This is a genomic window from Lentzea sp. NPDC051208, assembly GCF_040682435.1.
GTDB classification, from domain to species: Bacteria; Actinomycetota; Actinomycetes; order Mycobacteriales; family Pseudonocardiaceae; genus Lentzea; species Lentzea kristufekii.
The window spans coordinates 1-112941 of sequence record NZ_JBFBAW010000017.1 but is presented as its reverse complement, the minus strand read 5'-3'; the positions used below and the strand labels follow the sequence as shown (position 1 = coordinate 112941).

Here is a 112941-nt window from a genome sequence, read left to right as displayed (position 1 = left end):
ACGCCTGGGTCACCTGCGGCCCCGACCACGAGGACGCGGGCCGTCTGGCCCGCACGATCCTGGCCGCCCTCGACGCGGTCCCCGAACCCGAACCCGGCGCGCCGGAAGTGCTCGAGGCGCTGCGGCGCCAGGCCCCGCTGGACATCTGCCTCCTGCTGGACGACGTCCACGAGATCCCCGGCGACTCACCGGGCGCGGCCCTGCTCGCCGCCATCGCGCGTGCCCTGCCCGGCACCGCCCATCTGGTGCTGTCCGGGCGCCGCACGCCGGACCTCCCGCTGGCCCGCAGGGAGGCCGCGGGCGAACTGGCCGCGCTGCGCACCGAGGATCTCGCCTTCACCGACGCCGAGACCGCCGCCCTGGCCACGAGGTTCGGCCGCGAGCTCGCCCAGGACCTGCACGGCTGGCCCGCGCTCATCAGGTTGTCGCTGTGCGCCGGCCCCGCCGCGTCCTGGCGCTACGCCGCGGAGGAGGTGCTCCACCGGCTCGCCGAACCGGTGCGCAGAGCCCTGGCCGCGTTGGTGACCCTCGGGTGTGCGACCGAGGAAGAGGTCGGCACGGTCGCCGGCGCGCCCGCCGATCTCGACCGTCTCGCCCGCGAGGTTCCGCTGGTCGTCCGGCTCGACGACGGCCGATACCGGGCGCACGACCTGTGGGCCGGCATCGTGCCCGCCGATCACCTGTGCGCCCAGGCGGTCGAGGTGCTGGCCGCCCGCGGTGAGCTGGCCGGGGCCGGACGGATCGCCTGCCGGGCGCACGACTGGCCGCTGCTGGCGCGTCTCGCGGTCGAACTCGTGCGGACCACGTTGTCGGTGCTGCCGGCCGCCACAGCCCAGCGGTGGCTGAACGCGGTGCCGGTCCATCACCGCGAGGAGCCGGCGTTCCTGTTGCTCCAGGCCGCGGTGACGCACGCACGCGACTTCACCGACCCGTCCATCGACCGCCTGGTCGATCGCGCGTGCGCACGAATGGTGGAGAAGGGCGATCAGGACTCGGCCGCCGTGGCGCTGGGCCAGGCCGTGATCACCGCGCACTCCAGGGGAGACCTGGTCAGGCTGGCCGGGATCGCGCAGCGAGCACAGCACCTCGACGCGTCCACACCCGTGCTGAGGTTGTTGCGGCACAGCGTGAACGCGGTGCTCGCCGAACTCGCGGGCGACCCGGAGCAGGCACTCGTCCACCTCGCCCAGGCGCCGACCAGCGAGGTGCCCAGAGCGCTTTCCGTGTCCACCACCCGGTTCCACGTGCACTGCCTGGCCATGTGCGGACGCGGACGTGAGGCCGCCGATCTCGCCGAACGGATGCTGGACGACGACCTCGCTCGCCGGCATGCCGCCGTGGCGCGCTGGTTCGACGGCGAACCCACGACAACACCGGACAGCGTCGACAGCACGGCACGGGACGAGTTCGTGGCACGTGCCTTTCACGCTGTCATCGCCGCGTCGTCCGGGAACACCACGACCGAACTGCCGTGCGGTGATCCCGCCGAGAAGGACAACCCGCGCGACGCGGTCCTGGCGTGCGCGGCGCAGGCGGCGGTGGCCGTCGCGCGCGGAGACGAGGAACTGGCCCGTGACGCCTACAAGCGGCATCTGGCGAAGTGGCCCGCGGACATCAAGGTCGCCGAACGGCACCTGCGCCGGTTCCTGACGTTGGGCTACGTGTTGAGTGACGAGCTCAGAGAGCGTTGGGACAACACGGACTTGGGCCCGTCACATCAGAAGGCACGAGCGGCGGGGCGTGCGTTCGTGCGAGCCAGACAAGGCGATCTCTCGTCTGATCTGTCAGAAGCGCACGCGTTGTGCTTCCTGCCGTTGCCGTGGTCGGTCGAACTGGCCGTGCGCCTGGCCGCCACAGGCAGGACGAAGCTGGGCGCCTGGCTCTCCGATCACGCCGCCGTGCACCGGAAACTCCGCGATCTGGCCCGCGATCCGGACCTCGCCGCCGGTGCCGCCAAGCTGCTCGCCACCGTGCCCACGCCGCCGGACCACCCGATCGGCATCGAAGTCCTCGGGCCGATGCGAGTCACGAGGAACGGGGTCGCGACGGACGCACCCGAACTGAGAAGGGCGCGCGTTCGTCAGCTTCTCGGCCTTCTCACGCTGCGCACTGTGCTGTCCCGCGAGCAGGCGATGTTCCTGCTGTGGCCCGAACTCGACTCCGCGTGCGCCGCGCGGAACCTGCGCGTGACGATGACGCACCTCAGGCGGTTGCTGGAACCCGGCCGTGCGGGCGGCGAAGCCAGCTACTTCCTGCGCAGCGATGACGAGACGATCCGGCTCGTCCGGAGCGACCGGCTGACGGTGGACCTGTGGTCGTTCCAGGAACTCGGCCCCGGTGAGGCCGTGCCGCTGTGGCGGAGTGAGCCGCTCACGGATCTGGCCGACCTGTGCGAGGCCGAGATCGCTCAGATCAGAACCCGCCACGTGCAGAACCTCCTGGTGCTGGGCGAACTGGGGCTCGTCGCGGGAGATGCGGCCGAAGCCCACCACCTGGCGGAGCGGGCGTTGGCGCTGGAGCCGTTCGAACCGCGCGGGCACCGGCTCGCGCTCGCCGCCGCACTGCGCGCACGCGATCCACGGAGGATGGCGAAGACGCGTGCGCGCGTGCTGGACTCGTTGCGGCAGCTCGGGGTCGGGCCCGACCCCGCCACGGAGATCCTGCTGAGGCAGGCGGCCGCTAGCAGCTGACGGTGACCTCGGTGGACGCGGTGCAGAAGTCGACCCCGGCCTCGCCGTCGCCCCCGTCGGTGTTCAGGTCGCCCGAGAGCAGGTCCATCCCGTCACCGCCGCGCATCCTGTCGTTGCCGGCTTCGCCGTAGACGGTGTCGTGGTGCGGGCCGCCCTGGACCTTGTCGTCGCCCCATCCCGCGCAGATGAGGTCGTTGCCCTCGCCGCCGAAGATCTCGTCGTCGGAACCCAGACCGAGGATGATGTCGTTGCCCTCCAGGCCGACGATGGTGTCCGGGCCGTTGCTGCCGAGGATGACGTCCGGTCCGGGGCCACCGGTGATGAAGCCCGCGCCGACGATCGTGGGCACGGCGTTGTAGCAGGTCGCCCGGGTGGGCCTGTTCTGGAACTCCGGCGGGACCTCGTCCGCCTGGGCGACACCGGCGGTGCATAGTCCGATGGCGAGCGCGGCGGCGGCGATGCGCAGTCTCATGGTCGTTTCCCCTCTTCGGTTTCTTGCCTGAGGAGAGGGTCGCGACCGGGCGTTGCCCGAACGCTAACGGGAGCGCGCCATCACCGCTGCCTGGTGTGATCTGTGAACAAGGCCCTGGTCATCCGGGGCCTTTGTTCATACGAGAGTTGGTTCCGCGCCATGTACCGCGACTACAAACTCGGTTCATGTCGCTCTCTCGTCGTGGGTTCATGGCTGCCGTCGCTGCTGCTGGTGCTGGCACGCTGCTGCCACCGTCGGTGTACGCCGCATTGGCCCGTGAGCCCCGTGCGGGAGGGTTGCGCGCGATCAAGCACGTCGTTCTGCTGATGCAGGAGAACCGGTCGTTCGACCACTACTACGGGACGCTCCGTGGCGTGCGCGGGTTCTCCGACCGCAACGCGCTGAGGGGTGTGTTCAACCAGTCGGGCGTACTGCCGTTCCCGGTGCGCGAGGCGGCGTCGGGGCGGGACATCCAGTACATCGGTGACCTGGACCACAGCTGGAACGGCGGGCACTCGGCGTTGCGCGGCGGCTGGAACGACAACTGGGTGCCCGCGAAGACCGGGGCGACGATGGCGTTCTACACGCGCCAGGACATCCCGTTCCACTACGAGCTCGCGGACACCTTCACGCTGTGCGACGCCTACCACTGCTCGGTGCCGTCCTCGACCTCGCCGAACCGCAACTACTGGGTGTCCGGGTACACGGGTTTCGAGCCTTCCGGCAGCCGTGCGACCGGCAACGCCGCCTACAGCGAGGACACGCACACGGGGTACACGTGGAAGACTTACCCGGAACGCCTGGAGGCCGCCGGGACGTCGTGGCGGGTCTACCAGGAGTGGGACAACTTCCAGGACAACAACCTGGAGTTCTTCGCGCGGTTCAAGGAGATCGCGCGCAAGGTGCTGCCCGCCGGGTTCAAGTCGCTGGACAAGCTGTACGGCACCGGTGACCCCGCGCTGATCGGGTCGCTGGACCTCTCGAAGCTCTCCGCGGCGGAGAAGTCGCTGTACGACAGGGGACTGCACCGGGTGAAGCCCGGAGGGCTGGGGGAGACGTTCCGCGCGGACGTCGCCGCGGGCCGGTTGCCCGCCGTGTCGTACCTGGTGCCGTCCTCTGTGGACTCCGAGCACCCCGGCGCGTCGTCGCCCGCCGCCTCCGCGTCGATCACCTACCAGGTGCTGGACGCGCTGGCGTCCAACCAGGAGGTGTGGGAGTCCACGGTCCTGTTCATCACCTACGACGAGAACGACGGCTTCTACGACCACGTGCCGCCGCCGCGCCCGCCGTTGTCCGTCACCGACGAGTACGTGGGCGACCGGCCGCTGGGACTGGGTGCGCGCGTGCCGATGACCGTCGTCTCGCCGTGGTCCGTGGGCGGTTACGTGAACTCGCAGGTGTTCGACCACACGTCGATGACGCAGTTCCTGGAGAAGTGGACCGGGGTGCGGTCCGAGGAGATCTCCGCGTGGCGCCGGACCGTCTCCGGTGACCTGACCTCGACGTTCGACTTCGACCGGCGACGGACGTGGCCCGAGGTCGGCGAGCCCGCGCCGGTACCGCCCGCGACGCCGCGGTGGCGGCCGGCGCCTCCTTCCGAGCAGAAGATGCCGGAGCAGGAGGCCGGACGGCGGCGTGCGCGCGCTCTGCCGTACCAGCCCGACGCGTCGTTGCGCGGGTCCTCGCTGGAGATGTCGAACTCCGGGGCGGCGTCCGTGCACTTCGCTCTGTACCCGTATTCCGGGCAGTTCGCGCTGCCTCAGCACTTCGACGTCGCGTCGTCGGCTTCGCTGGAGGTCGCGGGCGAGCACGACCTCGTGTTGCTGGGGCCCAACGGTTTCCGCCGTGAGTTCGCCGGGTCTTCCACTGACCGTGCGCGCGTCTCGTCGTCGGTGCGCGGATACAGCCGTGTGCTGACGCTGACGTTCGAGAACGGCGGAACGTCGCGGCTGACGTTCGTGCTGGGGCGGCGTCGTTACGTCGTGAGGCCGGGGCATCGGCACGTCATCCCGTGGCTGACCGTCATGAACTCCGGCTGGTACGACCTGACGGTGACGGTGGAGGAAGAGCCGAAGTTCCGCAGGCGTTTGTGCGGTCACATCGAGAACGGCCAGGAGTCGATCTCCGGCTAACGTTGCCCCGTGGAGATCACGGGGGACGAGATCCGGAAGCGGATGATCGAGCACGAGGCGCTGGATCCCTCGGGGCTGAAGATCGTCGGCGCGACGATCACGGGTCAGCTCGACCTGTCCGACGTCGTCGCCAAGAAGCCCCTGGTGCTGCGGGACTGCGCGACGGAGCGGCCGGTGCTGCTCAACCGGGCGCAGTTCTCGCTGCTGGACCTGCGGGGGCTGGTAGCGCCGTCCGTCGAGGCGCGCGGCCTGACCGTCGACCACCACCTGCGGCTCAGCGGTGCCCGGCTGAGCGCAGGGGAGTCGTTCGACGCGCAGCACATGCGCATCGGTGGCAGCGCCTACCTGGACGAGGGGTTCCGCGCGGCGGGTTCCGTGAGGCTGAGCGGGTCGCGCGTCGCCGGCGTACTGATGTTCGGCGGCGGGCGCTTCGAATCGGGGCTGAACCTGATGGATCTCCAGATCGGCGACGGGATCTTCCTCGACGCGGGGTGTGAGGTCGCGGGCGGCGGCAGGCACGCGGCCGTGCGCCTGCGCGGGACCCGCGTGGACGGGCAGATCGTCCTCCGCGAGGGGCGCTTCAGCTCGTCCGGCGTCGCGCTCGACCTGCGTCACGTGCGCGTCGGCAAGGACCTGCTGATGCCGTTCGACGGGATCGACGGCCAGGTGCAGCTCGAAGGGCTCACCTACGAGGGGCTGCCACGAGACGCCACAGTGGACGAATGGCTGTCGTTGTTGTCCGAGCGCACTCTCCGCTACTCGGCACAGCCCTGGACGCAGCTCGCCTCGGCCCACCAGACCGCCGGCCACGAACGTGACGTGCGGCGGATTCGCGTTGCCCAGCAACGGGATCTGCGCCGGCGCGGGCAGCTTTCGCGGTGGGGCCGGATCTGGCACCTCGTCCGCGGGGCGACCGTCGGGCACGGGTACCGTCCCGGCCTCGCCCTGGTGTGGCTCGCCGGGGTGCTCGCCGTGTCGGTCGGTGTGGTGTTGATCTCCGGTGCCGTGCGGTGCTCGACGGTCGAGCAGGTCGGCTACGCCCTGAACGTGGCAACACCGCTGGTCAAGGTGGACGTGGCGCGCTGCACGGTCGACGCGGCCTCAGGCGCGGGCGGGTTCGTGCTGGCGTCGACGTGGCTGCTGCAGGTCCTGGCGTGGGCGTTCGCCACCCTGTTCGTGGCGGGCTTCACCGGATTGGTGAGGCGCAACGCGTGACTGTCGGGGGTGTCTGATACACCAGGAGGTATGAACGCGAAGACCGGAGCGAGAAAAGGGGAGCGGGTCCCCGCGGAGTCGCTGCCGGTCGCCCGGATCGTGGTGGACGTGCCGCTGGCCCACCTGGACCGGCCGTTCGACTACTCGGTTCCGTCCGAACTCGACGAAGCCGCGGTGCCCGGCTGCCGGGTCAGGGTGAGGTTCGCGGGCCAGCTGGTCGACGGGTACCTGCTCGAGCGCGTGGAGAGCTCGGAGTACGGCAAGAAGCTCGCCTTCATCGAGAAGGTCGTGTCGCCCGAACCGGTGCTCGCGCCCGAGATCGCCGCGCTGGCGCGCGCGATCGCGGACAGGTACGCGGGCGGCATGATCGACGTGCTGCGCCTGGCCGTCCCGCCCCGGCACGCCCGTGCCGAGGCCGCGGCGCCGGGGGAGCCGCCGCCGCTGCCGCGACTGCCCGCATGGGTGGACCAGCCGCCTGCCGAAGCCGGCACCGCTCAGCCCGGGCGGTCGCAGCGGCCGCCCGTTCCCGCCGACGCCTGGTCGCGCTATCCCCGCGGCCCCAAGTACCTGGAGGCCCTGCACGAGGGCCGTCCCGCCCACGCCGTCTGGCAGGCGCTGCCCGCCGAGGACTGGCCCGCCCGGCTCGCGGAGGCGGCCGCCGCGGTCGCGTCGTCCGGGCGCGGTGTGGTCGTCGTGGTGCCGGACCACCGCGATCTGACCCGTGTCGCCGAGGCGTGCGGCGCGTTGATCGAGGGCGTGGTGACGCTGTCGGCCGATCTCGGGCCGTCGGAGCGCTACAAGCGCTGGCTGTCCGTGCGCCGCGGCATCGCACGGGTGGTGGTCGGCACGCGGGCGACGGCGTTCGCGCCGGTGCGGGACCCCGGGCTGCTCGTGGTCTGGGACGACGGCGACGACCTGCACGTCGAGCAGCGCTCGCCGTATCCGAACGTGCGCGACGTGCTGGTGCAGCGCGCACACATGACGGGTGCCGCGTTGCTCATCGGCGGGTTCGCCCGCACGGCCGAGGCGCAGTTGCTGGTCGAGACGGGCTGGGCGCACGAGATCGTGGCGTCGCGCGAGACGCTGAGGTCCGTCGCGCCGCGGGTGATCTCGGTGGGCGACAACGAGTGGCAGGACGTCAAGGACCCGGCCGCCCGCACGGCCCGGCTGCCGTCCATCGCGTTCGACGCCGCCAGGTTCGCCCTGGCCGACTCGCCGGTGCTGATCCAGGTGCCGCGCCGGGGCTACGTCCCGTCGCTCGCCTGCGGCCAGTGCCGGGGTCCCGCGCGGTGCCGCCGGTGCGCCGGTCCGCTGGCGTTGCCCGGCGGCACCGAGAACGGGCTGCCGAAGCCCGCGTACTGCCGGTGGTGCGCGGCGACGGAGGCCGGGTTCCGCTGCCCCACGTGCGGGTCGCGCAAGCTGCGCGGGCAGGTCATCGGCGCCAGGCGCACGGCGGAGGAGCTCGGGCGGGCGTTCCCCGGCCACCCGGTGCGGACGAGCGGTGCCGACGCGGTGCTGACCAAGGTGCCGGGCACACCGTCCCTGGTGGTCGCGACACCGGGCGCCGAACCGGTGGCCGAGGGCGGCTACGGAGCGGTGCTGCTGCTCGACGGGTGGGCGCTGCTGGGCAGGGCCGACCTGCGGGCCTCCGAGGAGGCCTTGCGGCGGTGGATGACGGCGGCGGGCCTGGTGCGGCCGGGCAACGGCCGGGTGGTCGTGATCGCCGACTCGTCCCTGACCCCGGTGCAGGCCCTGGTCCGCTGGGACCCGGTGTGGCACGCCGCCACCGAACTCGCCGCGCGGACCGAGCTCGGCTTCCCGCCGGCGGTCCGGATGGCGACCGTCGACGGCACCCCGGACGCGGTGAACGCCATGCTCGACGAACTGCGCCTGCCGCCCACCGGCGAGATCCTCGGCCCGGTGCCGCTGGGCGACGACGAGACCAGGGAACGCGCGCTGGTCCGGGTCTCCCGGGCGGAAGGCCGCCAGCTGGCCGCCGTGCTGGCCGAGGCGCAGGCCGTGCGGACGGCCCGCAAGGAGCAGGACCTGGTGCGCATCAAGCTCGACCCGCTGGAGGTCCTGTAGCGCTGAACTCGGTGGAGGCACCGCCGGGCCGCGCATGGGGATGTACGCGTGGCTCGAGCTGTCCGACTTCGAGTGCTCGGCGTGCGGCAAGCGGTCGGACTTCACGTTCCAGTACAAATGGGCGACCGTCGACTGCGTGACCCGGTACTCGCTGGGCGACAAGCTCACGTGGGACGGGTACGCGTATGGCGAGCAGGGCCATCATCTCGTCGTGACCTATGTCATCGCCACGACCGCCTGCACGCACTGCGGCGGTCCACCGGACGGTGAGGAGAACCTCGACATCTTCGTCGAGAACGACGTCATCACCGCGGTGCGATGGACCGACTGGGAGCACGAAGAGCTGTTCGCCGTCCTCGACGACTACCCGCCGGGGCTCACGCGCGTTCAGTCCTCGTAGTGGGAACGCAGGCCCGCCATGTGCTCGCGGATGTCCTCGTCGGTGAGCTTCTCGTACTCGAGGTACTCGCTCAGGTACGTCATGAGGTCGCCGCGTTCGGGGTGGTCCTCGCCCGCGATCACGTGCGCCGTCGTGCCCGCGATGCCCGCCGGGAACAGCAGGAAGCCGTCGAGGCCCGCCATGGTGTCGAAGGAGGCGTTCTTGGCCTCCCACAGTGCCCAGACGTCCTCCTCGCGGCCGCACTCGGCGAGCAGCAGGGCGGCGAGTCCCAGCGCCTCGCTCACGCCCCAGCCCTCCTGGTGTGCGGCGGTCTCCTGGGTGAGCAGGTGCCGCAGCAGATCGGCGTCGCCGTCGCGGCGTTCGCGCAGCAGGAGGTGCAGCGCCTCCTCGCGGTCGGCCTCGTCGAGCGGGGTGTTCGTGAAACTGGTTCGCAACTGGTCAAGATCGATCGACACGCCCGCACCTTAGGCCTTCCTCAAGGAGGGTTGCCATCCGGTCGCAACGGAGTAGAAGTTTCCGCATGTTGCGAACGGTTGCCGCACTGACGCTCTCCGTCGTACTGGTCGCTCCTGCCCCGGCAGGAGCGGCGGAATCATCGCCACGCGTGCCCGAGCAGGTGGGCTGGGGAGGCGCTGTCTCGAGCGTCGACCCCGACGCGTCCCAGATCGGCATCGACGTGCTCCGCCGCGGTGGCAACGCCGTCGACGCCGCCGTCGCCACCGCCGCCGCGCTCGGCGTGACCGACCCGTTCAGCGCGGGCATCGGTGGCGGCGGGTTCTTCGTCCACTACGACGCCCGCACCGGTCGAGTGTCCACTTTGGACGGCCGTGAGACCGCGCCGCGGTCCGCCACCGAGCAGCTCTTCGTGGAGGACGGCAAGCCCCTGCCGTTCGCCGAGGCGATGACCAGCGGCAAGTCCGTCGGCGTCCCCGGCACGCCCAAGACGTGGCAGCAGGCGCTGCGCAAGTGGGGCACCCTGAACCTGCGCGAGGCCATGGCGCCGGCGGAGGCGCTGGCACGGCGTGGTTTCACCGTCGACCAGACGTTCAACTCGCAGATCACGAACAACGCCGCCCGCTTCGCCGACTTCACCTCGACCCGCGACCTCTACCTGCCCGGCGGCCAGCCGCCCGCGGTGGGCAGCACGTTCCGCAACCCGCAGCTCGCCGACACCTACCGCGAACTCGCGCGCACCGAACTCGCCTCGCTGTACGGCGGCGCGGTCGGCCGCGACCTCGTGCAGGCCGTGCGGAAGCCGCCGGTCGTGCCGGGCTCGACCCGCAACGTCCGCGCCGGCGACATGCGGCTCTCCGACCTGGCCCGCTACCAGGTCGAGCGCCGCGACCCGACGCACACGCGCTACCGGGGCCTCGACGTCTACGGCATGGCCGCACCGTCGTCCGGCGGCACCACCGTCGGCGAGGCGCTCAACATCCTCGAGTCGACCGACCTCTCGAAGGTCTCCGACGTCGAGTACCTGCACCGCTTCATCGAGTCGACCAAGCTCTCCTTCGCCGACCGCCTGCGCTGGGTCGGCGACCCGGCCTTCTCCCGCGTGCCGACCGAGGGCCTGCTCTCGCAGAGGTTCGCGGACAGCCGTGCGTGCCTGATCAAGCCAGACGCGGTGCTGCCCGCCCCGCAGCCCGCCGCCGACCCGCGCAACCCCAAGGCCTGCGAGGCCACCGCCGGTCTCGTGGCACAGCGCGAGGACGCCGAACGCACCACGCACCTCACGACGGCCGACCGCTGGGGCAACGTCGTCGCCTACACCCTGACGATCGAGGCGGAGGGCGGCAGCGGCATCGTCGTGCCGAACCGCGGCTTCCTGCTCAACAACGAGCTCACCGACTTCGAGTTCGTCGCCCCGACCCCGGGCGTCCCGCACCCGAACCTCCCCGGCCCCGGCAAGCGCCCGCGCTCGTCCATGGCCCCGACGATCGTCCTCGACCACGGCAAGCCCCTGCTCGCCGTCGGCTCGCCGGGCGGCTCCACCATCATCACCACGGTCACCCAGATCCTGACCGCCCGCCTGGACCGCAAGATGTCCCTCCTCGACGCGGTGGCGGCCCCGCGCGCCTCCCAGCGCAACGCGGCCACCACCCCGGCCGAGGCGGCGTTCCTCGCCGCCTCGACCACCGCGGGGCTGCAGGCCATCGGGCACAGGTTCAGCCAGAACGCCGAGATCGGCGCCGCCACGGCCGTCGAACGAGCCGGGGACGGCCGCTGGCGTGCCGTCGCCGAGCCGACCCGGCGCGGCGGAGGTGCCGCCCGCGTGGTGAAGGTCGGCTGACCCGAGCTGACCCGATCCGACCGGCTGGACTGCGCGACGCCGCACTCCAGCCGGTCGGTCACGCCACGACGGTCTCACCCAGAACAGGTCCTGGGCGGGATCCGCGGTGCAGTGGACGCCCATGTACGTCTGCGGGTCCGCGAACTTGGTGAACGTGAACCAGACGCCGCCACGGCTCGCGAACCGCCAGCGGTCGGGCAGCGCGTCGTCGCCCGGACACAGCCGCGCGTCGGACGTCGGGCCGGTGGCACCGGCGGCGAGCTGATCCAGCGTGACGCCCCTGCCGAGGGTCGTGGGTGGCTTCTGCGGCCAGTCCTCGACCCCGTCCTGGGACACGGAGAGGTAGGTGGCGGGCGAGTCCACCTCCACCCCCAGGTTGTCAGCGGCGCGGTCTCGGCGACGTGGCCGGAATGCCGCCGAGCAGCCGGTAGGCACCGCGCACGGCGAGTTTCCCGGCAGGACCTCCGTTGGTGGTCAACGTGATGTCGCAGGAAGCAGACAGTTCTCCCGTCGCCTCCCCGGCCGGTGCGCCGACAGCGGACGTGGCCGCCACGACCGCGGCGAGCACGGCACCGGCAGTTCCGGACGCGCTTGCACAGCGGAGAAACCATCACTACTCGTTGGTGCGCCCGTCGATGCGTTCGCGGAGGAGGTCGGCGTGACCGTTGTGCTGCGCGTACTCCTCGATCAGGTGGATGTAGAGCCAGCGCACCGAGATCTCGCCCACGCGCTCGTGCACGAAGGTGTCGTCGAGGTCCCGGCTCGCGACAGCGGCGCGGGACTCGGCCATCTCGGCGAGGAGGTCGGCGTACTCCGCCTCGGCGCGGGCGGGGTCCAGGTGCTCGAAGGCGCCGTCCCGGTTGTCCGGCACGCTGTAGCGGGCTTTGACGTCCTCGCCGGCCAGGCGGCGGCGGAACCAGACGCGCTCTACGTCCGTCAGGTGGCGGATCAGGCCCAGCAGGGTCAGGTTCGACGGCGGCGCGGACGCCGTGGCGAGCTGTTCGCCGGAGAGGCCCGCGCAGTTGGCCAGGAAGGTGGCGCGGTGGCGGTCGAGCCACGCTTCGAGCATCGGGCGTTCGGCGCCGAGCAGTGGTTCGTCGGCCGGGGTGACTTCGGGTGCCGTCCAGGTCATGGAGTCATGCCTAGCCGATACCGTGCCGCCTCGTCGCATCAGCCTCATGACCTGGGCGGATCCACCTTCCGGCCGAGGGCGGAACGTGATCTTCCTACCGTGGGCTGACGCGAGCTCGATACTGCGAGCCGATGTGGGCTGACCTGCGTGAACGGCACAGTTGACGGCATGACGACGACCACGGTTTCCAGCGCCCCGGCAGCCCACCTCGACCTCCACGCGCTGCTGCGGCCCTTGCTGACGGCTCTGCGGTTCACCGGCCACTTCGTGGTGGCACTGGTGGGCGTGATCCTCCTCGGCAGCGCGTCCGAGCACTGACCGCGCTCCTCGTAGACTGACCTCCAGTCCACACGAGGAGCACTGCGTGACCGTCCAACCCATCCGCCTGTTCGGCGACCCCGTGCTGCGCACCGCGGCCACCGAGGTCACCGACTTCGACAAGGAACTGCGCACCCTGGTCAAAGACCTGTGGGACACGATGCAGAACGCGGGCGGGGCAGGACTCGCCGCGCCTCAGCTCGGTGTTGGGCTGCGTGTGTTCACGTACCACTGCGACGGTTTCGCCGGCCATCTCGTCAACCCGACGTGGGAGGTCGTGGGCGAGGAGATGCAGGACGGCTCCGAGGGCTGTCTGTCCATCCCCGGCATGTCGTGGGACTGCAAGCGCCACCTGCACGTCGTGGCCAAGGGCTGGAACATGCACGGTGAGCCCGTCGAGGTCGAAGGCACCGAGACGCTGGCCCGCTGCATCCAGCACGAGACCGACCACCTCGACGGGGTGTTGTTCCTCGACCGCCTCGACGCCGACACCCGCAAGCAGGCCATGCGGGAAATCCGGCAGGCCGAGTGGTTCGACGGTACGGTCCCCACCTTGAAGCAGAGCCCGCACCCACTCTTCGGCAGGTCCAGCTGACCATGCGACTCGTGTTCGCCGGTACGCCCGAGGTCGCACTGCCCTCGCTGCGCGCCCTCATCGACTCCTCCCGCCACGACGTCGTCGCCGTGGTCACCCGTCCCGACGCACCCTCCGGCCGTGGCCGCAGGCTCGAGCGCTCCCCGGTGGGCGCGCTCGCCGACGAGCACGGCATCGAGGTCCTCACGCCCGTCAAGGCGGGAGAACCCGAGTTCCTGGACCGCCTGCGCGCGCTGGAACCCGACCTCTGCCCCGTCGTCGCCTACGGCAACCTGCTCCCGCAGCGCACGCTCGACGTGCCGAGGTTCGGCTGGGTCAACCTCCACTTCTCCGTGCTGCCCGCGTGGCGCGGCGCCGCGCCGGTGCAGGCCTCCGTGCGCAACGGCGACGACATCACGGGCGCCTCGACGTTCCGCATCGTCAAGGAGCTCGACGCCGGCCCGGTGTACGGCGTGGTGACCGAGAAGGTGCGCGAGCGCGACACCTCCGGTGACCTGCTGGCCCGGCTGTCCGAGTCCGGTGCCCACCTCCTTCTGTCCACTGTGGACGGCATCGAGGACGGCACCCTGCGCGCCGTGGACCAGCCCGCCGACGGCGTCACCTACGCCGGGAAGATCACCGTCGAGGACGCACGCCTCGACTTCACCGCGCCCGCCGTGGCGGTGGACCGCCTGGCGCGTGCCGTGACGCCGGAACCCGGCGCGTGGGCCGAGTTCCGGGGCGAGCGGCTCAAGCTCGGACCCGTGACGCCGGTGGACGACGTGACGTTGCCGGCCGGCGAGATCCTCGTCGAACGCAAGCGCGTGCTCGTGGGCACGGCGACCACCGCCGTGGCGCTGGGCGAGGTACAGGCACAGGGCAAGAAACGCATGGGCGCCAACGATTGGGCCCGCGGCACGCGTATCGAAGCAGGGGAGCGCATCGCATGACCGGCCATTCGCGAGGAGCTTCCAAGCCGTCGCGCCCGAGCAGTCCCCACCCGCCGAAGCGGCGCACCGGCCCCTCCCGGCCACCCGTGGAGGACCCGGCACGCCTCGCCGCGCTGGAGACGCTGCGCGCGGTGCGCCAGCGCGACGCGTACGCCAACCTCGTGCTGCCGCAGCTGCTGCGCGAACGCCGCATCACCGGCCGTGACGCGGCGCTCGCCACCGAACTCACCTACGGCACGTCGCGAGCGCAGGGCCTGCTCGACGCCGTCATCGAGTCGTGCTCCGACCGGCCGCTGTCCGAAGTGGACGGTTCGGCGCTCGACGCGTTGCGGCTCGGTGCGTATCAGCTGCTGCGCACCCGCATTCCGTCACACGCGGCGGTCGCCTCGACCGTCGACCTCGTCCGGGCCGAGCGGGGCTCCGGGATCGCGGGCTTCGTCAACGCCGTCCTGCGCCGGATCGCGGCGCAGGACGAGGCGGCGTGGGTCGACGAGCTCGCCCCCGACCCGGAAACCGACCCGATCGGCCACCTGGCCTTCACCCACGCCCACCCGCGCTGGATCGCGCAGGCCTTCGCGGAGGCCCTCGGCAGCCGCGAGGAGCCGCTCAAGCGTGCCCTGGAGGCCGATGACGCACGGCCGGCCGTGCATCTGGTGGCCCGCCCGGGCGAGGTGAGCGCCGACGAGCTCGCCGCCATCACTGGTGGTGACGTGGCGCCGTACTCGCCCTACGGTGTGCACCTGGAGGCCGGGGCGGGCGACCCAGGCGATCTCGAGCCCGTCCGGGAGCGCCTCGCCCACGTCCAGGACGAGGGCAGCCAGCTCTGCGCACTCGCTCTGACGCGCGCGCCGATCGAAGGTACGGACGACCGCTGGCTCGATCTTTGCGCGGGCCCCGGCGGCAAGGCCGCCCTGCTCGCCGCGCTGGTCGGCATCGAGGGCGGCGAGCTGATCGCCGTCGAGAAGGCACCCCACCGCGCCGAGCTCGTGCGCAAGCTCACCACAGGCCTGCCGGTCACCGTGGAGGTGGCCGACGGCCTCGAGACCGGCTTCGTCGAAGGAGCGTTCGACCGCGTGCTGGTCGATGCGCCCTGCACCGGTCTCGGTGCGCTGCGCAGGCGCCCGGAGGCGCGGTGGAGGCGCCAGCCCGCCGACGTCGGCACGCTCACGAAGCTGCAACGCGAGCTGCTGACCGAGGCGCTGCGGCTGGTGCGCCCTGGCGGCGTGGTGGCTTATGTCGTGTGCTCACCTCATCTCTCCGAGACCGTAGGAGTGTTGACGGACGTCGCGCAGCGGACCGGGGCCGAGGTGCTGGACACGCGGGAGTTCTTCCCCGGAGTTCCGGACCTCGGGGAAGGACCGCACGTTCAGCTGTGGCCTCATCTGCACGGCACCGACGCGATGTTCTGCGTGGTGCTGCGACGCCCTGTTTGAGCGCTCGTGAAGGACGCTAGCGACGGGGTCTGACAGGTTCGGCCCCGTCGGCTCGCACAGGGGTGCAACGGCTTCGGGGTTCACCGGTTCGGGTGATGCCCTCGACCAACGGGCCGGGCGAGCAGGAACTCGCCCGGCCACTCGGGTCAGGCCTTGAGCACGTGCAGCTGCGCCGGCTGGCCGAACCGGTTGCCCACCGCGTAGACCCAGCGGCCGCCGGGACCCCACGCCAGGCTCGCCTGGTACAGGTACGGCGCCTCGTACGAACGGGACTCGTCGAGCGAGCCCGCCGGGTAGAGGCGCACGGACGTGTCGCTGTTGACCCCCGCGGCGAGAGCACCGGAGTCGGCGCTCACCGCCACCGCCACCGGGTAGGGGCCGGTGTTGTAGGTGCCGCGCACCGCGAGGGTGTCGGTCGTGTACGACTGGATCTGGTACGGCGCCCCACTCGCCACGTGCACCTGGCTGCCGTCCTGGGAGAACTCGACGTCGGCCAGGTTGCTGCCCGCCTCACGGGACGCCTGGACGGCGAGCCCGTCGCCCTCCTCGCGCAGGACGACGAGGTCCGAGGGCGAGAGGCTCGGCTGGCCCGCCGCCAGCAGACCGGGCCTGGCGGGGGACGTCGCGAGCTGCTGCGGGCTGTAGTGCCCGGTCACGAGGCCCGTGCGGGCGTCCGCCCCGTTGAACGAGACACGGCCGATGCCGCCGCCCCACGTGTTGCAGCCGTAGGTGAAGTACAGGCGGTTGTTGGTGATCGCGAGGTCGGCCGGGCACACCTCACCGACCGGGTAGCGAGCCCGCTCGGTCAGCGTGAGCGTGTCCAGCGCGGCGATCGCGCCGTACTGGGACAGGGCGACGAAGACCGTGTCGCCGTCCGGGCTCAGCGCCAGACCCGTGGCGCCGGGCAGGTTCGACAGCTTGGTGACCGCGTTGCCCGACAGGTCCGTGACGGCGACGGCGTTGTCGGTCTTGCTGCTCACGAACACGTGGCCGAGCGTCGGGTCGACCACGATGTCCGAGAAGGACTTGAGCGCCAGCGGCACGGTGCGCTGCGGCGGTTCTGCGGTCGCGGGAATGGCTGTGGCCGCTATCAAGGCGGCCGTCATCGCGGTGGCGCTGAGCCACCGGTTCCACTTGCGCATCTTGCTCCCCTCAGTGTGCGGGTGATCACCCGCCGCAGGGGACGTTATCGGCGGCGTCCGGCAAAAAAGACCGCCTAACATCGCAGCGGTGACTACGCGTGGATTGCTCGGATTGGTCGCTTCCGGATGCGGCGGTGTCGAGTCGTGGTTCCGCACGGAACTCGCCGAGCCGGCCGCGCAACTGGGGTGGCGGTTGGCCATCACGTTCACGCCGGCCGTCGTCCCGTGGTTCGAGGAGGCCGGCGAACTGGACAAGCTGCAGGCGCTGACGGACCTCCCGATGCGCTGGGAGCCGAGGATGCCGAGCCAGCCCAAGCCCTACCCGACGCCGGACGCGTTCGTCTTCGCCCCTGCCAGCGCGAACTCCGTGGCCAAGCTGGCCCTGGGCATCGGCGACAACCAGGCGCTGACCGCCTTGAACGAGGCCATCGGCGTCGAGAACTGCAAGGTCGTCGTCATGCCCCAGGCCAACGCGGACAAGCGCCGCCACCCCATGTGGGAGACGCACGTCACGACACTCACCAATGCGGGTGTCGTAGTGGTCTCAGACGTGGCTCCCCGCAGGCTGCTCGACCTGCTGGACACCTAGACTTCACCCTCGTGGTCCACACGCCGATGATCGCCCCCAGCATCCTGTCCGCCGACTTCGCGCGCCTCGCCGACGAGCTCGCCGCGGTGCCCACGTCGGACTGGATCCACGTCGACGTCATGGACAACCACTTCGTGCCGAACCTGACGCTCGGCCTGCCCGTGGTGAAGTCGCTGCTCCAGGTCACCGACATCCCGATCGACTGCCACCTGATGATCGAGGACCCGGATCGCTGGGCCATCGGCTACGCGGAAGCGGGCGCGTACAACGTGACCGTGCACGTCGAGGCCGCGAACGACCCGATCGCGCTGGCGAAGAACCTGAAGGCCGCGGGCAGCAGGGCCGGTCTGAGCATCAAGCCCGGCACCCCGCTGGAGCCGTACGTCGAGGTGCTGAAGCACTACGACACGCTGCTCGTCATGTCGGTCGAACCCGGTTTCGGCGGCCAGAGCTTCATGGCCGACGTGCTGGACAAGGTCCGCCAGGCCCGTCACCTCGTCGACACCGGGCACCTCACGCTGCTGGTGGAGATCGACGGCGGCATCAACGCCGACACGATCGAACAGGCCGCGCAGGCCGGCGTGGACTGCTTCGTCGCCGGGTCCGCCGTGTACGACGCCGCGGACCCCGGCAAGGCCGTCGAGGCCCTGCGCGCCCAGGCAGCCGGTGCGAGGTGACCCCCGAGGACGCGATGAGGATCGCCATCGCGGAGAGCGAGCGGGTGCGGGGCACCACGAGCCCCAACCCACCGGTCGGGTGCGTCATCCTCGACGAGAGCGGCAACGCCGTCGGGTTCGGTGGCACGCAGCCGGTCGGCGGGCCGCACGCCGAGGTGATGGCGCTCAGGGAGGCGGGCGTGAAGGCCCGCGGCGGCACCGCAGTTGTCACCCTCGAACCGTGTTCGCACTACGGCCGTACGCCGCCGTGTGCCGAGACGCTGATCGAAGCCGGCATCAAGCACGTCGTCCACGCCACCAGTGACCCGAACCCGAAGGCCGCGGGCGGGGTCGAGGTCCTCAGAAAAGCCGGCGTCGCCGTCGAGAGCGGTCTGCTGGAGCAGGAAGTCAGCCGAGGCCCCCTCAGGGCGTGGCTGCACTACGCGCGCACGGGCCGTCCGCACGTCACGTGGAAGTACGCGGCCTCGCTCGACGGCCGGATCGCGGCCGGGGACGGCACCAGCCGCTGGATCAGCTCGGAGACCTCCCGCAAGGAGGTCCACGCGATGCGCGCCAAGCTCGACGCGATCGTCGTCGGCATGAACACGGTGAGGCTGGACGACCCCGCGCTGACGGCCAGGGACGCCGACGGAATGCCGTTGCCCCGCCAGCCGTTGCCGGTGGTGGTGGGCACGAGCGACCTGCCGGAGGGAGCGAAGCTCCAGGACACCGCACTGCACCTGCGCACGCACGAGCCGGACGCCGTCCTGGCCGCGCTCGCCGAGCGCGGCGTGGTCGACGTGCTGCTGGAGGGCGGCCCGACGCTCGCCGGTGCGTTCTGGCGCGCCGGCAGGGTCGACCGAGTCCTCGCCTACATCGCGCCCGCGCTGCTCGGGAACGGTCCCGCGGCGGTGCTGGACGCGGGCGTGTCAACCATCACGGACGCTGTGAGGCTGACCGTGGAAGACGTCACCATGAGCGGACCGGACTTGCGGATCAGCGCGGTTCCGCGAACTTAGGAGGAGCGGTGTTCACCGGGATCGTCGAGGAACTCGGCCACGTCGAGGCGATTGAGGACCTGCCCGACGCGGCACGGATCCGCATCACCGGACCGATCGTGACCAGCGACGCGAAGCACGGCGACTCCATCGCGGTGAGCGGCGTCTGCCTCACCGTCGTGGAAGTGGAGAACGACAGCTTCACCGCGGACGTGATGCGCGAGACCCTCACGCGCAGCAGCCTCGCCAAGGTCGCCGCGGGCGACCGGGTCAACCTGGAGCGCGCGGCCGCGGTCGGCCAGCGCCTCGGCGGCCACATCGTGCAGGGCCACGTGGACGGCACGGGCACGATTCTCGCGCGGGAGAAGGCCGAGCACTGGGAGATCGTCCACATCGGACTCCCGCCGAGCCTCGCCCGTTATGTCGTCGAGAAGGGCTCCATCACGGTCGACGGGGTCTCGCTGACGGTCGTGACCGTCTCCGAGGACGAGTTCACCGTGAGCCTGATCCCGACGACCCTCGAACTCACCACGCTCGGGCGACGCATCCCGGGCGACCTGGTGAACCTGGAGGTCGACGTGCTGGCTAAGTACGTCGAACGACTGGCGATCCCGCACCTGCGGGCCATCGCGGGCGAGGAGGCCCAGTGAGCACCGACTTCGCTGACATCGAGCGTGCGATCTCCGACATCGCCGCCGGTCGTCCCGTGGTCGTCGTGGACGACGAGGACCGCGAGAACGAGGGCGACCTGATCTTCGCCGCCGAGAAGGCGACGCCGGAACTGCTCGCCTTCATGGTCCGCTACACCTCCGGCTACATCTGCGTGCCGCTGACCGAGGACGACTGCGACCGCCTCGACCTGCCGCCGATGTTCCACACGAACCAGGACGTGCGCGGCACCGCCTACACCGTCACGGTCGACGCGCGCGAGGGCGTCAGCACCGGCATCTCGGCCGCGGACCGCGCCCGCACGATCCGCCTGCTCGCCGACCCGACGGCGAAGGCGAGCGACTTCAACCGCCCGGGTCACGTCGTGCCGTTGCGGGCCAAGGCCGGTGGCGTGCTGCGCCGTCCCGGGCACACCGAGGCCGCCGTCGACCTGGCGCGGATGGCCGGGTTGTCGCCCGCGGGCGTGCTCTGCGAGATCGTGTCGCAGAAGGACGAGGGCGACATGGCCCGCCGCGACGAGCTGGAGGTCTTCGCCGCGGACCACGACCTCGCGATCATCACGATCGCCGACCTCATCGCGTACCGCCGCCGGGTCGAGACCCAGGTCGTGCGCGCCGCCGAGGCCCGCATCCCGACCGCGCACGGCGTCTTCACGGCGTACGGCTACGACAGCCTGCTCGACGGCATCGAGCACGTCGCCCTGGTGTACGGCGAGATCGGCGACGGCGAGGACGTGCTCGTGCGCGTGCACTCCGAGTGCCTCACCGGCGACGTGCTGGGCTCGTTGCGCTGCGACTGCGGCCCGCAGCTCGACGCGGCGATGGAAGCCGTCGCGGCACAAGGCCGTGGCGTCGTGCTGTACATGCGCGGCCACGAGGGCCGCGGCATCGGCCTGATGCACAAGCTGCAGGCGTACCAGCTGCAGGACGAGGGCGCCGACACCGTGGACGCGAACCTGGTGCAGGGCCTGCCCGCCGACGCACGCGACTACGGCACCGGCGCGCAGATCCTCGTGGAGCTCGGCATCAAGTCCATGCGGCTGCTGACGAACAACCCGGCCAAGCGCGTCGGACTGGAGGCCGGATACGGTCTCCGGGTGCTCGACAGGGTGCCGCTGCCGGTCTCCCCGAACCCGGAGAACCTGCGGTACCTGCGCACCAAGCGCGACCGGATGGGTCACGAACTGCATCAGCTCGAGCAGTACGAGACCGTTGTTTCCGCTACGGAGGACCAGGAATGAGCGGCGAGGGCCGTCCAGAGCAGACGAGGCTCGACGGCAAGGGCCTGAGCGTCGCGATCGCGGCGACGCGCTGGCACACCAAGATCACCGACCAGCTCGTCGAGCGTGCCCTGAAGGCCGCTGAGGACGCGGGCTGCGTCGACACCACGGTCGTGCGCGTGGCGGGGGCGATCGAGCTTCCCGTCGTGGTGCAGGAACTGGCGCGCCACCACGACGCGGTGGTCGCGCTGGGCGTGGTCATCCGCGGCGGCACCCCGCACTTCGAGTACGTGTGCGACTCGGTGACGGACGGGCTCACGCGCGTCGCGCTCGACGAGTCCACGCCCGTCGGCAACGGCGTGCTGACGACCAACACCGAGGAGCAGGCCCTGGCCCGCGCCGGCCTGCCGGACTCGGTGGAGGACAAGGGGTACGAGGCGACCGTCGCCGCGATCGACACGGCGCTGGTGCTGCGCGGCCTGCGTCAGCCCTGGACCGAGCGGGGCTTCGAATGATGACGGCGGAAGTGCTCGTCCTGCGCCCCAAGAAGATCCGCCGCGTCGCGTGGGCGTGCGCGGTCGGTCTGGTCGTGGTGTTCACGGTGGTGGGGCTGCTGCTGGGCAACACGCCGACCGGCGTGATCTTCCGGACCTCCGACCAGGTCGCCATGATTTTGCTGGGCTTCCTGCTCGCGGGCGGTGTGCTGCTGCTGACCCGTCCGCGCGTCACCGCCGATGCGTCGGGTGTCGACGTGCGCAACGTCGTGACGTCGCACCACTTCGACTGGAACGACGTGCTGTCGGTCAGCTTCCCGGACGGCGCCGCGTGGGCCCGGCTGGAGCTGCCGGACGACGAGTACATCTCGGTGATGGCCGTGCAGGCCGTGGACCGCGAGTACGCCGTTTCGTCCGTGCGCGCGTTGCGCGAGCTGCACAAGGCAGCGCGGAACTAGATCCACTGACCGAGGATCGCGCCCGCGAGCGTGAGTCCGACGACGTGATAGCCCGCTCCGATGGCCGCGAAGGTGACCGGGGCGGGCTTCGTCATGTCATAGGCACCGGTCACGAACCGGACCGGCAGCGCGATGCAGAGACCGACGACGAGTCCCAGCAGGACGCCTTCCATGATGTTGTCGGTGCGGGAGGCGTTGCCGATCATCGCGGTGGCGAGGGTGATCACGAAGCACGTGAGCAGCGGGATGGCGTGTACGGCCGCGCTCTGGTTCTCCGGCGGGCTGAGGTCCTGCCCGGACGCCCGTTGCCAGGCCCTGCCGAAGGCGTAGTCCGCGTACCAGACCAGGCCGAGCGCGAAGTACGCGATCGTGGCGACGACGACGGCCAACCAGTTGAGGTCGCCGAGCACGGTCAAGCTCATGAGGGGTCTCCCGCGGGGATCAGGGTGACTTGGCATCGCGGGGTGCACGCTCGTCGTTACGACTGCATTGACGGCGAAAGGGCCGCCCACCGACTGGTGAGCGGCCCTTTCGGTACTACGAGGACTAGCTGCGGACCATCTTGCGCAGCACGTACTGCATGATGCCGCCGTTGCGGTAGTAGTCGGCCTCACCGGGCGTGTCGATGCGGACGACCGCGTCGAACTCGACCTTCGAGCCGTCCGCCTTGGTGGCGACGACGTGCACCGTCGACGGCGTGGTGCCGTTGTTCAGCTCCGTGACGCCGGTGAAGTCGAACGTCTCGGTGCCGTCGAGGCCCAGCGACGACGCGTTGTCGCCCGCCGGGAACTGCAGCGGCAGCACGCCCATGCCGATGAGGTTCGAGCGGTGGATGCGCTCGTAGGACTCGGCGATGACGGCGCGGACGCCGAGCAGCGAGGTGCCCTTGGCCGCCCAGTCGCGCGACGAACCGGAGCCGTACTCCTTGCCCGCCAGCACGACCAGCGGAACACCGGCCTCCGCGTACGACACGGACGCGTCGTAGATGGTGGTCTGCGGCGCGCCCTCGGCCAGGAAGTCGCGGGTGAAGCCGCCCTGGACGTCGTCGAGCAGCAGGTTGCGCAGGCGGATGTTCGCGAACGTGCCGCGGATCATCACCTCGTGGTTGCCGCGGCGGGAGCCGTAGGAGTTGAAGTCCTTGCGCTCCACGCCGTGCTCGGTCAGGTACTTGCCCGCGGGCGAGTCGGCCTTGATCGAACCGGCGGGGGAGATGTGGTCCGTGGTGACCGAGTCGCCCAGCAGCGCCAGCACGCGGGCACCCGAGATGTCGGTGACCGGCTTCGGCTCCATCTCCATGCCCTCGAAGTACGGGGGCTTGCGCACGTAGGTGGACTCGGAGTCCCACTCGAACGTGTTGCCGGTCGGCGTGGGCAGCGACTGCCAGCGCTCGTCACCGGAGAACACGTTCTTGTAGCCCTTGGTGAAGCCCTCCGCGGAGATCGAGGTCGAGATGACCTCGGCGATCTCGGCCGGGGTCGGCCAGATCTCCGACAGGTACACCGGCTTGCCCTCGGGGTCGTACGCGAGGGGCTCGGTGGTGATGTCCTTGTCCATCGAACCGGCCAGCGCGTACGCCACGACCAGCGGCGGCGACGCGAGGTAGTTCATCTTGATGTCCGGGTTGATCCGGCCTTCGAAGTTGCGGTTGCCGGACAGCACCGAGACGACCGCGAGGTCGCCTTCCTGCACGCCCGCCGAGATCTCGTCCTGCAGCGGGCCGGAGTTGCCGATGCAGGTGGTGCAGCCGTAGCCGACCAGGTGGAAGCCGAGCTTCTCCAGGTACGGCATGAGGCCGGCGCGCTCGTAGTAGTCCATGACGACCTTCGAGCCGGGCGCCAGGGTCGTCTTGACCCACGGCTTGCGCTCGAGACCGCGCTCGACGGCCTTCTTCGCGAGAAGTGCGGCACCGAGCATCACGGACGGGTTCGAGGTGTTGGTGCACGACGTGATCGCGGCGATCGCGACGGCGCCGTGGTCCAGCTCGAACTCGTTGCCGTCGAGGGTGACCTTGACCGGCTTCGACACGCGACCGGTGGCGCCCTCGGCGGCGGACTGGAACACCTTCGGCGCGGCGGAGCCGTTCTCGCCCTCGTGGACGGCGACCGGGTCGCTGGCCGGGAACGTCTCGTCGACGGCCTCGTCCACGCCGGAGAGCTCCGGGGAATCGGTGTGCGCGACGTAGGCGCCCAGGGCCTGGCGGAACGCCTCCTTGGCGTTGGTCAGCTCGATGCGGTCCTGCGGGCGCTTCGGGCCGGCGATGGACGGCACGACCGTCGCCAGGTCCAGCTCCAGCGTCTCGGAGAACACCGGCTCGCGGGACGCGTCGTGCCAGAGGCCCTGCTCCTTGGCGTAGGCCTCGACGAGCGCGATCTGCTCCTCGGTGCGGCCGGTCAGGCGCAGGTAGTCGATGGTCTCGCTGTCGATCGGGAAGATGCCGACCGTGGAGCCGAACTCCGGCGACATGTTGCCGATCGTGGCGCGGTTCGCCAGCGGCACGGCGCTGACGCCCTCGCCGTAGAACTCGACGAACTTGCCGACGACGCCCTGCTTGCGCAGCATCTCGGTGATCGTGAGCACGAGGTCGGTCGCGGTGGCGCCGGGGGGCAGCTCACCGGAGAGCTTGAAGCCCACGACGCGCGGGATCAGCATGGAGACCGGCTGGCCGAGCATCGCGGCCTCGGCCTCGATGCCGCCGACGCCCCAGCCCAGCACGCCGATGCCGTTGACCATCGTGGTGTGCGAGTCGGTGCCGACCAGCGTGTCCGGGTACGCCTGGCCGTTGCGGACCATGACGACGCGGGCCAGGTGCTCGATGTTGACCTGGTGCACGATGCCGGTGCCGGGCGGGACGACCTTGAACTCGTCGAACGCGGTCTGGCCCCAGCGCAGGAACTGGTAGCGCTCGCGGTTGCGCTCGTACTCCAGGTCGACGTTCTGCTCGAACGCGTCCGGGCGGCCGAAGATGTCGGCGATGACCGAGTGGTCGATCACGAGCTCGGCGGGCGCGAGCGGGTTGACCTTCTCGGCGTCGCCGCCGAGCTGGGTGACGGCCTCGCGCATGGTGGCGAGGTCGACGACGCAGGGCACACCGGTGAAGTCCTGCATCACGACGCGGGCCGGCGTGAACTGGATCTCGGTGTTCGGCTCGGCGGCCGGGTCCCAGTTGGCGAGAGCGCGCACGTGGTCGGCGGTGATGTTCGCGCCGTCCTCGGTCCGCAGCAGGTTCTCCAGCAGGATCTTCAGGCTGAACGGCAGACGCTCGGCGCCCTCCACGGCGCTCAGCCGGAACACCTCGTACGAGGCGTCGCCGACGTTGAGCGTGCCGCGGGCGCCGAAGCTGTCCTTGCTAGCTGGTGCAGTCACGTGCAACTCCATAACTGGTGACGGCGCGGTGGTCAGTTCGGGATGGGGGAGAGTCTTCCTCACCGGGTCGGCCCCTGCCCCTCGACCCCAAACAGTACGCTTGTCCTGTAAGCCGGTTCAAGCCAGGTTGCCCTAAGTCACGATCCCGGTGCGGTACTCGCCGGGAGACCGTCCGGCGAACCTCCCGGACGCGGCGAGCCCGTCGTGTCCCCGGATCCGGTCACAGCAGGATGATCGCGAACGCGACCAGCACCAGCACCTTCACGCCTTCCAGCGCGATGTAGACGAGGTGCGTGCGGGACTTCGGCGGTGCCTCGCCCGCGATGATGAGCGCGGCCCTGGCTTCGAGCCGGGGTCGCAGCAGCGTCACCTGGACCGCCAGCGTCACGGCCAGCGCGACCAGCAGCACCGTCGCGGCCACCGGGCGCGGGACGAGCGCGAACGTGATCGCCGTGGCCGCCGCGAGCACGATCTCCGAGGCGTTCAGGGCGCGGAACACGAGCCGGCCGATGCCGAGTCCCAGCGGCAGCGTGATGCCGGGCGCGCGGAACTTCAGCGGCGCCTCGATCGAGATCGCCAGCACCATGCCGAGCCAGATGCACGCCGAAGCGAGCGGAAGCGATGTCATGGGTGGTTATCTTGGCGTGGTGCTCCTGGATCAGGTTTCGAAGCGGTACGGGCGCGGGCCCTGGGTGCTGCGCGACCTCACGCTGGAGGTCTCCGGCCTGACCGTGCTCAGCGGCGCGAACGGCACCGGCAAGTCGACGTTGCTCAAGATCGCCGCAGGCGTGCTGAGGCCGACGTCCGGACGTGTCGAGCGGCCCGCCTCGGTCGGTTACGTGCCCGAGCGGTTCCCCTCGGACGTCAAGATGTCGGCTTCGTCCTACCTCGCGCACATGGGGCGCGTCCGCGGCGCCGAGGCCGGCGACGTGCTGGAACGGCTGGGATTCATCGGTTCGATGACGGCGCCGATGTCCGAGCTGTCCAAGGGCAACACGCAGAAGGTCGCGCTGGCGCAGGCCTTGGCGGCTTCCGACCTGCTGGTGCTCGACGAGCCGTGGACCGGGCTCGACCCCGCGGCGTCCGCCGAACTGGTGTCGTTGCTGGAGGGACGGACGGCGCTGGTGTCCGACCACGAGGGACACCTCGCGTCGGCGACGCGCGTGGACCTCGCCGGCGGGCACGTGACGATCGAGCTCAGCCGGGTCGCCGCGCCCGATGCGCTGGAGGTGCTGGAAGGCGTGCGGTCGGTGCAGGCGCGCGGGTCGTCGGTGCGGGTGGTCGTGGCGCCGGAGCAAAGTGATCAGGTGCTGGCGGAGGCGCTGCGGCTCGGGTGCTCGGTGCGGAGCGTGCGGTGATCGCTCTCGTTCGGTACCTCGCGGTCGACGTCCTTCGCGGGCAACGGTATTTGGCGCCGCTGCTGGTGTTCCTCGGCGTGATGGGGATGTTGTTCTCCAGCGATGCCGGGCAGCCGCTGGAGGCGTATTCGGGTTCGTCGGCGTTGCTCTACCCGATCGCGGCGTGGATGGCCGTCGTGGTGGCGACGTCCGAGGACGTGGTGCGGCGCGAGATCACCGTGGTGAGCGCGGGTGGCTGGCCGCGGGTGCTGACGGCGGCGGCGTTGGTCGCGGTGCTGTTCGCGATGGTCATGGCGGTGCTGGCGGCGGTGTGGCCGGTGGTGACGAACCCCCACCCGTACACGGCGGGCGAGTTTTTTGTCGGACTCGCCGCGCATACTGGATGTGCGTTGCTCGGCGTCGGGGTGGGCCTGCTGTTCGCCCGTCCCGTGTTCGACTCCATCGGGCGCACCGTGCTGGCGGTGTTCTCGGTGGTGGTGCTGACGTATCCGCTGGGGCGGGTCACACCGCTCGGGTGGGTGCTGGACGCGCTGGGCCACAACAGGGTGTCGCTGTCCCTGCTGGGGACGGCGGTGGTCGGCGTCGCGCTCGTGGTGGCCGCGGTGGTGGCCGGGGTGCGGCGGGCCTGATGCGGGTCGACGTGCTCGGGCCGTTGCGGGTCGTGGCCGAGGACGGCGCACCGGTCGAGGTGCGCGGCAAACGGCTGCGGTGGCTGCTGATCCGGCTGGCGATGGAACCTGGCACCGTCGTCGCGCCGGACCGGCTGATCGCCGACCTGTGGCCGGAGGAGCCGCCGGTCGACGGTGCCGCGGCGTTGCAGTCGCTCGTGTCGCGGCTGCGGCGGGTGCTCGGTGCCGCCGCGATCTCGTCGCACGCGACGGGATACAGGCTGGAGGCGGAGACCGACGTCGAGGTCTTCGCACGCACGCGTGACGCGGCGTTGTGGCGTGGCGCGGCGTTCGAGGAGGCGCCCTTCGCGGTCGACGAGGCCGTGCGGCTGGCGTTGCTGCGCGACGACCTCGCGGGCCTGGAGGCGCTGGCGGCCGCGCATCCGCTGCGCGAGGACGTGCAGGCCCGGTTGATGCTGGCGCTGAACGCCGCCGGACGGCGGTCGGACGCGCTGGCGGTGTTCGCGCGCGTGCGCACGGCTCTGGCCGACGAGCTGGGCGTGGATCCCGGTGGGGCGCTGGCGGCCGCCCATCTGACGGTGCTGCGCGAGCGCGTTGCGCGCGGGAACCTGCCGGCACCGGTCGGATCGTTCGTCGGGCGTGGCGCGGACATGGCCGCGCTGGCCTCGTTGTTGCGCGACAACCGGTTGGTGACGCTGACCGGTTTCGGTGGCGTGGGCAAGACACGCCTCGCGCTGACGCATGCCGCGTCGGAGCCACAGGCGTGGTTCGTCGAGCTGGACTCGGCGGCCGAACCGCTGGCGGCGCTGGACGCTGCCCTGGGCCCGAACCCGCTGGCGGCACCGGTGTTCTCGCGGCTCGGGTCGTCGCTGGTGGTGCTCGACAACTGCGAGCACGTCGTGGACGCGGCCGCGGCGCTGTGCGTCCGGCTGCTGGCCGAGGCGCCGGACGCGCGCGTGCTGGCGACGTCGCGCGAGCCGCTGGGCATTCCGGGTGAGGTCGTGTGCCCTGTGGCGCCGCTCGACCTCGATCACGCCGTGCGGTTGTTCTCGGCGCGGGTCGGGACAGCGTTGGACGCCGAGGTCGTGCGGCGGGTTTGTGCTGCGCTCGAGGGGATTCCGCTCGCGCTGGAGCTGGCGGCGGCACGGGCCCGGTCGTTGTCGGCGGCACAGCTGGAGTCGCGTGTGGACAGCCGGCTGCGGTTGCTCGACCGCGGCGCGCGGACCGGGCCGGTGCGGCACCGGACGCTGCGGGCGGTGATCGACTGGAGCTGGGAGCTGCTGGACGAGGCCGAGCGCGCGTTGCTGGCGCGGCTGGCCGTGTTCGCCGGCGGGGCGACGGCCGAGGCGGTGCACTTCGTGTGCGGGGCAGGCTCGCGCAGGGGTACCCCCTTGCTGGGAACCCCTGCGTCACAACGTACTCAGGGGGTCCGACAAGATCAGGACCTCTGGGACACCGAGGACCTGCTGGCCGCGCTCGTGGAGAAGTCGCTGGTCGTGCGCGTGGGCGAGCGTTACCGACTGCTGGAGACCGTGCGCGAGTACGCGTTGGAGCAGGGCCAAACCGATCCTGAGAGGCACGCCGCCTACTACGTGGAGCTGGCCGAGCGGAACGAACCGTTGCTGCGAGGCCCGGACCAACTGGACGCGTTGAAGGTCTTCGACGTGGAGCGGTCCAACCTCGACGCGGCGCAGGCGTGGGCGGTCCGGCACGACCTGGCCGTCGCGCGGCGCATGATGGCCGCGCGCACGTGGCATTGGCTGGTGATGACCAAGCGGTTCGAGGAGATCCGCCGCTGGGCCTCGCTCACACCGGACGACCCGCTCTCCGGCGTGCTGGCCTCGCTCGGCACGCCGGCCGCCGTCGTCGCGGCGGAGCGGTTGTGGCAGGAGGACCTCCCGACGGCGCTGTGCGCGTTGATGCTGACGAGTGGTCAGATCTGGGGGCAGACCGCACTGGCGGAACGGCTCGAGGTGCTGGCCGGTCGGCTGGAACGGTCGCCGGACGCGTGGATGCGCGCGTTCGCGGCGCTCGTGCGCGGGCTGGTGGCCGGTGAGTTCAGCGAGGGTTCCGCGCCGCGGGCGGAGGCCGCGTACCGGGAGGCGCTGCGCGGGTTCCGGGCGGTGGGTGACCGGTGGGCCGTGGTGTTCGGGCTGTCCTGCCTGGTCATGGTGCTGATCAACCGGGGTGCGTTCGCCGAGGGCCTGCAGGCGGTCTCCGAGGCGCGGCAGGTGGCTGCCGAGCTGGGCGAACCGGAGTCGGTGCTGGTGCCGATGTCCGTGCTCATGCAGGCGGCGCGCGTCAAGATCAGGCTCGGCGACCTGGCCGGCGCCCGTGAGGATCTGGAACTGGTACCGCCGTCCCCGTTCGACCTGGACCGGGCACGGATCACGCAGGCCTACGGTGAGATGGCGTACTTCCGCGGCGACTTCGAGCAGGCCGTCGCGTTGTACCGGCAGGCGCTCGCCGCAACGGAGGACTCGCCCGCGAACCAGTTCCGCGCCACCGTCCACGCCGGACTGGGACTGGCGCTGACCCGTCTCGGTCAGCTCGCCGAGGCGGGCGAGCACCACGGCCGGGCGCTCGACACCGTCAACAGGAGCGCGGACGGCCCGGCCCGCGCCATGGTGCTGGAGTGGTACGCGGACTGGCTGCTCGCCCAGGGCGATCCCGCCGGCGCGGGGAACGCCCTGGACGAGGCCGCACGGCTACGCGGCGGACCGAGCAGCGACCCGGCGGTGGTGCAGCTGCGTGACCGGGTTCGCGCCGAAGTACGCGTCGATCGCTGACCGGCCGATCGCGGCGACGTAACCGTCCGGGCGGACCAGCACCGGGCCGTCGGGGAAGTCGAGCGTCACGAAGTCGGGGCCGCGCAGCAGGTCGAAGATCCGGCCCTGCCCGGTGATCCCGTCGGGCACGCGGTCACCCGCGCGCAGCCCGGGCCCGTCCTCGGTCCGGTACGACAGCGAGAGCTGCAGCGTCTCGTCCCCGCGACGCTCGAACGGGTCGCCGGACGTCATGATCGCGGTGGTCATGCCGAGCAGCCACTCGGCGACGGGCTTGCGCTCGGACTCGTAGGTGTCGAGCAGCGTCTCCATCCCGAGTTTCCAGCCCAGGTTGTAGGCGTCCTGGATGCCGGTGTTCATGCCCTGCGCACCGGCGGGCGAGTGCACGTGCGCGGCGTCGCCGGCGAGGAACACCCTGCCGGTGCGGAACCTGTCGACCATGCGGATGTTGGTGCGGTGCAACGACATCCACGTCGAGTCGTGCAGGATCACGTCGTCCAGGCCGGTGCACTCGCGGACGATCTGCTGGTAGAGGGCCAAAGACGGTTCGTCGCCACCGTCGCCGGTCGCCTGGAACTGGAAGAGGTCCGTGCCGGGCAGCGGGCACAGGGCCAGCCACTTGTCGGCCCGGCTGCCCCAGCTGTGCCAGTGGTCGCGGTCGAGACCGGAGACCCGGACGTCGCCGATGAACATCCGCAGGTCCTCGTGGGTCTCTCCGACGAACGAGACGCCGAGTTCCTTGCGCACGAACGACTTGCCGCCGTCGCAACCGACGAGGTACTTCGCTCGCACGGTCTCCGAGCCGATGATCGCCGTCACACCCGCGTCGTCCTGGGTGAACGACGTCAGCGGCATCCCGTACTCGACGGGCTGGGGGAGCGCCTCCCGCAGGATCTGCTCGACCCGGAACTGCGGGATGAGCATCGTGCGGGCGTACGGGCGTTCGACCGTGGGGTTACGGCCCTCGTGCACGTCCCACTCGCGCAGCACCTCGCGGCCCCGGTAGGCGCGCATCGTGATGTCGAACCGGCCGGACGCCAGCACGGGCTCGATCACGCCCAGGTCGTGGAAGACCTCCATGCTGCGCGGCTGGAGGCCTTTGCCCCGGGAACCGGCGAAGGGTGCGAGCGCGGCGTCGACGATGCGGAACGGCACGCCGCGGCGGGAGAGGTCGAGGGCCAGGGTGAGGCCGGTCGGGCCGGCGCCGATGATCAGAACCTGAGTGTCCATGGGCACAGGTTCGGGCCCGGAACTGCCTCGGCCCTGTCAAACCGCTGTTGCGGGTGACAGGGCCGAGGCGGACCTGCGGGAACTTACTTCTTGAGCAGCTCGATCAGCGCGTCGACGTCCTTCGGCTCGAAGCCGCGGAACAGCGACAGGGCCAGCTCGTAGTAGGAGCGGACCGGGCTGACGTACCACTTGCCGTCGACCTCGGTGGAGACGACGCCGACGCCGGTCTTCATGACCGACCCGGCCACCCGGCCGATGATCTCGACGGCCTCGGTGGGGACCTTCTTGCCGCCCTGCTGCTGCAGCAGCTGCGTGATCTCGTCCGCGCACAGCTTCTGCGAGCCCTGGCCGGGCACGTCGGCCGCGTAGCAGTCACCCTCGCGGGTGATCGTCACCGTCTCGCCCTCCGCGGTGATCGACACCTTCTTGACCGTGACCTGCTTGCCGCCGGCGACGTCCTTGACGTCGGTCTCCAGCGCGTTCAGCTTGGCGCCGGTCGGCTTCTGCTTGCCGGCCTCGGCGATCAGCAGCGGGCCGAGGTCCTGCAGCACACCGGCCTCGTCGGGCGGCAGCAGCGCGATGACCTTCGTCAGGTCGGCGTCGAGAGCGGCGTTCACCATCTGCTTCGCGGCCTCCTCGGCCGAGCTCGCGCCCTGCGGTGCGATGCCCTGCGCCGGCCACTTCTTCTTGTCCTCCTCCAGGACCGCGTTGGCGATCGTGTAGAAGGCGCTCGGGTACCACTTGTCGTCGACCTTGATCGACGCGATGCCGATCGGCGTGCCGCGCTTCTGCACCTCGGCGGTGATGTCGAACGTCTCGGACTTCGACGAGGTGAGGTTCAGGTCGTCACCGAGCGCGTCGACGAGCTTGTCGGTGAGCGGGATCTTCGACGCGTCCGAGGTGATCGTGATCTTGCCCTCGACCAGCTTGTTGATGGTGAGGTGGTCGTTGATCTTCTCGGCCTTGGCCTCGTCGAACTTGATGTTCTCGCTCTTGAACTCGACGCCGCTCAGCTTGTTCGGGTCGGCTTCGGGCTTGAGGATCTCGAGACGCTTCATCTCCTTCGTCATCGAGTCCATGTAGTCCTTCGACAGCGCGGCCTCGGCCGGTGCGAGCGAGGCCATGATGCCGACGACGTCACCGCTGCCCAGCTGCTCGACGAGGTTCTTCGCCGCGATGGCGGGGGTGTCCTGGCCCGAACCGGGGGAGGCCTTCTGCAGCGCGAAGAACGTCACACCGCCGCCGATCAGCAGCAGCACGGCGACGACGGCCGTGACGACCAGGCCGGTGCGCTTCTTCTTCGGCGGTTCGCCGCCCATCGGCGCGTAGCCGTAGGGCTGCTGGGGGAAACCCTGCTGGGGAAAGCCCTGCGGGCCCGTCTGCGGGTAGCCCTGCTGCGGGAAGCCCTGCGGTCCGGTCTGGGGGTATCCGCCCTGCTGGGGTTGCTGCGCGTAGCCGCCTGGCTGCTGCGGGTAGCCACCCGGCTGCTGCGGCTGCTGGTAGCCGCCCTGCTGGGGCTGCTGCCCGTACGGGTTGTTCTGCGGCTGCCACTGGTCGCCGCCACCACCTGGGTAGCTCACGGATTCCCTCCTGAGGTTCTCACTGCGCTGCGCCTTGTCGAGGTGAGCACCGTGATCGCCCCCACGATCGTCAGTACGGCACCGGCAAGGGTCGTGACTGGTCCGGAGGTGCTGATTCCGACCAACCCACCCTTGTTGTCCCCTTGGACTGTGGCAACCAGGGCCACGGTTCCCCCGATCGTGCCAAAGAGGATGCCGACGCATCCGGCAAACCGTGGAAATCGGACCACGTACAGCGCGATCGTGACCATCGCCAGCGGCGTCAGTCCCACCCAGACCGACGTGACGACGGTGCCCGCCACCCCGTCCAACCCGGCGAGATCACGCAGCGAAAGCACTTCGTAACTGTCTCTCGTGGTCGATCCGGATTTCAGCCACGGCAGGAAAGTCCCGACGATGGTGGTGACCAAGCCCACTGCCGCGATCGCGGCTCCCACAGCGCTGCGCACGCGGATAGTGTGTACCGATGCCTTCCCAGGCGTGCGCAGAGGCACGCGCTCTGGTCGCGTCGGCGCACCGGATCACGGTGCTGACGGGGGCGGGCGTCTCCACTGATTCGGGCATCCCGGACTTCCGCGGACCAGCCGGACTGTGGACCCGCGACGCCGACGCCGGACGCGGTTCGTCGCTGCAGGCCTACCTCGCCGACGCCGAGCTGCGCAGGCTCGCCTGGCGGGCGAAGCTCGACAGTCCGGTGTGGACGGCCCGGCCGAACGCCGCGCACAAGGCGCTGGTGGAACTGGAACGGTCCGGCCGGTTGCGCACCGTGGTCACGCAGAACATCGACGGCCTGCACCAGAAGGCGGGCTCCGATCCCCATCGCGTGCTGGAGCTGCACGGCACGTTGCACGCCACCGTGTGCCTGGGATGTGGTGCCACGGGCCCGATGCGGGACGCGTTGAAGCGCGTGGCCGAGGGCGAGCAGGAACCGGACTGCCCGCGATGCCGGGGAATCCTCAAGTCCGCCACCATCTCGTTCGGGCAGGAGCTCGACGGCGAGGTGCTGCGCCGCGCCCGCCTCGCCGCCCTGGACTGCGACGTGCTGCTGGTGGCGGGAACATCGCTGTCGGTGCAGCCCGCCGCGGGCCTCGTGCCGCTGGCGGCGAAGGCCGGTGCACAGGTCATCATCTGCAACGCCGAACCGACGCCGTACGACGCGGTGGCGGCCGTTGTGCTGCACGAACCCGTCGGGGACGTGCTGCCGGACCTGAGTTCCGTTCCTCCATCCGGGGGAGGCCGATTCTCGTCCTGGGGAGATCCGAGCACCTGGTCGTAGGGTCGGGTTCATGCGCGTACCGCTGATCACCACCGACTTCCTGGACCGGGCGTCGTTCGCGTTCGCGGCGACGACGGCGACCATCGACGAACCGGACCAGCCCGCGAAGCCGGTCGCGACGACGACGTACGCGGAGATGGCGACCCGCGTGCGCGCGTGGCAGGCCGGGTTCGACGCACTGGGCGTCGGCGAGGGCGAACGGGTCGCCGTCGTCAGCCACAACTCCGCCCGGATGCTCGAACTGCTGCACGCGCTGCCCGGCAGCGGGCGGATCTGCGTGCCGGTGAACTTCCGCCTTCGTCCCGACGAGGTGAAGTACATCGTCGAGCACAGCGGCGCCTCGGCGTTGTTCGTCGACCCGGAGCTGGAACTGGACGACGTCGTGGCGCGTCACCGGTTCACACTCGGCGAGGAGTCGGAGTCGTTGCTCCGGTTCGATGTGGAGCCACGGCCGTGGAGCGCGCCCTCGGAGGATGCGACGGCGACCATCAACTACACGTCCGGCACGACCGCGCGCCCCAAGGGTGTGCAGCTGACGCATCGCAACATCTGGCTCAACGCGGTCACGTTCGCCATGCACACCCGTGCGTGGGAGGGCGACGTGTACATGCACGTGCTGCCGATGTTCCACTGCAACGGCTGGGGAATGCCGTTCGGGCTCGCAGGCCTCGGTGTGCCACAAGTGGTGCTGCGCAAGGTCGACGGCGCCGAAATCCTGCGCCGTGTGCGCGACCACGGCGTCACGCTCATGTGCGGCGCACCGGCCGTGTGGAACGCCGTGCTGGACGCCGCTGCCACGTGGGACGGCGAGATCCCCGGCCGTGACACCGTGCGGATCGTGTGCGCCGGTGCGCCACCGCCCTCGCGCACGATCCAGCGCGTGACCGAGGAACTCGGCTGGGAGTTCCTGCAGATCTACGGCCTGACCGAGACGGCGCCGCTGCTCACCTTCAACCGTGCTCAGCCAGGGCCGGAGGGCGAGGAGAAGGCCAAGAAGCAGTCGCGGGCGGGCGCGCCGGCGCTGGGGGCGCGGCTGCGGATCTCGGAGAACGGCGAGGTGATGGCGCGCTCGAACGTCGTCATGGAGGGCTACTGGGAGAACCCGGAGTCCACCGCGGACGCGATCGAGGACGGCTGGTTCCACACCGGCGACGGCGGCTTCTTCGACGAGGACGGCTACCTGACCATCTCGGACCGCAAGAAGGACGTGATCATCACCGGCGGCGAGAACGTCTCGTCCATCGAGGTCGAGGACTGCCTGTTCTCGCACCCGGCCGTCGCCGAGGTCGCGGTCATCGGCGTGCCCCACGAGAAGTGGGGTGAAACGATCAAGGCGCTGGTCGTGCTCTCCGGCGAGGCCACCGAGGCCGAGCTGATCAAGCACTGCAAGGAGCGGCTCGCCGGGTACAAGGCGCCGACGTCGATCGAGTTCCGCGACTCCATCCCGCGCACGGCGACCGGCAAGATCCAGAAGTTCAAGCTCCGCGAGCCGTACTGGGCCGGGCGGGACCGAGGCGTCAACTAGTCCATCCGGCGACACGCCAGACCTCCGATCGTCCCAAAAGGACCACCACCCGTGTTCCACTGTGACACGAGTGGTTGACGGTGCGTTAGTTCCTGATGCGCCGGATGCGTCTGATTGGTCTAATGCGGTAGGAGGTGATGTCCGGTGTTGACACGACTCTCCGCCGTGGTCGCGGTGTTGATGACGGCCGTCCTCACGGGGACCGCCGCCGCCGCGCCGCCCCCGCCGCCGAACCCGAGCGACGCGGAGATCTCGGCGACGCGGGCGGAAGCGGACGCGAAGGCGGCGCGCGTGGGCGAGCTGACCGGGCGGCTCACGCAGGCCGAGTCACGCCTGCAGGAGCTGCTCGACGACGTCTCGTACAAGCGCGAGCTCGCCAACAAGGCGCGCGTCGACCTGGAGACGGCGATCTCCGAGGCCGAGGCCGCCCGTCGTGAGGCCGCTGCCGCCCGTGTCGAGGCCGACGCGGCCTCCGCGGCCGTGGAGAAGAGTCGCCTCGAACTGGACGAGTTCGCCGCGGCCTCCTATGCGCAGGGCACGACCGTCGGGTCGTTCTCCGCGTTCATCGGCGCCAAGTCGCCCGAGGACCTGCTGGCCCGCGCCCAGATGCTGGAGGCGGTGTCGGCGTCCAGCCTGAACCGGCTCGAGCAGGTCACGCGTGACCAGGGCACCGCCGCGAACCTCGACTCGGCCGCCCGTGCCGCGCTCGACAAGGCCGAGACGAAGCAGGCCGCCGCGGACGAGGCGAAGAAGGTCGCCGAGCAGGCCCAGCAGGTGGCCGTGGACGCGCACGCGGCGCAGGCCGCGGCGACCGAGGAACTGCAGGCGAACAAGGACGCCGTCGAACGTGAGCTGGCTGCCGCGCGAGGTGCGGTCAACGGACTGGAAGCGCAGCGCCAGCAGTACGACCAGTGGACCGAGGCGAAGAGGCGCGAGGACGAGGAGAACGCTCGCCGTGCCGCCGCCGCGGCCGCTGTTCAGGCCGCGCCCAAGCCCCAGTCACCCCGCCCGATCGCGGCGGCGCCCGCGCCGTCCGGCAACCGCGTGCAGACCGTGATCAACCGGGCGCTGGCCCAGCGCGGTGTCATCTACGCGTGGGGCGGCGGCAACTACAACGGCCCGACGTACGGCGTGCGCGACGGCGGTGTCGCCGACTCCTACGGCGACTTCCGCAAGATCGGCTTCGACTGCTCCGGCCTGATGATGTACGCCTTCGCGGGCGTCGGCGTGTACCTGCCGCACTACAGCGGCTACCAGTACAACTCCGGCCGCAAGGTGCCGCTGTCGCAGATGGCCCCCGGCGACATGATCTTCTGGGGACCGGGCGGCGGCACGCACGTGGCGTTGTACCTGGGCGGCGGGATGATGGTGGAAGCGCCGCATTCCGGTGCCGTGGTGCGGATCTCGCCCGTGCGGTACGGCGGCATCATGCCGTATGTCACTCGCATGTTGTGACCTCGTCGTAGATGATGTCGCTCCGCAACAGCGACATCATTTCGACCTGGGGGATTCATCATGCGCGTGGCTGCGTTGTGCGCTGCCGTCATCACCGTCCTGGCTGCTGCAGTGCCTGCTCAGGCACAGGCCGGCTGCGTGTGGAGACCGACCGATCTGCCGCTCCCGGAGACCGCGCCCAGCGGAACGCTGAGCGCCGCGAGCCCGGACGGCCGGTACTTCGCCGGGCAGGTCGAGGAAGGCGTGCTGCTGCTCTGGCACGACCGGCAGCTGATCGAGCTCCCGGGCACGGAAAGTGCCTGGAGGGTGGCCGGTGTGAACGGCAGCGGGCATGTCGTCGCCATCGACGACGTCGGTTCCTTCGTCCACCGCGACGGTGCCAAGCAGTACCTGCCGGTGCCCGAGGGGCGCAAGGCCTACGTCCGGGACGTCAACGAGGCCGGTGACGTCCTCGGGTACCTCGACGGCGGGAACACGACGATCGTGTGGAAGGCCGCGGATCCCGGCACGTACGAGCTGATCCAGACCGCGAACGCTGTCGCGATCGACGAGGAGGGCCGCATCGCGTTCCGCAACGGGGTGATCCGGTCGGCCGACGGCACCCAGGTGCAGATCGCGGGTCATCCCGCCGTGCAGATCGAGAAGTTCCAGAGCGGCAGGGTGATCGGCCGCGTCGACCGCGCGTTCAACAAGCTGCGGGAGTGGACTCCCGAGGGCGCGGTGGTGCGCGACTACGTGATGAACCCGAGCAGCCCGATCGGCATCAACCGCGACGGCATGCTCGCCAGCGGGTACTTCAGCTCCGGCAACAGGTACGGCGCGTGGCAGGGCAGCACGTTCGTGGGTGACGTCGGCTCCAGCCAGAACCTGCACGTCGTGGGCGTGACGGACACCGGCCTGCTGGCGGGCTACCGCCAGTGGCGCGCCGAGGACAACTTCTGGGGACCGTCCACCTGGGCCTGTTCGTAGCTGTGCGACCGGTGGCCCGCTCGTGAGCGGGTCACCGTCCACGCTGGATCAGAGGTCGCGTGCCCAGAGCTGGCCGGTCACGTCATGGCCGAAGCTGTGCTGCTGGGTCTCCTCTTCAAGCGTGAAGCCGTGCGCCTCGTAGATCTTCCGTGCTGACGCGAGGCCGTCGACCGTCCACAGCACCATGCGTTCGTAGCCAGCGTTCTGGGCGAACTCGACGCACGTGCTGACGAGCTTGTTGCCCGCGCCGTGGCCACGCGCGTCCGGGTGCACGAGCAGCACGCGTAACTTCGCCGTCGTGTCGTCCTCACGAACGCAGAACACGCATCCGACGCGTTGGCCGTCGAGTTCGGCGATCCACGCACCCTCTCTCGCGGGGTCGTGGTCCGCCGCGTAGTCACCGACGATCTTGGCGACCAACGCCTCGAACGAGGTGTCCCAGGCGAGTTCGGACGCGTAGAGCTCGCCGTGCGCCTGCACCACCCAGCCGAGGTCGCCGGGGTGGCCGAGCGGGCGGATCAGCATGGTCGCCTCCACTGACACGAGTGTTTCAGTAATGCGAGAATAGCGCCATGCCGTCCGCCCGCGAGACCGAACTGCTCGAAGCCGCCTACCGGTACGTGCTCACCCACGGCCTCGCCGACGTGTCGCTGCGGCCGCTGGCGGCGGCGATCGGATCGAGCACGCGCGTGCTGCTCTACCTCTTCGGCAGCAAGGAAGGCCTGGTCAAGGCGTTGCTGGCACGAGCACGCGCCGACGAACTGGCGCTGCTCGCCGACATCGGCACGGGGCCGGGAGTGGTGCGGAGGTTGTGGGAGTGGCTGGCCGCCCCGGCACACCGGCCGCTGCTGACGTTGTGGCTGGAGGCGTACGCACGCTCTCTCGTGGAGCCTGACGGACCGTGGGCGGGCTTCGCGCGTGCGACCGTGGAGGACTGGCTGGAGGTGCTCAAGACCTCTCAGGCCGAGGACGTGCGCGACACGGCTGCCGGACTGGCCCAGCGCACGCGTGAGCTCGCGTTGCTGCGGGGTGCGTTGCTGGACCTGCTGGCGACCGGGGACGGTGAGCGCGTCACCGCGGCGCTGGAGACTAGTTTGGTGCCGTGAAGATCGTGGTGTTCGGTGCGTCCGGCCTGGTGGGTCAGGGCGCGTTGCGCGAGTGCCTGCTCGACCCCGCGGTGACCTCCGTGGTGACCGTGGGACGGTCGCCGTCGAGCGCGAGCGATCCCAAGCTGCGGCACGTCGTGCACGGCGACTTCGGCGACCTGTCCCCGGTGGCGTCGGAGCTGGCCGGTGCCGACGCGTGCTTCTACTGCATGGGCGTGACGTCCGCCGGTCTGACCGAGGCCGAGTACACGCCCGTGACGCATGACTACGCGCTGGAGGCCGCACGGGTCGTTGGCGGCACCTTCGTGTACGTGTCCGGTGAGGGCGCTGACGCCGGCAGCAAGACGATGTGGGCGCGGGTGAAGGGGCGCACGGAGAACGAGCTGCTGGCGCTGGACCGGCCGGTGTTCGTGCTGCGCCCGGGCTTCATCCAGCCACTGCACGGGATCACCTCGCGCACCCGGATCTACCGGTACCTCTACTCGTGGTCCTCGTGGCTGTACCCGGTGTTGCGCAAGGTGGCTCCGAAGTACGTCACGACCACGGAACTCCTGGGACGCGCGATGGTGGCGCTCGCGAAGGGCGCTCAGGCGGAACGCGTGCTGCGCAGCGACGGGATCAACCGGGTGGCGGGATGCCGCTCGACGAGGCGATCCGCGAGTACCAGGAAGACGGGTACGAGGTCACGCACGTCGTCGAGTCCGTGTGCGGCGGATGTGGCGGCACGTCGTTCACGGTGCAGATGACCGAGGACCAGGCGATGCGCCGGACCTGCCTCGGCTGCGGACTCGCGGAGTTCATCGGCGACTCCGACGAGCACTGGGACCCCGACGACGCGGAGGAGTGCGAGTGCACGTGCGGTGGCGAGGAGTTCGCCGCCGCCCTCGGGCCGTCGTGCCTTCCGGACGGCGAGGTGCGCTGGCTGACCGTCGGGTTGCGGTGCCTGAAGTGCGGGCTTTGCGGCGTCTACGAGGACTGGAAGATCGATTACCTGCCGAGCAGGCACCTGATCACGCGGGCTTGAACGCGTCCTCGGTCTTCACGACGCCCGCGCTGCGGCCGGGCACGGTGTGGTTTTCCCAGTAGAGGTTGGTGTGCGCGATGACCTTGTCCGGCGTAGGTCTTGTGCACGACCGGTTCGCCCTCGGCGAGCTTCAGCTCGGGCACGAACTGCCAGCCGTCGGACGTGCTCGGCGTTGCTGTGCTGCACCCGCACGACGTCGACGCCGGCCGCACGCGTGCGGCTCAGCGGGAGCGCAATCGGCGCAGCATCCGGGCGTCTTCGAAACCGACGTTGCGCGCCGCCGTCTCCACCGTGGCCCCTTGACCGATGAGGTGTTCGGCTCGTTCGACACGCAACGCCTGTTGGTACTTCAACGGCGTCATGCCCGTCGCCCGGCCGAACAACCGTGTCACGGTCCGTTCGCTGCACCCGGCGTGGATGGCGAGTTCCGAGAGAGAAAGACGCTCGGCGAGCCGTGACTCGATGACGTCCTGGATGCGGTGCACCGTCTCGTTGATGTGCGATCGGTGCCGCATCAGCACACTGGCCTGCTGGTCGTCGCCGTTCCTGCGCGCGTAGATGACCATCGTCCGTGCGATCGCGGCGGCCACGGAGGGCCCATGACGTACGGCGACGAGATGCAACGCGAGGTCGATACCGCTCGCGATGCCCGCAGACGTCACGACCCTGTTGTCCTCCACGAACAAGACGTCACGCACGACCTGTGCGGCGGGGTAGCGCCGTGCGAGCTCTTCCTGCAGTTCGTGATGCGTGGTGCAACGCCGTCCGTCGAGCAAACCGGCGCGTCCCAACGCATCCGCACCGGCACACACACTCGCCACCGTGCCACCGCCGTCGTGGTGTGCGCGCAACCACGCCAACGCGCGTTCGCTCAGGTGACCGGTTCCCACGATCTTCGGCGACCGCCACCCCGGCACGAACACGAGGTCGTCCACCCCGAGAGAGGGCAACTCACGCGACGCTCCGAGCGGCACGCCCTGATGACTGAGCACGGTGTCCGTGTCGCCCACGTAGGACAACGCGTAGCCGTTCACGAGATCGGCAGCGCTGGAGAACACCTGCGCCGGCCCCGCGAGGTCGAGCAGGTGCACTCCAGGTACGAGCAGGAAGACGACTCTGGTCACGATCCGGTCAGCGTAGCGACATCCGAGATCCGCGCGAACCTGCCGGCCAGGACGTACTCGGTGCGCTCGATGATCTCCTCGACCCCGAGCACCTTCCCGGTGCGCCAGTGCGGCAACGGCATGGTCGCCGTCGCGTCCGTCACGAACGTCATGTCGAACCCGAGGTCCGACCCGACCCGCGTCGTGGTCTCGCAGCACTGCTCGGTCCGGATGCCGCTGATCAGCAACTCCCGCACGCCCCGCGTCGTCAGCGTCTGCTGCAGGTTCGTCGTGGTGAACGCGTTGTGCGCGGTCTTGGTGAGAACCGGCTCGTCGTCGAGCGGCTTCAGGCCGTCGATCAGCCGCACGTGCCCGAGCGCGGGGTCGAACACGTCGCCGGTTCCGGGCTCGGAGTGCAGCACCCACACGACGAGGTCACCGGCGTCGCGGGTCAGGTCGACCAGCTGGTTCACCTTGCCGACGACGTCGGGGTTGGACACCTCGGCCCAGTTGGCGCGCCGGCGGAACGACTCCTGCACGTCGATGACGATCAATGCTCGCTTCATGACCCAAGCCTCGCGGGCCGCGGAGCAGCGGGACAGGCACGACCCGGGCGAGGAGCGGACGGATCCGGTCACCGTGCGAAGATCACGACGTGGACTTGCGCGTGCTGGCAGGCGACCCCGCAGGCGCGCACGAACGGTGACCGGGTCGACGTGCTGGTCAGGGCCGCCTGGCGTGAGGACGGCGGCTGGCACCGGGAGACCCTCCGCGGGGTCGAGGCGCCGGGTGTGGTGTGGCACTGCGAGGCCATGGCCGCCGAGCTCGGCGACTCGCGCCCGGCTAGAGCCGGCGGCGGCCCGCGAAGCCCAGATCCGTGCGGTGGTACCACGCCAGCTCGCGGTCACCCTCCAGCCAGCACAGCAGCACCGGCACACCATCCCTCTCCGACGGGAAGTCCACGAGCAACGGCGCGAGGCTCTTCAGCTCCGCCCCGGTCTGCTGCACGGTCTCCATCAGCTCGTCCAGCCGGGCCTGCGCGGCCTTGAACTCCGGCAGACCGCCCAGCGAGGAACCCCCGACGGCCAGCTCGGCGGCGTCGGCACGCAGGCGCACGATCTCGTCGAGCACGGGCAGCAGCCGTGCGAGTTCGGCCTGGGCATCGGAAAGCGTGAACAGTCCCACGCCGCCAAGGCTGGCACAGTGGAAGGAATGACGTGGCGACTGGGTGACCTCACCGTGAACCGGGTCGGGTTCGGTGCGATGCGACTGCCGCAGCGGGGGACGGCGTTCGACCGCCGGGCCGAGCCGCGCGACCGCGGGCAGGCGATCGAGGTGCTCCGGAAGGCCGTCGAGCTCGGGGTCAACCACATCGACACGGCCGCCTTCTACTTCTCCGCCACGCGGTCGGCGAACGAACTGATCAACAGCGCGCTCTCGCCGTACCCGGAGGACCTGGTGATCGTCACCAAGATCGGGCCCGGTCGCACGCCGCAGGGGGAGTGGCTGCCGCTCGCGACGCCGGAGCAGCTCAAAGGGCAGGTCGAGGAGAACCTGCGGCAGCTCGGCCGCGACCACCTCGACGTGGTCAACCTGCGGATCAGCGGCCTGGACGACCTCAGCACGCACTTCGAGCGGCTCGCGGACCTGCAGCGCGACGGGCTGGTCCGGCACCTCGGCCTGTCCAACGTGAAACCGCACCACCTCGACCAGGCGCAGAAGATCGCCACGGTGGTGTGCGTGCAGAACTCCTACGGACTCGGGCACCACCCCGAGCAGGACGACTTCGTCGGCGTGTGCGGGGAGCGGGGCATCGCGTACGTGCCGTTCTTCGCGCTCGCCGGCGCCAACCAGGAGGCCGGGACGTCGGCCGAGGACGACGTCGTCACGGAGATCGCGCACGCCCGCGGTGCCACACCCGCGCAGATCCGGCTGGCGTGGACGCTGGCGCGCGGGCCGCACGTGCTGGTCATCCCCGGCACGGGCGATCCCGCGCACCTGCGGCAGAACGTCGAGGCGGGCGAGCTGACCCTCAGCCCGGACGAGCTGACCCGCCTCGACGCCGCGCACCTCAGCGGCGGTTGATCCGGCCGAACAACCAGGTGGCCCAGCCGAACGCCACGGCCAGCAGCCCGCCGGACCACGCCAGCGCGAGCCACCACGAGGTCACCGGCTGATCGTTCAGCAACGTCCGGACGGTCTCGATGACCGGCGTGATCGGCTGGTGCTCGCTGACGGCGCGCAGCCAGGACGGCATCGTCTCCACCGGCACGAAAGCGCTGCTCAGATATGGGATGAACAGCATGAAGAACCCGAGCAGGCTGGCCGACTCGACGGTTCGCGCGACCACACCGAAACCCGCCGCTAGCCACGACAGCGCCAGCACGTAGAGCAGCAGCACGCCCATCGCCAGCACCCATCCGGCGACCGAGGCGGCCGGCCGGAAGCCCATCAGCAGCGCGACCAGCACCACGGCGGACGTCGCGAGGGCGTTGCGGGCGACCGAGGCGACGACGTGGCCGGTCAGCACGGAGAACCCGCTGATCGGCATCGACCGGAACCGGTCCACCACGCCCTTCTTCATGTCGTCGGCCACGGACATCGCCGTGGACGTGGCGCCGTAACCGGTGCACAGCACGAGGATGCCGGGCACCACGTAGTCCACGTAGGACTGAACGGAGCCGATCGCGCCGCCGAACACGTACACGAACAGCGCCATCATCAGTACGGGCAGCACGATCGACATGATCACGAGGTCGAGGTTGCGGCGGCTCAGCCGGATGCTGCGGCCGATCATCGTCAGCGAGGCGGTCATGCGGCCACCGCCGTCAGTGACGTGAAGACGTCGTCCAGGGTCGGGCGGTGCGTGGACGCTCGCAGCACGCCGACCTGGGCGGTCAGCAGGTCGTCGAGCACGCGGTGCAGGTGCACCGCGCTGCCGTCGGACGGCACGCTCAGCGTCACGCCGTCGGCCACCCCGCCGATCACGGACCGTGCTCGCAGCGCGTCCTCGGCGCAGGAGAAGGTCAGGTCCAGGCGGGTGCCGCCGACCGAGTTCTTCAACGCGTCCGCGGTGCCGTCCGCGACGACGCCCCCGTTGTTCAGCACCACGATCCGGTCGGCGAGGCGGTCGGCCTCCTCCAGGTACTGGGTGGTGAGGAAGATCGTCACGCCGTCGCGCACCAGGTCCCCGATCGCGTCCCACATCGTCGTGCGGCTGACCGGGTCCAGGCCGGTGGTCGGCTCGTCCAGGAACAACAGTCGCGGCGGTGCCACCAGGCTCATCGCCAGGTCCAGGCGCCGGCGCATGCCACCGGAGTAGGTGCGCACCCGCCGGTTCGCCGCGTCGGCCAGGCCGAACCGCTCCAGCAGTTCGAGAGCCCGTGCGCGAGCCGCCGGCCTCGCGAAACCGCGCAGGCGGGCGATCATGACGAGGTTCTCGCGCCCGGTCTGCTCCTCGTCCACCGCCGCGTACTGCCCGGTCAGGCTGATCGCGCCGCGCACGGCGGCGGCCTCGCGCACCACGTCGAACCCGCACACCTGCGCCGTGCCGCCATCGGGCCTGGTCAGCGTGCTCAGGATGCGGATCGTGGTCGTCTTGCCCGCGCCGTTCGGCCCGAGCAGAGCGAGTACGGACCCTTCCGCGACCTTCAGGTCCAGGCCGTTGAGCACCGTCGTGGAGCCATATCTCTTCGTCAGACCCTCTGTCTCGACGATCATCGAACCCCCTTTTATGCGTATCTCATACGCAAAACCTGAATTAGCGTATGGCATACGCATCTGTTTGACTAGTGGGCATGAAGAGGGGGCGCAAGCCGACCATCGACGCCGCCGACATCACGCGGGCCGCCATCGCGGTCGCGGACGCCGAAGGGCTTGCCGCCGTGTCGATGGCACGCGTCGCGCAGGAGATGGGCAACGCCACGATGGCCCTCTATCGGCACGTCAAGAGCAAAGACGAGCTGCTCACGTTGATGGCCGACGCCGCGTTCGACGAACCGCCCGCGCTGCCGGACGGCGAGTGGCGCGACAAGCTCGGGTCCTGGGCCAAAGCGATGCTCGAAGGCATCCGCAGGCGTCCGTGGTTCCTGCAGATCCCGATGAGCGGCCCGCCGACCGGTCCCAAGAGCCTCGCCTGGTTCGACAGCGCGCTCGGTGCGCTCGAGGGCACGCCGCTGGAAGCCGGGGAGAAGGTCGGCGTGGTGATGGGCCTGATGACGTTCGTGCACGGCGAGGCGTGGCTGAGCGTCGCGCTCACGAAGGGGTACGAGGACAACCCGGCCCAGTTCAGCCGCGAGTACGGGCAGCGCCTGCGCGAGATCGTCGACCCGCGCCGGATGCCCGCGCTCGCGAAGATCGTCGCGGCCGGTGTCTTCGACATGGACGAGCTCTTCGACGCCGACGACGTCGCCGCCGACTTCGACTTCGGCCTGCACCTGTTCCTGGAGGGCATCGCCACGCACATCGGAGGCCGGGCATGACCTACGCGGTGATCATCCTCACCGGTGGCAAGGGCGAGCGGCTCGGCGGCGTCGACAAGGCGGCGCTGTCCTATCGGGACGCGACGCTGCTCGACCACGTGCTGTCCGTTGTGGACGACGCGGCGCAGAAGGTCGTCGTGGGACCGGAGAAGGACCTGCCGGGCGTCGTCTGGGCACGCGAGGACCCGCCAGGCGGAGGGCCGCTCGCCGGACTGGCCGCCGGACTGGCGAAGATCACCGAGGACTGGGTCGTGGTGCTCGCCGTCGACCAGCCCGGCCTCACCCGCGACACCATCGCGAGGCTGCGCGCGGCCGGCCGCAACGCCGTGCTCAAGGACGACAGGGTGCAGTGGCTGATCGGCTGCTGGAACACCGCCGACCTGCGCCGGGCCCTACCCGAAGATCCGCGGAACCTGCCGCTGCGCAAGACTCTTCTGCGGCTCGACCCCGTCGAGGTGTCCGCTTTGCCCGGTGAGGCGAGGGACGTCGACACGCCCGCCGACCTGGACACCCTTCACAGCGGTTGAACAGGCGGCGAGTAAGACTGTTCAACGATCGGTAAACCCTGTTCCGCATGGAGGCCCGCACGTGACCGAGCCCGCCGCCGAGGCAACGCCGAACGCATCGGCGCCCGTCACCCCGGCTCGTGACGCCCAGCTGCTCGAACGCACCGTGTTCGAGGTGAAGCGGGTCATCGTCGGCCAGGACCGGCTCGTCGAGCGGATGCTCGTGGGTCTGCTGGCCAAGGGCCACCTGCTGCTCGAAGGTGTGCCGGGCGTCGCCAAGACGCTCGCCGTCGAGACGTTCGCCCGCGTGGTCGGCGGCTCGTTCTCCCGCGTGCAGTTCACGCCCGACCTGGTGCCCGCCGACATCCTCGGCACCCGCATCTACCGCCAGTCCACCGAGACGTTCGACGTCGAGCTCGGGCCGGTCGTCGCGAACTTCGTGCTCGCCGACGAGATCAACCGCGCGCCCGCCAAGGTGCAGTCGGCGATGCTCGAGGTCATGGCCGAGCGGCACGTGTCCATCGGTGGCCGCACGTTCCCGATGCCGAACCCGTTCCTGGTGCTGGCGACGCAGAACCCGATCGAGAACGAGGGCGTGTACCCGCTGCCGGAGGCGCAGCGCGACAGGTTCCTGTTCAAGATCCAGGTCGAGTACCCGACGGCCGAGGAAGAGCGCGAGATCGTCTACCGCATGGGCGTCGAGGCGCCCACGCCGAACCAGGTCCTCTCGCCCGAGGAACTGGTGCGCCTGCAGGGCGTCGCGTCGCGCGTCTTCGTCCACCACGCGCTCGTCGACTACGTGGTCCGCCTGGTGATCGCGACCCGCGCGCCCGGCGAGCACGGCCTCACCGACGTCGCCGGCTGGGTCGCCTACGGTGCCTCGCCGCGTGCGTCGCTCGGCATCATCGCCGCCGCGCGTGGCCTCGCGCTCGTGCGCGGCCGTGACTACGTGCTGCCGCAGGACGTCGTGGACGTCGTGCCGGACGTGCTGCGCCACCGCCTGGTGCTCTCGTACGACGCGCTGGCCGACGGCGTGCCGATCGACCACATCATCACCCGTGTGCTGCAGATCGTGCCGTTGCCGCAGGTGTCGGCCCGTCCGCAGCAGCCGGTTCCGGCTGGTAGGCCGTGAGCAGGGACAAGGCCGAGGAGGAGCGCCCGTCCTGGGCGCCGCCCGTCCTGCGCGGCGTCAAGATGGAAGCCGCGCTGCGCATGCTGGAGCTCGAGGTCCGGCGCCGTCTCGACGGCCTGTTGCAGGGCAACCACCTCGGCCTCGTGCCGGGGCCGGGTTCCGAACCGGGCGAGGCCCGCACCTACCAGCCCGGCGACGACGTGCGCCGGATGGACTGGGCGGTCACGGCCCGCACGACGATCCCGCACATCCGCGAGACGGTCGCCGACCGCGAGCTGGAGACGTGGCTGGCGATCGACCTGTCGCCGTCGCTCGACTTCGGCACCGCCGCGTGCGAGAAGCGCGATCTGGCCATCGCCGCGACGGCCGCGGTCGCGCACCTGACGCGGGGCGGCGGCAACCGGATCGGCGCCGCGGTCTCGACGGGCGCGGAGAGCGTCCGCATCCCGGCGCGCGGCGGCCTGGCGCACGCGCGCGGCATGATCCGCAAGATCGCCGAGATCGACCGGGCGCCCGAGGGCACCCGCGGAGACCTGGCCGCGTTGCTCGAACAACTGCGCCGCCCGCCGCGCCGGCGCGGCCTGATCGTGGTGATCTCCGACTTCCTCGGAGAGATGGAGTGGCAACGGCCGTTGCGCGCTCTGTCCGCGCGTCACGACATCGTGGCCATCGAGGTCGTCGACCCGCGTGACGTCGACCTGCCCGAGGTCGGCACCGTCGTGCTGTCCGACCCGGAGAGCGGGCGGCAGCGCGAGGTGACCGCGTCCGCGTTGCTGCGCAAGGAGTTCAACGCCGCGGCCGCGGAACACCGCAGTGAGGTGGCGGCGGGCCTGCGGCGCGCGGGCGCCGGGCACCTGGTGCTGCGGACCGACTCGGACTGGATCGCGGACACGGTTCGTTTCGTGGTGGCGCGCAAGCGCCGCTGGTCTGGGGGTGTCGCATGAGCTTCTCGAACTTCGTCGCCCCGTGGTGGTTCCTGCTGCTGGTCGCCGTTGCGCTGCTCGCCGCCGGATACGTGGTGGCGCAACGGATCCGCCGCAAGCGGGTGCTGCGGTTCACGAACCTGGAACTGCTGGAGAAGGTCGCGCCCAAGCGGGAGCGCTGGTCGCGCCACGTCCCGGCGGCGTTCCTGCTGGCCGCACTGGCGTTGCTGACGGTCGCGCTGGCCGGCCCGACGTCCGAGCAACGCGTCCCGCGCAACCGGGCCACCGTGATGCTCGTGGTCGACGTGTCGCTGTCGATGAAGGCCACCGACGTGAAGCCGTCGAGGCTGGAGGCCGCGCAGGTGGCCGCCAAGTCGTTCGCCGAGGGTCTCACGCCGGGCATCAACCTCGGCCTGATCTCGTTCGCCGGCTCGGCCACCGTGCTGGTCGCGCCGACCACGGACCGCCCCGCCGTCACGCAGTCGATCGACGGGCTCAAGCTCGCCCAGTCGACCGCCACGGGTGACGCGCTGGTGGCCGCGATGGCGTCGATCGACTCGTTCGGCAAGGTCGTCGGCGGCGCCGAGGGTCCCCCGCCCGCTCGCATCGTGCTGATGACGGACGGCAAGGAGACCGTGGGCACCCGCAAGGCGTTCGACGCGGCCGAGGACGCGAAGAAGGCCGGCATCCCGATCTCCACGATCTCGTTCGGCACCGAGGACGGCGTGGTCGACATCGAGGGGCGGCAGCAGTCCGTGCCCGTCGACGACGACTCGATGAAGGAGATCGCGAAGATCTCCGGCGGCGAGTTCTTCAAGGCCGCCTCCGCCGAGGAGCTGCGGCGCGTCTACGACACGCTCGGCGAGCAGATCGGGTACGAGAAGAAGCAGGCCGACGCGTCGAAGCCGTGGCTGTTGCTCGGCACGATGACGGCGATGTTCGCCGCCGCCGCGGCCTTGCTGCTGGGTCAGCGCCTGCCGTAGATCAGCTCGACCACACCTGTTCCGAACGCCCTGGTGCTCTTGAGCGCCAGGGCGATCGGCTTCTTGAAGAACGGCGTGCCCCCGCCGATCGCCACCGGGTTCAGGTAGAGCCGGACCTCGTCGATCAGGTCGTGCTCGAAGAACGAGCCCACCAGCTGCGCGCCGCCGACCATGCTGTCGCCGGGCAGCGCCCTGATCTCGTCCGGCACGACCTCGCGTTTCACCGTGGTGTTCCAGTCGGCGGTCTCCAGCGTCCGCGAGTAGACGATCTTGGGCATCTCCCGCCAGATCCGGCCGAAGTCGTGCATCGGCTGGGGCCACTCGGGGTGGTCGCCGGTGTGCGGCCACGCTTCGAGCATCGTCTCGTGGTTGCGGCGGCCGTCGATGAACCTGTCCATCCGCGCGAGCCCGGTGTTGAAGTGCTCGTGCATCTCGTCGTCGACGACGTGCCAGCTGATGTCGTGGCCGGGGCCCTCCATGAACCCGTCCAGCGAGACCGACGCCATCGTGATGATCATCCGTGCAACCTCCGGTATTCCGCTGCCGCACCTGGGTGCAGGGGCACTTCGCCGGTGTCGATGAGACTGCGCACGTCGAGGTACTGGGTGCCGAGTGCCTGCTCCGGCACGAGTTCGGCCGCCCTGCCCACGAGCAGCCGCACGACGGCGCCCGCGAACTCGGTGCTCAGGTCGGGGCGGCACACCAGCAGGTTCGGCGTGCCGATCGTGGGGACGTCGACGGGGGAGCCGTAGACGCCCGTGCGGACGTCCACGCGTTCGTAGACCTTGCCGTAGTCCTGGCGCAGTCTCGGCAGGTAGCCGTCGAGCGGCAGGAGCCTGATGCCGCTGGCCCTGTCGAGTTCCGGGGTCGGGACGCCGCCGGACCACAGCAGGGCGGCGATGTCGCCCGCCTTCAGCGCGTCGACGGCGTTGCGCAACGGGTAGTGCTGCTCCTGCACGCCCAGCGCGAGCCTGGAACCCTGCAGCGCGGCGCCGGAGCCGTCCGCGCCCAGCGACACCGGCTTGCCGATCAGGTCGGCCGCTGTCGTGTACGGCGAGGACTGCAGGACGACGAGCTGCAGGTAGTTCTCGTACACGCGGCCCAGGGCGACCAGGCCGGGTTCCATGTGGGCGCTGTCGCTCAGGGAGAGGGCGATGTCGGCGCCGCCCTCGCGGAGGTGTTCGAGGTTGTCGGCGCTGCCGCCGGTCTCGATCGGGGTGATGGTCAGCGGGCTGGGCGCCAGCCGCGAGATCAGCGCGGCGAAGTCGTTGTAGAAACCGCCGGGCTCGCCTCCCGCGATCCTGATCGTGCCGGCGGGTTCGCTCGTTCCGCACGCGGTGAGAGCGAGTGCCCCGAGCAGGAACGTCCGGCGCCTCACAGCAGCGGCTCCTTCGGCAGTTCCACCGTCACGACGAGTCCGTTGTCCGTGCGCAACCGCAGCTTTCCGTCGTGCGCGGTGACGATGCGTTCCGCGATGGCCAGGCCCAGGCCGGTGCCGCGGCGGGAGTCGTCGCCGCGCCAGAACCGTTCGGTGGCGCGCCCGATGTCCTTTTTGGACAACCCAGGGCCGTTGTCCCGCACGGTCAGGGTGGCGCGGTCGCAGATCACGGTGACCTCGGTGCCGCCGTACTTGATGGCGTTGTCCAGCAACACGTCCAGCACCTGGGCGAGATCCGACACCGCGCACCGCACGAGTCCGGGCGCGCGGTCGTCGACGGTGATCGTCACGCCGTCGGCCTGGGCCGCCGCGCGCCAGGCGTCGACGCGGTCGTGCGCCACGACCTGGAGGTCGGCGAGTTCGGGTTCGACGCCGCCCGCGGCGCGTTCGGTGGCGGTGCTCTCGGCGGAGGCCAGCGCCAGGAGCCCGTCCAGCAACGACTCCAGGCGTTCGACCTCGGTCAGCAGCGAACCGTTGGACGGCAGCATGTCGACGCGCAACCGCAGTGCGGCCATGGGGTTGCGCAGCTGGTGCGAGGCGTCGGCGATCAACCGGCGTTGCTGGTCGGCGGCCTCGGCGACGGCATCGGACATCCGGTTGAACGACTCCGACAACGCCCGCAGCTCGGCCGGGCCGGCGGTGTCGGCGACGTGGGCGCGTCGCTGGCCTTCCGCGACCGCCCGGACGCCCCGATCCAGTTCCTTGAGCGGCCGCAGCAGCCAGCGGGACACGACGAGCGCCAGCAGCACGCACGCGCACGCCGCCAGCAACGCCCCGGCCAGCACCAGAGCCCACCGCCGCGCCACGTCGAGGGCGGCCACGCGCGTCGAGGCCCGCAGCACCACGGCGCCCGCGACCTTCGTGCCGATGCCGACGGGCCGGGCGAACAGGACGTCGCCGCCGCTCCACGGCAGCACGGTCGGCACCGGTGCGGCTGGCTGGTTGCGCAGCGCCGCGTCGATCTGCGCGGACACGTCCCCGACCGTCATGCCCGACTCGACGACGGGCGTGCCGGACGCGTCGACGACCACGATCTCCTCGCCGTAGACCTCGGCGTAGCGCTCCGCCTCGGAGACCACGACGTCGACCGGCAGCGTGGCGAAGCGGTCCAGGTCCGCGGTGCGGCTGATCACGAACTGCTGGGTGCGCTCCGAGGCCGTGCTCATCAGCAACGGGAAGGCGAACGCGGTGACGGCCGAGAGCGAGAACAGCAGCAGCACCAACAGAAGTCGTTGCCGCACCTATTCACCGAGCCGGTAGCCGAAACCGCGGATCGTGTGCAGCAGCCCCGGCCGGTCGAGCTTGGCGCGCAACTGCGTGAGGTGGACGTCGAGCGTCCGCGACACCGCCACGAACGCGTTGCCCCACACCTCGTCCATCAACTGCTGGCGGCTCACCGCCGTGCCGGGCCGGCGCGCCAGCACCGCGAGCACGTCGAACTCCTTGGTGGTCAACGAGATCTCGCGCCCGCCGACCACGACCTGACGGCTCTGCAGGTCGATCTCCACATCGGACACCCGCACGAGCTCGTCGGGTTCCTGCGACCGGGCCGCGCTGCGCCGCGCCACCGCGTCGATGCGCGCCAGCAACTCGGCCAGCCGCACCGGCTTCACCAGGTAGTCGTCCGCGCCCAGCCGCAGCCCGCGCACCACCGTGCGTTCGTCACCGCGCGCAGTCAGCACGAGCACCGGCACCGGATCGATCTTGCGGAGCTTGCGCAGCACCTCGAGGCCGTCCTGGTCGGGCAGTCCGAGGTCGAGCAGCACGACGTCCGCGTCGCGGTGGGCGATCAGCGCGTCGGCACCCCTGCGCACGCGGGCAGGCCGGTGGCCGTTCGCCCGCAGCGCTTCCACCAGGGCGTCGGCGACACCGTCGTCGTCTTCGACCAACAGCACCCGCATGGGAGCAGTATCGCCCCATGAAGTCGTTTCTGTGGTGTGCCGACGCGCTTAAGTAACTGTAAAGAAGCCTCAGCCCAGGTTGTGAGGGGTGCGGCGACGTCGGAACGGTGTCCGGCATGACGGAGTGGGGAGGCCGGCGGATCGCGTTCGTCATCGGCGCGACCGGGGCGGTCTCGCTGATGGCCACGGGCTCGCTGATCATCGCGCTGACGCCGTCCTACGGGTCGATCGGTGTCGCCGCGCCGGTGTTGCTGGTGCTCGCCCGGTTGCTGCAGGGCCTGTCGGCCGGCGGCGAGTACGCGACCTCGGCGACCCATCTGTCCGAAGTGGCCCGTCCTGCGCACGGCTCGGCTTCTGCTCCGGCTTCCAGCAACGCCCTGAAGGTGCTGCGCGCCCAGCGCTACCAGCTGACCGGCCGTCAACGACACGTAATCGTCGTGATGTGGCCGCGGCGAGACCGAGATGTCTACCTGCGGAAGTTCATGGTGAACACCAGCAAGATCGACGCCGCGACGGTCAGCTGGATCAGCTTCGCCGCGCTGCTGGTGATCGTCACCGGCTACACGTCGACCAACGCGATCGTGAAGGCCATGGCGATCTTCGGCGGCACGGCCGAGTACGTGGCGCTATGGTTCAAGCAGGCGGGCATGGAGTCGGTGTTCTTCTACTACGTCGCCAGGTGCGTGCTGATCTCGTTGCTGGTCTACGGGTTCATGCGCGAGACGTCGAAGGACTCGGTGCTGGACCGCGACTAGAGATCGGCACCTCCCGTTGGTCAGCGGTGAACCACACCCAGGCGAGCTGCCAGCGCGCTCGCCAGGTGGACCGGCTCGCGTTCGGTCGTGTGGCGGATCTGGGTGCGGCAGCTGAAGCCGTCCGCGATCACCAGCGCGTCCTCGTTGTCCCGCAACGCGGGCAGCAGGTCCTGCTCGGCGCACGCGATAGACACGTCGTAGTGGCCCTTCTCGAAACCGAAGTTGCCCGCGAGCCCGCAGCAGCCCTCGACGACCGTCGGCTTGAGCCCCGCCCTGGCCATGGCCTCGCGGTCCGGGTCAAAGCCGAGTTCCGCGTACTGGTGGCAGTGCGTCTGCACGACGGCCTCGCGGGTGCCCTCCACCGCGGGCAGCATCGGCGCGACGTGCTCGGCGAACGTCCGGGTGGCCTGGGCGAGCGCGTGGACGGCGGGGTCGTCCGACAGCTTCGGCGCTTCCACGCGGAGGAACGCCGTGCAGCTCGGTTCCAGGCCGATCACCGGAACGCCCCGGCTCGTCCACGGGAGCAGCGCCCGCGCGGTGCGTTCGACCACCCGGCGCGCCTTGGCGAGCTGGCCGGTCGAGTGCCACGTCAGTCCACAGCAGACGTTCGCGGACGGCACCTCGACGTGGTTTCCAAGATGTGCCATCACGTTGGCTGCGTCGAGGCCGATGCCCGGCTCGAAGAAGTTCGTGAACGTGTCGGGGAACAGCAGCACCGGATCGCCCTTGCCGAGAGGGTGCAGCTGACGGACCAGGGGAGTGGTCCGGCGCGGCAGCTCGCGTTCCGGCGTGATGCCCGCGAACCGGCCGAGATGGGCCGTGAACCTGTTGACCAGACCGTACTTCAGCCAGGTCGGCAGCCAGCCCATGGCGTAGTGCGACCGCGGCCTGATCCGGCCCTTGTAGTGCTCGTGCAGGAACTCGGCCTTGTAGCTCGCCATGTCCACGTCGACCGGGCAGTCGCGCTTGCAGCCCTTGCACCCCAGGCAGAGGTCGAGCGCCTCCGCGACCTCCGGCGACCGCCAGCCGCCCTTGATCACGTCGCCGTTGAGCATCTCGAACAGCAGGTGTGCGCGACCTCGCGTGGAGTGCTTCTCCTCCTTGGTGACGCGGTAGCTCGGGCACATCACGCCGCCCTTGGTGTTCAGGCACTTGCCGACGCCGACGCACCTGCGCGTGTCGCTCGCGAACTCCGCGCGGGTCGGGATCCTCGGTGGTGCGACGAGGACCCGCAGGTCGTCGTCGAGCTTCAGCGGTTCCACGATCCGGCCGGGGTTGAGCAGGTTCCGCGGATCGAACGCGCGCTTGAACTCGCCGAACGCCCTGATGGCCGCGGGCGGGTACATCCGGCCGAGCAGCTCGGACCGCGCCTGGCCGTCGCCGTGCTCGCCCGACAGGCTGCCTCCGTGGCTGACGACCAGGTCCGCCGCGTCCTGCAGGAACTCCCGGTACCCGCGGGCCAGGTCGAAGTCGATGCGGACGTGCAGGCACCCCTCGCCGTAGTGGCCGTAGGTGATGCCGCGCCGTCCGTACCTGGTCAGCAGCTGGTCGAACTCGCGCAGGTAGGTGCCGAGCCGTTCCGGCGGGACGGCCGCGTCCTCCCAGCCCGACCACGCCTCGCTGCCGTCGGCCATCCGGGTGGCGAGCCCGGCGCCGTCCTCGCGGATCCGCCACAGCGCACGCTGGTGCACCGGGTCGTGGATGATCATCGAGTTCTTGGTGATCCTGGCGACCCGTTCCGGGTGGTCCTCGACCTCGACGAACAGCCAGCTGCGACCGTCCGGCAGGTCGGGGCGGGTCCGGACGCTGTGCACCAGTGCCTCGTTCAGGCCCTCGATCGCGAGCGCGTCCTCGATCTGGGTGACCTGGTCGGCGGCCTCGTAGGTGTCCGCGAAGCCGAGCACGACCAGGACGCGGCGTTCCGGCCTGCGCACCAGCTTCAGCTCCGCGCCCAGCACCACGACACAGGTGCCCTCGGTGCCGACCAGCTGCTGCGTCAGCGTCGGGGCGTCCAGCGCGTACCCGCTGACGCGGCGGCTGAGCTGAGGAAACCACGCCGCGTCGTGCGCGGGCAGGGCCAGTTCCGGAGGGTTCGTGGTGTCGAACGTGCGGCCATCGACGGTGAGAACGCTCAGGTTCGTGACGTTCTCGCTGGTCTTGCCCCACTTCACCGAGTGCGCGCCGCACGCGTTGTTGCCGATCATCCCGCCGATCGTGCAACGCGAGTGCGTCGACGGATCGGGGCCGAACAGGTAGGCCCCGGCCTGAGCGTTGATCTTGTCGAGCACCGCTCCCGGCTGGACCTGCGCCCGGTCGCCGGAGATCTCGAACGCGTTCAGGTACCGGCTGAAGTCGATCACCAGGCCGGTGCCGCACGCGTTGCCCGCGATGGACGTTCCCGCGCCCCTGCTGGTGATCGGCACACCCTGCTCGGCCGCGATCGCCACGGCCGTCACCACGGCGTCCGTCGTGCGCGGGCGGACGACCACCCGCGGCACGTGCCGGTAGTTCGACGCGTCCGCCGAGTACAGGGCCCGGCTGGCCGGGTCGTCCAGGACGTCACCGTCCACCTGGCGCCGGAGCTGATCGAGAAAGGCCCGCATCACACGATCATGCCCGGATGGATGTGACATGGCTCCGCCGATGCCGGACTACCTGCCGGTAGCCGATAGCCTCACCCGGTCAACCAGCAGCGATTCTCAGGAGAGCTAGTGAGTCGGTCCGTTCTGGTCACCGGAGGCAACCGCGGCATCGGCCTCGCGATCGCGCAGGCGTTCGCGGCGCAGGGCGACAAGGTCGCGGTGACGCACCGCGGGTCCGGCGCTCCCGAAGGTCTGCTCGGCGTGAAGTGCGACGTGACGAACTCCGAGGAGATCGACGCCGCGTTCACCGAGGTCGAAGCCGCCCACGGTCCCGTCGAGGTGCTCGTCTGCAACGCGGGCATGACGCAGGACACGCTGCTGCTGCGCATGAGCGAGGAGCAGTTCACCCAGGTGATCGACGCGAACCTGACCGGCGCGTTCCGGTTCGCCCAGCGCGCCTCGCGCGGCATGCTGCGCAAGAAGTTCGGCCGCATCGTCTTCATCTCGTCCGTCGTGGGCCTGACCGGTGGCCCCGGCCAGGTGAACTACGCCGCCTCCAAGGCCGGCATGGTCGGCATGGCGCGTTCGATCGCGCTGGAGCTCGGCTCGCGCAACATCACCGCGAACGTCATCGCGCCCGGCTTCATCACCACGGACATGACCGCGGAGCTGCCCGAGGCCGTCCGCGAGGCAGCGCTCAAGCAGATCCCGGCCGGCCGTTACGGTGCGGCCGACGAGATCGCGCGCGCCGTCACGTTCCTCGCGGCGAACGAGGCGGGCTACATCAACGGTGCCGTGCTGCCGGTCGACGGCGGCCTCGGCATGGGCCACTGACTTTCTCGAACCACGGCTCGTTTCCCGTACTGCGAAAGGGTTGGATCAAGTGACCGGACTGCTCGAAGGCAAGCGACTGCTGATCACGGGTGTGATCACCGACGCGTCGATCGCCTTCCACGTCGCACGCGTCGCCCAGGAGCAGGGCGCCGAGGTCGTGCTGACCGGGTTCGGCCGGATGAGCCTCGTGACGCGCATCGCGCAGCGTCTGCCCAAGCCCGCGCCGGTCGTCGAGCTCGACGTGCAGAACCAGGAGCACCTCGACACGCTCGCCAACCGCGTGCGTGAGCACGTCGACGGTCTCGACGGCGTCGTGCACGCCATCGGCTTCGCCCCGCAGAGCTGCCTCGGCGCCCCGTTCATGGACGCGCCGTGGGAGGACGTCTCGGTCGCGATGCACGTCTCCGCGTACTCGTACAAGGCGCTCGTGCAGGCCACGCGCCCGTTGCTGTCGCACGGCTCGTCGGTCGTCGGCCTCGACTTCGACGCCCGTCAGGCGTGGCCCGCCTACAACTGGATGGGCGCGGCGAAGGCGGCGTTCGAGTCGATCAACCGCTACATGGCGCGCGACCTCGGCCCGGACGGCATCCGCGTGAACCTGATCTCCGCCGGCCCGGTGCGCACCATGGCCGCGAAGTCCATCCCGGGCTTCGGCGAGCTGGAGAAGATGTGGGGCGAGAAGGCTCCGCTGAGCTGGGACGTCGACGACCCCACGCCGGTCGCGAAGTCCGTCTGCGGCCTGCTCTCCGATTGGTTCCCGGCCACCACGGGCTCGATGGTGTTCGTCGACGGCGGCGTGCACTTCCTCGGTCTCTGACGTCACATCTGTTCGTCATGTGAGGCGTTCGGGCGTCTGATTGGATGGAGCGGTGAGTTTCGATGCGCTGCTCTGGCTGTCGTTCGGCGGCCCAGAAGGTCCTGAGGACGTCCGTCCCTTCCTGGAGAACGTGGTGCGCGGACGTGGCGTGCCGCCGGAGCGGCTGGACGAGGTCGAGGCCCACTACCAGCACTTCGGCGGCGTGTCGCCGATCAACCGCCTGAACCTCGAAGCCATCGACGCCGTGCGGGCCCGTGGCTTCGAGCTGCCGATCTACTTCGGCAACCGCAATTGGCACCCGATGGCCGAGGACGCCGTCGCGCAGATGAAGGCCGACGGTGTGAAGCGCGCCCTCGTGTTCCCGACGAGCGCGTACGGCGGCTACTCCGCGTGCCGGCAGTACGACGAGGACATCGTGCGCGCGCTGCAGGCCGTGCCGGACGGCCCGGAACTCGTGAAGCTGCGCCAGTTCTTCGACCACCCGCTCTTCATCTCCGCGTTCGCCGACGGCGTGCGCGCCGCGGCCGCGTCCCTGTCCGGCCCGTACCGCCTGGTGTTCACCGCGCACTCGGTGCCGGTGTCCGCGGACAAGGCCGCCGGACCGCCCGCGGAAGGCGGCTACCGCTACTCGCGCCAGGTCGTCGAGGCCTCCCGGCTCGTGGCCGCGGAGCTGGGCATCACCGAGTACGACGTCGTGTGGCAGTCGCGTTCCGGCCCGCCGCAGATCCCGTGGCTCGAGCCGGACGTCGTCGACCACATCGACGCCCTGCACGCCAAGGGCGTCACCGGGGTCGTGGTGTGCCCGATCGGTTTCGTGTCCGACCACCTCGAAGTGGTGTGGGACCTCGACACCGAGGCCAAGGACCGCGCTCTGGAGCTCGGCATGGAGTTCGCCCGCGCCGCCACGCCGAACGGGGACCCGCGCTTCGCCGAGCTCGTGACCGAGCTGGTCGCGGAGCACACGTCCGGTGCACCCGTGCGGAAGCTGTCTTCGTTCGTGGTGGCGGGGTGCACGGTGAACGGTGCGCCTTGTGCGCCGTTGTGCTGCGAACCGGCCAAGAGGCCTGCCCGGGCTTAAGCCCTGTCCTGCAGGGACAGGGCCTACCGTCCCTGGAGGGCTGCCGTCAGCGACTCCTCGGCGTTGGCGGGCAGGGCTCCGTCGTGGTCGAGGGCGTAGCGGACGATGGCGCGGAACTCGTCGCTGAAGCGCGAGTAGTACGGCGTGACCGGGCGTAATCGGGCGTCCTCGATCGCCTTCAGGAGTGTGCGGGCGTAGGGGTGTTCGCTGGCCACCCGGCTGTCCTGGTAGACGATGCCGCGGGTGGCGGCGAGGCCTCCTCGTTCGAAGAGCAGCTGCTGGCTGCGGGGGCCGGTGAGGAACTCGATCAGCGCCTGGGCGGCGCGCGGTTTGGTGGACTTCGCGGAGATGGCGAGGTTCTGGCCGCCCAGAACGCTCGGGCCCGGCAGCTGCGCCACCTCGAAGTCGATGCCGGGACGGCCGGCTGATTCGTCGCGATTGCCCTCCAGGATGCGGTGGGCCACGGGCCAGTTGCGCATGAAGGCGATCTTGCCGTCGCGGAACGCCTGGGTCGTCAGCTCCTCGCTCTGCGTGCGGGATTCGGGCAGCACCACGGGCTTCTCGCCCTTGAGGCCGTCGGCGAGCCAGCGCAGGGCGCGGCGGGTGCGGTCGGAGTCGATCACGACCTTGCCGGTCTCGTCGACCACGTCGCCCTTCTCCGCCCAGATCAGTTCCAGGGCGTTCACGGTGAGGCCCTCGTAGTCGAGCAACTGGCCCGCGTAGCCGGCGGTGAGGCGGGCGTCCTGTGCCGCGGCAAGTCCGCGGGTCGAGGTGTCGGCGATGTCGTCGAGGCCGAGCGGCTCGTCCTGCACGAGGTCCTTGCGGTAGAAGAGCAGACCCGCGTCCGTGTTGAACGGCAGCGCCCACAGGACACCCTGGTAGCGGCAGCTCTCCAGCGGACGGCGCAGGAATCCGCTGGTGTCCACAGCGGACAGCGGGCGCAGGTAGCCGGACTGGGCGAACTCCGCGGTCCAGGTGACGTCGAGGTTGTAGACGTCCGCGTTCTCCACCTTCTCCCTCGCCCGCGCGACCATCTCGCTGCGCTGGCCGTCCGCCTCCGTCGGCAGTTCGATGATCTCCGCAGGCTGTTCGGGGTGCTCGGAGTTCCACTGGTTGATCAACGCGCGCCGCTGGCCGCCGTCGCTCTGGTCGCGGCCGCTGAGCACGACGAGCTTGCCCTTCTCCCACTCCGTGGACTCGCGGAAGAGCGGCTGGATCCCGCTGGTGAACAGGATCGTCAGCACGACGCCGACGGCCACGCCCATCGCGAGCCACGACCGGTTCGCCCACACCACGCCGGGCGGGCCCAGCCTCGGCAGGGCCGCCCACGTGCGCCGCAACCACCTCATCCGGCACCTCCCCACACCCGGCGGAACAACGCCGCCAGGTCGTCGCCGAGCGTGTCCGTGGTCGAGTCGCGGCACTCACCGCCGGACGCGTCCGTGATCGAGGTCAACGCGTGCGCCGCACAACTCGCTTCGCCCACGGCGATGACGAACACCCGGATCCCCCTCTGCCGCACCGCGTTCACCACGTCCTGCCTGGTCTGCGCGCTCGTCGTGTCCTCGCCGTCGGTCAGCGCGATCACCGCGCTCACGTGGTCGGCGTCGTCGGCGCCGACCCGGTCGAGGCTGTCGAGGATCGCCTGGTGCAGCGGCGTGCCACCGGAGGGCCGCACCGCGTTCAGCGCGGCGGCCGTGGCCTCCTTGTCACGCCGGCCGAGCGGGATGAGCGGCCGGACCGCGGTGTCGCTGAACACCGACAGGCCGTACGTGTCCCTGGCGCCCATCTGCGTGAGCGCCTTGCGGACACCGTCGACCGCCACGGCGAACCGCTGCTCACCGGTGGCCGTCGGCTCGACCATCGACCCGGACGCGTCGAGCGTGAGCCAGACCCGGCCGTCCCTCTTGGCCTGTTCGTACTTCTTCAGGAACCCGGCCTGGGCCTCCTCGCCGGGCGCCGCCTCGGGCCGGTCGAGCGCCAGACCGGCCCGCACCCCGAACTCCTCGCGGAACTCTGCGCCCGCGGCCTGCCCTGCGGGACGCAACCCGGCGGCGTTGAGCGCCGTCATGCCCTGCTGCGTGCCTAGCCACGCCTGGAACGCCTTCGCCTGCCCTCGGGCGGCGAGGTTCGACACGTCCTGCGCGTCCCACTCGACGAGGTTCAGCGGGTAGTCGGCGCGGTAGGTGTCCGACGGGTACAGCGCGGTGAGGCACGGCTTCTGCGCGCAGCCGGTCTTGTTGTGCCGCAACAGGACCTGCTCGGTCGTGATCATCGCGGAACTCGGCTGCGGCCGGTCGGCCTCCGTGACCCTGCGCTCCACGACGGCCGGTTCGAGCGTGTCGTACAGCGCCGCCGTGGCCAGCCTGCCGTCGATCGCCGTCAGCGGGTTCGGCCTGCCGATCGCGATCCCGGTCCTGCCGACCTTGGTCAGCAGGTCGCCCCAGCTCTCGGGGGAGCTGGAGACGACGTCCTGCGCGATCTGCGCGGGCACGGCGAGCACGACGGGCGAGAACGCGACCGAGCCGCCCGGCTTGACGCGCACCGCCGACGCGATGCCGCCGGTGCGGCGCACCACCTCGTTCGTCTCCGCGGTCGAGTCCGGCAGCCACACGTCCGGGTGCGGCCCGATCTCCCGCAGGTCCTGCGACGACCACGAGGCCCGCAGCGCGAGCGCGCCCCTGTTGCCCGGTGCCGAGTACACGTAGAGCCGCGCCGTGCGGCACCCGTGGTTCTCCGCTGCCGTGTGCTGCTCGAACTTCCGCGCCACGTCACCGATCGCGGGCGCCGCGTCCTGCGACGTCAGGACCCGCACCTCGGTCGGTTGTGGACAGCCGAGCAGCAGCACCCGCCCGTACGCGATCACCGGTGGCGCGGCGACCGCGATCAGCCCGGCCGCGACCACCAGCACGGCCGTGAACACCACCCAGCGCAACCGGATGCGTTTGACCAGCTGGTTCAACCGGTCGATCGCGGACGCCGACAGCACGAGGAGCGTGGCGCCGATGCCGTAGAGCACCCACGACTGCCAGGTCGCGAGCGCCCCGGTGGCCGTCTCGGAGAGCAGGTGCCCGGCGACCGCGGTCAGCATCAGGGCGCCCGCGTACCTGGGCGCTGTGCTCGACCGGCGCTGGTCGACGTCCTCCATTCCGCATTCCTCCCCGATCGGCACCATATGCGCGGGCACCGACAGTTCTGGGGGAGTTGCCCGCTCACGCGGGGTCGCGGGTGGAGAACCACTCGTTTGGGCCAGTGGCCGTCAGCCGATCAGGACGAGGTCTTCCAGCCGCAGGTGAGCGCGGGGCCGCACCTGACCACCGTCAGTGCCTGCCCGCGCCACTGTCCGCCAGGACGCGCACGGCCTCGTCGACCGCCGCGCACCGTGCGCGACGCACGGCTTCGGAGACCGGGCGCAGTGCCTCGGTGCGGGCGGTGATGGCCGACGCCGACAGCGCGCCGCCGGGGGCGTCGGCGCTGGCCACGGACACGATCGCGGCCACCTCCGCGGCCCGTTGCAGCACTCGCAGCGCTCGCGGCGGCATCGCGTCCGGCCACGGCAGCGTGGAGTTCTCGGCCGCGAGGTCGGCGATCTCCTTGCGGACGTTCGGGCGGTGCTTGGCCACGTCCAGCGTCGCCAGGGCCGCCGTCGCCTCGCGCAGCGCCGCGCCCAGACCGTGCTCGGCCTCGCCGATCGGGATGTGTTCGAGGCCGTTGGACGACGGAAGGTCGAACACCGTCCAGCGCATCACGCCGTCGGCCACGATCTTCGGCACGAGCCCGATGTGCACGGACGGGACCACGAGCGCCTCACCGGAGCGCAGCGCGCACGTCGAGAGGGTGCCCTTGCCACCGAGGCCTCGGACGTCGCCCGGTACTGGTAGCACCAGCCGGGCGGAGGTGGCGCCCGCGCGCCGCAGGGCGGCCAGCAGGAGGGCGGGGCCCACGGGGGCCTCGTCGGGACCGGGGAGGTCGAGCGCCGTGGCGGTGCCGTCGTCGTCGGCCACCACCTCGTGCTGCTCGGCCCACGTGTGCAGGGCGTCGAGGACGTCGTCGGCGGCGGCTAGACCGTGCAGCCAGCCCGACGTCCACACGACCAGCGTGGCACTTGCACAGGACACCCGACGAGATTACGTTGCCGGGCCCCGGGAGCCCCACCCGGTGTGCCCGATCCGAGACAGCTACTTGGCCGGGCCGATGTGCTCCTCGAGCAGCGACCGGAACGACGTCAGGTCCTCATCGGACGCGAAGGCCCGGTGCGGCACGGACAGCGATGCCGCGCCCTCGTCCAGCGTCTCCAGGACGAAGCCCTGCCGCGTCTCGGTCCAGCCCGGCAGTTCCTCCCAGACGATGTCCTCGCGCACCGCGTTGCCCACGGCCATCCGGAACGACCGGGCGTCGGCGCTGCCCATGACGGTCTGGCTGATCATCTCGTCGGAGGTGAAGCGCCACCACACCGCGACCGGCTCCATGAAGCCGATGACCAGCGCGCACACCAGGCCGAAGAGCGCCACGAACAGCGTGTCCTCGAAGCCCAGCAACAGCACGAGGGAGAACACCCCGAGCACGAGCGCGAACCACGGCGCCCATTTGAACATCGGCACCATCGCGCGCAGGCTGGCCCGCCAGTCCGCAGGTGACGGGGCCCATCTGAAATCGACACAGTTGCTCATAACGCCTCGCATTGTGCTGCACGATGCCCCCATGCATCTGGGGGATGACGAAAAGCGGACCGTCGGGCGACGGACCGTCCTGAGGGGCACGGCGGCCGCGCTCGCCGGGGTCGCCCTGGCGGCGGGTCAGCAGCCGGCCGCGCACGCCGTGGCTCCCGACGACCCGGAACAACGGCTGCTCCAGATCGTGCCCGGCGGCAACGGGATCATCTACGCGCTGTACGCCGACGGCCGCATCAAGTGGTTCAAGCACCTGGGCCGAGACAACGGCACCTACAGCTGGGCCGGCGGCGACGGCCGTGAGATCGGCAGCGGCTGGCAGATTCACACGACCGTGCTGGCGGACCAGAGCGGCCAGCTCTTCGGCCTGTGCGGCGACGGCACGATGTGGTGGCACAAGTGGGTGCTGACGAACCCCGCCAACGGCGAGGGCCACTGGGCGCCCGGCACGAACAACATCATCCACCGCGGCTTCGGCCAGTACTCGTACGTCTTCGGCGGCTGGGACGGCGTCTTCTACGCGGTGGACGCCCACGGCGACATGTACTGGTTCCGCTACGTCGCCGGTGACGGCTCGAACGGTCCCGGTGCGTGGGACAACAACGGTGTCGGACAGAAGATCGCGAGCGGGAAGCGCGACTACGACATGTTCTTCGCCGACCAGGACGGCGTGATCTACGGCATCCGGCACGGCGCGGTGCTGCAGTGGTTCCGCTACCTCGCGGGCGACGGCTCGAACGGGCCCCGCGCGTGGGCGAACAACGGCCGGGGCATCACCATCGGCACCGGCTGGGACTTCGGCTCGTGCGTCGAACGGTTCGCCGACAACGGTGTCATCTACGCCGTGTGGGTCAACAAGGACCACCTGCAGACCGACCACGAGCTGCGCTGGTACCGGCTCGCCAACCACAAGGCGATCGACGCCGCCGGCGTGTACTGGCCCAACGACTCCGGCGCGCTGGTCGGCACCGGCTTCAGCGTGACCAGGAGCGCGAACCTGCAGGGGTACGCGAACTGGTCGGTCGCGCCGGGCCAGACCCTCGACGTCGCCGTGTCGACGACGTTCGACCAGTTCACCGCCAGCGTGCTGCGGCTGACCGGACCGATCGAACAGGGTGGTGCGACGCAGGTCAGGCCGCCGCAGACGTATCGGGGGCAGCGGCACCTGCTCCGGTCCGGCTACCGGGCGAACGGACCCGCCTGGCCCGCGTCGTTCTCGTTCACCGTGCCCGACGACTGGCGGTCCGGGTTCCACGTCGTCAAGCTCGAAGGCCCGTTCGGCATGAGGCAGTACATCCCCTTCGTGGTGAAGCCGAAGCAGCCGCGAGAGAAGGTGGCGCTGCTTCTGCCGTACCTGACGCACAACGCCTACAACCACTGGGGCGGCCACTTCCAGTACTCGTGGGAACCGGACTACGGGCGGCGTCAGATCTCCACCCGGCGGCCGTTCGCGAATGCCTACGTCGAGGCTCCTGGGTTCATCGACGTGCGGTTCTACGGCGATCTCCTGCTGATGAAGTGGTTCGCCGACAACAACGTCGCCTACGACTGCTACCAGGACCTCGACCTGCACGACCCGTCGTGGCTCGCGCACTACAAGGCGCTCGTGCTCGCCACGCACCCCGAGTACTGGACGCCGCAGATGCGCACGGCGCTGGAGACCTACCTCACCAACGGCGGCCGTGTGATCTACACGGGCGGCAACGGCATGTACGAGCGCGTCGAGTACGACGCCGCCGGTGGGTTCGTGCTGCACCGCCACGAGCGCGGCCACCGCTGGACGTGGCGTGAGCAGGGCCTGCCGGAGTCGCAGGTGCTCGGCGTCGCGTACGACAGCCACTCCTACATGGAGATGTACCCGTACGTCGTCACCGCCGGCCACCCGTTCCTGGAGGGCACCGGGCTCGCGGTCGGCGACAGGTTCGGTGAGACCGGGTACAACTTCGCGGCCAGCGGCTGGGAGGTCGACACCAGGGCCGGCGCGGGCCCGGAGGCACCCGGTGTCGTCCAGTTCGCTCAAGGAGAACAGGCCCACGGCGCCGAGATGTGCGTGCTGCCCAAGCCGAACGGTGGATGGGTGTTCAGCGCGAGCTCCCTGTGTTTCAACGGTGCTCTCGCCCACGACCCGAAGATGTCGCGGATTTTGCTCAACGCGGTGAACGCCGCTCGGCTCCAGTAGCTGGAGTCGCTCCACGTCGACGGGTCAGGTTCGGGTGCGTAGCGTCGTCTGCGTGACCCAGAACCTGGCCCGCACGGCGGGCGAACTGCGCGCCGCCGGGCACCTGCCGCGCGGCGTCAAGACCGAGATCAGGGAGAACCTCCTCGCGGCCCTGCGCGAAGGACGCAACCCGTGGCCCGGCATCGTCGGTTTCGACCGCACGGTGCTCCCGCAGCTCGAACGCGCGCTGCTCGCCGGCCACGACGTCGTCCTGCTCGGCGAGCGCGGGCAGGGCAAGACCCGCCTGCTGCGCAGCCTGGTCTCGTTGCTCGACGAGTGGACGCCCGTCATCGAGGGCTCCGAGCTGGGCGAACACCCGCTCGACCCGATCACGCCGGAGTCGAAGCGCCGTGCCGCCGAGCTCGGCGACGACCTGCCGGTGGTGTGGCGGCACCGCGACGAGCGCTACGCGGAGAAGCTCGCGACGCCCGACACGTCCGTCGGTGACCTGGTCGGCGACGTCGACCCGGTGAAGGTGGCCGAAGGACGATCGCTCGGCGACCCGGAGACCATCCACTACGGCATGCTCCCGCGTGCCCACCGCGGCATCATCGCCATCAACGAGCTGCCCGACCTGGCCGAACGCATCCAGGTGTCGTTGCTCAACGTCATGGAGGAGCGCGACATCCAGGTCCGCGGCTACACGCTGCGGCTGCCGCTGGACGTGCTGCTCGTGGCGACCGCGAACCCCGAGGACTACACGAACCGCGGCCGCATCATCACGCCGCTGAAGGACCGCTTCGGCGCCGAGGTGCGCACGCACTACCCGCTGGAGATCGAGGCAGAGGTCGACCTGGTGCGCCAGGAGGCCGACCTGGTCGCCGAGGTGGGCGACCACCTGCTGGAGATCATCGCCCGGTTCGTCCGGCACCTGCGCGAGTCGTCGTCGATCGACCAGCGCTCCGGTGTCTCGGCCCGGTTCGCGGTCGCGGCGGCGGAGACCGTCGCGGCGTCGGCCCTGCGCCGGTCCGCGCTGATCGGCGAGACCCCGGCCATCGCCCGTCCGGTCGACCTGGAGTCGGTGCCGGACGTGCTGCGCGGCAAGCTCGAGTTCGAGGCGGGGGAGGAGGGCCGCGAGGAGGAGGTCCTGGTCCACCTGCTGCGCCGCTCGATCGCCGACACCGCGCGGGCCCGCCTGGCCGGGCTGAACCTGCGGGCGCTGGCCGAGGTCGTCTCCGACGGCCACCCCGTCGCCACGGGAGACCGCGTGCACGCCGGTGACCTGCTGGCCGCGTTGCCGGAACTCCCGATCCTGCACGAGGTCGCGGCACGGCTGGGCGCGGGCCCGAAGGACCCCGTCGGCCGCATCGCCTCCGCCGTGGAACTGGCCCTGGAGTCGCTGTACCTGACGCGCAACCTGTCGAAGGACAACTCCTCCGACGACGACCGATCGGTGTACGGATGACCTCTTCCCGCGGCGGGCGGGGGAACTTCCTGTTTCCCAGCCCGCCGCCCGGGGTCACCAGCGAACGGACGGTGTCCCGCCCACGGTCCTGCACGAACTCCACAGATCTGACTTCCCGGCGGCAGGCCGGTCACCCGGCATCTCCAGGAGATCACCTGGACCGCAGGCCCTCTGCGGCACGGTGGGCGGTGGCAGTTGCCCGGGTCGGTCGGCTGATTTCCCCAACGGAGGCGAACCGATGAGATATCGCTACGGACGCTGGGGCGGCGGCGCCGATCCGCTGGCGCCCCCGGTCGACCTCCGCGCGGCCGTGGACGAACTCGGCCGCGAGGTCATGGAGGGCGCCTCACCGGCGTCCGCCCTGCGTGAGCTGCTGCGCCGCGGCGTCGACGGCACCCGCGGCCTCGACGACCTGACCTCGCGCCTGTGGCAGCGCCGTGCGTCGATCCAGCGCCGGCACCGCCTGGACGGCACGCTGACCGAGGTCAAGCAGCTGCTCGACAAGGCCGTCGAAGCCGAGCGCCGCACGCTGTTCCCGGACCCGTCCGACGACGCGCGCTTCCGCGAGGCCCAGCTCGACGCCCTGCCGCCGGGCACCGCCGCGGCCGTGCAGGAGCTCTCCTCCTACGACTGGCGTTCCGCCGAGGCGCGCGAGGCGTTCGAACAGATCCGCGACCTGCTCGGCCGCGAACTGCTGGACCAGCGCTTCCAGGGCATGAAGGAAGCACTGTCCAACGTGGACTCCGAGGACGTGCGCCGGATCCAGCGCATGCTGCGAGACCTCAACTCGCTGCTGGAGGCGCACGCGTCGGGCTCGCCGGACACGCCGCGCATGTTCGACGACTTCATGCGCAAGCACGGCGAGTTCTTCCCGGAGAAGCCCCGCAACGTCGACGAGCTCATCGACGCACTGGCCGCTCGCTCGGCCGCCGCGCAACGCATGATGAACTCGATGACCGACGCCCAGCGCGCCGAACTGTCCGCGTTGTCCCAGCAGGCTTTCGGCGGCATCGGCTCTCAGCTGTCCACTCTGGACTCCCTGCTGCAGCAGCTGCGGCCGGGCGAGGACTGGACGTCGTCCGCCCGCTTCCGCGGCCAGGACCCGCTGGGCCTGGGCGAGGGCGCGCAGGCGATGGCGGACCTCGCCGAGCTCGACGCCTTGGCCGAGCAGCTCTCCCAGTCGTATCCGGGCGCCCGCTTGGAGGACATCGACCTGGAGGCGCTGGAACGCCAGCTGGGCGAGTCGGCCTCCGTCGACGCCCGCCGCCTCGCGGAGCTCGAGAAGGCGCTGCGCTCGCAGAACATCGTGGAACGCGCCCCCGACGGTTCGCTGAAGCTGACGCCCAAAGCGTTGCGGCGCCTCGGGGAAACGGCCCTGCGCGGCGTGGTCGACCAGCTGCGCTCGTCGCAGGGCTCACGCGAGACCACCTCGGCCGGCGCCGCGGGCGAACTGATCGGCTCGACCCGCCCGTGGCAGTTCGGCGACACGGAACCCTGGGACGTGCCACGAACCCTGCGCAACTCCGTGCTGCGCTCCGGCAAGATGTCACTCGACGTCGTGGACCTCGAAGTGTCCGAGACCGAACACCGCACCCGTGCGGCTGTCGCGTTGTGCGTGGACACCTCCTGGTCGATGGTGCAGGACGGCCGATGGGTACCGATGAAACGCACGGCCCTGGCGTTGCATCACCTCGTGCGCACCCGTTTCCGGACGGACGCCCTGCAGTTGGTGACGTTCGGGCGTTATGCCGAGGCCGTGGACATCGGCCAGCTGACGGCGTTGGAAGGCGTGTGGGAGCAGGGCACGAACCTGCACCACGCCTTGTTGCTGGCCGGTCGCCACGTCCGCCGCCATCCCGATGCGCAGCCCGTGGTGCTGGTCGTGACCGACGGCGAACCCACCGCGCACCTCGAACCCGAGGGCGACGCGGAGTTCAACTACCCGCCGCTGCCCCGGACTCTGACCAAGACCTTGAACGAGGTCGACGCGCTGGCCCGGCTCGGGGCGACGATCTCGGTGTTCAAGCTCGGTGACGACCCGCGGCTGGCCGCTTTCGTCGACATCGTGGCCCGGCGGGGTGGTGGCCGGGTGGTGTCGGCCGACGAGGAAGGCCTCGGGGCCGCGGTGGTCAGCGACTACCTGAGGTCGCGGCGTCGGCGGCGGTGATGCGCAAGTACCTCCTCGCGGTCGTGCTGAGCGGCGTGCCGTCCACCGTGCACGCCCTGGTGGCGGGCGACGACGTGTTGCGCGCCACCAGGGCTGCCGGGTCGTTGGTCGGCGGTGGGGTGCGTGAGGGCGTGGTGGTGCATCTCGCCGTGTCGGCGTTTTGGACGGTCGTGCTGACGCGGCTTCGAGTGCGGGGAGCCGTGGCCGGGCTGCTGATCGCCGCCCTCGATCTGGAGGTCGTCGGGCGCTACAACACGCAGATCCGCGCTCTGCCACGAGTTCCGCAGTGGCTGGACCACGTGGCGTTCGGCGTGCTCGTCGCTCAGAGGTCGTAGAGCGCGGCCAGGCGGGGGAGGCGGGAGGCCATTTCCGCGCTGTCGTCGAAGTCGAAGTCCCAGTCCGGGTCGAGGTCGGGATACCTGATCCTGAAGGCGTCCTGCGGCAGCTGCATGCCGGTGGCCTTGAGGTGGGCGTTCCACGCGATCGACAGGGCCTCCTGGCCGTCGAACTCCATGCCGGACTCGGCGGCGGCCACGACCTCGGGTAAGGCCGCCAGCGAGTCCGGGTCGACGAGGGCGGCCGTGAAGACCTCCTCGCCCTGGGTCACCAGCCAGCCGCGGAAGTAGTCGAAGCCGTCGTCCGAGCAGCCGCCGTTGATCACGTAGGCCGCCGCCCACAGCGGGTTCTGGTACGAGGCGGTCAGCAGTTCCCACAGGACCTGCTGGGTCGCGACGATCTCGGCGGGCGGCCGGTCGGCGAGCAGGGTGGTGGCCGCGGCCGCCACGGCGTCGCCGTCGGGCGGGTCAGCGACGCTCGCCCTGGCATCGGCGATGAGCTTCCAGAAGGTCTTCGGATCCACGTGTTGAAGCTTGGCAGAGGGGTCTGACAATTTTTGGCGCCTGACTTACGAGCCGGGACGTTCTAGGTTGTAGACATGATCAGGACTCTGTTTCGCTCGCTCGAGGCCGTGCACGGAATGATCTACTTCGCCCCCGAGGCGGACTCCCGGTACGCGAGCGTCGGGCTCGACCGCGCCGGCGGGTACTTCGCGTCACGGGCGGCGGCGCTGGGGGCGGTCGGAGCCGACGTCGTGATCGCGACGTTCTACAACTTCAACCCCGCGATCGTGCGGGCGCGGATTCCGCAGGCGTGGGAGAAGGTCTCGCCGGAGCGCATGCTCGAACTGCGCTGGGAGGCGGCGGACGAGGCGTTGGCCAAGGTGCTGCCCGACGACCTCAAGGAACTCACGGAGCTGGCGAAGCGGGCGGCCGAGCGGTCCAAGGAGATGCCGCACGGCCGCACGTTGTTCGCCGCGCACGCCGCCCTGCCGTGGCCGGACGAGCCCCGCCTGCAGCTGTTCCACGCCCAGACGCTGCTGCGCGAGTTCCGCGGCGACGGGCACCTCGCGGCCCTGCTCCGGCACAACGTCACCGGTATCGAGGCGCTCGTGCTGCACGTTGCGACGGGTGAAATCCCGGCCGATGCGCTGCGCAAGACGCGTGCGTGGTCCGAAGAGCAGTGGGCGGCGACGGTGGAGGACCTGCAGAAGCGCGGCCTGGTCGGCGAAGACCAGCTGCTCACCGAGAAGGGGCGCGAGCTGCGGGACGCCATCGAGGCCGACACGGACCAGATGGCCGCGCCGGCCTACGACGTCCTGTCCGACCAGGAGAAGCAGCGGTTCGTCGAGCTGGCCTCGCCGCTGAGCAAGGCCGTCCTCGAGGCAGGGATGGTCCCCGGCCGCCGCTAAGCCGTGTCCGCGTCCGGGTCGGTGCCGTCCCGATCCGTCGACGCGAGCGCCTTCTCGGTGGCCTCGTCCTTGCCCGCCCGGTGCTTGCCGGGATGGGTCAGCGAGAAGTGCGCCTCGTCGCGCATCCGCTCCACCATGTGGGGGTAGTGCAGCTCGAACGCGGGACGCTCCGAGCGGATCCGCGGCAGCTCCGTGAAGTTGTGCCGCGGCGGGGGCGAGGTCGTGGCCCACTCCAGCGAGTTGCCGAAGCCCCACGGGTCGTCCTGCGGGGCCGGGTCGCCGTAGCGGTAGGAGCGGAAGACGTTCCACACGAACGGGAGCACGGACGCGCCGAGCAGGAACGCGCCGATCGTGGAGAGCGTGTTGAGGTACGTGAAGCCGTCGGAGGGCAGGTAGTCGGCGTAGCGGCGCGGCATGCCCTCGTTGCCCAGCCAGTGCTGCACGAGGAACGTGCCGTGGAAGCCGAAGAACGTCGTCCAGAAGTGCAGCTTGCCCAGCGGCTCGTCGAGCATCCGGCCGGTCATCTTCGGGAACCAGAAGTAGATGCCCGCGTACGTGGCGAACACGATCGTGCCGAACAGCACGTAGTGGAAGTGCGCCACCACGAAGTACGTGTCGGACACGTGGAAGTCGAGGGCCGGCGAGGCCAGCAGGATGCCCGTCAGGCCGCCGAAGAGGAACGTCACGAGGAAGCCGATCGAGAACAGCATCGGCGTCTCGAACGTCAGCTGCCCCTTCCACATCGTGCCGATCCAGTTGAAGAACTTGATGCCCGTCGGCACCGCGATCAGGAACGTCATCAGCGCGAAGAACGGCAGCAGCACCGCGCCCGTCGCGTACATGTGGTGCGCCCACACGGCCACGGACAGCATCGCGATCGCGAGCGTGGCGAACACCAGGCCCTTGTAGCCGAACAACGGTTTGCGGCTGAACACGGGGAAGATCTCCGTCACGATCCCGAAGAACGGCAACGCGACGATGTACACCTCGGGGTGGCCGAAGAACCAGAACAGGTGCTGCCACAGGATCACGCCGCCGTTGGCCGGGTCGAACACGTGCGCCCCGAGGTGCCGGTCCGCCGCCAGGCCCATCAAAGCGGCCGTGAGGATCGGGAACGCCAGCAGGATCAGCACGGCCGTCACCAGGATGTTCCAGGTGAAGACCGGCATCCGGAACATCGTCATGCCCGGTGCGCGCAGGCACACCACGGTGGTGATCATGTTGACCGCGCCGAGGATCGTGCCCAGACCGGACACCGCCAGCCCCATGATCCACAGGTCCGCGCCGACACCCGGCGAGTGCACGGCCGACGACAGCGGTGTGTAGGCGAACCAGCCGAAGTCCGCCGCACCACCCGGCGTCAGGAACCCCGAGACGGTGATGATGGCGCCGAACAGGTACAGCCAGTACGAGAAGGCGTTCAGGCGCGGGAACGCGACGTCCGGCGAGCCGATCTGCAGCGGCAGGATGAAGTTCGCGAACCCGAACAGGATCGGCGTCGCGTACAGCAGCAGCATGATCGTGCCGTGCATGGTGAACAGCTGGTTGTACTGCTCGTTCGACAGGAACTGCAGCCCCGGCCGCCCCAGCTCGGCGCGCATCAGCAACGCCATCACGCCGCCGATCATGAAGAACACGAACGACGTGGTCAGGTACATGATCCCGATCTGCTTGGGATCTGTGGTCTTGAACAGCTGGAGGAAGTACGAGCCCTTGGGTCGTGCACGCGCCGCCCCCGGGTGGGGGACTACGGGCGTTGGCTTGATCGTGGTCATCGCGCCTCCTCCGTGCCAGAGGTGAATCGTCCTCCCGGTCAGACCGAGGGGCAATCCACGACGAGCACCGCACTGGTCACCGGGACCACCGGAGCGCCCACTGAGATGCCGCTGACCTGCACGTAGTAGGCGCCGGGGGCCAATTCACCGAATCTGATCGACATCCTCTCGGAGATCGCCGGACTGCGCGATTCGACCTGTTTGCCGTTCTCGTCGACCAACGCCACCTTCAGCGCCCGTGCCGGTGTGTCCTTCAGCTCGACGGTCACCTCCAGGTCCTCCCCGGCCAGCGCCAGGTCCGGCACGCTGACCTGCGGCTCGGTCGACGTCACGTTGCGCGGGACGATGGGCTTCGCGGTCAGGAACGACTCCACGGCGTCCAACACGGCGGCGTTGTCCTGCAACGACGTGTGCTGCTCCGTCACGCGGTGCAGCGTGTTCGAGTCCAACGCCAGGCCACGGCGTGCGGCACCGAGCATCGGCACGGTCGAGTCCCCGTACAGCTCGTCACCCTCGTACGTGCGATAACAGGTGACTTTGCCGTCGGCGATGCGCGCAGTGGTGGCCGTCGGCTGCTTACCGCCGAGGATCGCGTACGTCCGGTCGGCGAACGAGTCGGTCAACGAGCCGTGGAACGCCATCGCGTCCGTGACCATCTTCGTGTCGAGCTCGGGCAACGACACCTCAGTGGTCTTGAGGAGGCCACCAGCGGACTCGATGCACGCGTACTCGGGCAGCAGCTGGTGCAGCGACGGCATCGACCGCGCGAACTCGGTCAGGTCGATCGCCAGCGGCCCGAGCTCCTTGCGCACGCCGTTGACCAGCTGGTCCAGCGCGGCGGCCGCTCCGCGGTACGGCGTGCCCATCGTGATCAGCTTCGCGGTCCGCTCGGCCATCCCGCACTGCTCGATGCACCACCGCGCGACCAGCCCGCCCATCGAGTGGCACACGAAGCTGACCTTGGCGTCAGGCCCGATCCGGTCCAGCGCCTCGTCCACCCGCCGGGCCAGCAACGCGCCGTTGTAGCGGTTCGACAGCCGCCAGTCGTAGGCGAAGAGCAGCAGGTTGCCCTTCTCGACGGTGTAGCCGAGCGAGTTCATCCGCCTGGTCACCCGGTCGTAGCCCTTCAGCGGCGTCCAGATGCCCGGGACGACGTGCAGGTCCGCCATCAGCCCCACGGGCTCGACGCCGTCGCCGGGGTGCTCGTCGCCGATGCCCTCCGGGAGCTTGAGCTTCTTCAGGCCGCGGCCGAGCGTCAGCACCGCGCGCAACGCGGCCTTGCCCGACACCTCCCAGACCATGCCGTCCTCGTTGCGCAGCGTGCTGCCGAGAATTCCGGGCAGGACCACCACCAGATCGGTCATCAGGACTCCTCGGCGAGCTTGCGGATGAGCGAGAGCAACGCGAAGTTCGCGGGCACCAGATAGGTCAGCTCGTGGATCCACGCCAGCCGCTGGCCGTGCGCGGGCAGCGCCAGACGCGAGTCGCCGGCCCGAGCGCGCGCGACCACCTTGTACAGCGCCGCCAGCGCGTGTGGCTCCAACGCCGTCACAGCCTGGGTGAGCGCTTGAGGCGACGCATGAGCTGCGAGCCCGCGCAGGACGTCAGTCACGCGCGCACGGTCTTCCACGGCGTCGAGCACGAGGTCGAGCACATCGGCGTCCTCGTCCGCCAGCAGCAGCAACGCGTGCACGGGCCTGTTGTCGCGGACGTTCTTCAGCACTTCCTTGTCCAGCAACTCCTCCCGGCGCGTGGCGAGCAGTTCGCGTCGGCGTGCGGGCGTGGCGTCCACGAACTCGTCCGCGAGACTCGCGAGCAACCACGGCCGATAGGCGAGCACGACGCCCTGCTGCTGCGCGGTCACCCGGCGCGCCTGGATGACCTGCGCCTCGATCAGGCTCGTCCCGTACAACGCCTCCGTGACGGCGACGTCCGCGTCCGTGGACAGCAGCTCGGGGTGGCGGAGCAGGATGTCGCGCTCCTCCAGGTACGACCGCGCGAACACCCACGAGCGGGCGGTCCGCAGCAGCGTCCGGTCGACCGACAGCCAGTCCGGCGTGGTGTCCCACGGCCACGGGCCGGAGTCGTAGTGGCGGCGGGCGATGTCGTGCACGTCGTGGATCGCCTGCCGCGACTGGCCGACGTGCGTGAGCGCCTGGCACAGCCACTTCGCCGCCGCCGGGTCACCGGCCTTCGTGGCCGCCGCCCGCAGCATCAGCAGCGTGGCGAGGTGCGGGCCGGTGAACCGCGCGGTCACCCGTTCCCAGGTCTCGTCGACGATCTCGGGCTGCTTCAGCCCCGCGCAGAGCGTGTCGAGCGTGAACAACGCCGCCGCCAGCGTCGACAGCCGGTCGGTGTTCTCCGGCAGCAGGCACACCTCTACCGTGCGCAGGCCGGTGACCAGCGCGTCGCGGGGCTTGTCCGCGTCGCGCTGGCGGCGCATCAGGTTGTGCAGCGCCTGCCCGTGCACGGGCAGGCCGTCGGCGAGGTCGGCGGCCTGCCGGGCGGCGTTCAGGGCCGCGTCCGCGCGGTCGACCATGCTGTACGCGACGCTCAGGCTCAGCGCGGCGTCGGCGAGCTGGGGACGGAAGGCGGCGTGCCGGCCGAGCGTGCCGCTGATGTCGGCGGCCTGCTGCGTCGTGCTCGCGGCGTCGGACAGCCGGCCCAGCGCCAGGTAGTCGCGGCTCAGTTCCACCAGCGCGCTCACCAGGTCCGCGAGGAACACCGGGTTCGTCTGCGCGAGCGAGTAGTACAGCTCGACGGCCTGCTTCGACCGTTGCATCGCTTCGTACCGCAGACCCGAGTCGCTGCACCGTGCGGCAAGACACTTGATCGCGCGTGCGAGCGGTGCGTCGGTCTCCACGGCCGCAACAGCGTCACGAGCCGTGGACAGCGCCTCCTTCCGCCGCCCCAGCATCGCGTAGACCTCGCTCAGGTCCACCAGCGCGCCACTGAGGTGCGCCGCGTACGTCGGGTTGTCGCCACCGTGCGTCGTCGTCTTCGCGATGCGTTGCGCAAGCCGTTTGTGCGTAAGGCTTTCCGCCGTCGTCGGAGTCGACGCCACCAGCTCGCGGTACCGCACGGCGGCCTCTTCGGCGGGCGCCACGGCCTGCTGCAGGCGTCCGGCCTCACGGAACCGGCGGCCCAGCTTGTTCAGCACGAAGGCCAAGTCCGCCAAGTACATCCGCAGCGTCGGCACCAACGCGCGGAAGTGCTCGGCGGCTTCTTCGAGAGGCGGGATGGCCTCGTCGCCGCGTCCCCAGTGCATCAGCTCGTTCGCCGCCGTCGTGGCCGCGAGTGCGATGTCCGGCAACAACATCCGGTTCATCTGCGCGAGCGCGCGCAACCCGTCCAACGCCCGTGTGCCCGCGTGCCCGCAGTGCCGCCACGCGTACTTCCACAGATAACCCGGCACGTTCGGCGGGACCCCGGCCTCCATCCGCTGCCGGTACAGCTCGATCAGCGCGCACGCCACCTTCTCCGCGTCCGGCGCGAACACCTCGTCCCGGCTCGGCGCGAACGGCGGTCGCAGGTGGTCGGCGAACGTCTGGTGCGTGAGCTTGAAGACCGCCGTGCCCTCCTCACCGTCCTGCACGACGTGACGGCCCAGTTCGGTGAGCACGGCGGTGATGTCGTCACGGGTGAAATCCTCGCCGGACAACGACTGCGCGACAGCCCTCCACTCGGCTTCGGGGAATCCCGCGCCGTAGCTCCACGTCAGCGCCGTCAGCAGCGCACGGGCCGAGGGCACCTTCGCGAGTTCACGGTCGAACGCCGCGTCCAGCGAGAGCTTCAGATCGGCGCCGCCGTCGGCCAGCACCTGGTCCGTGATCATCCACGCGGTCAGGAACGGCAGCTTCGCCAGCTCGTCCACGGTGGACCGCGCCGCGCCGGGGCCCAGCCGTGCCACGACGTACTCGCGGACGTCGGCCTCGCTGTCGGTGTCGTCCAGGTCCAGCACCTCGACCGGCGACAGCTCGGTCAGCAGCGGAGCACCGCCCGCGACCCGCTGCGCCTGCCGCGTCGAGACGATCACGACGGCGTAGCTCGCGAGCTTGGTCAGCAGCGAGGTGGCGATCGAGAACGACTCGCCGCGCGCCTCGTCCAGGCCGTCGACGACCAGCACCGGCGGCGAGGCCAGCGCGCTGACCACACCCACCAGTTCGGCGGCGCCCCGGCGCGGGCCGTCGGGCGGGGGGACCAGGCCGGCGGCGACGAGCTGGCGGCTGAGCAGGTCGGCCACGCGGTCGGCGTCCATCGCGCGGGCGTGCACGGCCGCGTCGACCGAGCAGGGACCGGGGTCGGCGTGCCGGAACGACGGCCCGCCGGTCAGCAGCAGGTCGCGCTCGGCAGGGTTGGACAGGCTGACGACCCGGCCGACGACCGCGGACTTGCCGGTGCCCGGCGACCCGGTGACCACCCGCAGGCCGGCCACCCCGGACTTCACCCAGCTCACGACCTTGTCGACCTGGGCGGTGCGGCCGGTGAACCACGAACGGCCGGACGCGGAGTCACCACCGCGTGCCGCCAGCAGAAGGTGCTTCACGACCGTGTTCGCGGCGTAGAGAGGGTTCGGCAGCATCGGCTGTGCGGACCCGTACTGCATGAAGCGCGGCCGCTGGACGTCGCTGTCCCACGCGTTCAGCAACGCCGTGCCGACCGCTCCACCGTCGACCAACGCGATGCGGTCGCTCCACCGCCGTGCGTCCTCATCGGCCGTGGGACCGGCACGCAGCAGCTTGCGGAGCTTCCCGCCGAACAGGCCGTCACGGGCCGTCTCGACGCTCGAACACGACACCAGCACGCCCGCCCAGTGCACCTGCCCCGCCAGCAGCTCCTCCTGGACGGCGGCGACCGTGCGGACGGCCTCGTCGAGCTGGGCGCCCGAGTAGCAGGCGTCGACGATGATGAGCACCTGATGGGCGCCCGACGCGGCGCACCACAGCGCGAACTCGTGCAGCATCACGCCGTCGACGACGCCGTCGTTGTCCCTGGCCAGAAGCCTGAGGTTGCCCGCGACGGGGATCGCGTGCCCGCTCCACAACGCCACCAGCGCGCCGCCGTCCTGGGGCTGCTGGCGCAGTGCCTTCATGTGCGCGCGGATCTCGGCCTCGGTCGGATCGGCCAGCGGGTCGCCCTCGTAGCCCTTGAGCAGCGCGCGCAACTCCCGCACGTCGCTCACGGCGTGCTGCAGCGGCTGCACCAGCTCGTAGGAGCCGACGCCGATGCCGACGAACCTGCCTCTGACCCTCTCCTGCATTGCCACTACCCCCTGTCCACACGTCGTTCTGGGGGAGTGCTCGTTACCCGGGGTAACTCACATGGGCTACTGCTCCGGCGAATTCTTCGGCAGTTCGAGGTTCGTGTTCTTCTCCAGGAACCTCAGGAGCTCCACGGGGAACGGCAGCACCAGCGTCGAATTCTTCTCCGCCGCCACCTCCACGATGGTCTGCAGCAGCCGCAGCTGGAGCGCGCCGGGCGTGGCCTCCATGGTCCCGGCCGCCTCGGAGAGCTTCTTGGACGCCTGCAGCTCGCCGTCCGCGGTGATGATGCGGGCGCGCCGCTCCCGTTCGGCCTCGGCCTGCCGCGACATCGAGCGCTTCATGCTCTCCGGCAGGGCCACGTCCTTGATCTCGACGCGGTCGATGTCGATGCCCCACTGCAGCGCGGGGGTGTCGATCATCAGCTCCAGGCCCTGGTTGAGGCGCTCGCGGTTGGACAGCAGGTCGTCGAGCTCGCTCTTGCCGATGATCGACCGCAACGACGTCTGCGCCACCTGCAGCATCGCGAACCGGTAGTCCTCGACGTTGATGACGGCCTTCGCCGGATCCTGGACCTTGAAGTACACGACGGCGTCCACGCGCACGGTGACGTTGTCGCGCGTGATGCCGTCCTGCGCCGGCACCGGCAGGGTGACGATCTGCAGGTTGACCTTCCGGAGCTGGTCGACCCCGGGGACCAGCATCGTCAGCCCCGGACCGCGCACGCCCTGCCGGAGCTTGCCGAACCGGAACACCAGGCCCTGTTCGTACTGCTTGATCACTTTGGCGCTCATGGCGAGACCGAGGCCGCCGAGCACGACCAGCCCGCCGAGGACTTCGAAGAAGATCATGAGACCCCGCCCTTCACCGGCGAATCCCCTTGATCTGCAACGGTACGCCTGGGGTCCGACAATTTTCAGCAGCTCAGGACCGAGGGTGCGCGTTTGCCCGAACGAATGAGGCGTGGTCGTCCCAACACCCGGAAATCACGCTCCACCCGGTGGCACGCGTTAGTGTCGGACACATGCAGACCTGGTCATCGATTCCTGTGCCACGGGTTCCGGGGGACCCCCGCCCGCTCCGGCTGTTCGACACGGCTACGGGCGAAGTGCGTCCGACGGCTCCAGGAGACACCGCCAGGTTGTACGTCTGCGGGATCACGCCGTACGACGCGACTCACCTAGGCCACGCCGCCACCTATCTGGCGTTCGACCTCGTGCACCGCGTGTGGCTCGACAACGGGCACAACGTGCACTACGTCCAGAACGTCACCGACGTCGACGACCCGCTGCTGGAGCGGGCGTTGCGGGACAAGGACGACTGGGAGGTGCTCGCGATGCGCGAGACCGCCCTGTTCCGCGAGGACATGGAGGCGCTGCGCGTCCTGCCGCCGCAGGACTACGTGGGCGTCGTCGAGGCGGTCCCCGAGATCGTCGAGGTGGTCGCGAAGCTGCTCGCCGACGGCCACGCCTACCGTGCGGACGACTCCGAATACCCGGACATCTACTTCTCGCACGACGCCACGGGCCGTTTCGGCTACGAGTCGAACTACTCCTCCGAGGAGATGCTCCGGCTGTTCGCCGAACGAGGCGGCGACCCGGACCGCCCTGGCAAGCGCCATCCCCTCGACGCCCTGCTGTGGCGCATGAAGCGCCCCGGCGAGCCCGCGTGGCCGTCCGAACTGGGCGAGGGCCGCCCCGGCTGGCACATCGAGTGCAGCGCCATCGCCCACAACCGCCTCGGCGCCGGCTTCGACGTCCAGGGCGGCGGCTCCGACCTGATCTTCCCGCACCACGAGTACTCCGCGGCCCACGCCGAGGCCCAGACCGGCCAGCACCCGTTCGCCCGCCACTACGTGCACGCGGGCATGATCGGCCTCGACGGCGAGAAGATGTCGAAGTCGCGCGGCAACCTGGTCTTCGTCTCGAAGCTGCGTTCGCAGAAGGTCGACCCGAACGCCGTCCGCCTCGCGCTGCTGGCGGGCCACTACCGCGCCGACCGCCCGTGGACCCAGTCGCTGCTGGACGACGCACTGGCCAGGCTGGACAAGTGGCGCCGTGCCACGGACCTCGACACCGGACCGTCCGCTGTGGACACCGTGACGCGGCTGCGCGACCACCTGGGCAACGACCTCGACACGCCTCGCGCGCTGGCCGCGATCGACGCGTGGGCCGACGAGGCGTTGGCGCTCGGCGGGTCCGACAGGCACGGGCCGTCGCAGATCCGTGACGCCGTGGACGCGCTTCTGGGCGTGGACCTCTAACCGGCAGGCCATCCGGTGGCGGTCCTCGGTTCGAGGGCCGCCACCAGCGCCTGCTGGACACTGCTGTAGTCCACGGCACGGGCCTGGACGCGCCGGGGAACATCTGCCGCATCAGGGCTTCGGCGGTGGGGCACGCCAGAACGGCTTCCTGCGCTCACTCGGCACCACGCCGTCCTCGAGCAGATCGAGCAGTTCGGCCGGCACCGGCAACGCGGACGCGACGAACGCGTCCGACGCGCGAACGAGCAGGCCGTCGCCCATCGAGACCACGACGAAGCCGGACTCCTCCACTGGTGGACCTCCGTGGTCTTCTTCCTCGCAACCACATCGGTCGCACCACACACCTTGCGCAGCAGGTGATGAACGACCGCGAACACGTTGTGGTTGTCGTTGTGCACGACGACCTGCCCTCTCTCCCCAGGATTCACCGGCAGAGCATGAGGCGCCACAACGGACTCCGAGGCCTGAACGTGGAACCGCCCCCGAGGCGGAAGCACCGGGGGCGGTTCGTTCAGCGAGGAGATGCTCAGACGTCGAGCGTCCAGTTGTTCAACGTGCCGGTGTCCAGGGACGCCGCGTCGCGCACGCGCAGCGTCCAGGTGCCGTTGGCGGCCTCACCAGAGAGGTTCCTGGTGTAGGTCTCGTTGATGTTGTCGGCCGAGCCGCCGCTGCGGTTGTGCAGGTTGACGACAGTGCCGTCGGGCGCGACCAGGTCGACCACGAGGTCGCCCTTGTAGGTGTGGGTGATCGAGACCTTGATCGACGCGGTGGCCGACGCGTTGCCCGCGCAGCCGGAGACGACGATCGTGCTGGTCACGGTGGTGTTGTCGGGGATGGCGACCGGGGTGGAGTTGGTCTTGGCGTCACAGCTGCCGCCGACCGCGTTGACCACCCAGGAGAACGTGGCCGTGCCGGTCTTGTTCGCCGCGTCGGTCACCGTCGCGGTCACCGAGTAGGTGCCCGCGGTGGTCGGGGTGCCGGAGATCGCGCCGGAGGCGTTCGCCGACAGACCGGCCGGGAGACCGGAGACGGACCACGTGTACGGCGCGGTGCCGCCCGAGGCCGAGAGCTGCAACGACGCCGGCGTGCCGACCGTGGAGGTCTGCGTGCCGGGGTTCGTCACCGAGGGGTTGCCCGAGGGGGCACCGAAGAGCGAGTACAGCAGCTTGTTCGGCGTGTTGGCGCCGACGTTGGTGATCTTGTTGGGCGTGGAGGCGGCGTTGATGCCGTTCCACACGGCGGCGGGGGAGTCGGTGGGGTGCGTGGCGAGCCACAGGGCTGCCGCGCCCGCGACGTGCGGGGTGGCCATCGACGTGCCGGAGATGTTGTTCGTGGAGGTGTCGTTGGTGTTCCACGCCGACACGATGTTCGAGCCCGGAGCGTAGATGTCCGTGCAGGAACCGTAGTTCGAGAACGACGAACGGGCGTCGGTGTTGGTCGACGAGTTGACCGTGATCGCCTCGGCGACGCGTGCCGGCGAGGTGCTGCACGCGTCGGTGTTCGAGTTGCCGGACGCGATGGCGTAGGTGATGCCGGCCGCGATGGAACGGCGCACGGCCGCGTCCAGGGTGGCGTCGGCGCCGCCGCCGAGAGACATGTTGGCGACAGCGGGCTTGACCGCGTTCGCCGTCACCCAGTCGATACCGCCGACGACACCGGCGGTCGTGCCGGAACCGCCACAGGTCAGCACCTTGACGGCGACGATCTTGGCGGCCTTCGCGAGGCCGTACTGCGAGCCCGCGATGGTGCCGGCGACGTGCGTGCCGTGGCCGTTGCAGTCGCTGTTGTTGCCGTCACCGGAGGTGTTGGTGCCCCACGTCGCACGGCCACCGAACGTGGAGTGCGTCGTGCGCACACCGGTGTCGATGACGTACGCCGTCACGTTGGACGCCGTGGTGTCGTACTGGTAGCTGTTGCTCAGCGGCAGGTCTCGCTGGTCGACGCGGTCCAGACCCCACGACGGCGGGTTCTGCTGGACGTCGAGCGCGTGCACCTCGGCGTCCTGCTGGACGTACGCGACCTTCGGGTCCGCGGCGAGACGGGCGGCCTGCTCGGCCGTCATCTTCACCGAGAAGCCGTTGAGCGCGTGCTGCCAGACCTGGCCGACCTGGCCGCCGTACTTGCTCGCCAAGCCCGGTGCGGCGGCCCTCGACGCCGAATCGGCCTTCAGCGAGACGATGTAGCTGTCCTTCACGACATCGGCGCGGTCGGCGCCGAGAATCGTCCCCACGTTTTCTTGAGCTGATGCGGCCGGAACCACAGCGGCGGCCAAACACATGGCGGCAGCGGCTGTGAGTCCCGCACCCAAGACTCTTCGCATGGCAGGGTTCTCCCTCGTGCAGGGAACAGGGTGTCCAGCACGCTAGCCCTAAACCGCAGGTCAGAGGGATACGCCAGCCGTTGCGAACTGTTGACAGATTTGCCTTTGCGTGTCAAAGCGAATCGTCGCTCTGCGTCACGGAAATAGGCTGAGAGAACGCATTTGGATTCCTTATACCAACCCGAACGCCGCGAGGTCCACCCCTCGATCGACCCTACCGGCCAGTAGACATGCCGAAGTAGCGTCGCCCAGACGGAGGAACGAACTGATCGGGCAGTTCGCCGCCTGGGGACGCCATTCATCCGGTGTCGTGCGCGCTGTGTTGCAGCACAGCTGATCTCCTCATCGCGGTTGCCCGGTCCGGCGTTACACCGGCCCTGCACAAAACCGAAGACCAAGGAGAACTGCCTATGAAGCGCATGGCTGTCGCGGCTGTGGCCGTGCTGACGGGTGCACTCGCGACGACGGTCTCCCCTGTCGCCGTCGCCGCACCGCAACCGTCGGCTGACCTGCTCGCCGCGATGCAGCGCGACCTGGGGCTGGACGCCACGCAGGCGGCGGAGAGGCTGCGCCAGGAGAGCGCGGCCACGGCCCTGCAGCGGGTCGCGGAAGGGTTCGCCGGCGAGAGCTACGGCGGCGCGTGGTTCGACGCGTCCATCGGCAAGCTCGTCGTCGGCGTGACCGACGCGGCCAAGACCGACCGGCTCCGCAGGCTCGGCGCGGAGCCCCGCACGGTCGCGCACAAGGCGAGCGACCTCGACGCGGCCAAGGCGAAGCTGGACGCGTCGCAGGCCCCGGCCGAGGTCACCGGCTGGTACGTCGACACGAGGGCGAACGCGGTCACGATCACCGTCAAGCGTGGTCAGACCCAGGCGGCGCAGGCGCTGGTGGAGAAGGCGGGCTCGGTCGCGAAGGTCGTCGAGACCGACGAGGCGCCGCGGCTGTTCAAGGACACCCGCGGTGGCGACGCCTACTACATCAACAACGCCGGACGCTGCTCCGTGGGCTTCGCGGTCACGGGCGGCTTCGTCACCGCCGGGCACTGCGGTTCGCCCGGCGACACGGTGACCGGCGTCGACAAGACGGCGATGGGCGAGTTCGAGAAGTCGTCCTTCCCGGGCAACGACTACGCGTTCGTCAGGACCAACTCGTCGTGGACGTCCACGCCCAAGGTCAACCACTACGGCGGCGCGGACGTGATCGTCTCCGGCAACACCGAGTCCGCGGTCGGCGCCTCGATCTGCCGTTCCGGCTCGACCACGGGCTGGCACTGCGGTGAGGTCCAGGCCAAGAGCCAGACCGTGAACTACCAGGAGGGCTCGGTCAGCGGCCTCACGCGCACGAACGTGTGCGCGGAGCCCGGTGACTCGGGTGGCTCGTGGGTCAGCGGCACGCAGGCGCAGGGCGTCACCTCGGGCGGCTCCGGCAACTGCACCAGCGGCGGCACGACCTACTACCAGCCGGTCAACGAGATCCTCCAGACCTACGGCCTGACGCTCACCACGGGCTGATCACCTGAAGTGACGACAAAGGGGCGGCATCACCCGAACGGGTGGTGCCGCCCCTGTCGTCATCTCGCCCGGCGGGCCGTGCCGGGCACCGGGCATCCGGTGGAACTCGGCGGCGTTGCGCCGCGCGAACGTGGCCGGCTCGGCCGGATGCCGGAGCAAGATCGTGGGGCTAGCCCCGGTGCTCTTCCAGCCACTTTTCGCGGTGCGCGCGCCAGCGGTCCAGCATCGAGCCGAGCTCGCCGTGCACGAAGCGGAAGAACTCGCGCGTCTCGTCGAGCCGTGCCCCCGCGTCGGAGTCCGCGCCGAGCGCCTCGACGCCCTCGGCGAGCACCTCGTCGATCATGCCGAGCATCTGGTCCTTGCGGAACGTCGCCTCGTACCAGACGTTGTCGCGCATCCGGTAGACGTCGCGGCGTGATCCTGGCTCGCGCTCGCGGCTGACGATCTGGACGGTGGTCAGGTAGCGCACCGCGCCCGAGACCGCCGCAGGGGAGATCTGCAGCAGGTCGGCGATCTCGGCCGCGGTGAGCCGTCCTGAGTCCGTCGTCAGCAGGGCCGCGAGGATGCGAGCCGGCATGCGGGGCACGCCGGTGTCCGCCAGGATCCCGCCGAACCGCTCGACGAACTGGCTCACCGCCTGCGTGTCACGGTCCGTAGTACTCGTCACGGCGGCATCATCCCTTTCGTCAGCCGATCGGGCAAAATTTACATGCTTCACGAAGTTGTGAAAGAAGTGTAGCTTACCCGCCATGACATCTGCGATATCCGTGTCGGGCCTGGTGAAGACCTTCGGCCCGACGCGCGCGCTGGACGACCTGAACCTGGACGTCCAGACCGGTGAGGTGCACGGCTTCCTGGGCCCGAACGGCGCCGGCAAGTCGACGGCGATCCGTGTGCTCCTCGGCCTGCTGCGTGCCGACTCCGGCACCGCGCGGCTGCTCGGCGGCGACCCGTGGAAGGACACCGCGGCCCTGCACCGCCGCCTCGCCTACGTCCCCGGCGACGTCAACCTCTGGCCCAACCTGACCGGTGGCGAGGTCATCGACCTGCTCGGACGGCTCCGCGGCGGCCTGAACAAGGCCCGCCGCGCCGAGCTCCTGGAGCGCTTCGAACTGGACCCGCGAAAGAAGGGCCGCACCTACTCCAAGGGCAACCGGCAGAAGGTCGCGCTGGTCGCCGCCCTGTCGAGCGACGTCGAACTGCTGATCCTCGACGAGCCGACCTCGGGCCTCGACCCGTTGATGGAGGCGGTCTTCCAGGACTGCATCAACGACGAACGCCGGCGCGGCCGCACGGTGCTGCTGTCCAGCCACATCCTCGCCGAGGTCGAGGCCCTGTGCGACCGGGTGAGCATCATCCGCAACGGTCACATCGTCGAGACCGGCACGCTCGCCGACCTGCGGCACCTCACCCGCACGTCGATCTCCGCCGAGCTCGCGGGCCCGCCCGACGGCCTCGCGGACCTCGCCGGTGTGCACGACCTGGTCGCCGAGGGCAACCGGGTCAGGTTCGAGGTCGACTCGGACGAGCTCGACCCCGTCCTCAAGCAGCTCGTGTCGACGGGCGTGCGCACGCTGACCTCCCAGCCGCCCACGCTGGAAGAGCTGTTCCTGCGCCACTACGAGGACGCGAAATGATCGGCACCGGGCAACTCGTCCGCCTGGCGCTGCGCCGCGACCGGATCCTGCTGCCGGTCTGGGTGCTCTTCCTCGTCGGCGTCACCTACTCGACGACGACCGCACTCGAAGAGCTGTACGCCACGCAGCAGTCCCGCGACCTGCTCGGCGTCACCGCGAACGCGAACTCCGCCTTCCTGGCGATGCTCGGCCCGCTGCACGACTGGTCGTCGCTGGGCGGCCTGGTGGTGTGGCGCTGGGGCGTCTTCTCCGGGCTGTTCATCGCGATCATGGCCATGCTGGTCGTCACCCGGCACACGCGCGCGGAGGAAGAGGCGGGCCGCACCGAGCTCATCGCCGCCACGGTCGTCGGACGGCACGCGCCGCTCGCCGCCGCGGTGATCGTCGCGGGCGGCACGAGCCTGCTGATCGGGCTGCTGCAGGCCCTGGCACTGATCGGCAAGGGCCTGGACCCGGCGGGCGCGTTCGCGTTCGGCCTCTCCACGGCGAGCGTGGGGCTGGTGTTCACCGCCGTCAGCGCGTTCACCGCGCAGCTCTCGGAGAACTCACGCGTGTCCAACGCCCTCGCGGGCGGGTTCCTCGGCGTGACCTACCTGCTGCGCGCGGCGGGCGACGCGGCCGGGGAGTCGGGGCCGCAGTGGCTGACCTGGTTCTCGCCGATCGGCTGGACCGAGCACGTGCGGTCCTTCGGGGACGACAGGTTCTGGGTGCTGCTGCTCCCGCTGGCGGCGTTCGTCCTGCTGACGGGCGTCTCCGCGTACATCGTCACCCGACGCGACGTGGGACTCGGTCTGTTCGCCGCCCGGCCGGGCCCGCCGCAGGGCACGATCGGCAGCCCGTTCGGACTGGCGTGGCGGCTGCAGAAGGGCTCGCTGATCGGCTGGTCCCTCGCGTTGTTCGCGGTGGGCGTGATCTACGGCAGCGTCGCGCAGGCCGTCGGGCAGATGGTGCAGGACAACCCGGCGCTCGGGCAGATCGTCAGCAAGATCGGCGGGGCCGACGCGATGGTCGACGCGTTCTTCGCGACCGTCACCCAGCTGCTCGGGCTGATCTCGTCGATCTACCTCGTGCAGGCGGTCCTGCGGCTGCGGTCGGAGGAGACGTCGTTCCGCGCGGAGCCGATCCTCGCCACGCCGGTCTCGCGCTGGGGCTGGGTGGCCTCGCACGCGGTGTTCGCCCTGGTGGGCGGCGCGGTCGTGCTGGCGGCGTCCGGCCTCGGCCTGGGCCTCGTCTACGGGGTGCAGACGAACGACCTGGGCACCGTCCTGCCGCAGATGCTCGGCGCGGCACTGGCCCAGCTCCCGGCCGCGTGGGTGATCGCAGGCGTGGCGCTGCTGCTGTTCGGGTTGTTCCCGCAGTTCACGGGCGTGAGCTGGGCGGTGGTGTCGGTGGCGCTGGTGCTCACGCTGCTCGGCCCCGCGCTGCAGCTCGACCAGTGGATGATCGACATCTCGCCGTTCACGCACGTCCCGAAGTACCCGGACATCACCTTCGGGCCGCTCGCGTGGCTCACCGTGGTGGCGGTGGTGCTCCTGGCGGCGGGGTTCGCCGGATTCCGCCGGCGCGACCTGACCACGTGACGATCGCGGGCACGGTCACGAGCAGCGCAGCCGGGACGAGGAACCCCAGCAGCGGATGCGACTGGTAGAGCGGGACGAACGCCAGCGGGGCCGCGGCGGCGCCCATGAAGCGCAGTGACTGCACGACGCTGACGCTGCCGCCCCTGTTGGCGCTGCCGTTCTGCAGCACCAGCGCGTTGAGACTCACCAGCACGCCCTGCGCGGCGGCTCCGGTCAGCGCCCACGCGACGACCGCGACCGCCGCGATCGGCGTCGTGCCCACCGCGGCGACGAGCCCCGCGCCCAGCGTCGCGCCGACGACGACCGTGGTGGCGGCACCGAACCTGTCGATGGCCTTGCCGATCTGCCGCGCGGTCAGGAACCCGACGATGCCGAAACCGGTGAGCAGCACGCCGCGCTCACCCGCGCCGAGGCCGAACACGTCGTCCAGCCGGAACGCCACGAGGAACGACAGCCCGCCCAGGCACCCCCAGCAGACGAAGGCGATGAGCGCGGGCCGCAGGGTGCTCGGCACGAACGCGCTGCGCAGACTCGCGTCGCGCTCCGGTTCGGCCTCCGTCCGCGGCACGCCCAGGACCGCGAGTGCGACGGCGACCACCGCGATGACCACGAACGCCAGCCGCCAGTCGACCTCGGCGGTGAGCCCGCCGACGAGCGGCGCGGACGTCTGCCCGGCCGCCTGCATCGATCCGAACAGCCCCAGCGCCCGGCCGAGCTTCTCCCTCGGCGTCGAGGCGGCGATCACCGCCAGCAGCACCGGCGTCGTGAACGAGTTCGCCGCGCCCTGCAACGCGCGGGACGCCAGCAGCACCTCGAAGCTCCAGGAGCAGGTGGCCAGCACGGACGTCAGCGCGTAGGCGACGTAGGCGATCCGGATGGTCCGTTGTGGACCCCAGCGCTGCGCGAGCGTGCCGGAGGCCAGCATCAGCACCGCGAACGGCACGAGGTAGAAGGTGAGCGTCGAGGCGGCACTGCCCGCCGACCGCCCGAAGCTGTCGCCGATCTCGGGCAGGATCGAGGTGGTCACGGCGCCGCCGAACGGCCCGATCAAGGCGCCCGCGTACAACCCGGCGCGTGCCAACCGTCCCACGGACACCTCCGCCGCTCACCCTATGCGGTGAGCGGCGGGAACCACCGGAAAGTGGTTGTTGTCGCTAAGTTTCTGTCCGCGGCTGCCCAGCGGTGAAAAGCCGCCCCGGGTCCGAAGACCTGGGACGGCTCTGACCTGCGCTTCGTGGCGTCTGCCGAAACCTAGCGAGGGCCAGGCGACGGCCAGCCCGGACCACGGCCGCGGCGGCGCAGGTAGCGCTCGAACTCCGCGGCGATGTCGTCACCCGACGCCTCGGTGATCTGCAGCTCCGCGTCGCCGCGCTCCTCCAGGGCGCGCACGTAGTTGCGCACGTCCTCGTCCTCGTCGGCCATCTCGGAGACCGTGCGCTCCCACTCCTCGGCCTGCTCCGGCAGCGCGCCGAGCGGGACCTCGATGTCGAGCACCTCCTCGACCCGGTGCAGCAGGGCCAGCGTGGCCTTGGGGGAGGGCGGCTGCGAGACGTAGTGCGGCACGGCGGCCCAGAACGAGATCGCCGGGATGCCCGCCTGCACGCACGCGTCCTGGAACACGCCGACGATGCCGGTCGGGCCCTCGTACTTCGAGTGCTCCAGGCCGAACTTCTCGGCGGCGTCCGCGTCGTAGGCCGTGCCGGTGACCGGGACCGGGCGCGTGTGGGGCGTGTCCATGAGCAGCGCGCCCAGCGTCACCACCGTCGTCACCCCGAGGGCGTCGATGTGGCCCAGCAGTTCGGCGGCGAACTTGCGCCACCGCATGTTCGGCTCGATGCCGTGCACGAGGATCACGTCCACGTCCGAGCCGGGGGGCCTGCACACCGACAGCCGCGTCGTCGGCCAGTCGACCCTGCGGGTGACGCCGTCCACCATGCGGACGCTGGGGCGCGTCACCTGGAAGTCGTAGTAGTCGTCCGGGTCGATCTCGGCGAGCGGGGTGGCGTCCCAGGTGAGTTGGAGGTGTTCGATCGCGGTGCTCGCGGCGTCGCCGGCGTCGTTCCACCCTTCGAACGCACAGACCATGATCGGAGCCGTGAGCGGGATGCGCGGGTTCGAGGGGGTCGGGGATTCCTGGGACGGATCGTTCACGGCGCCAGACTACGGGTTCGGTCAGTCAACTCATCGTAGGCTTGGCCCATGCGTGATCGCGGAGAGTCGCCGTTGCTGGAAGCGCTGGTGAACCGTGTTGTCGTCGCTGACGGGGCCATGGGCACGATGCTTCAGTCCGTTGACCTCACCCTCGACGACTTCAACGGTCTCGAGGGCTGCAACGAGATCCTGAACGTCACCCGCCCGGACGTCGTGAAGTCGGTGCATCGCGGTTATCTCGAAGTCGGCTGCGATGCCGTGGAAACGAACACGTTCGGTGCGAATCTCGCGAACCTGGCCGAGTACGACATCCCGGACCAGATCTTCCACCTGTCCGAGCGCGGTGCCGCTCTCGCGAGGGAGGTGGCGGACGAGTTCAGCACGTCCGGGAACCCCCGGTTCGTGCTCGGTTCCGTCGGTCCCGGCACGAAACTGCCGACGCTCGGCCACGCTCCCTATGCGACGTTGCGCGACGCCTACCAGGAGCAGTGCAAGGGCCTGCTCGTCGGCGGGGTGGACGCGATCATCGTCGAGACCTCGCAGGACCTGCTGCAGACCAAGGCGTCCATCGTCGGCGCCAAGCGCGCGATGACGGCCGAGGGCCGGTTCGTCCCCGTCATCGCCCAGGTGACCGTCGAGACGACCGGCACGATGCTGCTCGGCTCGGAGATCGGTGCCGCGCTGACCGCGCTGGAGCCGCTGGGCATCGACCTGATCGGGCTGAACTGCGCCACCGGCCCCGCCGAGATGAGCGAGCACCTGCGGACGCTCTCGAAGCACGCGCGCGTCCCGTTGTCGGTGATGCCGAACGCCGGCCTGCCCGAACTGGGCCCGCACGGCGCGGTCTACCCGTTGTCGCCGGAGGAACTGGCCCAGGCGCTGGCGGGCTTCGTCCGCGAGTTCGGCGCGCGGCTCGTCGGCGGCTGCTGCGGCACGACGTCCGAGCACCTGCGCCAGGTGGCCGACGCGGTGCGCGACCTCGGCCCGTCGTCGCGCCGGCCCCGGCCGGAGCCCGGTGTGTCCTCTCTGTACCAGGCCGTCCCGTTCAAACAGGACGCTTCGGTGCTGATGATCGGTGAGCGCACGAACGCCAACGGCTCCAAGGCGTTCCGCGAGGCGATGCTCGCGGAGAAGTGGGAGGACTGCATCGAGATCGCGCGCGACCAGACGCGCGAGGGTGCCCACCTGATCGACCTCTGCGTCGACTACGTGGGCCGCGACGGCGAGGCGGACATGCGCGCGCTGGCCTCGCGGCTGGCCACCGCGTCGACGTTGCCGATCGTGCTCGACTCCACCGAACCGGCGGTGCTGCAGGCCGGTCTGGAGTGCCTCGGCGGCCGCAGCGCCGTCAACTCGGTCAACTACGAGGACGGCGACGGCCCCGACTCCCGCTTCCAGAAGATCATGCGGCTCGTCTCCGAGCACGGCGCGGCGGTCGTGGCGCTGTGCATCGACGAGGAGGGCCAGGCCCGCACGGCCGAGTGGAAGGTCCGCGTCGCCACCCGGCTGATCGAGGACCTGACGACGAACTGGGGCATGCGGGTCAACGACATCATCGTCGACTGCCTGACGTTCCCGATCTCCACCGGCCAGGAGGAGGTGCGCCGCGACGCCGTCGAGACGATCGAGGCGATCCGCGAGCTCAAGCGCCGTTATCCGGACGTGCAAACGACTCTGGGCCTGTCGAACGTCTCCTTCGGACTCAACCCGGCCGCGCGCCAGGTGCTGAACTCCGTGTTCCTGCACGAATGCGTGCAGGCGGGCCTCGACACCGCGATCGTGCACGCCTCCAAGATCGTGCCGATGGCGCGCATCCCCGACGAGCACCGCGCGGTGGCGCTGGACCTGGTCTACGACCGCCGCCGCGAGGGGTACGACCCGCTGCAGAAGCTGATGGAGCTGTTCGAGGGCGTCACCACGAAGTCGAACTCCGCCACGCGGGCCGAGGAACTGGCCGCGCTGCCGTTGTTCGAACGCCTGCAGCGCCGGATCGTCGACGGCGAGCGCAACGGCCTGGAGGCCGACCTGGACGCCGCGCTGGACGAGCGGCCCGCGCTGCAGATCATCAACGACACGTTGCTCGCCGGCATGAAGACCGTGGGCGAGCTGTTCGGCTCCGGCCAGATGCAGCTGCCGTTCGTGCTGCAGTCCGCCGAGGTCATGAAGACCGCCGTCGCCCACCTCGAACCGCACATGGAACGGTCCGACGACGGCGGCAAGGGCCGGATCGTGCTCGCCACCGTGAAGGGCGACGTCCACGACATCGGCAAGAACCTCGTCGACATCATCCTGTCCAACAACGGCTACGAGGTCGTGAACATCGGCATCAAGCAACCGATCAACACGATCCTGGAGGCCGCGGAGGAGCACCGCGCGGACGCGATCGGCATGTCCGGCCTGCTGGTCAAGTCGACCGTGATCATGAAGGAGAACCTCGAGGAGATGAACTCCCGGGGTGTCGCCGCGCGGTGGCCGGTGCTGCTGGGCGGCGCTGCCCTGACGCGGGCGTACGTCGAGAACGACCTGACGGAGATGTACCTCGGCGAAGTCCGCTACGCCCGGGACGCCTTCGAGGGCCTGCGGCTGATGGACGCGATCATGGCGGCCAAGCGCGGCGAGACCCCGATGGTGGATTCCGAGAGCCAGGCGAAGGTGCTGGAGCGCAAGTCCCGCCGCGAACGGTCGCTGCGCATCGCGGCGGCCCGCAAAGCGGCTGCGGGGGAAGAAGAAGTCGTGACCGGCCGCTCCGACGTGGCCGCCGACAACCCGATCCCGGCTCCGCCGTTCTGGGGCAGCCGGGTCGTGAAGGGCATCCCGGTCGCGGAGTACTCGGCGTTGCTGGACGAGCGTGCGACCTTCATGGGCCAGTGGGGCCTGAAGGGCGCGCGCGGCGGCGGCCCGACCTACGAGGAGCTGGTCGAGACCGAGGGCCGCCCACGCCTGCGGTACTGGATGGAACGCCTTGCCACGGAAGGTGTTCTTGCCCACGCCGCCGTCGTCTACGGCTACTTCCCGTGCGTCTCCGACGGCGAGGACCTGGTGATCCTGGAGGAGCCGTCGGCGGACGCCGCCGAGCGCTTCCGGTTCACCTTTCCGCGCCAGAAAAGGGATCGACGCCTTTGCCTGTCCGACTTCTGGCGTGCGCGGGAGTCGGGCGAGGTCGACGTGATCGCGTTCCACCTCGTGACGATGGGGCAGCCGATCGCCGACTACGCGAACGAACTGTTCGCCAAGAACGCGTATCGTGAGTACCTGGAAGTCCACGGACTGGGGGTCCAGCTCACCGAGGCGCTGGCCGAGTACTGGCACAAGCGGGTCCGCGAGGAACTCGTGTGGCCGACGGGCGGCACTGTCGCCGCCGAGGACCCGGCCGACGTCGAGGAGTACTTCAAACTCGGCTACCGGGGTGCGCGTTACTCGTTCGGCTACGGCGCCTGCCCCGACATGGAAGACCGCCGGCGCGTCGTCGAGCTCCTGGAGCCGTCGCGCATCGGGGTCTCGCTGTCCGAGGAACTCCAGCTACACCCGGAACAGTCCACCGACGCCTTCGTGGCGCACCATCCGGAGGCGAAGTACTTCAATGTCTGACCTGCATGCTGTCCTGTGGGACATGGACGGGACGCTGCTGGACTCCGAGAAGCTGTGGGACATCCCGCTCTACGAGTACGCGGAGAAGCTCGGCGGTGTCCTGTCGCTGGAGACCCGCGAACGCATGGTCGGCAGCAACGTGGCCACCACGATGCGCCTGCTGTTCGCCGACGTCGGCATCGAGCCCACCGAGGCGGACATGGCCGACGGCGCCGCGTGGATCTCGCGCCGCACCGAGGAGGTGTTCCGCGCCGGGCTGCCGTGGCGTCCGGGCGCCCAGGAAGCCCTGCGGGCCGTGCGCGCGTCGGGTGTGCCGATGGCGCTGGTGACGTCGACCGAGCGCTCGCTGACCGAGGTCGCGCTGGACACGATCGGGCGGGACCTGTTCGACGTGACCGTGTGCGGTGACGAGGTGGACGGGCTCAACAAGCCGCTGCCCGAGCCGTACCTCAAGGCGGCCAGGCTGCTGGGCGTGGACCCGGCGCGTTGCGTCGCGATCGAGGACTCGCCCACCGGGGTGGCCGCGGCCGTCGCCGCCGGGTGCACCGTGCTGGTCGTGCCCTGCGACGTCGAGGTCGAGGCGGGGGAGCGGCGGATCTTCCGCGACTCGCTCGTGGGCGTGGACGCCGACGTGCTGAAGGCCCTTCAGTAGGTGGTGGGGGTGGCCGCGAGGCCACCCCCACCATTACGCGACTGCGGCCTTCTCGGCGGTCTTGGCCCTGCGGGTGGCCGGGTCGATGAGCAGGCCGAACACCACGCCGATGCCGACGTAGAGCGTGGCGAGCTGGGCGAGCGAGCTGAGGCGGAACTGCCACAGGACGTTCACCGGCATGTCCGCGGGGATCGTGTCCGGCGGCGCGGGGAACGCCAGCAGCACCACCGCGGTGGCCGCGGCCACCGCGAGGAGCACGGCCGTCGTCCGCACCGGCTGCGACTGCGCGCGCAGCCGCTCGGCGAGCCAGCTCGCGGCCCACACGATCACCAGACCGGCCACCACCACACCGAGGTAGAGCGCGGTCCGGTAGTTCACCGTCGTCGGGTCGCCCACGGCGGGCGGGTTGGCGGGGTACTTGAGCCACGGCAGCAGCGCCACGGCACCGAACACCGCGGCACCGAACGCGAAGCTGCGGCTGAACGGCGTGCTGCCGGTGAACCAGCGCTTCGACAGCGCGTAGGCCGTGGCGAACACCAGGCCCACCGCGATGCCGACGATCACCACGCCGAGCATGCCGCCCACGACCTGGGCGCCACGGCTGACCAGTTCGTCCCCGCCACCGTGCGAGTGGCCGGCTTCCTCACCGGCGGGTGCCCGTGCCTCCTCGACCGCGAGCGCGGCACGAATCGGGATCTCGGTCACCAGGAGCTGCACCAGCGCGGACGCGACACCGGCGATACCGCCGGCCGCGACTCCGCGCAGTGCCAGAGACCTGTACGTCGTCATGTGCCTGATCCGGGGATCGGATCAGTGGCACGGAACGCCGAGCGCGTGGCGCCCGTCGTGGAAGAACTCGTGCAGCATCTCGGAACCCGCGCCGAGCGCGAGGCCGTTCTCCTGCAGGACCAGGTAGGTGACGATCAGGCCGAGCAGTGACACGGCGAAGGCCCATTTGGGCACGCGGACGGCGGACAGGCTTGCTGCGGGGCTCGTCATGACGGGCTCCTCCATACCTCGTGGAAGGTCAACTCTCCTTGCGGCGCCGCAGCCGGTCTCCTGACTCCCGGATCAACGCTGCCCCCGCGTCTTCCCAGTCCCGGCGGGGACCAGTGACGTGCTCGGCGGGGATCGCTTCCCGGTCACAGTGGCGAGGACCGCGCCGGATTCTCACCGGCTTCCCGTCACTGCGGCGCGTGCACCGTAAGTTGATCGGCCTGGTAAGCACAACCGGCCATAAGAGTTGTTGCGTTCCTCACTTCACGAGTGGACAGTCACCACACTTCCCACCTGCGGCGACGCGATAGTAGAGACAACAGCTCCTGCGCCGGAAAGTGACTTCGCCGGGAAAAGTGATGAATTCTCCCGCCTGTTCGAACGGGGGCGCGCTCATGAGCCGTTCGCCTCGTTCTTCCGCTTCCTCGGCGGTGAGCATCCGTGCGCGAACAACCATTTTGAGCGCGCCCGCGATGTTCGACATGGCGTTGCCCCACAGCAGTCCGCGCGCCACCGGGGTGACCCGCTGAATCGCTTCCACCACTGGTTCGAGCGCTTCCGCGGCCTGCGGGCCCAGTCGCGGCTGGTCGATGCGGACGCTCAGGCCGTTCGCCGGGTGGTGCTGCCACCACAGGTTCTCCGGGCGCACGTCGATCGGGATGTTCGCGGCCGTGAGCGGACTGAGCAGCCGTGCCGTGTAGCTGAGGAAGAACAGGCTGGCCGCCACGCGTGGTTCCTCCGCTTTGTACCGGTTCGCGATGGCGTCGATCGTGGTTTTGAGCGCCGGGCCCTCCAGCAGTGCCGTTCCCGGCAGCCAGGAATCGTCGGGACGGCCCACGTCGAGGGCGAAGAAGGGGTTGATTCCGCGCACCCGGCGCAGCGCTTCGAGGACCTCGGCGAACTCAGACACGAAGTTCACGCTACTGGGTGTCCATGCAGGACAGATCACGTCCACGGCCTGGGACAGATGCGACCGCGGTGTGGACGGGGGTGGCCGGGATGGGAGGATGTGGAGCCGTGAAGACCTTCGATTCCCTGTTCGCTGAGCTGACCGAACGAGCCGCCACCAAGCCGGAGGGATCCGGCACCGTCGCCGCGCTCGAGGCCGGGGTCCATGCGCAGGGGAAGAAGGTCCTGGAGGAGGCGGGCGAGGTCTGGATCGCCGCCGAGTACGAGTCCGACGAGAAGCTCTCCGAAGAGATCTCGCAGCTGCTCTACCGCCTCCAGGTGCTCATGCTCGGCCGTGGCCTCACCCTCGAAGACGTCTACAAGTACCTCTGACGGAAGACTTTCACATGCTGCGCGTTGCAGTCCCGAACAAGGGCGCGCTCGCTGAACGCGCCTCCGCCATGCTCACCGAGGCCGGGTACCGGCAGCGGCACGAGCCGCGCGATCTGACCGTGCTCGACAACAACAACGAGGTCGAGTTCTTCTTCCTGCGTCCCAAGGACATCGCGATCTACGTGGCGTCCGGCGACCTGGACCTCGGCATCACCGGCCGTGACCTGGCCGCCGACTCGGGCGCCGACGACAACGGCTCGTCCGTCGAGGAGCTGCTCGCGCTGGGCTTCGGCTCGTCGACCTTCCGCTACGCCGGGCCTCGCGGCACGGACTGGAAGGTCTCCGACCTCGAGGGCAAGCGCCTCGCCACGGCGTACCCGAAGCTCGTGGGCCGCGACCTCAAGGCCCGCGGCATCACCGCCAAGGTGATCCGCCTCGACGGCGCCGTGGAGATCTCGATCCAGCTGGGCGTGGCCGACCTGATCGCCGACGTGGTGGGCTCCGGCCGCACCCTGCGCCAGCACGACCTGGTGGCGTTCGGCGAGCCGATCTGCGAGTCCGAGGCGGTCCTCATCCACCGCAACGGCTCGGAGCTCACGGCCGCCAAGAAGCAGCTGACGGCCCGTCTGCAGGGCGTCGTGTTCGCGCAGCAGTACCTGATGCTCGACTATGACTGCCCGCGTTCGCTCCTCGACGCCGCGATCGCGCTGACCCCGGGCCTGGAGTCACCGACCGTCGCGCCGCTGGCCAACCCGGACTGGGCGGCCGTGCGGGCGATGGTGTCGCGCAAGGAGGCGAACAAGGTGATGGACGAGCTGGCCGCGATCGGCGCCAAGGCCGTGCTGGCCTCGGACATCAGGTTCTGCCGGCTGTGATCACCGAGCACGCCCTGCTGGACGTGCTGCCGGGTAGTGCCGAGGAGTTCGAGTGGGCGTTCGGCGAGGCGCGGGAGCTGATCTCCGCCTCGCCGGGCTTCCGCGGCCTGGAACTGCTGCGCTGCCTGGAGACGCCGTCGCGCTACCTGCTGCTCGTGCGCTGGGACACGGTCGAATCGCACACCGTGGGCTTCCGGCAGGGACCTTCGTACGAGCGGTGGTCAGCCTTGCTGCACCGCTTCTACTTGCCGTTCCCGGTCGTGTCGCACTTCGAGAGCGCGTTGAGCACCTCTTCGTCCGTGGTCTGATCGAAGCTCTCGTACCAGCGGCTCACGGCCTGGAAGCGCTTCGGCGTGAGGACGGCGATCACTCTCGTCCTGAAGGTGCCGAGGGATTCTCTCGCGGCCACCGGGACGGCCAGGGTGACGCTCCGCGGTTCGCGCTGGGCGATCCAGTGGAGCGCTGCTCTGGCGGTGACGCCGGTGGCCAGGCCGTCGTCCACGAGGATCACGTCGCGGTTTCTTATGGTGAGTGGCTTGTCGCCGCGGTAGAGGGCCGTGCGCCGTTTCGCTTCGGCTCGTTCTACGTCGCAGGTGCGGCCCAGTTGCTCTTCGGTGAGGTTCAGGGCTCTGAGCACCCTCGGGTCGTAGATGGGTTCGCTGTCCGCGGTGACGGCGCCTACGCCGTACTCGGGGTGGCCGGGGGCACCGATCTTGCGCGCCACGACCACGTCCAGTTCGGCGTTGAGGTGTTGTGCGATCTCTTTCGCCACTGGGACGCCGCCTCTCGGCAGGCCTAGGACCAGCGGGTCGTGCCACGGGAGGTCCGCGAGTCGCGCGGCGAGGGCGCGGCCCGCTTCCTGCCGGTTCGCGAACCTCTTCACAGTCCCGCTGACGCTACGCCCTTTCCTGCTCAGTCGAACAGGCCGATGACATCGGTGGTCATCGAGATGAACCCCGAGCTGGTGGCGATGATGGTGAGCCAGAACAGGACGTTGGCGTGCTGGGGCTCGGGGGTCGGGCGTTCGGCTCTTGATGCCGTGGTGGTGTTGACTCTGGCGCGTTCATGGCGGCCGAAGTGCGCCCGGAACTTGATCCAGGTGTGGCGGCTGCAGCCGAACAGCACGCCGTTCGAGATGTTGCGGCACGGCAGGCCCTGCCTGGTGAGCACTCCGCACGCAACCGGGTAGAGCACGGCGATGATCCAGCAGGCCGTCGCGACGGTGAACGAACCCGTCCACACGGCTCGCAGGTGGTTCCCGTGGTGGAGCGCGACGACGCAGCCGATCACCAGCGCCGCGACGAGCAGGAAGTAGTAGGTCTTTCGCTGTCTGCGGGTCTTCTTCGCCATCGTGTCCCCTCCCCGCTTCCACCGTGGCTGTCCGCACGGGTGCGGCGGTAGCGCCCAGGAGGGGGACCGGGATCGCGAGGCGTCGCGGTCAGTGGGATGGCTGTTGAGGTTGAGACTCGGGTGTGTCCTGTGAGGTAGCGGCGTTCAGTCTTCGGTGAAGCGGAGCGCGCGCCCTCGTCAGCGTTCGCGCACGAACAGCGCTTGCGCCGTCGTGCCCACCGGCCCGGCCACGTCGTGCACCACGCTGGTCGCGAGCCCGACGCCGTCCGGCCCGATGGTCGTCCGCGCGTCCATGCCGACCCACTCGCCGGCGGGACGGCGGTGCAGGTGCACGGTCAGGTCCGTGTTGATGGCGTACCACTTGCGAATGTCCACACGGGACGAGACGCCGCTCGCCGAGTCGACCACGGAGAACAGCAGTTCCTCCGGTGACGGCTCGGAACCCTCGACCACGGCGACGCGCGGGCGGGCCCACACTTGTGCGTCGCCCGGCGTGAAGATGCCGCCCGACACGGAAAGCCACTCGACGGCGGCCAGGTAGCCGCCGCCCCAGTGCTCGGGGATCTCCATCGGTACGGCGGACTCCGGCGGTGACAGTGCGGGAACCTCGCCGCCTGCCACGGAAGCCGTGTCCGAGGTGACGATGCGCCACGCCCGCGCCGTGAGCACGGTGCGGCCCTCGTGGGACAGCGCCGCCGCCAGCAGCTCGACCGAGCGGCCGGGGCGTTCGACCGAGGTGGACACCGTCAGGTCGGCCACCGGGACGGGGCCGAGCACCTCGAACGTGACGCGTGCCAAAGCCGACGACGGGTTGCCCAGCTTCAGCAGCGACCGCACCAGCAACGCCGAGGGCGGGCCCAGGTGCTGGCTGTCCGGGCCCCACGGGCCGACGGTGTGCTCGGTGGAGCGGAACGTGGTCTCGTCCAGCGGCAGGTAGAAGGCCGGCATCAGTCGCGGTCCTGCAGCGGCTCGGTGTCGTCCGGCTCGGGCCAGCCGGGGTAGGGCGGCGGGGTGCCGTCGAACGCCGGGCAGAAGGCCTTGTGGTCGCAGTAGTCGCACAGGCGGCTCGGGTTGGGGCGGAAGTCGCCCGTCGGCGCGGCGCGCATGATGGCCTGCCAGATCGCGTCGAGGGTGCGCTCGAAGCGGGCCAGTTCGGACTCGTCCGGGGTGTAGGCGAGGGCCTGGCGGTCGGCCAGGTACATCAGGCGCAGCTGGCGGGGGACGACGCCGCGCAGCTTCCACAGCACCAGGGCGTAGAACTTCATCTGGAACAACGCCTTCGCCTCGCCCACCTGGCGGGGCGCGGCGCCGGTCTTGTAGTCCACGACGCGGATCTCACCCGTCGGGGCCACGTCCACGCGGTCGATGTAGCCGCGCAGCAGCACACCGGACGGCAGCTCGGACTCCACCAGCAGCTCGCGCGACTCCGGCTCCAGGCGCCGCGGGTCCTCCAGGCCGAAGTAGCCGTCGAGCAGCTTCGTGGCGGACTCCAGCCACTCCGCCTCCTCCTGGCTGCCCTCGACCTCGAACAGCGTCGCGAACTCCGGGCGCTCGGCCTTCACCCGCTCCCAGGCCGGCGTGATCATCGACCGCGCGCGGTCGGGCACCCGCTCGGCCGCGGGCAGTGCGAACAGGTCTTCCAGCACCGCGTGCACCACCGTGCCGCGCACCTGCGCCTTCGTCGGCTTCTCCGGCAGCCGGTCGACCGCGCGGAACCGGTAGAGCAGCGGGCACTGCTTGAAGTCCCCTGCCCGGGAAGGCGAGAGCGCGGGCCTGCGCAACGTGGTGCTCATGGTTCGCACCCTAGGACAGGGGTCTGACAATCCCGGGAGCGCCACCTGCCCGAGGCCGCTTGGAGCCGGTCACCACCGCTCCTGAAGACGTGCGCACGAAGCAGCGCCACGCCCAGGCGATTCGCACCGAACCGCGAGATCACACCACCCCCTCTAGAGTGCTTCCGTGGCCGCGCGGATCAGTGATCGAGTGGGCGGCCTGCTGCTGTTCCGGGTGGCGGGCATCCCGGTGTTGCTCGCGCCGTCGTGGTGGATCGGCTCGGCGATCGTGGTGGCGTTCTACGCCCCGTTCGTCGACGACCTCGCTCCCGGCACGGCGCCGGGCGTCGGGCTGCTGATGGCCGTTGTGCTCGCGCTCTTCCTCGGACTGTCGGTGCTCGCGCACGAGCTCGGCCACTGCGTCGTGGCGCTGCGGCTCGGCCTGCCGGTCAGGCGGCTGCACCTGTTCCTGCTGGGCGGGTCCACCGAGATCATGCGCACACCTGGCAAACCCGGCCACGAGGGTGCGGTCGCGGGCGCCGGTCCGGCCGTGTCCGTGGTGCTGGCGATCATGTTCGGCATCGGCGCGATGGTCATGAACCAGGACGGCGTCGTGTGGGTGCTGGTCTTCCAGCTCGCCGCCGCGAACGCCGCCGTCGCCGTCTTCAACCTCCTGCCCGGCCTGCCGCTGGACGGCGGACGCATCGTCAGGGCCGGTGTGTGGGCCATGACCGGGCAACGGGCGACGGGCACGCGTGTCGCCGTGGTCGGTGGTATCGCTGTGGCCATCGCACTGGTGGCGTGGGCGCTGTACGGAGTCGCGGAAGGCGCGGAAGACCGTTGGTTGCGCTTCGGCGTGTGCGTGCTGACGGCGTGGGGCGTCGTCGTGGGCGCGAGGAGCGAACTCGCCAGCGAACGCCGCCGCACCTGGCCTCCCGGTCTGACCCTCGCCGACCTGATCCGCCCGGTGCTCCAGCTGCCGGCGGAGAGTCCTGTCGCGGACGCGCTGAGCACCTCGGCAGGGCGGGGTGTGGTGCTGGTGCGGGCGGACGGCGTCGCGGCCGGCCTGCTCGACACCGCGATGGCCGAGAAGCTCGCCGCGGCAAGCCCTTTCGCGCCCGCGGAGCAGGCGGCGGAGCGGATCCTGCCCGAGACCGTGCTGCTCGCCGACGAGCCCGGCGAGGAGATCGTCGAACGCGTCCAGCGCACCGCCGCGTGGCAGTTCCTCGTCGTCGACCTGGAGGGCCGGCCGGCGGGTGTGCTGCACAGGGAGGACCTGCGTGCGGCCATTGAGAAGGGCGTTTGACACCATTGCGCGGTGATTAGCGCAAGTGGACCGTTCCAGCCGGGTGACCGGGTTCAGCTCACCGACCCCAAGGGACGGCACTACACCGTCGTTCTCGAACCCGGCAAGGAGTACCACACCCACCGCGGCGCCATCCCGCACGACAAGCTGATCGGCCAGCCCGAGGGTTCGGTCGTCGCGTCCGTGGGCGGCACGAACTTCCTGGCGCTGCGCCCGCTGCTGCCGGACTACGTGCTGTCGATGCCGCGGGGCGCGCAGGTGATCTACCCGAAGGACGCCGCGCAGATCTGCATGTACGGCGACATCTTCCCGGGCGCGCGCGTTCTGGAGGCAGGAGCGGGCTCCGGCGCGTTGTCGTGCTCTCTGCTGCGCGCGGTGGGGGAGAAGGGCAGCGTCCAGTCCTACGAGGTGCGCGAGGACCACGCGGTCCACGCCATCCGCAACGTCGAGACGTTCTTCGGCGAGCGCCCCGGCAACTGGTCGATCACCGTCGACGACGTGAAGAACCACGAGGGCGAGGTCGACCGGGTCATCCTCGACATGCTCTCGCCGTGGGAGGTCCTGCCCACGATCGCGAAGAACCTCATCCCCGGCGGCGTCCTGGTCGTCTACGTCGCCACGACCACGCAGCTCTCGGTGGTCACCGAGGCGCTGCGGGAGATGACGTGCTTCACCGAGCCCCACGCGTGGGAGACGCTCGTCCGCCCGTGGCACGTCGTCGGCCTCGCCGTGCGGCCGGAGCACCGGATGATCGGGCACACCGCGTTCCTGCTGACCACGCGCAGGCTCGCGGAGGGCGTCACGGCGCCCAGGCCGCAGCGCCGCCCCAGCAAGGGCTGACCTCGACACGCCGAGGGCCCCGCACTTCACCGAAGTGCGGGGCCCTCGTGCGTCAGGTCAGTTGCCTTCGAGCTTGTCGATGCCGCAGACCTTCCAGTCGCCGCCCTCTTTCAGCAGCTTGTAGATGATGGCGCCCGACTGGACCTTGCCCGGGTTGTTCGGGTCCTCGAGCCCGGTGATGCTCTGCCTGAACGTGCCGGTGCTGCCCGACGTCTTGACCTCCGACACGGTGGCCTTGACGCTCGGGTTCGGCGCGGCGTTCTGGGGCTTCAGCTTGGGGAACTCCGCCGTGCACACCAGGTGCTTGACGTCGTTCGGGGTGCTGTTGCCCGCGTGAACGCCCTTGATGATCTTGTCGGTGAACTCCTTCGCGACGTCTTCGGCGTCGCTGTCACCGCCGCTCGGGCTCTTCGACGACGGCGTGGCCGGCTTCGTGGAGCTGCCGCCCGTCGGCTCCGCGTTCGTGTTGGTGTTCGACGACGCGGTGTTGTCGCTGGTGCCCGAGTCGCCGGAGAGCAGGACCGCGGCCGTGATGCCACCTCCGAGGAGCACCAGCACGCCGACGACGACGCCGATGATCAGGCCGGTGTTGCTCTTCTTGGGCGGGGGGCCGCCGAACCCGCCGGGCTGGCCGAACGGCTGCTGGCCGTACTGGCCCTGCTGCGGACCGTACTGGCCCTGCTGCGGGAATCCGCCGCTCTGCGGTCCCTGCTGGCCGAACGGGTCCTGCTGCGGCTGGCCGTACTGGCCGGGCGGCGGCTGCTGGCCGTAGCCGGGCTGCGGAGGCTGGCCGGGCTGCGGAGGCTGGCCGGGCTGCTGGCCGTACCCCGGCTGCTGCTGCCCGTACCCCGGCTGCTGCCCGTACCCCGGCGGCTGCTGGCCGTACCCGGGCTGCTGGGGCGGCTGCTGCCCGTACGGCCCACGCTGCGGTGGCGGGTAGGTCATGGGAGTTCCCCCGAAGATGAGTTGCGGATCTGGCGAGATGTCACTTGGGCGGCTGGACCTGCGCGTCCTTGGTGAGCGTGCAGTACTTCCAGTCGCCGGAGATCTTCTTGAACTTGACCTCGCTGTCCGTGACCTTGCTCTGGCCCTGGTAGGACATCTCGATCTTGACCTTCACGGTCGCCTGGTCGCCGGACACGGCCACGTCGCCGACCGTCACCTTGGGCTTGAGCGTCTTGGCCAGCTCCTCGGCCGCCTTCCGCTGCTCGGGAGGGAGGTCCTTGAACTGCTCCTGCAGCTGCTTGGCCTCGTCGATGACCTCCTTGCAGGCGAGCTTCGAGGCCTTCTCGATGTCGTTGTTGATCGCGAAGTACTCCTTCGCGACGTTCTTGACCTCGGCGGCGTCACCACCGCCGGCACCGGAGTCCGGCGAGCTGCTGGAGTTGCTGCTCGAGCCGTTGCCGGTGAGCATGACGGCCGCCGTGACGCCACCTCCGAGGAGCACCAGCACGCCGACGACGACGCCGACGATCAGGCCGGTGTTGTTCTTCTTGGGCGGAGGGCCGCCGAACCCGCCGGGCTGGCCGAACGGCTGCTGACCGTAGGGCTGCTGGCCGTACGGACCAGGCTGACCGGGCTGGTGCTGGCCGTACTGACCCTGCTGCGGACCGTACTGGCCCTGCTGGGGGAAGCCGCCGCTCTGCGGTCCCTGCTGGCCGAACGGGTCCTGCTGCGGCTGGCCGTACTGACCGGGCTGCTGGCCGTGTCCCGGCGGCGGCTGCTGGCCGTAACCGGGCTGCTGCGGCGGCTGGCCCTGACCCGGCTGCTGCGGCGGCTGCTGCCCGTACGGCCCACCGGGCTGCGGCTGCTGCCCGTAGGGACCGGGCTGCTGCGGCGGGTAGGTCATCGAAACTCCCCCGAAGTGGATGAGGTGATCTTTCTCTGGACATTGTGGTGCTTCACCCGGTAACTCGCGGGCGAATGGCGTCTATCGACGCCCGTGAGTGGTCATGCACACGCCCTCAAGTCGCGATCTGGTCGCGCGAAGGTCGTGTCTGATAACGATTGCGGCAACTCCACCGGGAATCGAGTGCGATGCACTGCGCTGTCGGGGTGGTGCGCCGGTCGCGTAGGCGGAACCACCCGGTTGGCGGCAGGCCCTCCGGTGGCAACGGAGCCTCGCTCGCGCGGGTCCTCCGACGGACACGAACGGGGTGGGTCGCGGTGCGTGACCACCGAACGGACCAATCGCTGGTCCACCTGGTGGGACGATGGCGGATCGCCGCCCGTCGCCGGGCCGTGAGCCGTACCAGAAGTGTCGATGATCGTCCGAGGGTGGTCGCGGACCGTAGGGGCCGGGCTGCCGCCCTGGTGCTCCCATGACCCTCTCCTCGGACTTCTCGCAGGTCGTCTGGGTGTCGGGACACGAAACGCCGGTCGTGGTTTCTGGGACGCACCGTAGCGGGTAGGAGGTCGAACCGGACACCGAGATGGAGCAGTTGACCTCTGTTGGAGGCGTCACCGTTGCACCACACGAGCGAAGATGATGTTGTGGGTACCCCATTTTGTCGGTGATCGCCGGTACCGTAATCGGTACGAACACGGGAGGAGGGTGCCGACATGCAGCACGGTCATCCCGGCAGCCAACCCGATGAGGGTGGCGAGCTGAACCAAGGCAACAATTCTGCTGAGCTGACTGCGCAGATCAGGTTCCTAGAGGACGAGATCGCGTCGTTGCGTCGCAAGCTGACCGAGTCCCCGCGGCACACGCGGTTGCTCGAGCAGCGCTTGGCTGAGGCGACAGAGCGCGTCAGCCAGCTGACCGAGCGAAACACGAAGCTCATAGACACCCTCCGCGAAGCACGAAGCCAGCTGCTCGCGCTGCGTGAGGAAGTCGACCGGCTGGCGCAACCGCCCAGCGGGTACGGCGTCTTCATGGCACGTTTCGACGACGGGACCGTGGACGTCTTCACGTCCGGCCGCAGGATGCGGGTAGCCGTGTCCCCCGCGGTCGAGCCGGAGAAGATCGCCTACGGCCAGTCCGTGCGTCTCAACGAGGCGCTGACGGTCGTCGAGGCCGGCGGGTTCGAGCGTTCCGGCGAGGTCTGCTCTCTGCGGGAGGTGCTGACCGACGACGACGGTCTGGACACCATTTCTCGCGCGCTGGTCGTCGGCCACGCGGACGAGGAGAGGGTGGTCTGGCTCGCCCAGCCGCTGCTCGACTCGCCGCTGAAGCCCGGCGACTCGCTGCTGGTCGACTCGAAGGCGGGTTTCGCCTACGAACGGGTCCCCAAGGCCGAGGTCGAGGACCTCGTGCTCGAGGAGGTCCCGGACATCGACTACAGCGACATCGGTGGCCTCTCCAGGCAGATCGAGCAGATCCGCGACGCCGTGGAGCTGCCGTTCCTGCACGCCGACCTGTTCCGCGAGTACGAGCTGCGCCCGCCCAAGGGCGTGCTGCTCTACGGCCCTCCCGGTTGCGGCAAGACGCTCATCGCCAAGGCGGTGGCGAACTCCCTGGCCAAGAAGGTGCGGGAGATCCGCGGCGAGACCGACAAGCAGGCCAAGTCCTACTTCCTCAACATCAAGGGCCCCGAGCTCCTCAACAAGTTCGTCGGTGAGACCGAGCGGCACATCCGCCTGATCTTCCAGCGGGCTCGCGAGAAGGCGTCCGACGGCACCCCCGTGATCGTGTTCTTCGACGAGATGGACTCGATCTTCCGCACCCGTGGTTCGGGTGTGTCGTCCGACGTCGAGACGACGATCGTGCCCCAGCTCCTCGCCGAGATCGACGGCGTCGAGGGCCTGGAGAACGTCATCGTCATCGGCGCCTCCAACCGTGAGGACATGATCGACCCGGCGATCCTCCGCCCCGGCCGACTCGACGTGAAGATCAAGATCGAGCGACCGGACGCCGAGGGCGCGAAGGACATCTTCAACAAGTACCTGACGCCCAACCTCCCGCTGCACGCCGACGACCTCGCCGAGTTCGGCGGGGACCCGAAGGCCTGCATCGAGGGCATGGTGCAGCACACCGTGGAGCGCATGTACGAGGAGTCCGAGGACAACCGGTTCCTGGAGGTCACCTACGCCAACGGTGACAAGGAGGTCCTGTACTTCCGGGACTTCAACTCCGGCGCCATGATCCAGAACATCGTCGACAGGGCGAAGAAGGCCGCGATCAAGTCGCTGCTGGACACCAAGCAGCCCGGACTCTCCGTCCGGCACCTGCAGGCCGCCATCCTCGACGAGTTCGCCGAGAACGAGGACCTGCCGAACACGACGAACCCGGACGACTGGGCTCGCATCTCGGGCAAGAAGGGCGAGCGGATCGTCTACATCCGCACGCTCGTCACCGGGAAGAACCAGGACGCCGGCCGCGCGATCGACACGGCCACGAACACCGGCACGTACCTGTAGTACCGCTTCACCGAACCGCCCCGGTCGCTGCACGCGGCCGGGGCGGTTCCGCGTTCTTCCCGGCGTTCGGCGTCTTGGACTGGCGCGCCATCGCTGACCAAAGCTGCAAGCGGCCGCCCGGATATCGGGCCGGCACCCTGCAGATGGTCAGGGACAGCGTACTGGAGGTGGGTGTCACCGACAGCGAGCTGATCGTCTGCACCGTCAGCGGTTCGGGGCACAGCCTGTCGACCGGGAAGACCGACGAGCTCGGCACCTGCTACGTCGCCGGCCGCACGGGCCTGGTCTGGGACGACCAGAGCGTCGAGGTCGGGCGGGTCGCTCCCGGGGTCGCCGTCCTCGAGTTCGTGCTGCCCAGCGGGAAGGTCGTCACGGCGGAGCTGCACGGCGACGTCTTCCTCTGCCGCGTGCCGGAGAAGATCACCTCCGTGCGGATCCGGGCCTACGACGCGGGCGGCCATCTCCTGAAAGACGTCATGATCTAGCGGACCAGGCCGGACTCGTAGGCCGCGATCACCAGCTGGGCGCGGTCGCGGGCGTGCAGCTTCGCCAGCAGGTTCCCGATGTGCGTCTTCACGGTGCCGGTGCTGACGTGCAGCTCGGCCATGATCTCCGCGTTGGACCGCCCGCGGGCGATCAGCAGCAGCACCTCCTTCTCCCGCTCGGTCAGGCGGTCCAGCCCGCGCACGACGGGTGCGGCGGGGCGCCGGACGAACTCCGAGATCAGCCGGCGCGTGACCGTCGGCGACAGCAGTGACTCACCGGACGCGACCACGCGGATCGCGGCCAGCAGCTCGGCCGGGGGCGTGTCCTTGAGCAGAAAACCTGAGGCACCGGCCCTCAACGCCCCGAAGACGTACTCGTCGAGGTCGAACGTCGTCAGCACGAGCACGCGCGGCCCGTCCAGCAGCCGGGTGGCCTCGATGCCGTCCATCTCGGGCATGCGGATGTCCATCAGCACGACGTCCGGCTTCAGTTCGGCCGCCAGTGCGACGGCTTCGGCGCCGGTACCGGCCTCGCCCACCACGGTGAGGTCCGGTTCGTGGTCGACCAGCATTCGGAAACTGGCGCGCAGCAACGCCTGGTCGTCGGCTATCAGCACGCGGATCATCGCTGCGGCAGTTCCGCGACGACCCGGAAACCGCCCTCGGCACCGGGGCCCGCGCTGAACGTGCCGCCGTAGACGGCCACGCGTTCGCGCATGCCGATCAGTCCGTGCCCCACTCCGAGCTCCTTCACCCCAGGCCCGTCGTCCGCCACCTCGACGCGGACGGCATCCGGTGTCACGTCCACCAGGACGGTGCACGACGCGGGTGCCGCGTGCTTCACGACGTTCGTCAGCGCCTCCTGCACGATCCGGTACGCCGAGAGCCCGATGCCCTCCGGCACAGCGGTGTCGCCGCGCACGTCCAGCGTGACGCGCACACCCGCGAGTGACGCGCGGTCGGCGAGGTCCGCGAGCCCGCCGAGGCCGGGGGAGGGTGCCAGGTCGGCGTCGGACCGCAGCACGCCCAGCAGCCCGCGCATCTCGGTCAGCGCCGCCCTGCTCGTCTCCGAGATCACCCGCAACGCCTCGTACGCGTGCTCGGGTGACCGCACGTGTGCGGCGTTCGCGGCCTGCACGGTGATCAGGGAAAGGTTGTGCGCCACCACGTCGTGCAGTTCGCGGGCGATGCGCATGCGTTCGTCGGAGAGGGCCTGCTCGGCCTGCTGCGCGGTTTCCCGTGCGAAGTACGACCGCCGCATCCGGGTCGTGTAGCCGATGACCCAGACGGCGCTCGTCGCCGCGAGGACGACCAGCACGTTCTCCGGTTCGCCGCCGGAGACGCCGGAGATCGCGACCACGACGCCCGCGAGTCCGGCGAGCGACCAGGTCCGGGAACGCTCGACGGCCACGGTGTAGAGCGCGAAGCACACGGCTCCGACCGGGGCGCCGAGCGCCTCCGTCGGCAGCACCTGGCCGATCACCACCGCCGCGGTGGCGGCCGTGGTGACCACCAGTGCGGTCACGGGCCAGATCCGGCGGACCGCGACGGGCAGCGCGACGAGGAGGGTGCCCGGGACGACGAGCCACCACGGCTTGTCCTGGTGCTCCAGCATCGCGTAGCCGACGAGAACGCCGATCACCAGCGCCGCGGTCACGTCGACCAGGTAGAGGTGCAGTCTTGCGATCACGACGACGACGGTAACGAGCGTGCGTCCGAACCGCCTCGGACCACGGTCCGATTCCGGGGATCGGAGCACGGGCCGATCCCTCCCCGCAGGATTCGGCCGACGCTTCTCGCATGATCGAGGTGCGGAACCTGACGAAGAGATACGGGGACACGACGGCGGTCGAGGGCCTGTCGTTCACCGTCCACCCCGGACTGGTGACGGGCTTCCTCGGCCCGAACGGGGCCGGGAAGTCCACGACGATGCGGATGATCCTCGGCCTGGACCGGCCCACGGACGGTGAGGCGCTGATCGCCGGCCGGCGCTACCAGGACCTGGACCAGCCCTTGCGGCACGTCGGCGCGTTGCTCGACCCCGCCGCCGTGCACCACGGCCGCAAGGCGCTCGACCACCTGCGCTGGCTCGCCGCGAGCAACGGCATCGGAGACGACCGCGCGGTCGAACTGCTGGAACAGGTGGGCCTGGGAGGTGTGCGGCACAAGCGGATCAGCGCGTTGTCGCTCGGCATGAAGCAACGGCTGGGCGTCGCGGCGGCCCTGCTCGGCGATCCCGGGGTGCTGATGTTCGACGAGCCGGTGAACGGACTCGACCCCGAAGGTGTGCGGTGGATCCGCGACCTGATGCGCGCCCTCGCGAAGGAGGGCCGCACGGTCTTCGTCTCCAGCCATCTGATGAGCGAGATGGCGCTGACGGCGGACCACGTCGTGATCGTCGCAAGAGGACAGCTGGTCAAGGAGACGCCGATGGAGGCGTTGACCCGCAACGGTTCGCTGGAGGACGCCTACCTCGAACTCACCTCAGGGAGGGGACTGTGAAGAACGCGCTCGCCGCGGAGTGGCTGAAACTCCGGACCGTCCGCGCGCCGTACGGGCTGGTCGGTGCCGTCGGCCTGATGGTGGTCGCGGGCGCGCTGCTGTCGTGGCTGATCGTTCAGGACTACGACACGTCGCCTGCCGCCGAACAGGCGCGGTTCGCGTCCGCCGACAACAGCGTGGTGATCACGCCGGTCGTCCAGTTCCTCGTCGCCGCGCTCGGCGCCCTGGTCGCCACCTCCGACCCGAGGCTGACCGCGCTGACCGCGGTGCCGGACCGCACACGCCTGCTGGCCGCCAAAACCGCGCTCGTCGCCGCCGCGGCCGTGGTGATCGGCGTCGTCACGCTCGCCCTCAGCGTGGGCGGCAGCTGGCTGATCATGGGGGACCGGCCGCCGCCGATCGCGCCCTGGGACGGCCTGGGCGACGTGCTGCCGTGGGCCGGGGCCGCCGTGCTGTCGATCCTGGTGACGGGCCTCGCGGGCCTCGGGATCGGTCTCGCGGTGAGGTCGACGGCCGTCACGATCGTCGTGGTGGGCGTGCTGCTGTGGGGTCTACCGGCGATCACGCCGATGCTGCCGGAGCCGTGGAACGTGGACGCGTCCTCGGTGATGGTGCCGTACCTGGTGTGGGAAGTCGCGGGTGTTGTCGAAGACCCACCGCTGGGTCCGCCGGCCGCGGTCGCAGTTTTGGTCCTTTACGCACTGGTGACTCTGGGTACCGGAACTGTGACTCTTCTGCGACGAGACGCTTGACGCGCTCCGGGGGCGGCCCTATGGTCGTCTGTACCTTTAACGGTAAGGAAACTTACCTAATTAATCCGCCGCCGGCAGTCCGAGAGGAGACGCTGTATGTCTTGGCAGAAGTCTGTGGTGGCGCTCGCCGCGGCAGTCGTGCTCCCGCTGACCGGTGTGATGGCGGGCAGTTCCGTCGCCGCCGCTCCCGAGGGGGACTTCGCCGCCGCCGCGCTGCCGCCGGGTTCGCCCGCGGCGGTCAACGGTCAGCTCAAGGTCTGCGGCGTCAAGCTGTGCAACAAGAACGGCAAGCAGATCCAGTTGCGCGGCATGAGCACGCACGGCATCCAGTGGTACTCCCAGTGCGTGAAGACCGCGTCCCTGGACGCACTCGCCAACGACTGGAAGGCGGACGTCCTCCGCATCTCGATGTACATCCAGGAAGGTGGCTACGAGACCAACCCTCGCAAGTTCACCGACATGGTGCACGGGTACATCGAGGAGGCCACGAAGCGCGGCCTGTACGCGCTCGTCGACTGGCACCAGCTCTCGCCGGGCGACCCGAACCACAACACCACGCGCGCCAAGACCTTCTTCAAGGAGATCGCGCAGCGGCACAAGGACAAGACGAACATCATCTACGACATCGCCAACGAGCCGAACGGCGTGTCGTGGTCGCGGGTCAAGTCCTACGCGGAGGCCGTCATCCCGACGATCCGCGCGGAGGACCCGGACAGCCTCGTGCTCGTCGGCACGCACGGCTGGTCGACGTTCGGCCTGTCCGACGGCAAGAACATCAACGAGGTCAGCCAGAACAAGGTCAACGCCTCGAACCTGATGTACACGTTCCACTTCTACGCGAAGGACCACCGCGACTCGTACCTCAACGCGTTGCGCACGGTCTCGAGCCAGGTGCCGGTCTTCGTCACCGAGTTCGGTTCGCAGGAGGCCTCCGGTGACGGTCCCAACGACTTCACCATGACGAACAAGTTCATCGCGTTCATGAAGGAGGCGAAGATCTCCTGGACCAACTGGAACTTCTCCGACGACCAGCGGACCGGCGCGGTGTTCAAGAGCGGCACGTGCTCCGGGAACAGCTTCTCCGGTGAAGGTCCTCTGAAGGACGCCGGCAAGTGGGTGCGCAACCACATCCGCACGGCCGACGACTTCTGATCTGACTGAACGACCGGCCCCGGCGGGTCACGTGAGCGGCGGTCCTCCGGGGCCGCCGTTTACCGTTGTCGCATGGCTCAACTCGCACTCGGTCTCGCCTCGCTCGGTCGTCCCGCGTACATCAATCTCGGACGTGAGGGCGCGCTCCCCGCGGTGCGCGATGTCGAGTCCATGCGGGCGCAGTGCCATCGCGTCCTCGACACCGCCTACGAGCTGGGCGTCCGCTGGGTCGACGCGGCTCGTTCGTACGGGCTGTCGGAGGACTTCCTGTCGTCGTGGCTGCCCGGTCACGACGACGTGACGGTCTCCAGCAAGTGGGGCTACGCCTACACCGCCGACTGGCGCCCGGACGCCGAGGTGCACGAGGTGAAGGAGCACTCGCTCGCGCGGTTCAGTCAGCAATGGCAGGAGACTTCGGCTCTGCTGCCACGGGTCGCGCTCTACCAGGTGCACTCGCTGACGGCCGACAGCCCGCTGTTCGCCGATCGCGCGCTGCAGGACGCGATGGTCTCGATCGGCGTGCCGCTGGGCTTCTCGACGTCGGGGCCGCAGCAGGCCGACACGATCCGCAAAGCACTGGAGCTCGGCATCTTCGGATCCGTCCAGTCCACCTGGAACCTGCTGGAGACCTCGGCGGGGGAGGCGTTGCGGGAGGCGCACGACGCCGGGCTGCTGGTGATCGTCAAGGAGGGCGTGGCCAACGGGCGGCTCGTCGTGGAGCCTCCACAAGCGGTTGCGGCACAGGCGAAGGCGCTGGGCGTCGGCCCGGACGCCGTTGCCCTGGCGGCGATCGTGCGGCAGCCGTGGGCGGACGTCGTGCTGTCCGGTGCGGCGAGCCCGGAGCAGCTGCGGTCCAATCTGGACGCGCTGCGGATCGACGTGGACCTGCCGGACCTGGCCGAGCCCGCCGGGCAGTACTGGAAAATCCGTTCCGGGCTCACCTGGAACTAGTTACGGTGACGCCGTGAGCGATGCGCCCGTCGAGGCTTTCGAACCCCCGTACTACGCGGTTGTCTTCACCACCGTCCGGACCGACGACCAGAGCGGCTACCGCGAGACCAACGCGCGCATGGAGCAACTGGTGAAGGACGTCCCCGGATACCTGGGGATGGACCACGCCCAGAACCCGGGCGGGCTCGGCATCACCGTCGCGTACTTCCGCGACGAGGACGCCCTCACGCGGTGGCGCAGCAGCGCGGCCGGGACAGCTGGTACCAGAGCTACACGCTGCACGTGGCGAAGGTCGAGCGCAGCCACACGTTCAAGCGCCCCTAGGGCGTGTCCAGTAAGTCTCGTCCGCGATAGTCGCGGCCGAGGGCCCCGCAGGCGGCACCGCCGCAAAGCCCGAATACGCCCGGTATGAGGGCATTGCGGCGGCACCGCCTCCGGGACTCTCGACCGTGACTCTCATCGAACGGACTTACGGGACACGCCCTAGCTTGAGTTTTAACCTCTAAGGGTTGGTCGGCACCCCTGGTTGATCATGGGTGAAGCCCTTGGTCGATTCTTCTTCTTGCGACAGACGAAGATCGAGACCAAGGGCTTCAGTTGATCAGTGTGCACCATGTTCGTG

At 70.1% G+C, this 112941-nt stretch carries 105 protein-coding genes, 4 pseudogenes and 1 riboswitch (1 of these 110 only partly in view); of the genes and pseudogenes, 62 read left to right on the top strand and 47 right to left on the bottom strand.

The window, feature by feature from the left end:
• A protein-coding gene (locus AB0M48_RS34350; protein ID WP_363849800.1) for a hypothetical protein crosses the window boundary here: on the top strand, positions 1–2690 show its 3' portion. Its footprint begins 199 nt before the window's first position; 2690 of the gene's 2889 nt are visible here — the last part of the coding sequence; the start codon falls outside the window, past its left edge; its stop codon occupies positions 2688–2690.
• Here the strand turns inward: AB0M48_RS34350 and AB0M48_RS34345 are convergent.
• Entirely contained in the window at positions 2680–3162 is a 483-nt protein-coding gene (locus AB0M48_RS34345) for a hypothetical protein (RefSeq protein ID WP_363849798.1), read from the bottom strand. The two genes, AB0M48_RS34350 and AB0M48_RS34345, sit on opposite strands and share 11 nt — an antisense overlap.
• Positions 3163–3347: 185 nt before the next feature.
• On the opposite strand from AB0M48_RS34345, the gene AB0M48_RS34340 reads away from it, so the two are divergent.
• From AB0M48_RS34340 to AB0M48_RS34325, 4 genes are read left to right on the top strand one after another with little or no spacing between them, the layout of a single operon-like run.
• Positions 3348–5294, top strand: a complete 1947-nt coding sequence (locus tag AB0M48_RS34340) for a phosphocholine-specific phospholipase C (protein WP_363849797.1) — start codon at positions 3348–3350, stop codon at positions 5292–5294.
• Positions 5295–5303: 9 nt separating this feature from the next.
• Complete coding sequence (locus tag AB0M48_RS34335; protein WP_363849796.1) at positions 5304–6509, top strand: hypothetical protein; 1206 nt, start codon at positions 5304–5306, stop codon at positions 6507–6509.
• Between the two features lie 30 nt (positions 6510–6539).
• Complete coding sequence (locus AB0M48_RS34330) at positions 6540–8594, top strand: primosomal protein N' (protein ID WP_363849794.1); 2055 nt, start codon at positions 6540–6542, stop codon at positions 8592–8594.
• Between the two features lie 34 nt (positions 8595–8628).
• Positions 8629–8994, top strand: a complete 366-nt coding sequence (locus tag AB0M48_RS34325; RefSeq protein ID WP_363849792.1) for a hypothetical protein — start codon at positions 8629–8631, stop codon at positions 8992–8994.
• Here AB0M48_RS34325 and AB0M48_RS34320 read toward each other — a convergent pair.
• Complete coding sequence (locus tag AB0M48_RS34320) at positions 8982–9449, bottom strand: hypothetical protein (protein WP_363849790.1); 468 nt, start codon at positions 9447–9449, stop codon at positions 8982–8984. The genes AB0M48_RS34325 and AB0M48_RS34320 overlap by 13 nt on opposite strands.
• A gap of 65 nt (positions 9450–9514) precedes the next feature.
• On the opposite strand from AB0M48_RS34320, the gene ggt reads away from it, so the two are divergent.
• The gene (ggt, locus tag AB0M48_RS34315; protein WP_363849788.1) at positions 9515–11284 is read left to right on the top strand and encodes a gamma-glutamyltransferase; all 1770 of its coding nucleotides are present in this window, start codon (positions 9515–9517) and stop codon (positions 11282–11284) included.
• Positions 11285–11390: 106 nt separating this feature from the next.
• Positions 11391–11549: a hypothetical protein gene (locus tag AB0M48_RS34310; RefSeq protein WP_363849786.1), complete on the top strand. Its 159-nt coding sequence runs from the start codon at positions 11391–11393 to the stop codon at positions 11547–11549.
• Between the two features lie 114 nt (positions 11550–11663).
• On the opposite strand, the gene AB0M48_RS34305 is transcribed toward AB0M48_RS34310, so the two are convergent.
• Positions 11664–11852, bottom strand: coding sequence for a hypothetical protein (locus AB0M48_RS34305; RefSeq protein ID WP_363849784.1), 189 nt, complete (start codon positions 11850–11852; stop codon positions 11664–11666).
• 45 nt (positions 11853–11897) lie between these two features.
• Positions 11898–12416 carry a DinB family protein gene (locus AB0M48_RS34300; protein WP_363849782.1) on the bottom strand — a complete coding sequence of 173 codons (519 nt, stop codon included), beginning with the start codon at positions 12414–12416 and terminating at the stop codon, positions 11898–11900.
• Between the two features lie 168 nt (positions 12417–12584).
• Between AB0M48_RS34300 and AB0M48_RS34295 the strand changes: the two genes are divergently transcribed.
• The 4 genes from AB0M48_RS34295 to AB0M48_RS34280 are packed head-to-tail and all read left to right on the top strand — an operon-like array spanning position 12585 to position 15691.
• A complete protein-coding gene (locus tag AB0M48_RS34295; RefSeq protein WP_363849780.1) occupies positions 12585–12734 on the top strand; it encodes a hypothetical protein in 150 nt (49 codons plus the stop codon).
• A gap of 46 nt (positions 12735–12780) precedes the next feature.
• Positions 12781–13329 (top strand): peptide deformylase, encoded by a 549-nt coding sequence (gene def, locus AB0M48_RS34290; protein WP_363849778.1) that lies wholly within the window; start codon positions 12781–12783, stop codon positions 13327–13329.
• A gap of 2 nt (positions 13330–13331) precedes the next feature.
• Positions 13332–14258 (top strand): methionyl-tRNA formyltransferase, encoded by a 927-nt coding sequence (gene fmt, locus AB0M48_RS34285; RefSeq protein ID WP_363849776.1) that lies wholly within the window; start codon positions 13332–13334, stop codon positions 14256–14258.
• Positions 14255–15691 (top strand): RsmB/NOP family class I SAM-dependent RNA methyltransferase, encoded by a 1437-nt coding sequence (locus AB0M48_RS34280; protein ID WP_363849774.1) that lies wholly within the window; start codon positions 14255–14257, stop codon positions 15689–15691. The genes fmt and AB0M48_RS34280 overlap by 4 nt, the downstream gene beginning before the upstream one ends.
• A gap of 146 nt (positions 15692–15837) precedes the next feature.
• On the opposite strand, the gene AB0M48_RS34275 is transcribed toward AB0M48_RS34280, so the two are convergent.
• Positions 15838–16833, bottom strand: coding sequence for a hypothetical protein (locus tag AB0M48_RS34275; RefSeq protein WP_363849772.1), 996 nt, complete (start codon positions 16831–16833; stop codon positions 15838–15840).
• Positions 16834–16921: 88 nt separating this feature from the next.
• On the opposite strand from AB0M48_RS34275, the gene AB0M48_RS34270 reads away from it, so the two are divergent.
• Genes AB0M48_RS34270 through AB0M48_RS34240 form a run of 7 tightly spaced genes read left to right on the top strand, consistent with a single transcriptional unit; the run spans position 16922 to position 21916 of the window.
• Positions 16922–17422 (top strand): flavoprotein, encoded by a 501-nt coding sequence (locus tag AB0M48_RS34270; RefSeq protein ID WP_363849770.1) that lies wholly within the window; start codon positions 16922–16924, stop codon positions 17420–17422.
• A gap of 26 nt (positions 17423–17448) precedes the next feature.
• Entirely contained in the window at positions 17449–18099 is a 651-nt protein-coding gene (gene rpe / locus AB0M48_RS34265) for a ribulose-phosphate 3-epimerase (protein ID WP_363849916.1), read from the top strand.
• Between the two features lie 14 nt (positions 18100–18113).
• Positions 18114–19097, top strand: a complete 984-nt coding sequence (ribD, locus tag AB0M48_RS34260; protein WP_363849914.1) for a bifunctional diaminohydroxyphosphoribosylaminopyrimidine deaminase/5-amino-6-(5-phosphoribosylamino)uracil reductase RibD — start codon at positions 18114–18116, stop codon at positions 19095–19097.
• 8 nt (positions 19098–19105) lie between these two features.
• On the top strand, positions 19106–19726 hold the full coding sequence (locus AB0M48_RS34255; protein WP_266034803.1) for a riboflavin synthase: 621 nt from the start codon (positions 19106–19108) through the stop codon (positions 19724–19726).
• On the top strand, positions 19723–20985 hold the full coding sequence (locus AB0M48_RS34250; protein WP_319983054.1) for a bifunctional 3,4-dihydroxy-2-butanone-4-phosphate synthase/GTP cyclohydrolase II: 1263 nt from the start codon (positions 19723–19725) through the stop codon (positions 20983–20985). The genes AB0M48_RS34255 and AB0M48_RS34250 overlap by 4 nt, the downstream gene beginning before the upstream one ends.
• Positions 20982–21479: a 6,7-dimethyl-8-ribityllumazine synthase gene (gene ribH / locus AB0M48_RS34245; protein WP_086665621.1), complete on the top strand. Its 498-nt coding sequence runs from the start codon at positions 20982–20984 to the stop codon at positions 21477–21479. The genes AB0M48_RS34250 and ribH overlap by 4 nt, the downstream gene beginning before the upstream one ends.
• Entirely contained in the window at positions 21476–21916 is a 441-nt protein-coding gene (locus tag AB0M48_RS34240) for a PH domain-containing protein (RefSeq protein ID WP_319983055.1), read from the top strand. Before ribH ends, AB0M48_RS34240 begins: the two co-directional genes overlap by 4 nt.
• Here AB0M48_RS34240 and AB0M48_RS34235 read toward each other — a convergent pair.
• The 3 genes from AB0M48_RS34235 to AB0M48_RS34225 all read right to left on the bottom strand — a co-directional run bounded on the left by AB0M48_RS34235 (position 21913) and on the right by AB0M48_RS34225 (position 25907).
• Positions 21913–22338: a DUF1761 domain-containing protein gene (locus AB0M48_RS34235; protein ID WP_363849766.1), complete on the bottom strand. Its 426-nt coding sequence runs from the start codon at positions 22336–22338 to the stop codon at positions 21913–21915. The genes AB0M48_RS34240 and AB0M48_RS34235 overlap by 4 nt on opposite strands.
• A gap of 124 nt (positions 22339–22462) precedes the next feature.
• Positions 22463–25279 carry an aconitate hydratase gene (locus tag AB0M48_RS34230; RefSeq protein WP_363849764.1) on the bottom strand — a complete coding sequence of 939 codons (2817 nt, stop codon included), beginning with the start codon at positions 25277–25279 and terminating at the stop codon, positions 22463–22465.
• A 220-nt stretch (positions 25280–25499) separates the two neighbouring features.
• Complete coding sequence (locus AB0M48_RS34225) at positions 25500–25907, bottom strand: hypothetical protein (protein WP_363849762.1); 408 nt, start codon at positions 25905–25907, stop codon at positions 25500–25502.
• Positions 25908–25926: 19 nt separating this feature from the next.
• On the opposite strand from AB0M48_RS34225, the gene AB0M48_RS34220 reads away from it, so the two are divergent.
• The 3 genes from AB0M48_RS34220 to AB0M48_RS34210 are packed head-to-tail and all read left to right on the top strand — an operon-like array spanning position 25927 to position 30055.
• Complete coding sequence (locus AB0M48_RS34220) at positions 25927–26637, top strand: ABC transporter ATP-binding protein (RefSeq protein WP_363849760.1); 711 nt, start codon at positions 25927–25929, stop codon at positions 26635–26637.
• The gene (locus AB0M48_RS34215; RefSeq protein ID WP_363849758.1) at positions 26634–27266 is read left to right on the top strand and encodes a hypothetical protein; all 633 of its coding nucleotides are present in this window, start codon (positions 26634–26636) and stop codon (positions 27264–27266) included. The genes AB0M48_RS34220 and AB0M48_RS34215 overlap by 4 nt, the downstream gene beginning before the upstream one ends.
• The gene (locus AB0M48_RS34210; RefSeq protein WP_363849757.1) at positions 27266–30055 is read left to right on the top strand and encodes a BTAD domain-containing putative transcriptional regulator; all 2790 of its coding nucleotides are present in this window, start codon (positions 27266–27268) and stop codon (positions 30053–30055) included. Before AB0M48_RS34215 ends, AB0M48_RS34210 begins: the two co-directional genes overlap by 1 nt.
• Here AB0M48_RS34210 and AB0M48_RS34205 read toward each other — a convergent pair.
• The 3 genes from AB0M48_RS34205 to AB0M48_RS34195 all read right to left on the bottom strand — a co-directional run bounded on the left by AB0M48_RS34205 (position 29975) and on the right by AB0M48_RS34195 (position 33311).
• A complete protein-coding gene (locus tag AB0M48_RS34205; protein ID WP_363849755.1) occupies positions 29975–31282 on the bottom strand; it encodes an FAD-dependent monooxygenase in 1308 nt (435 codons plus the stop codon). The genes AB0M48_RS34210 and AB0M48_RS34205 overlap by 81 nt on opposite strands.
• An 83-nt stretch (positions 31283–31365) precedes the next feature.
• Positions 31366–32862 carry a flagellar basal body protein FliL gene (locus tag AB0M48_RS34200; protein ID WP_363849753.1) on the bottom strand — a complete coding sequence of 499 codons (1497 nt, stop codon included), beginning with the start codon at positions 32860–32862 and terminating at the stop codon, positions 31366–31368.
• On the bottom strand, positions 32859–33311 hold the full coding sequence (locus tag AB0M48_RS34195; RefSeq protein WP_363849751.1) for a hypothetical protein: 453 nt from the start codon (positions 33309–33311) through the stop codon (positions 32859–32861). Before AB0M48_RS34195 ends, AB0M48_RS34200 begins: the two co-directional genes overlap by 4 nt.
• A 17-nt stretch (positions 33312–33328) precedes the next feature.
• On the opposite strand from AB0M48_RS34195, the gene AB0M48_RS34190 reads away from it, so the two are divergent.
• From AB0M48_RS34190 to AB0M48_RS34175, 4 genes are all read left to right on the top strand, one after another.
• Positions 33329–34138, top strand: coding sequence for a Sir2 family NAD-dependent protein deacetylase (locus tag AB0M48_RS34190; RefSeq protein WP_363849749.1), 810 nt, complete (start codon positions 33329–33331; stop codon positions 34136–34138).
• 10 nt (positions 34139–34148) lie between these two features.
• Positions 34149–35663: an AMP-binding protein gene (locus AB0M48_RS34185; RefSeq protein ID WP_363849747.1), complete on the top strand. Its 1515-nt coding sequence runs from the start codon at positions 34149–34151 to the stop codon at positions 35661–35663.
• A 144-nt stretch (positions 35664–35807) separates the two neighbouring features.
• Positions 35808–37118: an NlpC/P60 family protein gene (locus AB0M48_RS34180; RefSeq protein ID WP_363849745.1), complete on the top strand. Its 1311-nt coding sequence runs from the start codon at positions 35808–35810 to the stop codon at positions 37116–37118.
• A 60-nt stretch (positions 37119–37178) separates the two neighbouring features.
• Positions 37179–38087, top strand: a complete 909-nt coding sequence (locus AB0M48_RS34175) for a hypothetical protein (RefSeq protein WP_363849743.1) — start codon at positions 37179–37181, stop codon at positions 38085–38087.
• Positions 38088–38135: 48 nt separating this feature from the next.
• On the opposite strand, the gene AB0M48_RS34170 is transcribed toward AB0M48_RS34175, so the two are convergent.
• Positions 38136–38612: a GNAT family N-acetyltransferase gene (locus AB0M48_RS34170; protein ID WP_363849741.1), complete on the bottom strand. Its 477-nt coding sequence runs from the start codon at positions 38610–38612 to the stop codon at positions 38136–38138.
• A gap of 47 nt (positions 38613–38659) precedes the next feature.
• On the opposite strand from AB0M48_RS34170, the gene AB0M48_RS34165 reads away from it, so the two are divergent.
• From AB0M48_RS34165 to AB0M48_RS34155, 3 genes are read left to right on the top strand one after another with little or no spacing between them, the layout of a single operon-like run.
• Positions 38660–39193 (top strand): TetR/AcrR family transcriptional regulator, encoded by a 534-nt coding sequence (locus AB0M48_RS34165; protein ID WP_363849739.1) that lies wholly within the window; start codon positions 38660–38662, stop codon positions 39191–39193.
• Positions 39190–39939: an epimerase gene (locus AB0M48_RS34160; RefSeq protein WP_363849737.1), complete on the top strand. Its 750-nt coding sequence runs from the start codon at positions 39190–39192 to the stop codon at positions 39937–39939. The genes AB0M48_RS34165 and AB0M48_RS34160 overlap by 4 nt, the downstream gene beginning before the upstream one ends.
• On the top strand, positions 39936–40217 hold the full coding sequence (locus AB0M48_RS34155; RefSeq protein ID WP_363849735.1) for a hypothetical protein: 282 nt from the start codon (positions 39936–39938) through the stop codon (positions 40215–40217). The genes AB0M48_RS34160 and AB0M48_RS34155 overlap by 4 nt, the downstream gene beginning before the upstream one ends.
• 221 nt (positions 40218–40438) lie before the next feature.
• Here AB0M48_RS34155 and AB0M48_RS34150 read toward each other — a convergent pair whose 3' ends face one another.
• From AB0M48_RS34150 to AB0M48_RS34140, 3 genes are all read right to left on the bottom strand, one after another.
• A complete protein-coding gene (locus AB0M48_RS34150) occupies positions 40439–41341 on the bottom strand; it encodes a DJ-1/PfpI family protein (RefSeq protein WP_363849733.1) in 903 nt (300 codons plus the stop codon).
• Complete coding sequence (locus AB0M48_RS34145) at positions 41338–41886, bottom strand: isochorismatase family protein (RefSeq protein ID WP_363849731.1); 549 nt, start codon at positions 41884–41886, stop codon at positions 41338–41340. The genes AB0M48_RS34150 and AB0M48_RS34145 overlap by 4 nt, the downstream gene beginning before the upstream one ends.
• A gap of 277 nt (positions 41887–42163) precedes the next feature.
• Positions 42164–42505 (bottom strand): DUF2203 domain-containing protein, encoded by a 342-nt coding sequence (locus tag AB0M48_RS34140; RefSeq protein ID WP_363849730.1) that lies wholly within the window; start codon positions 42503–42505, stop codon positions 42164–42166.
• Positions 42506–42532: 27 nt separating this feature from the next.
• Between AB0M48_RS34140 and AB0M48_RS34135 the strand changes: the two genes are divergently transcribed.
• Positions 42533–43405 carry an oxidoreductase gene (locus AB0M48_RS34135; RefSeq protein WP_363849728.1) on the top strand — a complete coding sequence of 291 codons (873 nt, stop codon included), beginning with the start codon at positions 42533–42535 and terminating at the stop codon, positions 43403–43405.
• Here AB0M48_RS34135 and AB0M48_RS34130 read toward each other — a convergent pair.
• Together AB0M48_RS34130 and AB0M48_RS34125 are read right to left on the bottom strand one after the other, a co-directional pair.
• A complete protein-coding gene (locus AB0M48_RS34130) occupies positions 43392–44135 on the bottom strand; it encodes an ABC transporter permease (protein WP_363849726.1) in 744 nt (247 codons plus the stop codon). The two genes, AB0M48_RS34135 and AB0M48_RS34130, sit on opposite strands and share 14 nt — an antisense overlap.
• Positions 44132–45040, bottom strand: coding sequence for an ATP-binding cassette domain-containing protein (locus tag AB0M48_RS34125; protein WP_363849724.1), 909 nt, complete (start codon positions 45038–45040; stop codon positions 44132–44134). Before AB0M48_RS34125 ends, AB0M48_RS34130 begins: the two co-directional genes overlap by 4 nt.
• 77 nt (positions 45041–45117) lie before the next feature.
• Here AB0M48_RS34125 and AB0M48_RS34120 point away from each other — a divergent pair, with 77 nt between their 5' ends.
• The 5 genes from AB0M48_RS34120 (at position 45118) to AB0M48_RS34100 (ending at position 49345) form a co-directional block, all read left to right on the top strand.
• Entirely contained in the window at positions 45118–45801 is a 684-nt protein-coding gene (locus AB0M48_RS34120; protein WP_363849722.1) for a TetR/AcrR family transcriptional regulator, read from the top strand.
• Positions 45798–46328, top strand: coding sequence for a molybdenum cofactor guanylyltransferase (locus AB0M48_RS34115; RefSeq protein WP_363849720.1), 531 nt, complete (start codon positions 45798–45800; stop codon positions 46326–46328). Before AB0M48_RS34120 ends, AB0M48_RS34115 begins: the two co-directional genes overlap by 4 nt.
• Before the next feature lie 61 nt (positions 46329–46389).
• Positions 46390–47439 carry a MoxR family ATPase gene (locus AB0M48_RS34110; RefSeq protein WP_191304813.1) on the top strand — a complete coding sequence of 350 codons (1050 nt, stop codon included), beginning with the start codon at positions 46390–46392 and terminating at the stop codon, positions 47437–47439.
• Positions 47440–47501: 62 nt separating this feature from the next.
• A complete protein-coding gene (locus AB0M48_RS34105; RefSeq protein ID WP_363849912.1) occupies positions 47502–48383 on the top strand; it encodes a DUF58 domain-containing protein in 882 nt (293 codons plus the stop codon).
• The gene (locus tag AB0M48_RS34100; protein WP_363849718.1) at positions 48380–49345 is read left to right on the top strand and encodes a VWA domain-containing protein; all 966 of its coding nucleotides are present in this window, start codon (positions 48380–48382) and stop codon (positions 49343–49345) included. The genes AB0M48_RS34105 and AB0M48_RS34100 overlap by 4 nt, the downstream gene beginning before the upstream one ends.
• Here AB0M48_RS34100 and AB0M48_RS34095 read toward each other — a convergent pair.
• Genes AB0M48_RS34095 through AB0M48_RS34080 form a run of 4 tightly spaced genes read right to left on the bottom strand, consistent with a single transcriptional unit; the run spans position 49330 to position 52684 of the window.
• The gene (locus tag AB0M48_RS34095; protein WP_363849716.1) at positions 49330–49863 is read right to left on the bottom strand and encodes a dihydrofolate reductase family protein; all 534 of its coding nucleotides are present in this window, start codon (positions 49861–49863) and stop codon (positions 49330–49332) included. The two genes, AB0M48_RS34100 and AB0M48_RS34095, sit on opposite strands and share 16 nt — an antisense overlap.
• On the bottom strand, positions 49860–50723 hold the full coding sequence (locus AB0M48_RS34090) for a TAXI family TRAP transporter solute-binding subunit (protein WP_363849714.1): 864 nt from the start codon (positions 50721–50723) through the stop codon (positions 49860–49862). The genes AB0M48_RS34095 and AB0M48_RS34090 overlap by 4 nt, the downstream gene beginning before the upstream one ends.
• Positions 50720–52024 carry a HAMP domain-containing sensor histidine kinase gene (locus tag AB0M48_RS34085; RefSeq protein WP_363849713.1) on the bottom strand — a complete coding sequence of 435 codons (1305 nt, stop codon included), beginning with the start codon at positions 52022–52024 and terminating at the stop codon, positions 50720–50722. The genes AB0M48_RS34090 and AB0M48_RS34085 overlap by 4 nt, the downstream gene beginning before the upstream one ends.
• On the bottom strand, positions 52025–52684 hold the full coding sequence (locus tag AB0M48_RS34080) for a response regulator transcription factor (RefSeq protein WP_319983090.1): 660 nt from the start codon (positions 52682–52684) through the stop codon (positions 52025–52027). It lies immediately after the preceding gene.
• 131 nt (positions 52685–52815) lie between these two features.
• On the opposite strand from AB0M48_RS34080, the pseudogene AB0M48_RS34075 reads away from it, so the two are divergent.
• Positions 52816–53016, top strand: a pseudogene (locus tag AB0M48_RS34075) (alpha-ketoglutarate transporter); the annotation flags it as partial.
• Positions 53017–53199: 183 nt separating this feature from the next.
• A pseudogene (locus AB0M48_RS34070) lies at positions 53200–53439 on the top strand (alpha-ketoglutarate transporter); the annotation flags it as partial.
• A 20-nt stretch (positions 53440–53459) separates the two neighbouring features.
• Here AB0M48_RS34070 and AB0M48_RS34065 read toward each other — a convergent pair.
• On the bottom strand, positions 53460–56042 hold the full coding sequence (locus tag AB0M48_RS34065) for an FAD-binding and (Fe-S)-binding domain-containing protein (RefSeq protein WP_363849711.1): 2583 nt from the start codon (positions 56040–56042) through the stop codon (positions 53460–53462).
• 108 nt (positions 56043–56150) lie between these two features.
• On the opposite strand from AB0M48_RS34065, the gene AB0M48_RS34060 reads away from it, so the two are divergent.
• From AB0M48_RS34060 to AB0M48_RS34050, 3 genes are read left to right on the top strand one after another with little or no spacing between them, the layout of a single operon-like run.
• Positions 56151–56855, top strand: coding sequence for a beta-ketoacyl-ACP reductase (locus tag AB0M48_RS34060; RefSeq protein ID WP_363849709.1), 705 nt, complete (start codon positions 56151–56153; stop codon positions 56853–56855).
• Between the two features lie 49 nt (positions 56856–56904).
• Complete coding sequence (fabI, locus tag AB0M48_RS34055; protein ID WP_363849707.1) at positions 56905–57672, top strand: enoyl-ACP reductase FabI; 768 nt, start codon at positions 56905–56907, stop codon at positions 57670–57672.
• 52 nt (positions 57673–57724) lie between these two features.
• Entirely contained in the window at positions 57725–58750 is a 1026-nt protein-coding gene (locus AB0M48_RS34050; protein ID WP_363849705.1) for a ferrochelatase, read from the top strand.
• A 23-nt stretch (positions 58751–58773) separates the two neighbouring features.
• On the opposite strand, the gene AB0M48_RS34045 is transcribed toward AB0M48_RS34050, so the two are convergent.
• From AB0M48_RS34045 to AB0M48_RS34030, 4 genes are all read right to left on the bottom strand, one after another.
• Entirely contained in the window at positions 58774–60099 is a 1326-nt protein-coding gene (locus AB0M48_RS34045; RefSeq protein ID WP_363849703.1) for an extracellular solute-binding protein, read from the bottom strand.
• The gene (locus AB0M48_RS34040; protein ID WP_363849702.1) at positions 60096–61898 is read right to left on the bottom strand and encodes a VWA domain-containing protein; all 1803 of its coding nucleotides are present in this window, start codon (positions 61896–61898) and stop codon (positions 60096–60098) included. The genes AB0M48_RS34045 and AB0M48_RS34040 overlap by 4 nt, the downstream gene beginning before the upstream one ends.
• 172 nt (positions 61899–62070) lie before the next feature.
• Positions 62071–62868 carry a hypothetical protein gene (locus AB0M48_RS34035; RefSeq protein WP_363849701.1) on the bottom strand — a complete coding sequence of 266 codons (798 nt, stop codon included), beginning with the start codon at positions 62866–62868 and terminating at the stop codon, positions 62071–62073.
• Between the two features lie 60 nt (positions 62869–62928).
• Entirely contained in the window at positions 62929–63354 is a 426-nt protein-coding gene (locus AB0M48_RS34030; RefSeq protein WP_363849700.1) for a hypothetical protein, read from the bottom strand.
• Positions 63355–63451: 97 nt separating this feature from the next.
• On the opposite strand from AB0M48_RS34030, the gene AB0M48_RS34025 reads away from it, so the two are divergent.
• From AB0M48_RS34025 to AB0M48_RS34010, 4 genes are all read left to right on the top strand, one after another.
• On the top strand, positions 63452–65599 hold the full coding sequence (locus AB0M48_RS34025) for a N,N-dimethylformamidase beta subunit family domain-containing protein (RefSeq protein WP_363849698.1): 2148 nt from the start codon (positions 63452–63454) through the stop codon (positions 65597–65599).
• A gap of 52 nt (positions 65600–65651) precedes the next feature.
• Positions 65652–67043, top strand: coding sequence for a sigma 54-interacting transcriptional regulator (locus tag AB0M48_RS34020; RefSeq protein WP_319983103.1), 1392 nt, complete (start codon positions 65652–65654; stop codon positions 67041–67043).
• A 238-nt stretch (positions 67044–67281) separates the two neighbouring features.
• Positions 67282–69210, top strand: a complete 1929-nt coding sequence (locus AB0M48_RS34015; RefSeq protein WP_363849697.1) for a VWA domain-containing protein — start codon at positions 67282–67284, stop codon at positions 69208–69210.
• Entirely contained in the window at positions 69210–69545 is a 336-nt protein-coding gene (locus AB0M48_RS34010; RefSeq protein ID WP_363849695.1) for a hypothetical protein, read from the top strand. Before AB0M48_RS34015 ends, AB0M48_RS34010 begins: the two co-directional genes overlap by 1 nt.
• On the opposite strand, the gene AB0M48_RS34005 is transcribed toward AB0M48_RS34010, so the two are convergent.
• A complete protein-coding gene (locus AB0M48_RS34005) occupies positions 69533–70069 on the bottom strand; it encodes a DUF4240 domain-containing protein (protein ID WP_363849694.1) in 537 nt (178 codons plus the stop codon). The two genes, AB0M48_RS34010 and AB0M48_RS34005, sit on opposite strands and share 13 nt — an antisense overlap.
• A 75-nt stretch (positions 70070–70144) precedes the next feature.
• On the opposite strand from AB0M48_RS34005, the gene AB0M48_RS34000 reads away from it, so the two are divergent.
• Entirely contained in the window at positions 70145–70957 is an 813-nt protein-coding gene (locus AB0M48_RS34000; protein ID WP_363849692.1) for a hypothetical protein, read from the top strand.
• Here AB0M48_RS34000 and ctaD read toward each other — a convergent pair.
• From ctaD to AB0M48_RS33980, 4 genes are all read right to left on the bottom strand, one after another.
• Positions 70954–72732, bottom strand: coding sequence for a cytochrome c oxidase subunit I (gene ctaD / locus AB0M48_RS33995; RefSeq protein ID WP_363849690.1), 1779 nt, complete (start codon positions 72730–72732; stop codon positions 70954–70956). The genes AB0M48_RS34000 and ctaD overlap by 4 nt on opposite strands.
• A 38-nt stretch (positions 72733–72770) precedes the next feature.
• Complete coding sequence (locus tag AB0M48_RS33990) at positions 72771–74096, bottom strand: hypothetical protein (protein ID WP_363849688.1); 1326 nt, start codon at positions 74094–74096, stop codon at positions 72771–72773.
• A complete protein-coding gene (locus AB0M48_RS33985; protein WP_363849686.1) occupies positions 74096–77992 on the bottom strand; it encodes a caspase family protein in 3897 nt (1298 codons plus the stop codon). Before AB0M48_RS33985 ends, AB0M48_RS33990 begins: the two co-directional genes overlap by 1 nt.
• Before the next feature lie 66 nt (positions 77993–78058).
• Positions 78059–78841 (bottom strand): slipin family protein, encoded by a 783-nt coding sequence (locus tag AB0M48_RS33980; RefSeq protein WP_363849910.1) that lies wholly within the window; start codon positions 78839–78841, stop codon positions 78059–78061.
• Between the two features lie 176 nt (positions 78842–79017).
• On the opposite strand from AB0M48_RS33980, the gene mshC reads away from it, so the two are divergent.
• Positions 79018–80256, top strand: coding sequence for a cysteine--1-D-myo-inosityl 2-amino-2-deoxy-alpha-D-glucopyranoside ligase (gene mshC / locus AB0M48_RS33975; protein WP_363849684.1), 1239 nt, complete (start codon positions 79018–79020; stop codon positions 80254–80256).
• Positions 80257–80367: 111 nt separating this feature from the next.
• Here the strand turns inward: mshC and AB0M48_RS33970 are convergent, their stop codons facing one another.
• Together AB0M48_RS33970 and AB0M48_RS33965 are read right to left on the bottom strand one after the other, a co-directional pair.
• Positions 80368–80547, bottom strand: a complete 180-nt coding sequence (locus AB0M48_RS33970; protein ID WP_363849921.1) for a hypothetical protein — start codon at positions 80545–80547, stop codon at positions 80368–80370.
• A 235-nt stretch (positions 80548–80782) separates the two neighbouring features.
• Entirely contained in the window at positions 80783–82486 is a 1704-nt protein-coding gene (locus tag AB0M48_RS33965; RefSeq protein WP_363849682.1) for a S8 family serine peptidase, read from the bottom strand.
• Between the two features lie 500 nt (positions 82487–82986).
• Here AB0M48_RS33965 and AB0M48_RS33960 point away from each other — a divergent pair, with 500 nt between their 5' ends.
• The gene (locus AB0M48_RS33960) at positions 82987–84087 is read left to right on the top strand and encodes a S1 family peptidase (RefSeq protein ID WP_363849681.1); all 1101 of its coding nucleotides are present in this window, start codon (positions 82987–82989) and stop codon (positions 84085–84087) included.
• Positions 84088–84256: 169 nt separating this feature from the next.
• Here AB0M48_RS33960 and AB0M48_RS33955 read toward each other — a convergent pair whose 3' ends face one another.
• Positions 84257–84754: a MarR family transcriptional regulator gene (locus tag AB0M48_RS33955; protein WP_363849679.1), complete on the bottom strand. Its 498-nt coding sequence runs from the start codon at positions 84752–84754 to the stop codon at positions 84257–84259.
• 82 nt (positions 84755–84836) lie between these two features.
• On the opposite strand from AB0M48_RS33955, the gene AB0M48_RS33950 reads away from it, so the two are divergent.
• Positions 84837–85724: an ABC transporter ATP-binding protein gene (locus AB0M48_RS33950; protein WP_363849677.1), complete on the top strand. Its 888-nt coding sequence runs from the start codon at positions 84837–84839 to the stop codon at positions 85722–85724.
• Entirely contained in the window at positions 85721–87304 is a 1584-nt protein-coding gene (locus AB0M48_RS33945; protein WP_363849675.1) for an ABC transporter permease, read from the top strand. The genes AB0M48_RS33950 and AB0M48_RS33945 overlap by 4 nt, the downstream gene beginning before the upstream one ends.
• On the opposite strand, the gene AB0M48_RS33940 is transcribed toward AB0M48_RS33945, so the two are convergent.
• Together AB0M48_RS33940 and AB0M48_RS33935 are read right to left on the bottom strand one after the other, a co-directional pair.
• Positions 87234–88394: an MFS transporter gene (locus AB0M48_RS33940; RefSeq protein ID WP_363849673.1), complete on the bottom strand. Its 1161-nt coding sequence runs from the start codon at positions 88392–88394 to the stop codon at positions 87234–87236. The genes AB0M48_RS33945 and AB0M48_RS33940 overlap by 71 nt on opposite strands.
• A gap of 161 nt (positions 88395–88555) precedes the next feature.
• On the bottom strand, positions 88556–89455 hold the full coding sequence (locus tag AB0M48_RS33935; protein WP_319983123.1) for a PAC2 family protein: 900 nt from the start codon (positions 89453–89455) through the stop codon (positions 88556–88558).
• Between the two features lie 48 nt (positions 89456–89503).
• Between AB0M48_RS33935 and metH the strand changes: the two genes are divergently transcribed.
• Both metH and AB0M48_RS33925 read left to right on the top strand, forming a co-directional pair.
• Positions 89504–93043 (top strand): methionine synthase, encoded by a 3540-nt coding sequence (metH, locus tag AB0M48_RS33930; RefSeq protein ID WP_363849671.1) that lies wholly within the window; start codon positions 89504–89506, stop codon positions 93041–93043.
• Positions 93036–93695: an HAD family phosphatase gene (locus AB0M48_RS33925; RefSeq protein WP_363849669.1), complete on the top strand. Its 660-nt coding sequence runs from the start codon at positions 93036–93038 to the stop codon at positions 93693–93695. The genes metH and AB0M48_RS33925 overlap by 8 nt, the downstream gene beginning before the upstream one ends.
• A 33-nt stretch (positions 93696–93728) precedes the next feature.
• Here the strand turns inward: AB0M48_RS33925 and AB0M48_RS33920 are convergent, their stop codons facing one another.
• The 3 genes from AB0M48_RS33920 to AB0M48_RS33910 all read right to left on the bottom strand — a co-directional run bounded on the left by AB0M48_RS33920 (position 93729) and on the right by AB0M48_RS33910 (position 95601).
• Positions 93729–94484: a CbtA family protein gene (locus tag AB0M48_RS33920; protein WP_363849667.1), complete on the bottom strand. Its 756-nt coding sequence runs from the start codon at positions 94482–94484 to the stop codon at positions 93729–93731.
• 21 nt (positions 94485–94505) lie between these two features.
• Positions 94506–94694 (bottom strand): CbtB-domain containing protein, encoded by a 189-nt coding sequence (locus AB0M48_RS33915; RefSeq protein ID WP_319983127.1) that lies wholly within the window; start codon positions 94692–94694, stop codon positions 94506–94508.
• Positions 94695–94726: 32 nt separating this feature from the next.
• Positions 94727–94916: riboswitch (cobalamin riboswitch) on the bottom strand.
• 34 nt (positions 94917–94950) lie between these two features.
• Positions 94951–95601, bottom strand: a complete 651-nt coding sequence (locus tag AB0M48_RS33910) for a (2Fe-2S)-binding protein (RefSeq protein WP_363849665.1) — start codon at positions 95599–95601, stop codon at positions 94951–94953.
• A gap of 107 nt (positions 95602–95708) precedes the next feature.
• On the opposite strand from AB0M48_RS33910, the gene AB0M48_RS33905 reads away from it, so the two are divergent.
• Genes AB0M48_RS33905 through AB0M48_RS33895 form a run of 3 tightly spaced genes read left to right on the top strand, consistent with a single transcriptional unit; the run spans position 95709 to position 97155 of the window.
• Positions 95709–95972, top strand: a complete 264-nt coding sequence (locus AB0M48_RS33905; protein WP_089912086.1) for a phosphoribosyl-ATP diphosphatase — start codon at positions 95709–95711, stop codon at positions 95970–95972.
• 14 nt (positions 95973–95986) lie between these two features.
• The gene (gene hisG, locus AB0M48_RS33900) at positions 95987–96847 is read left to right on the top strand and encodes an ATP phosphoribosyltransferase (protein WP_266035005.1); all 861 of its coding nucleotides are present in this window, start codon (positions 95987–95989) and stop codon (positions 96845–96847) included.
• A complete protein-coding gene (locus AB0M48_RS33895) occupies positions 96844–97155 on the top strand; it encodes an antibiotic biosynthesis monooxygenase (protein WP_363849662.1) in 312 nt (103 codons plus the stop codon). The genes hisG and AB0M48_RS33895 overlap by 4 nt, the downstream gene beginning before the upstream one ends.
• Here the strand turns inward: AB0M48_RS33895 and AB0M48_RS33890 are convergent.
• From AB0M48_RS33890 to AB0M48_RS33875, 4 genes are all read right to left on the bottom strand, one after another.
• Positions 97089–97730: a phosphoribosyltransferase family protein gene (locus AB0M48_RS33890; RefSeq protein ID WP_363849660.1), complete on the bottom strand. Its 642-nt coding sequence runs from the start codon at positions 97728–97730 to the stop codon at positions 97089–97091. The genes AB0M48_RS33895 and AB0M48_RS33890 overlap by 67 nt on opposite strands.
• 29 nt (positions 97731–97759) lie before the next feature.
• Positions 97760–98197 carry a hypothetical protein gene (locus AB0M48_RS33885; protein WP_363849658.1) on the bottom strand — a complete coding sequence of 146 codons (438 nt, stop codon included), beginning with the start codon at positions 98195–98197 and terminating at the stop codon, positions 97760–97762.
• Positions 98198–98374: 177 nt separating this feature from the next.
• Complete coding sequence (locus AB0M48_RS33880; RefSeq protein WP_363849909.1) at positions 98375–99148, bottom strand: thioesterase family protein; 774 nt, start codon at positions 99146–99148, stop codon at positions 98375–98377.
• Positions 99145–99990 (bottom strand): PD-(D/E)XK nuclease family protein, encoded by an 846-nt coding sequence (locus AB0M48_RS33875; RefSeq protein WP_363849656.1) that lies wholly within the window; start codon positions 99988–99990, stop codon positions 99145–99147. The genes AB0M48_RS33880 and AB0M48_RS33875 overlap by 4 nt, the downstream gene beginning before the upstream one ends.
• A 166-nt stretch (positions 99991–100156) precedes the next feature.
• On the opposite strand from AB0M48_RS33875, the gene AB0M48_RS33870 reads away from it, so the two are divergent.
• Positions 100157–101275 carry a site-2 protease family protein gene (locus tag AB0M48_RS33870; RefSeq protein WP_363849655.1) on the top strand — a complete coding sequence of 373 codons (1119 nt, stop codon included), beginning with the start codon at positions 100157–100159 and terminating at the stop codon, positions 101273–101275.
• 12 nt (positions 101276–101287) lie between these two features.
• Positions 101288–102115: a tRNA (adenine-N1)-methyltransferase gene (locus AB0M48_RS33865; RefSeq protein ID WP_308426006.1), complete on the top strand. Its 828-nt coding sequence runs from the start codon at positions 101288–101290 to the stop codon at positions 102113–102115.
• 57 nt (positions 102116–102172) lie between these two features.
• On the opposite strand, the gene AB0M48_RS33860 is transcribed toward AB0M48_RS33865, so the two are convergent.
• Complete coding sequence (locus AB0M48_RS33860; RefSeq protein ID WP_363849653.1) at positions 102173–103060, bottom strand: hypothetical protein; 888 nt, start codon at positions 103058–103060, stop codon at positions 102173–102175.
• A gap of 40 nt (positions 103061–103100) precedes the next feature.
• Positions 103101–103964: a hypothetical protein gene (locus AB0M48_RS33855; protein WP_363849651.1), complete on the bottom strand. Its 864-nt coding sequence runs from the start codon at positions 103962–103964 to the stop codon at positions 103101–103103.
• Between the two features lie 713 nt (positions 103965–104677).
• On the opposite strand from AB0M48_RS33855, the gene arc reads away from it, so the two are divergent.
• Both arc and AB0M48_RS33845 read left to right on the top strand, forming a co-directional pair.
• Entirely contained in the window at positions 104678–106477 is a 1800-nt protein-coding gene (gene arc / locus AB0M48_RS33850; protein ID WP_093587965.1) for a proteasome ATPase, read from the top strand.
• 167 nt (positions 106478–106644) lie between these two features.
• Positions 106645–106962 carry a hypothetical protein gene (locus AB0M48_RS33845; RefSeq protein ID WP_363849649.1) on the top strand — a complete coding sequence of 106 codons (318 nt, stop codon included), beginning with the start codon at positions 106645–106647 and terminating at the stop codon, positions 106960–106962.
• Here the strand turns inward: AB0M48_RS33845 and AB0M48_RS33840 are convergent.
• Together AB0M48_RS33840 and AB0M48_RS33835 are read right to left on the bottom strand one after the other, a co-directional pair.
• A complete protein-coding gene (locus AB0M48_RS33840; protein ID WP_363849647.1) occupies positions 106959–107588 on the bottom strand; it encodes a response regulator transcription factor in 630 nt (209 codons plus the stop codon). The two genes, AB0M48_RS33845 and AB0M48_RS33840, sit on opposite strands and share 4 nt — an antisense overlap.
• On the bottom strand, positions 107585–108652 hold the full coding sequence (locus AB0M48_RS33835; RefSeq protein ID WP_363849645.1) for a histidine kinase: 1068 nt from the start codon (positions 108650–108652) through the stop codon (positions 107585–107587). The genes AB0M48_RS33840 and AB0M48_RS33835 overlap by 4 nt, the downstream gene beginning before the upstream one ends.
• 110 nt (positions 108653–108762) lie before the next feature.
• Between AB0M48_RS33835 and AB0M48_RS33830 the strand changes: the two are divergent.
• The 5 genes and pseudogenes from AB0M48_RS33830 to AB0M48_RS33810 form a co-directional block, all read left to right on the top strand.
• Positions 108763–109389 (top strand): annotated as a pseudogene (locus tag AB0M48_RS33830) (ATP-binding cassette domain-containing protein); the annotation flags it as partial.
• Positions 109390–109460: 71 nt separating this feature from the next.
• A complete protein-coding gene (locus AB0M48_RS33825) occupies positions 109461–110216 on the top strand; it encodes an ABC transporter permease (RefSeq protein ID WP_363849644.1) in 756 nt (251 codons plus the stop codon).
• Positions 110217–110312: 96 nt separating this feature from the next.
• Complete coding sequence (locus AB0M48_RS33820) at positions 110313–111368, top strand: glycoside hydrolase family 5 protein (RefSeq protein WP_363849642.1); 1056 nt, start codon at positions 110313–110315, stop codon at positions 111366–111368.
• A 72-nt stretch (positions 111369–111440) separates the two neighbouring features.
• A complete protein-coding gene (locus AB0M48_RS33815) occupies positions 111441–112319 on the top strand; it encodes an aldo/keto reductase (RefSeq protein WP_363849640.1) in 879 nt (292 codons plus the stop codon).
• A gap of 13 nt (positions 112320–112332) precedes the next feature.
• Positions 112333–112509: pseudogene (locus tag AB0M48_RS33810) on the top strand (antibiotic biosynthesis monooxygenase); the annotation flags it as partial.
• Positions 112510–112941: the final 432 nt, after the last annotated feature.

What these genes read in the sequence shown, in the direction of transcription:
- AB0M48_RS34100 (WP_363849718.1), top strand. Translation starts at nt 48,380, where the DNA reads ATGAGCTTCTCGAACTTCGTCGCCCCGTGGTGGTTCCTGCTGCTGGTC.
- AB0M48_RS34040 (WP_363849702.1), bottom strand. Translation starts at nt 61,898, where the DNA reads ATGGAGGACGTCGACCAGCGCCGGTCGAGCACAGCGCCCAGGTACGCG.
- AB0M48_RS34115 (WP_363849720.1), top strand. Translation starts at nt 45,798, where the DNA reads ATGACCTACGCGGTGATCATCCTCACCGGTGGCAAGGGCGAGCGGCTC.
- AB0M48_RS33920 (WP_363849667.1), bottom strand. Translation starts at nt 94,484, where the DNA reads ATGACGACGTACAGGTCTCTGGCACTGCGCGGAGTCGCGGCCGGCGGT.
- AB0M48_RS33885 (WP_363849658.1), bottom strand. Translation starts at nt 98,197, where the DNA reads ATGGCGAAGAAGACCCGCAGACAGCGAAAGACCTACTACTTCCTGCTC.
- AB0M48_RS34145 (WP_363849731.1), bottom strand. Translation starts at nt 41,886, where the DNA reads ATGAAGCGAGCATTGATCGTCATCGACGTGCAGGAGTCGTTCCGCCGG.
- AB0M48_RS34185 (WP_363849747.1), top strand. Translation starts at nt 34,149, where the DNA reads ATGCGCGTACCGCTGATCACCACCGACTTCCTGGACCGGGCGTCGTTC.
- AB0M48_RS33840 (WP_363849647.1), bottom strand. Translation starts at nt 107,588, where the DNA reads ATGATCCGCGTGCTGATAGCCGACGACCAGGCGTTGCTGCGCGCCAGT.
- AB0M48_RS34065 (WP_363849711.1), bottom strand. Translation starts at nt 56,042, where the DNA reads ATGCGGGCCTTTCTCGATCAGCTCCGGCGCCAGGTGGACGGTGACGTC.
- AB0M48_RS33815 (WP_363849640.1), top strand. Translation starts at nt 111,441, where the DNA reads ATGGCTCAACTCGCACTCGGTCTCGCCTCGCTCGGTCGTCCCGCGTAC.
- AB0M48_RS34235 (WP_363849766.1), bottom strand. Translation starts at nt 22,338, where the DNA reads ATGAGCTTGACCGTGCTCGGCGACCTCAACTGGTTGGCCGTCGTCGTC.
- AB0M48_RS34175 (WP_363849743.1), top strand. Translation starts at nt 37,179, where the DNA reads ATGCGCGTGGCTGCGTTGTGCGCTGCCGTCATCACCGTCCTGGCTGCT.
- mshC (WP_363849684.1), top strand. Translation starts at nt 79,018, where the DNA reads ATGCAGACCTGGTCATCGATTCCTGTGCCACGGGTTCCGGGGGACCCC.
- AB0M48_RS33875 (WP_363849656.1), bottom strand. Translation starts at nt 99,990, where the DNA reads ATGAGCACCACGTTGCGCAGGCCCGCGCTCTCGCCTTCCCGGGCAGGG.
- fmt (WP_363849776.1), top strand. Translation starts at nt 13,332, where the DNA reads ATGCGACTCGTGTTCGCCGGTACGCCCGAGGTCGCACTGCCCTCGCTG.
- AB0M48_RS34330 (WP_363849794.1), top strand. Translation starts at nt 6,540, where the DNA reads ATGAACGCGAAGACCGGAGCGAGAAAAGGGGAGCGGGTCCCCGCGGAG.
- AB0M48_RS34095 (WP_363849716.1), bottom strand. Translation starts at nt 49,863, where the DNA reads ATGATCATCACGATGGCGTCGGTCTCGCTGGACGGGTTCATGGAGGGC.
- AB0M48_RS34345 (WP_363849798.1), bottom strand. Translation starts at nt 3,162, where the DNA reads ATGAGACTGCGCATCGCCGCCGCCGCGCTCGCCATCGGACTATGCACC.
- AB0M48_RS34205 (WP_363849755.1), bottom strand. Translation starts at nt 31,282, where the DNA reads ATGGACACTCAGGTTCTGATCATCGGCGCCGGCCCGACCGGCCTCACC.
- AB0M48_RS34225 (WP_363849762.1), bottom strand. Translation starts at nt 25,907, where the DNA reads ATGACATCGCTTCCGCTCGCTTCGGCGTGCATCTGGCTCGGCATGGTG.
- AB0M48_RS33945 (WP_363849675.1), top strand. Translation starts at nt 85,721, where the DNA reads ATGATCGGCACCGGGCAACTCGTCCGCCTGGCGCTGCGCCGCGACCGG.
- AB0M48_RS34135 (WP_363849728.1), top strand. Translation starts at nt 42,533, where the DNA reads ATGACGTGGCGACTGGGTGACCTCACCGTGAACCGGGTCGGGTTCGGT.
- AB0M48_RS34155 (WP_363849735.1), top strand. Translation starts at nt 39,936, where the DNA reads ATGACCGAGGACCAGGCGATGCGCCGGACCTGCCTCGGCTGCGGACTC.
- AB0M48_RS33925 (WP_363849669.1), top strand. Translation starts at nt 93,036, where the DNA reads ATGTCTGACCTGCATGCTGTCCTGTGGGACATGGACGGGACGCTGCTG.
- hisG (WP_266035005.1), top strand. Translation starts at nt 95,987, where the DNA reads ATGCTGCGCGTTGCAGTCCCGAACAAGGGCGCGCTCGCTGAACGCGCC.
- AB0M48_RS34280 (WP_363849774.1), top strand. Translation starts at nt 14,255, where the DNA reads ATGACCGGCCATTCGCGAGGAGCTTCCAAGCCGTCGCGCCCGAGCAGT.
- AB0M48_RS33820 (WP_363849642.1), top strand. Translation starts at nt 110,313, where the DNA reads ATGTCTTGGCAGAAGTCTGTGGTGGCGCTCGCCGCGGCAGTCGTGCTC.
- AB0M48_RS33915 (WP_319983127.1), bottom strand. Translation starts at nt 94,694, where the DNA reads ATGACGAGCCCCGCAGCAAGCCTGTCCGCCGTCCGCGTGCCCAAATGG.
- AB0M48_RS34275 (WP_363849772.1), bottom strand. Translation starts at nt 16,833, where the DNA reads ATGCGCAAGTGGAACCGGTGGCTCAGCGCCACCGCGATGACGGCCGCC.
- ribD (WP_363849914.1), top strand. Translation starts at nt 18,114, where the DNA reads ATGAGGATCGCCATCGCGGAGAGCGAGCGGGTGCGGGGCACCACGAGC.
- AB0M48_RS34340 (WP_363849797.1), top strand. Translation starts at nt 3,348, where the DNA reads ATGTCGCTCTCTCGTCGTGGGTTCATGGCTGCCGTCGCTGCTGCTGGT.
- AB0M48_RS34240 (WP_319983055.1), top strand. Translation starts at nt 21,476, where the DNA reads ATGATGACGGCGGAAGTGCTCGTCCTGCGCCCCAAGAAGATCCGCCGC.
- AB0M48_RS34325 (WP_363849792.1), top strand. Translation starts at nt 8,629, where the DNA reads ATGGGGATGTACGCGTGGCTCGAGCTGTCCGACTTCGAGTGCTCGGCG.
- AB0M48_RS34030 (WP_363849700.1), bottom strand. Translation starts at nt 63,354, where the DNA reads ATGGTGCCGATGTTCAAATGGGCGCCGTGGTTCGCGCTCGTGCTCGGG.
- AB0M48_RS33985 (WP_363849686.1), bottom strand. Translation starts at nt 77,992, where the DNA reads ATGCAGGAGAGGGTCAGAGGCAGGTTCGTCGGCATCGGCGTCGGCTCC.
- AB0M48_RS34190 (WP_363849749.1), top strand. Translation starts at nt 33,329, where the DNA reads ATGCCTTCCCAGGCGTGCGCAGAGGCACGCGCTCTGGTCGCGTCGGCG.
- AB0M48_RS34080 (WP_319983090.1), bottom strand. Translation starts at nt 52,684, where the DNA reads ATGCGGGTGCTGTTGGTCGAAGACGACGACGGTGTCGCCGACGCCCTG.
- AB0M48_RS34045 (WP_363849703.1), bottom strand. Translation starts at nt 60,099, where the DNA reads ATGAGGTGGTTGCGGCGCACGTGGGCGGCCCTGCCGAGGCTGGGCCCG.
- AB0M48_RS34130 (WP_363849726.1), bottom strand. Translation starts at nt 44,135, where the DNA reads ATGACCGCCTCGCTGACGATGATCGGCCGCAGCATCCGGCTGAGCCGC.
- AB0M48_RS34025 (WP_363849698.1), top strand. Translation starts at nt 63,452, where the DNA reads ATGCATCTGGGGGATGACGAAAAGCGGACCGTCGGGCGACGGACCGTC.
- ctaD (WP_363849690.1), bottom strand. Translation starts at nt 72,732, where the DNA reads ATGACCACGATCAAGCCAACGCCCGTAGTCCCCCACCCGGGGGCGGCG.
- AB0M48_RS33860 (WP_363849653.1), bottom strand. Translation starts at nt 103,060, where the DNA reads ATGACCTACCCGCCACCGCAGCGTGGGCCGTACGGGCAGCAGCCGCCC.
- AB0M48_RS34000 (WP_363849692.1), top strand. Translation starts at nt 70,145, where the DNA reads ATGATCAGGACTCTGTTTCGCTCGCTCGAGGCCGTGCACGGAATGATC.
- AB0M48_RS33855 (WP_363849651.1), bottom strand. Translation starts at nt 103,964, where the DNA reads ATGACCTACCCGCCGCAGCAGCCCGGTCCCTACGGGCAGCAGCCGCAG.
- AB0M48_RS33950 (WP_363849677.1), top strand. Translation starts at nt 84,837, where the DNA reads ATGACATCTGCGATATCCGTGTCGGGCCTGGTGAAGACCTTCGGCCCG.
- AB0M48_RS34165 (WP_363849739.1), top strand. Translation starts at nt 38,660, where the DNA reads ATGCCGTCCGCCCGCGAGACCGAACTGCTCGAAGCCGCCTACCGGTAC.
- AB0M48_RS34300 (WP_363849782.1), bottom strand. Translation starts at nt 12,416, where the DNA reads ATGACCTGGACGGCACCCGAAGTCACCCCGGCCGACGAACCACTGCTC.
- rpe (WP_363849916.1), top strand. Translation starts at nt 17,449, where the DNA reads ATGATCGCCCCCAGCATCCTGTCCGCCGACTTCGCGCGCCTCGCCGAC.
- ribH (WP_086665621.1), top strand. Translation starts at nt 20,982, where the DNA reads ATGAGCGGCGAGGGCCGTCCAGAGCAGACGAGGCTCGACGGCAAGGGC.
- ggt (WP_363849788.1), top strand. Translation starts at nt 9,515, where the DNA reads ATGTTGCGAACGGTTGCCGCACTGACGCTCTCCGTCGTACTGGTCGCT.
- AB0M48_RS34295 (WP_363849780.1), top strand. Translation starts at nt 12,585, where the DNA reads ATGACGACGACCACGGTTTCCAGCGCCCCGGCAGCCCACCTCGACCTC.
- AB0M48_RS34015 (WP_363849697.1), top strand. Translation starts at nt 67,282, where the DNA reads ATGAGATATCGCTACGGACGCTGGGGCGGCGGCGCCGATCCGCTGGCG.
- AB0M48_RS33990 (WP_363849688.1), bottom strand. Translation starts at nt 74,096, where the DNA reads ATGACCGATCTGGTGGTGGTCCTGCCCGGAATTCTCGGCAGCACGCTG.
- arc (WP_093587965.1), top strand. Translation starts at nt 104,678, where the DNA reads ATGCAGCACGGTCATCCCGGCAGCCAACCCGATGAGGGTGGCGAGCTG.
- AB0M48_RS34210 (WP_363849757.1), top strand. Translation starts at nt 27,266, where the DNA reads ATGCGGGTCGACGTGCTCGGGCCGTTGCGGGTCGTGGCCGAGGACGGC.
- AB0M48_RS33960 (WP_363849681.1), top strand. Translation starts at nt 82,987, where the DNA reads ATGAAGCGCATGGCTGTCGCGGCTGTGGCCGTGCTGACGGGTGCACTC.
- AB0M48_RS34105 (WP_363849912.1), top strand. Translation starts at nt 47,502, where the DNA reads ATGGAAGCCGCGCTGCGCATGCTGGAGCTCGAGGTCCGGCGCCGTCTC.
- metH (WP_363849671.1), top strand. Translation starts at nt 89,504, where the DNA reads ATGCGTGATCGCGGAGAGTCGCCGTTGCTGGAAGCGCTGGTGAACCGT.
- AB0M48_RS34120 (WP_363849722.1), top strand. Translation starts at nt 45,118, where the DNA reads ATGAAGAGGGGGCGCAAGCCGACCATCGACGCCGCCGACATCACGCGG.
- AB0M48_RS34010 (WP_363849695.1), top strand. Translation starts at nt 69,210, where the DNA reads ATGCGCAAGTACCTCCTCGCGGTCGTGCTGAGCGGCGTGCCGTCCACC.
- AB0M48_RS34170 (WP_363849741.1), bottom strand. Translation starts at nt 38,612, where the DNA reads ATGCTGATCCGCCCGCTCGGCCACCCCGGCGACCTCGGCTGGGTGGTG.
- AB0M48_RS34125 (WP_363849724.1), bottom strand. Translation starts at nt 45,040, where the DNA reads ATGATCGTCGAGACAGAGGGTCTGACGAAGAGATATGGCTCCACGACG.